The 111,701-nt window shown below is 62.3% G+C and carries 112 protein-coding genes and 2 pseudogenes (2 of these 114 only partly in view); 31 read left to right on the forward strand and 83 right to left on the reverse strand.

Features of this window, described 5'->3' with window-relative positions; genetic code table 11:
* The 20 genes from ACVIGA_RS07070 to asnB (ACVIGA_RS07165) form a co-directional block, all read right to left on the reverse strand.
* Window positions 1–382, reverse strand: partial view of a glycosyltransferase gene (locus tag ACVIGA_RS07070; RefSeq protein WP_456665811.1) — the 5' portion only. It extends 1,016 nt beyond the left edge of the window; 382 of the gene's 1,398 nt are visible here — the first part of the coding sequence; its start codon is at window positions 380–382; its stop codon lies off the left edge, out of view.
* A 56-nt stretch (window positions 383–438) separates the two neighbouring features.
* On the reverse strand, window positions 439–1,857 hold the full coding sequence (locus ACVIGA_RS07075; RefSeq protein WP_456665812.1) for a glycosyltransferase family 4 protein: 1,419 nt from the start codon (window positions 1,855–1,857) through the stop codon (window positions 439–441).
* Between the two features lie 47 nt (window positions 1,858–1,904).
* Window positions 1,905–3,851, reverse strand: a complete 1,947-nt coding sequence (locus tag ACVIGA_RS07080; protein WP_456665813.1) for a glycosyltransferase — start codon at window positions 3,849–3,851, stop codon at window positions 1,905–1,907.
* A gap of 78 nt (window positions 3,852–3,929) precedes the next feature.
* Window positions 3,930–5,390 carry a glycosyltransferase gene (locus tag ACVIGA_RS07085; protein WP_456665814.1) on the reverse strand — a complete coding sequence of 487 codons (1,461 nt, stop codon included), beginning with the start codon at window positions 5,388–5,390 and terminating at the stop codon, window positions 3,930–3,932.
* A gap of 21 nt (window positions 5,391–5,411) precedes the next feature.
* Window positions 5,412–6,545: a DegT/DnrJ/EryC1/StrS family aminotransferase gene (locus ACVIGA_RS07090; RefSeq protein WP_456665815.1), complete on the reverse strand. Its 1,134-nt coding sequence runs from the start codon at window positions 6,543–6,545 to the stop codon at window positions 5,412–5,414.
* A 64-nt stretch (window positions 6,546–6,609) separates the two neighbouring features.
* Window positions 6,610–7,764, reverse strand: coding sequence for a class I SAM-dependent methyltransferase (locus ACVIGA_RS07095; protein WP_456665816.1), 1,155 nt, complete (start codon window positions 7,762–7,764; stop codon window positions 6,610–6,612).
* A gap of 51 nt (window positions 7,765–7,815) precedes the next feature.
* Window positions 7,816–8,871, reverse strand: a complete 1,056-nt coding sequence (locus tag ACVIGA_RS07100) for an ATP-grasp domain-containing protein (protein ID WP_456665817.1) — start codon at window positions 8,869–8,871, stop codon at window positions 7,816–7,818.
* On the reverse strand, window positions 8,868–9,563 hold the full coding sequence (locus ACVIGA_RS07105; RefSeq protein ID WP_456665818.1) for a metallophosphoesterase family protein: 696 nt from the start codon (window positions 9,561–9,563) through the stop codon (window positions 8,868–8,870). Before ACVIGA_RS07105 ends, ACVIGA_RS07100 begins: the two co-directional genes overlap by 4 nt.
* Before the next feature lie 2 nt (window positions 9,564–9,565).
* On the reverse strand, window positions 9,566–12,103 hold the full coding sequence (locus tag ACVIGA_RS07110) for a lipid II:glycine glycyltransferase FemX (RefSeq protein WP_456665819.1): 2,538 nt from the start codon (window positions 12,101–12,103) through the stop codon (window positions 9,566–9,568).
* The gene (locus ACVIGA_RS07115) at window positions 12,100–12,927 is read right to left on the reverse strand and encodes a class I SAM-dependent methyltransferase (protein WP_456665820.1); all 828 of its coding nucleotides are present in this window, start codon (window positions 12,925–12,927) and stop codon (window positions 12,100–12,102) included. Before ACVIGA_RS07115 ends, ACVIGA_RS07110 begins: the two co-directional genes overlap by 4 nt.
* Entirely contained in the window at window positions 12,927–14,246 is a 1,320-nt protein-coding gene (locus ACVIGA_RS07120) for an ABC transporter ATP-binding protein (protein WP_456665821.1), read from the reverse strand. Before ACVIGA_RS07120 ends, ACVIGA_RS07115 begins: the two co-directional genes overlap by 1 nt.
* The gene (locus ACVIGA_RS07125; protein WP_456665822.1) at window positions 14,230–15,093 is read right to left on the reverse strand and encodes an ABC transporter permease; all 864 of its coding nucleotides are present in this window, start codon (window positions 15,091–15,093) and stop codon (window positions 14,230–14,232) included. The genes ACVIGA_RS07120 and ACVIGA_RS07125 overlap by 17 nt, the downstream gene beginning before the upstream one ends.
* Before the next feature lie 27 nt (window positions 15,094–15,120).
* Window positions 15,121–16,992 (reverse strand): asparagine synthase (glutamine-hydrolyzing), encoded by a 1,872-nt coding sequence (gene asnB / locus ACVIGA_RS07130; protein ID WP_223969164.1) that lies wholly within the window; start codon window positions 16,990–16,992, stop codon window positions 15,121–15,123.
* Entirely contained in the window at window positions 16,980–18,044 is a 1,065-nt protein-coding gene (locus ACVIGA_RS07135; RefSeq protein WP_456665823.1) for an NAD-dependent epimerase/dehydratase family protein, read from the reverse strand. The genes asnB (ACVIGA_RS07130) and ACVIGA_RS07135 overlap by 13 nt, the downstream gene beginning before the upstream one ends.
* 5 nt (window positions 18,045–18,049) lie before the next feature.
* Window positions 18,050–18,643: an acyltransferase gene (locus ACVIGA_RS07140; RefSeq protein WP_456665824.1), complete on the reverse strand. Its 594-nt coding sequence runs from the start codon at window positions 18,641–18,643 to the stop codon at window positions 18,050–18,052.
* Window positions 18,640–19,578: a Gfo/Idh/MocA family oxidoreductase gene (locus ACVIGA_RS07145; protein ID WP_456665825.1), complete on the reverse strand. Its 939-nt coding sequence runs from the start codon at window positions 19,576–19,578 to the stop codon at window positions 18,640–18,642. Before ACVIGA_RS07145 ends, ACVIGA_RS07140 begins: the two co-directional genes overlap by 4 nt.
* Before the next feature lie 115 nt (window positions 19,579–19,693).
* The gene (nusG, locus tag ACVIGA_RS07150; RefSeq protein WP_456665826.1) at window positions 19,694–20,203 is read right to left on the reverse strand and encodes a transcription termination/antitermination protein NusG; all 510 of its coding nucleotides are present in this window, start codon (window positions 20,201–20,203) and stop codon (window positions 19,694–19,696) included.
* Window positions 20,204–20,208: 5 nt separating this feature from the next.
* Complete coding sequence (locus ACVIGA_RS07155) at window positions 20,209–20,847, reverse strand: winged helix-turn-helix transcriptional regulator (protein ID WP_456665827.1); 639 nt, start codon at window positions 20,845–20,847, stop codon at window positions 20,209–20,211.
* Between the two features lie 136 nt (window positions 20,848–20,983).
* Window positions 20,984–22,201, reverse strand: a complete 1,218-nt coding sequence (locus ACVIGA_RS07160; RefSeq protein ID WP_456665828.1) for a glycosyltransferase family 4 protein — start codon at window positions 22,199–22,201, stop codon at window positions 20,984–20,986.
* A gap of 76 nt (window positions 22,202–22,277) precedes the next feature.
* Window positions 22,278–24,029, reverse strand: a complete 1,752-nt coding sequence (gene asnB, locus ACVIGA_RS07165; protein ID WP_456665829.1) for an asparagine synthase (glutamine-hydrolyzing) — start codon at window positions 24,027–24,029, stop codon at window positions 22,278–22,280.
* On the opposite strand from asnB (ACVIGA_RS07165), the gene ACVIGA_RS07170 reads away from it, so the two are divergent.
* The 3 genes from ACVIGA_RS07170 (at window position 24,009) to ACVIGA_RS07180 (ending at window position 26,873) form a co-directional block, all read left to right on the forward strand.
* Window positions 24,009–24,185 (forward strand): hypothetical protein, encoded by a 177-nt coding sequence (locus ACVIGA_RS07170; RefSeq protein ID WP_456671014.1) that lies wholly within the window; start codon window positions 24,009–24,011, stop codon window positions 24,183–24,185. The genes asnB (ACVIGA_RS07165) and ACVIGA_RS07170 overlap by 21 nt on opposite strands.
* A 194-nt stretch (window positions 24,186–24,379) precedes the next feature.
* Window positions 24,380–25,669, forward strand: coding sequence for a hypothetical protein (locus ACVIGA_RS07175; RefSeq protein WP_456665830.1), 1,290 nt, complete (start codon window positions 24,380–24,382; stop codon window positions 25,667–25,669).
* Window positions 25,670–25,727: 58 nt separating this feature from the next.
* Complete coding sequence (locus ACVIGA_RS07180) at window positions 25,728–26,873, forward strand: glycosyltransferase (protein ID WP_456665831.1); 1,146 nt, start codon at window positions 25,728–25,730, stop codon at window positions 26,871–26,873.
* A 57-nt stretch (window positions 26,874–26,930) separates the two neighbouring features.
* On the opposite strand, the gene ACVIGA_RS07185 is transcribed toward ACVIGA_RS07180, so the two are convergent.
* From ACVIGA_RS07185 to ACVIGA_RS07240, 12 genes are all read right to left on the reverse strand, one after another.
* Window positions 26,931–27,353 carry a hypothetical protein gene (locus ACVIGA_RS07185; RefSeq protein ID WP_456665832.1) on the reverse strand — a complete coding sequence of 141 codons (423 nt, stop codon included), beginning with the start codon at window positions 27,351–27,353 and terminating at the stop codon, window positions 26,931–26,933.
* On the reverse strand, window positions 27,350–28,213 hold the full coding sequence (gene istB, locus ACVIGA_RS07190; RefSeq protein WP_166107168.1) for an IS21-like element helper ATPase IstB: 864 nt from the start codon (window positions 28,211–28,213) through the stop codon (window positions 27,350–27,352). The genes ACVIGA_RS07185 and istB overlap by 4 nt, the downstream gene beginning before the upstream one ends.
* A complete protein-coding gene (gene istA / locus ACVIGA_RS07195; protein WP_166309211.1) occupies window positions 28,213–29,712 on the reverse strand; it encodes an IS21 family transposase in 1,500 nt (499 codons plus the stop codon). The genes istB and istA overlap by 1 nt, the downstream gene beginning before the upstream one ends.
* A gap of 72 nt (window positions 29,713–29,784) precedes the next feature.
* Window positions 29,785–30,996: a hypothetical protein gene (locus ACVIGA_RS07200; RefSeq protein ID WP_456665833.1), complete on the reverse strand. Its 1,212-nt coding sequence runs from the start codon at window positions 30,994–30,996 to the stop codon at window positions 29,785–29,787.
* 484 nt (window positions 30,997–31,480) lie between these two features.
* A complete protein-coding gene (locus tag ACVIGA_RS07205; protein ID WP_456665834.1) occupies window positions 31,481–32,542 on the reverse strand; it encodes a glycosyltransferase family 4 protein in 1,062 nt (353 codons plus the stop codon).
* Between the two features lie 101 nt (window positions 32,543–32,643).
* Window positions 32,644–33,576, reverse strand: a complete 933-nt coding sequence (locus ACVIGA_RS07210; protein ID WP_456665835.1) for an NAD-dependent epimerase/dehydratase family protein — start codon at window positions 33,574–33,576, stop codon at window positions 32,644–32,646.
* A 3-nt stretch (window positions 33,577–33,579) separates the two neighbouring features.
* Window positions 33,580–34,431, reverse strand: a complete 852-nt coding sequence (locus ACVIGA_RS07215; RefSeq protein ID WP_456665836.1) for a class I SAM-dependent methyltransferase — start codon at window positions 34,429–34,431, stop codon at window positions 33,580–33,582.
* Window positions 34,421–34,990 (reverse strand): acyltransferase, encoded by a 570-nt coding sequence (locus ACVIGA_RS07220; protein ID WP_456665837.1) that lies wholly within the window; start codon window positions 34,988–34,990, stop codon window positions 34,421–34,423. Before ACVIGA_RS07220 ends, ACVIGA_RS07215 begins: the two co-directional genes overlap by 11 nt.
* Entirely contained in the window at window positions 34,987–35,826 is an 840-nt protein-coding gene (locus ACVIGA_RS07225) for a methyltransferase domain-containing protein (RefSeq protein WP_456665838.1), read from the reverse strand. The genes ACVIGA_RS07220 and ACVIGA_RS07225 overlap by 4 nt, the downstream gene beginning before the upstream one ends.
* A gap of 148 nt (window positions 35,827–35,974) precedes the next feature.
* Window positions 35,975–37,072, reverse strand: coding sequence for a glycosyltransferase family protein (locus tag ACVIGA_RS07230; RefSeq protein WP_456665839.1), 1,098 nt, complete (start codon window positions 37,070–37,072; stop codon window positions 35,975–35,977).
* Window positions 37,073–37,075: 3 nt separating this feature from the next.
* Window positions 37,076–38,914, reverse strand: a complete 1,839-nt coding sequence (asnB, locus tag ACVIGA_RS07235; protein ID WP_456665840.1) for an asparagine synthase (glutamine-hydrolyzing) — start codon at window positions 38,912–38,914, stop codon at window positions 37,076–37,078.
* 2 nt (window positions 38,915–38,916) lie between these two features.
* Window positions 38,917–40,470 (reverse strand): lipopolysaccharide biosynthesis protein, encoded by a 1,554-nt coding sequence (locus ACVIGA_RS07240; RefSeq protein ID WP_456665841.1) that lies wholly within the window; start codon window positions 40,468–40,470, stop codon window positions 38,917–38,919.
* 308 nt (window positions 40,471–40,778) lie between these two features.
* Between ACVIGA_RS07240 and ACVIGA_RS07245 the strand changes: the two genes are divergently transcribed.
* Window positions 40,779–41,972 carry a CaiB/BaiF CoA transferase family protein gene (locus ACVIGA_RS07245; RefSeq protein WP_223969144.1) on the forward strand — a complete coding sequence of 398 codons (1,194 nt, stop codon included), beginning with the start codon at window positions 40,779–40,781 and terminating at the stop codon, window positions 41,970–41,972.
* Between the two features lie 69 nt (window positions 41,973–42,041).
* Here ACVIGA_RS07245 and ACVIGA_RS07250 read toward each other — a convergent pair whose 3' ends face one another.
* The 9 genes from ACVIGA_RS07250 to ACVIGA_RS07290 all read right to left on the reverse strand — a co-directional run bounded on the left by ACVIGA_RS07250 (window position 42,042) and on the right by ACVIGA_RS07290 (window position 52,434).
* Window positions 42,042–43,553: a tripartite tricarboxylate transporter permease gene (locus tag ACVIGA_RS07250; RefSeq protein ID WP_375775747.1), complete on the reverse strand. Its 1,512-nt coding sequence runs from the start codon at window positions 43,551–43,553 to the stop codon at window positions 42,042–42,044.
* A 23-nt stretch (window positions 43,554–43,576) separates the two neighbouring features.
* Window positions 43,577–44,119, reverse strand: coding sequence for a tripartite tricarboxylate transporter TctB family protein (locus tag ACVIGA_RS07255; RefSeq protein ID WP_456665842.1), 543 nt, complete (start codon window positions 44,117–44,119; stop codon window positions 43,577–43,579).
* A gap of 76 nt (window positions 44,120–44,195) precedes the next feature.
* A complete protein-coding gene (mtnA, locus tag ACVIGA_RS07260) occupies window positions 44,196–45,296 on the reverse strand; it encodes an S-methyl-5-thioribose-1-phosphate isomerase (RefSeq protein ID WP_456665843.1) in 1,101 nt (366 codons plus the stop codon).
* Window positions 45,293–46,168, reverse strand: a complete 876-nt coding sequence (locus ACVIGA_RS07265; protein ID WP_456665844.1) for an S-methyl-5'-thioadenosine phosphorylase — start codon at window positions 46,166–46,168, stop codon at window positions 45,293–45,295. The genes mtnA and ACVIGA_RS07265 overlap by 4 nt, the downstream gene beginning before the upstream one ends.
* 277 nt (window positions 46,169–46,445) lie before the next feature.
* Complete coding sequence (locus tag ACVIGA_RS07270) at window positions 46,446–47,432, reverse strand: Bug family tripartite tricarboxylate transporter substrate binding protein (protein ID WP_456665845.1); 987 nt, start codon at window positions 47,430–47,432, stop codon at window positions 46,446–46,448.
* A gap of 301 nt (window positions 47,433–47,733) precedes the next feature.
* A complete protein-coding gene (locus ACVIGA_RS07275) occupies window positions 47,734–48,531 on the reverse strand; it encodes an enoyl-CoA hydratase/isomerase family protein (protein WP_456665846.1) in 798 nt (265 codons plus the stop codon).
* Between the two features lie 46 nt (window positions 48,532–48,577).
* Window positions 48,578–49,774, reverse strand: a complete 1,197-nt coding sequence (locus tag ACVIGA_RS07280) for a pyridoxal-phosphate-dependent aminotransferase family protein (protein ID WP_456665847.1) — start codon at window positions 49,772–49,774, stop codon at window positions 48,578–48,580.
* Between the two features lie 129 nt (window positions 49,775–49,903).
* Window positions 49,904–51,187, reverse strand: a complete 1,284-nt coding sequence (locus tag ACVIGA_RS07285) for an MFS transporter (protein ID WP_223969133.1) — start codon at window positions 51,185–51,187, stop codon at window positions 49,904–49,906.
* Between the two features lie 44 nt (window positions 51,188–51,231).
* A complete protein-coding gene (locus ACVIGA_RS07290; RefSeq protein ID WP_456665848.1) occupies window positions 51,232–52,434 on the reverse strand; it encodes a pyridoxal-phosphate-dependent aminotransferase family protein in 1,203 nt (400 codons plus the stop codon).
* 132 nt (window positions 52,435–52,566) lie between these two features.
* On the opposite strand from ACVIGA_RS07290, the gene ACVIGA_RS07295 reads away from it, so the two are divergent.
* The 3 genes from ACVIGA_RS07295 to ACVIGA_RS07305 all read left to right on the forward strand — a co-directional run bounded on the left by ACVIGA_RS07295 (window position 52,567) and on the right by ACVIGA_RS07305 (window position 56,811).
* A complete protein-coding gene (locus ACVIGA_RS07295) occupies window positions 52,567–53,316 on the forward strand; it encodes a GntR family transcriptional regulator (protein WP_456665849.1) in 750 nt (249 codons plus the stop codon).
* A gap of 95 nt (window positions 53,317–53,411) precedes the next feature.
* Window positions 53,412–56,390 carry an FAD-binding and (Fe-S)-binding domain-containing protein gene (locus ACVIGA_RS07300; protein WP_456665850.1) on the forward strand — a complete coding sequence of 993 codons (2,979 nt, stop codon included), beginning with the start codon at window positions 53,412–53,414 and terminating at the stop codon, window positions 56,388–56,390.
* The gene (locus ACVIGA_RS07305; protein ID WP_223969127.1) at window positions 56,383–56,811 is read left to right on the forward strand and encodes a GlcG/HbpS family heme-binding protein; all 429 of its coding nucleotides are present in this window, start codon (window positions 56,383–56,385) and stop codon (window positions 56,809–56,811) included. The genes ACVIGA_RS07300 and ACVIGA_RS07305 overlap by 8 nt, the downstream gene beginning before the upstream one ends.
* A gap of 512 nt (window positions 56,812–57,323) precedes the next feature.
* Here the strand turns inward: ACVIGA_RS07305 and ACVIGA_RS07310 are convergent.
* The 3 genes from ACVIGA_RS07310 to ACVIGA_RS07320 form a co-directional block, all read right to left on the reverse strand.
* The gene (locus ACVIGA_RS07310; RefSeq protein WP_456665851.1) at window positions 57,324–58,103 is read right to left on the reverse strand and encodes an enoyl-CoA hydratase/isomerase family protein; all 780 of its coding nucleotides are present in this window, start codon (window positions 58,101–58,103) and stop codon (window positions 57,324–57,326) included.
* 79 nt (window positions 58,104–58,182) lie between these two features.
* Window positions 58,183–60,282, reverse strand: coding sequence for a molybdopterin oxidoreductase family protein (locus ACVIGA_RS07315; protein WP_456665852.1), 2,100 nt, complete (start codon window positions 60,280–60,282; stop codon window positions 58,183–58,185).
* A gap of 123 nt (window positions 60,283–60,405) precedes the next feature.
* Window positions 60,406–61,476 carry an extracellular solute-binding protein gene (locus ACVIGA_RS07320; protein WP_456665853.1) on the reverse strand — a complete coding sequence of 357 codons (1,071 nt, stop codon included), beginning with the start codon at window positions 61,474–61,476 and terminating at the stop codon, window positions 60,406–60,408.
* Between the two features lie 175 nt (window positions 61,477–61,651).
* Here ACVIGA_RS07320 and ACVIGA_RS07325 point away from each other — a divergent pair, with 175 nt between their 5' ends.
* The 3 genes from ACVIGA_RS07325 (at window position 61,652) to ACVIGA_RS07335 (ending at window position 64,451) form a co-directional block, all read left to right on the forward strand.
* Window positions 61,652–62,602: a tripartite tricarboxylate transporter substrate binding protein gene (locus ACVIGA_RS07325; protein WP_456670751.1), complete on the forward strand. Its 951-nt coding sequence runs from the start codon at window positions 61,652–61,654 to the stop codon at window positions 62,600–62,602.
* 39 nt (window positions 62,603–62,641) lie between these two features.
* On the forward strand, window positions 62,642–63,352 hold the full coding sequence (locus tag ACVIGA_RS07330; RefSeq protein WP_456665854.1) for a molybdate ABC transporter substrate-binding protein: 711 nt from the start codon (window positions 62,642–62,644) through the stop codon (window positions 63,350–63,352).
* A 145-nt stretch (window positions 63,353–63,497) separates the two neighbouring features.
* On the forward strand, window positions 63,498–64,451 hold the full coding sequence (locus ACVIGA_RS07335) for a ketopantoate reductase family protein (protein WP_456665855.1): 954 nt from the start codon (window positions 63,498–63,500) through the stop codon (window positions 64,449–64,451).
* Between the two features lie 12 nt (window positions 64,452–64,463).
* On the opposite strand, the gene ACVIGA_RS07340 is transcribed toward ACVIGA_RS07335, so the two are convergent.
* The gene (locus ACVIGA_RS07340; RefSeq protein WP_456665856.1) at window positions 64,464–65,270 is read right to left on the reverse strand and encodes an SDR family NAD(P)-dependent oxidoreductase; all 807 of its coding nucleotides are present in this window, start codon (window positions 65,268–65,270) and stop codon (window positions 64,464–64,466) included.
* A gap of 70 nt (window positions 65,271–65,340) precedes the next feature.
* On the opposite strand from ACVIGA_RS07340, the gene ACVIGA_RS07345 reads away from it, so the two are divergent.
* From ACVIGA_RS07345 to ACVIGA_RS07375, 7 genes are all read left to right on the forward strand, one after another.
* The gene (locus ACVIGA_RS07345) at window positions 65,341–66,084 is read left to right on the forward strand and encodes a GntR family transcriptional regulator (protein WP_456665857.1); all 744 of its coding nucleotides are present in this window, start codon (window positions 65,341–65,343) and stop codon (window positions 66,082–66,084) included.
* Window positions 66,085–66,125: 41 nt separating this feature from the next.
* Window positions 66,126–67,151, forward strand: coding sequence for a TRAP transporter substrate-binding protein (locus ACVIGA_RS07350; RefSeq protein WP_456665858.1), 1,026 nt, complete (start codon window positions 66,126–66,128; stop codon window positions 67,149–67,151).
* Between the two features lie 42 nt (window positions 67,152–67,193).
* Window positions 67,194–67,706, forward strand: a complete 513-nt coding sequence (locus tag ACVIGA_RS07355; RefSeq protein ID WP_456665859.1) for a TRAP transporter small permease — start codon at window positions 67,194–67,196, stop codon at window positions 67,704–67,706.
* Between the two features lie 15 nt (window positions 67,707–67,721).
* Window positions 67,722–69,017, forward strand: coding sequence for a TRAP transporter large permease (locus ACVIGA_RS07360; RefSeq protein WP_176530067.1), 1,296 nt, complete (start codon window positions 67,722–67,724; stop codon window positions 69,015–69,017).
* A gap of 93 nt (window positions 69,018–69,110) precedes the next feature.
* On the forward strand, window positions 69,111–69,797 hold the full coding sequence (locus ACVIGA_RS07365) for a cyclase family protein (protein ID WP_456665860.1): 687 nt from the start codon (window positions 69,111–69,113) through the stop codon (window positions 69,795–69,797).
* 28 nt (window positions 69,798–69,825) lie between these two features.
* Window positions 69,826–70,833, forward strand: a complete 1,008-nt coding sequence (locus ACVIGA_RS07370) for a Bug family tripartite tricarboxylate transporter substrate binding protein (RefSeq protein WP_456665861.1) — start codon at window positions 69,826–69,828, stop codon at window positions 70,831–70,833.
* A gap of 100 nt (window positions 70,834–70,933) precedes the next feature.
* On the forward strand, window positions 70,934–72,028 hold the full coding sequence (locus ACVIGA_RS07375; protein ID WP_456665862.1) for an amidohydrolase family protein: 1,095 nt from the start codon (window positions 70,934–70,936) through the stop codon (window positions 72,026–72,028).
* A 15-nt stretch (window positions 72,029–72,043) separates the two neighbouring features.
* Here ACVIGA_RS07375 and ACVIGA_RS07380 read toward each other — a convergent pair whose 3' ends face one another.
* The 7 genes from ACVIGA_RS07380 to ACVIGA_RS07410 form a co-directional block, all read right to left on the reverse strand.
* On the reverse strand, window positions 72,044–72,328 hold the full coding sequence (locus tag ACVIGA_RS07380; protein ID WP_456665863.1) for a hypothetical protein: 285 nt from the start codon (window positions 72,326–72,328) through the stop codon (window positions 72,044–72,046).
* Between the two features lie 141 nt (window positions 72,329–72,469).
* Window positions 72,470–73,207, reverse strand: coding sequence for a Crp/Fnr family transcriptional regulator (locus ACVIGA_RS07385; RefSeq protein WP_375775769.1), 738 nt, complete (start codon window positions 73,205–73,207; stop codon window positions 72,470–72,472).
* A 296-nt stretch (window positions 73,208–73,503) separates the two neighbouring features.
* Complete coding sequence (locus ACVIGA_RS07390; RefSeq protein ID WP_456665864.1) at window positions 73,504–74,343, reverse strand: phosphodiesterase; 840 nt, start codon at window positions 74,341–74,343, stop codon at window positions 73,504–73,506.
* Window positions 74,344–74,352: 9 nt separating this feature from the next.
* Window positions 74,353–75,411, reverse strand: coding sequence for an ABC transporter ATP-binding protein (locus ACVIGA_RS07395; protein WP_456665865.1), 1,059 nt, complete (start codon window positions 75,409–75,411; stop codon window positions 74,353–74,355).
* Entirely contained in the window at window positions 75,408–76,193 is a 786-nt protein-coding gene (locus tag ACVIGA_RS07400) for an ABC transporter permease (protein ID WP_456665866.1), read from the reverse strand. Before ACVIGA_RS07400 ends, ACVIGA_RS07395 begins: the two co-directional genes overlap by 4 nt.
* Window positions 76,194–76,197: 4 nt before the next feature.
* The gene (locus tag ACVIGA_RS07405) at window positions 76,198–77,013 is read right to left on the reverse strand and encodes an ABC transporter permease (protein WP_456665867.1); all 816 of its coding nucleotides are present in this window, start codon (window positions 77,011–77,013) and stop codon (window positions 76,198–76,200) included.
* Window positions 77,014–77,050: 37 nt separating this feature from the next.
* Window positions 77,051–78,055, reverse strand: a complete 1,005-nt coding sequence (locus ACVIGA_RS07410; protein WP_456665868.1) for an ABC transporter substrate-binding protein — start codon at window positions 78,053–78,055, stop codon at window positions 77,051–77,053.
* Window positions 78,056–78,248: 193 nt separating this feature from the next.
* Here ACVIGA_RS07410 and ACVIGA_RS07415 point away from each other — a divergent pair, with 193 nt between their 5' ends.
* Together ACVIGA_RS07415 and ACVIGA_RS07420 are read left to right on the forward strand one after the other, a co-directional pair.
* Window positions 78,249–79,010 carry a zinc-dependent alcohol dehydrogenase gene (locus tag ACVIGA_RS07415; protein ID WP_456665869.1) on the forward strand — a complete coding sequence of 254 codons (762 nt, stop codon included), beginning with the start codon at window positions 78,249–78,251 and terminating at the stop codon, window positions 79,008–79,010.
* A 55-nt stretch (window positions 79,011–79,065) separates the two neighbouring features.
* Window positions 79,066–79,395: pseudogene (locus tag ACVIGA_RS07420) on the forward strand (alcohol dehydrogenase); the annotation flags it as partial.
* Window positions 79,396–79,425: 30 nt separating this feature from the next.
* Here ACVIGA_RS07420 and ACVIGA_RS07425 read toward each other — a convergent pair.
* The 8 genes from ACVIGA_RS07425 to ACVIGA_RS07460 all read right to left on the reverse strand — a co-directional run bounded on the left by ACVIGA_RS07425 (window position 79,426) and on the right by ACVIGA_RS07460 (window position 87,907).
* The gene (locus tag ACVIGA_RS07425; protein WP_456665870.1) at window positions 79,426–80,130 is read right to left on the reverse strand and encodes an ABC transporter ATP-binding protein; all 705 of its coding nucleotides are present in this window, start codon (window positions 80,128–80,130) and stop codon (window positions 79,426–79,428) included.
* 4 nt (window positions 80,131–80,134) lie between these two features.
* Window positions 80,135–80,905, reverse strand: coding sequence for an ABC transporter ATP-binding protein (locus ACVIGA_RS07430; protein ID WP_456665871.1), 771 nt, complete (start codon window positions 80,903–80,905; stop codon window positions 80,135–80,137).
* Window positions 80,902–81,888, reverse strand: coding sequence for a branched-chain amino acid ABC transporter permease (locus ACVIGA_RS07435; protein ID WP_456665872.1), 987 nt, complete (start codon window positions 81,886–81,888; stop codon window positions 80,902–80,904). The genes ACVIGA_RS07430 and ACVIGA_RS07435 overlap by 4 nt, the downstream gene beginning before the upstream one ends.
* 7 nt (window positions 81,889–81,895) lie before the next feature.
* Window positions 81,896–82,780, reverse strand: coding sequence for a branched-chain amino acid ABC transporter permease (locus ACVIGA_RS07440; protein WP_456665873.1), 885 nt, complete (start codon window positions 82,778–82,780; stop codon window positions 81,896–81,898).
* Between the two features lie 54 nt (window positions 82,781–82,834).
* Window positions 82,835–84,088, reverse strand: coding sequence for an ABC transporter substrate-binding protein (locus ACVIGA_RS07445; protein ID WP_456665874.1), 1,254 nt, complete (start codon window positions 84,086–84,088; stop codon window positions 82,835–82,837).
* Window positions 84,089–84,156: 68 nt separating this feature from the next.
* The gene (locus tag ACVIGA_RS07450) at window positions 84,157–86,547 is read right to left on the reverse strand and encodes a xanthine dehydrogenase family protein molybdopterin-binding subunit (RefSeq protein ID WP_456665875.1); all 2,391 of its coding nucleotides are present in this window, start codon (window positions 86,545–86,547) and stop codon (window positions 84,157–84,159) included.
* On the reverse strand, window positions 86,544–87,029 hold the full coding sequence (locus ACVIGA_RS07455) for a (2Fe-2S)-binding protein (protein WP_456665876.1): 486 nt from the start codon (window positions 87,027–87,029) through the stop codon (window positions 86,544–86,546). Before ACVIGA_RS07455 ends, ACVIGA_RS07450 begins: the two co-directional genes overlap by 4 nt.
* Window positions 87,026–87,907, reverse strand: a complete 882-nt coding sequence (locus ACVIGA_RS07460; protein ID WP_456670752.1) for an FAD binding domain-containing protein — start codon at window positions 87,905–87,907, stop codon at window positions 87,026–87,028. Before ACVIGA_RS07460 ends, ACVIGA_RS07455 begins: the two co-directional genes overlap by 4 nt.
* Window positions 87,908–88,075: 168 nt before the next feature.
* On the opposite strand from ACVIGA_RS07460, the gene ACVIGA_RS07465 reads away from it, so the two are divergent.
* Both ACVIGA_RS07465 and ACVIGA_RS07470 read left to right on the forward strand, forming a co-directional pair.
* A complete protein-coding gene (locus tag ACVIGA_RS07465) occupies window positions 88,076–89,170 on the forward strand; it encodes an LLM class flavin-dependent oxidoreductase (protein WP_456665877.1) in 1,095 nt (364 codons plus the stop codon).
* Window positions 89,171–89,186: 16 nt separating this feature from the next.
* The gene (locus ACVIGA_RS07470; protein ID WP_456665878.1) at window positions 89,187–90,062 is read left to right on the forward strand and encodes a polysaccharide deacetylase family protein; all 876 of its coding nucleotides are present in this window, start codon (window positions 89,187–89,189) and stop codon (window positions 90,060–90,062) included.
* Between the two features lie 6 nt (window positions 90,063–90,068).
* Here ACVIGA_RS07470 and ACVIGA_RS07475 read toward each other — a convergent pair whose 3' ends face one another.
* The 8 genes from ACVIGA_RS07475 to ACVIGA_RS07510 all read right to left on the reverse strand — a co-directional run bounded on the left by ACVIGA_RS07475 (window position 90,069) and on the right by ACVIGA_RS07510 (window position 95,178).
* Window positions 90,069–90,755: a TetR/AcrR family transcriptional regulator gene (locus ACVIGA_RS07475; protein WP_456665879.1), complete on the reverse strand. Its 687-nt coding sequence runs from the start codon at window positions 90,753–90,755 to the stop codon at window positions 90,069–90,071.
* A complete protein-coding gene (locus ACVIGA_RS07480; protein ID WP_456665880.1) occupies window positions 90,752–91,306 on the reverse strand; it encodes a flavin reductase family protein in 555 nt (184 codons plus the stop codon). Before ACVIGA_RS07480 ends, ACVIGA_RS07475 begins: the two co-directional genes overlap by 4 nt.
* Before the next feature lie 10 nt (window positions 91,307–91,316).
* Complete coding sequence (locus ACVIGA_RS07485) at window positions 91,317–92,510, reverse strand: acyl-CoA dehydrogenase family protein (protein ID WP_456670753.1); 1,194 nt, start codon at window positions 92,508–92,510, stop codon at window positions 91,317–91,319.
* 402 nt (window positions 92,511–92,912) lie between these two features.
* Window positions 92,913–93,338, reverse strand: coding sequence for a GNAT family N-acetyltransferase (locus ACVIGA_RS07490; protein ID WP_456665881.1), 426 nt, complete (start codon window positions 93,336–93,338; stop codon window positions 92,913–92,915).
* Window positions 93,339–93,426: 88 nt separating this feature from the next.
* Entirely contained in the window at window positions 93,427–93,720 is a 294-nt protein-coding gene (locus tag ACVIGA_RS07495) for a hypothetical protein (protein WP_196238905.1), read from the reverse strand.
* 4 nt (window positions 93,721–93,724) lie between these two features.
* Window positions 93,725–94,108, reverse strand: coding sequence for a hypothetical protein (locus ACVIGA_RS07500; protein ID WP_456665882.1), 384 nt, complete (start codon window positions 94,106–94,108; stop codon window positions 93,725–93,727).
* Between the two features lie 3 nt (window positions 94,109–94,111).
* On the reverse strand, window positions 94,112–94,468 hold the full coding sequence (locus ACVIGA_RS07505; RefSeq protein ID WP_456665883.1) for a hypothetical protein: 357 nt from the start codon (window positions 94,466–94,468) through the stop codon (window positions 94,112–94,114).
* Between the two features lie 2 nt (window positions 94,469–94,470).
* Entirely contained in the window at window positions 94,471–95,178 is a 708-nt protein-coding gene (locus tag ACVIGA_RS07510; protein WP_456665884.1) for a hypothetical protein, read from the reverse strand.
* A gap of 91 nt (window positions 95,179–95,269) precedes the next feature.
* Here ACVIGA_RS07510 and ACVIGA_RS07515 point away from each other — a divergent pair, with 91 nt between their 5' ends.
* The gene (locus tag ACVIGA_RS07515; protein ID WP_456665885.1) at window positions 95,270–95,566 is read left to right on the forward strand and encodes a hypothetical protein; all 297 of its coding nucleotides are present in this window, start codon (window positions 95,270–95,272) and stop codon (window positions 95,564–95,566) included.
* Here ACVIGA_RS07515 and ACVIGA_RS07520 read toward each other — a convergent pair.
* The 5 genes and pseudogenes from ACVIGA_RS07520 to ACVIGA_RS07540 form a co-directional block, all read right to left on the reverse strand.
* Window positions 95,559–96,572, reverse strand: a complete 1,014-nt coding sequence (locus tag ACVIGA_RS07520; protein ID WP_456665886.1) for a phage tail protein — start codon at window positions 96,570–96,572, stop codon at window positions 95,559–95,561. The genes ACVIGA_RS07515 and ACVIGA_RS07520 overlap by 8 nt on opposite strands.
* Before the next feature lie 201 nt (window positions 96,573–96,773).
* A pseudogene (locus tag ACVIGA_RS07525) lies at window positions 96,774–97,394 on the reverse strand (PBSX family phage terminase large subunit); the annotation flags it as partial.
* Window positions 97,395–97,466: 72 nt separating this feature from the next.
* A complete protein-coding gene (locus tag ACVIGA_RS07530) occupies window positions 97,467–97,973 on the reverse strand; it encodes a hypothetical protein (protein ID WP_456665887.1) in 507 nt (168 codons plus the stop codon).
* A gap of 627 nt (window positions 97,974–98,600) precedes the next feature.
* Window positions 98,601–98,855, reverse strand: a complete 255-nt coding sequence (locus ACVIGA_RS07535; RefSeq protein WP_456665888.1) for a hypothetical protein — start codon at window positions 98,853–98,855, stop codon at window positions 98,601–98,603.
* Window positions 98,856–99,014, reverse strand: a complete 159-nt coding sequence (locus ACVIGA_RS07540) for a hypothetical protein (protein WP_375775801.1) — start codon at window positions 99,012–99,014, stop codon at window positions 98,856–98,858.
* 712 nt (window positions 99,015–99,726) lie between these two features.
* On the opposite strand from ACVIGA_RS07540, the gene ACVIGA_RS07545 reads away from it, so the two are divergent.
* Window positions 99,727–99,912 carry a hypothetical protein gene (locus ACVIGA_RS07545; protein WP_456665889.1) on the forward strand — a complete coding sequence of 62 codons (186 nt, stop codon included), beginning with the start codon at window positions 99,727–99,729 and terminating at the stop codon, window positions 99,910–99,912.
* A gap of 100 nt (window positions 99,913–100,012) precedes the next feature.
* Here the strand turns inward: ACVIGA_RS07545 and ACVIGA_RS07550 are convergent, their stop codons facing one another.
* Window positions 100,013–100,315 carry a hypothetical protein gene (locus ACVIGA_RS07550; RefSeq protein ID WP_456670754.1) on the reverse strand — a complete coding sequence of 101 codons (303 nt, stop codon included), beginning with the start codon at window positions 100,313–100,315 and terminating at the stop codon, window positions 100,013–100,015.
* Window positions 100,316–100,511: 196 nt separating this feature from the next.
* On the opposite strand from ACVIGA_RS07550, the gene ACVIGA_RS07555 reads away from it, so the two are divergent.
* Entirely contained in the window at window positions 100,512–100,772 is a 261-nt protein-coding gene (locus ACVIGA_RS07555) for a hypothetical protein (RefSeq protein ID WP_176530039.1), read from the forward strand.
* Between the two features lie 28 nt (window positions 100,773–100,800).
* Here the strand turns inward: ACVIGA_RS07555 and ACVIGA_RS07560 are convergent, their stop codons facing one another.
* Window positions 100,801–101,154 (reverse strand): phasin, encoded by a 354-nt coding sequence (locus ACVIGA_RS07560; protein WP_456665890.1) that lies wholly within the window; start codon window positions 101,152–101,154, stop codon window positions 100,801–100,803.
* Window positions 101,155–101,383: 229 nt separating this feature from the next.
* Here ACVIGA_RS07560 and ACVIGA_RS07565 point away from each other — a divergent pair, with 229 nt between their 5' ends.
* A complete protein-coding gene (locus ACVIGA_RS07565) occupies window positions 101,384–101,569 on the forward strand; it encodes a hypothetical protein (RefSeq protein WP_223969053.1) in 186 nt (61 codons plus the stop codon).
* A gap of 13 nt (window positions 101,570–101,582) precedes the next feature.
* Here ACVIGA_RS07565 and ACVIGA_RS07570 read toward each other — a convergent pair whose 3' ends face one another.
* The 3 genes from ACVIGA_RS07570 to ACVIGA_RS07580 all read right to left on the reverse strand — a co-directional run bounded on the left by ACVIGA_RS07570 (window position 101,583) and on the right by ACVIGA_RS07580 (window position 104,236).
* Window positions 101,583–101,786: a hypothetical protein gene (locus ACVIGA_RS07570; RefSeq protein ID WP_456665891.1), complete on the reverse strand. Its 204-nt coding sequence runs from the start codon at window positions 101,784–101,786 to the stop codon at window positions 101,583–101,585.
* Between the two features lie 142 nt (window positions 101,787–101,928).
* Window positions 101,929–103,062, reverse strand: a complete 1,134-nt coding sequence (locus ACVIGA_RS07575) for an alpha-hydroxy acid oxidase (protein ID WP_456665892.1) — start codon at window positions 103,060–103,062, stop codon at window positions 101,929–101,931.
* 154 nt (window positions 103,063–103,216) lie between these two features.
* Window positions 103,217–104,236, reverse strand: a complete 1,020-nt coding sequence (locus ACVIGA_RS07580; RefSeq protein ID WP_456665893.1) for a GlxA family transcriptional regulator — start codon at window positions 104,234–104,236, stop codon at window positions 103,217–103,219.
* 63 nt (window positions 104,237–104,299) lie between these two features.
* On the opposite strand from ACVIGA_RS07580, the gene ACVIGA_RS07585 reads away from it, so the two are divergent.
* The 4 genes from ACVIGA_RS07585 (at window position 104,300) to ACVIGA_RS07600 (ending at window position 107,403) form a co-directional block, all read left to right on the forward strand.
* Window positions 104,300–105,013: a hypothetical protein gene (locus ACVIGA_RS07585; protein WP_456665894.1), complete on the forward strand. Its 714-nt coding sequence runs from the start codon at window positions 104,300–104,302 to the stop codon at window positions 105,011–105,013.
* Window positions 105,013–106,305, forward strand: a complete 1,293-nt coding sequence (locus tag ACVIGA_RS07590; protein ID WP_456665895.1) for an MFS transporter — start codon at window positions 105,013–105,015, stop codon at window positions 106,303–106,305. The genes ACVIGA_RS07585 and ACVIGA_RS07590 overlap by 1 nt, the downstream gene beginning before the upstream one ends.
* A 118-nt stretch (window positions 106,306–106,423) precedes the next feature.
* Window positions 106,424–107,086, forward strand: a complete 663-nt coding sequence (locus tag ACVIGA_RS07595) for a YqcI/YcgG family protein (protein ID WP_456665896.1) — start codon at window positions 106,424–106,426, stop codon at window positions 107,084–107,086.
* A complete protein-coding gene (locus tag ACVIGA_RS07600) occupies window positions 107,083–107,403 on the forward strand; it encodes a cupin domain-containing protein (protein WP_456665897.1) in 321 nt (106 codons plus the stop codon). Before ACVIGA_RS07595 ends, ACVIGA_RS07600 begins: the two co-directional genes overlap by 4 nt.
* Before the next feature lie 23 nt (window positions 107,404–107,426).
* Here the strand turns inward: ACVIGA_RS07600 and ACVIGA_RS07605 are convergent, their stop codons facing one another.
* Window positions 107,427–107,609 carry a hypothetical protein gene (locus ACVIGA_RS07605; RefSeq protein WP_456665898.1) on the reverse strand — a complete coding sequence of 61 codons (183 nt, stop codon included), beginning with the start codon at window positions 107,607–107,609 and terminating at the stop codon, window positions 107,427–107,429.
* A 25-nt stretch (window positions 107,610–107,634) separates the two neighbouring features.
* Between ACVIGA_RS07605 and ACVIGA_RS07610 the strand changes: the two genes are divergently transcribed.
* The gene (locus ACVIGA_RS07610; RefSeq protein WP_016847356.1) at window positions 107,635–107,820 is read left to right on the forward strand and encodes a hypothetical protein; all 186 of its coding nucleotides are present in this window, start codon (window positions 107,635–107,637) and stop codon (window positions 107,818–107,820) included.
* Window positions 107,821–107,970: 150 nt separating this feature from the next.
* Here ACVIGA_RS07610 and ACVIGA_RS07615 read toward each other — a convergent pair whose 3' ends face one another.
* The 4 genes from ACVIGA_RS07615 to ACVIGA_RS07630 all read right to left on the reverse strand — a co-directional run bounded on the left by ACVIGA_RS07615 (window position 107,971) and on the right by ACVIGA_RS07630 (window position 111,556).
* A complete protein-coding gene (locus tag ACVIGA_RS07615) occupies window positions 107,971–109,233 on the reverse strand; it encodes a CaiB/BaiF CoA transferase family protein (protein WP_456670755.1) in 1,263 nt (420 codons plus the stop codon).
* Between the two features lie 305 nt (window positions 109,234–109,538).
* Window positions 109,539–109,961 carry a GFA family protein gene (locus ACVIGA_RS07620; protein WP_097674695.1) on the reverse strand — a complete coding sequence of 141 codons (423 nt, stop codon included), beginning with the start codon at window positions 109,959–109,961 and terminating at the stop codon, window positions 109,539–109,541.
* Between the two features lie 362 nt (window positions 109,962–110,323).
* The gene (locus ACVIGA_RS07625) at window positions 110,324–110,899 is read right to left on the reverse strand and encodes a DUF6456 domain-containing protein (RefSeq protein WP_456665899.1); all 576 of its coding nucleotides are present in this window, start codon (window positions 110,897–110,899) and stop codon (window positions 110,324–110,326) included.
* A gap of 96 nt (window positions 110,900–110,995) precedes the next feature.
* Entirely contained in the window at window positions 110,996–111,556 is a 561-nt protein-coding gene (locus ACVIGA_RS07630) for a GcrA family cell cycle regulator (RefSeq protein WP_456665900.1), read from the reverse strand.
* Window positions 111,557–111,684: 128 nt separating this feature from the next.
* On the opposite strand from ACVIGA_RS07630, the gene ACVIGA_RS07635 reads away from it, so the two are divergent.
* Window positions 111,685–111,701 carry the 5' end (the start) of a LexA family transcriptional regulator gene (locus ACVIGA_RS07635; RefSeq protein ID WP_223969030.1) on the forward strand. The gene runs 622 nt beyond the window's last position, so only the first 17 of its 639 coding nucleotides appear in the window; it begins with the start codon at window positions 111,685–111,687; its stop codon lies off the right edge, out of view.

A 111,701-nucleotide genomic window follows, 5' to 3' on the forward strand; every position in this document is an offset into this window, starting at 1 on the left:
ATGCGAGCACCAAACGCTGGAACGCGAGCCCCAGGCCAAATTTCACTGCCAGGACGTAAGGCCGTTGGAGATTCAGATCGAAGCGAGACGTTATGACGTAGGTGACGTAGACAAGAGAGGTCGATCGAAAGCCAAGCGCCCGATCTGCCCTGGCCTTGAGCTGCAGGGTCAGGATCGGTGTTACACCCCACAAGCTCCTGGGCTCTCCGCGCCGCAGGCGCACGGCTCCAACTGCCGGAGCGAGCCAAATCGCGAGGTTCAGAACGACAATCGAAAGTGCAGTCGCGACCAGGCCGAGAAGCCTCCGCGGCAGCGCCCGCAGTTTGCGGCGGACGATTGTCCACCCACCCGGCGATCTCGCAATCGACCAGGTCGTTAGCATCCACCTTCGAACGCTCCGCGGCAATACGAGCCGCGCGAGCGATCTCAGTTGATCTCTCATTGCGTGGATCCGCGTTGCGGCGGCTTTTTCGGCGAAAAGCTGTCGTAGAGCGAAACGACCTTCCGCCACTCCGACTTTGCATCCAGCTTTGCGAGGGTCTTCCGCGTATTGGCGGTGAAGGCCGCCCGGAGCGCCTTATCCTGAACCATGCGGTTGATCGATTCAGCGATGGAACGCGGATCGTAGGGATCAAACGTCAACCCGACCTCGTTCTCCACGACGAGACGCTTCGCCTCGGCGTAGTGCGCAACGAGGACGGGAAGATCGGCGGCGAGGTACTCAAAGATCTTGTTGGGAAGCGCAAAGGTGAAGTTGCGGCACAGGGCCGGCAACGTCCAGATCCCGGCATCCGCCCCTCGGGCGGCCGCAACAACGTCCTTCGATGGCACCGGCGGAGCAAGCAGGACCCTGCCCTCCACGCCGCTGCGCTGCGCCAATTCCAGATAGTTGGGGCCAAACAGATCCAGAGACGGCCCCCGAATGACGAAAACACAATCAGGTGCATAGGCAAGGGCTTCAATAATCGGCTCGATCAGGCGCGTCGGGCCGGTTCCCCCCTGCCACAGCAGAACGAACGTCGATTCCGGTAGCCCCAGTTGCTGCTTCAGCGGCGGATACTCACGCGACGGCGTGACCGCGATATCGGGAATGTTGCGGACCACGACGGGACGGCTACCGCCGAGTTCCGCCTTCATTGCGTCCGCAATCGAGTCACATACAGTGATCGTGGCGGACGCCTCGTTAAGACAACGAACTTCCAACTCCTGAAGCGCCCGCTTCCACTCGGACGGATACGGCGCCCAGGCGGACTGCTTCGTATCCCAATGAACATTCTCCGAAAACCACTCGTGGAAATCGACCACAAGGTGCGCGCCTCGGTACTTTGCAGCCGCCATCGCGGCGTAGGCGGTGGAGAGATCATGCGCATGGAACGCAAATGGCTTCCGCTTCACCGCTTCCAGGTAAAGCTGTTCCGCAAAGTAGCCCGGCTGCTCGCTCATGAACGTCGCAGCCGTCCAATCGGCATGCTGAATATGAACGCGCGGTCCCCAATCAAGATTGAAGGTTGCCCCTGCCCCCTTCGTAGGTTCGGGACAGATCACCGTCACGTCATATCCGGCGGCGCCGAGGGCGCGGGCTTCTCGTTCAACTCTCGGGTCCACGCGCAGATCGGAGACGACAAGCATCACCACTTCGCGACCAGAGGCCGATCTGCCAATCTGCCTATTGCGCGACGTAGCATCACCCGCAGCGGACATCTTCGGGATTCGAGCCTGCGCGAACTGCGCACGACGGATCACAAGCCCTGAGACCAGCGCATTCCACCGGCCAAAAAGGAAATAGAATACCGGCCGCAACGCGCGAAAAACGGGAGGATACTGCTTGATGAAGGATGAGATCTGCTTAAGCATCATTCTGTGGCAACTCTAGGAAATCTGCATCGGTGCTGCGGGAAACGCCATCACCACTGACCCACCAGCAAATTGCTATACGCCTTGCACTGGAGAGCAACTATTCTTTCCGCGGAATGGTAGGTCGACATCCATTGAGAGGCAGCCTGGCCTCGGCCTTGGGCATCAAGGGGATCCTGGATGACCTCCCGCATTCGCGCAGCGCATTCCGCGACGCTACCGGCCGCGAGCAACGGCGGCTCCTGGCCGAAAAACATGGCTGTCTGTTGCTGGTCGATGGCTGAAATCAACCGGACACCCAACGCCATTGTCTCGAACCCGACGCCACCGAGAGCAGGAACAACGAATTGGTCAACCACGGCATGCGATACGCAGTAGCGCTGCCATAGCTCCCGCTTGGACATGGTCGGGATCCATTCAACCAGCTCGGACAGGCCGAGTTCCCGGATCAAATCCTTGCTGTCTGCGACCTCTTGACCCCATTCGACGAATACGAGCTTGAAGTTTCTCGTTTCGCGCGCGACTTCGGCCGCGGCGCGGATCATCACGTCGTTGCCCTTCAGCCAGGATGAATTTCCCCGCTTCCAATGATGCCGCGAGGGACTAAAGAAAATCACAGGTCCACCCGTCGGGGGACTTAGTTCCGGGTGCGCATCGCGGAATGCGCGCAGCTTGTGATTATCAAACGCGTGCGGGAGGTAGACCACCCTATCCTTCCTTAGTCCCAACCGCTCGACCGAGGGCAGCACGTCCGAATTGGTTACGAACACCGCGGGCGCGCGCTGAAACGAGATCCGACAGATCAACCCGGTCAGATTGTTCTCGAACGGAATTTCGCGCAGCGTTCCATGCTCATAGCAGCAGAAATTCTTGACGCCGTTCATCATCGGTATCAGGCCGTCGATCGCATATCCCTGGATGATGTCATAGTACAAGAGGACATCCTCGAAGGGCTTTGGATGTATCGTTACATACTCCTCGCGATAACTAAGTGACTGACCATCGAGCTCGGCGGGATCGCTCCTGATTTCGTCCAGCAACGTCTCGATTTCCCGTGCTCGCGTGACGGGATCGGACATCGATCGCGCCACGCAGCCGGTTTCCGAGACCGGAATGAACTTGAGCATGACGCGCTCCAGCAGCGCCAGGAAGCTGAGGGTCAGCGAGCGGGCAAGCGCAGACGACCTCTCGCGAATCCCGCCGGTGCGCAGCCAGCGAACATCCTCCCGCAACGCACTGAGGGCGGAGCGCGCCTCCGCGTCAGCTTGCGGACCCCGTCGCGCAATCTTCAACCATGCAGCAGCCGAGATTCTGTCGAGCCAGTTCGTCTTGAATTGACCCGTGCTGGATTCACGTCCGAGCACGCCGTTTGCGACGAACGTTCCAAGCCATATTCTGTACAGGCTGAGAGGTTGCCTGTTCCGATACCAGGACCGCCCCGGTCCGCTAAGCCAGAGCAGGAATCTCAGATGCCGAGGAACATATTTGGCGAGGAAGCCTTTGTCGTCGCCGGAACGAGCGTCCTGAAGGGCGGTCAACTCCAGTTCCAACCATTTCAAATAGGCCGTGGATCTCCAACCCGCGTTCCGGGCGCGAAGGTATTCGATGCAAAGCGCGGATGGGCCCTGAACAAACCAACGGGGCCGCTTCCATCCCTTCAGGCTTGTTGCCCACCAATCCGGCCTGAAGTGATCCTGCCCAAGCGCCGAGGACCCTTCCTGCAGCGCGCCATCCTCCCACTCCGGGCACCCCATGATGTGGTAGTAGTTGTAGCATAGCACGTCGGCGTGGATGCCCAGCTTCCGCTGAATGCGGGCGTTGTTGTAGGCGTTGTTGGCGATGTTGCCGATGTGAAGAATGCGAAGCGGCCGGCCCATTTTTCGCTGGAAGTCGTCGATCATGCGCAACGCGCGCGCGTTTTCCGCTTCAATCGCCTGCGTTGAGTCGCTGTGATTTACCTGGCTCTCGAGGCCGGTTTCGACGTAGGGAATTGACACTGGCTTAGGCGTCCCGCGCATGAGCAACGAGTCGGCAAGACCCGTTCCAGTTTTCGAGCAAGGATCGCTTTGACGGCATCACGAGTTCAGCGACTTCGCGCGTTCGGCGAGTCTTGCCTTCAGCGCCTTTGGTAGATCTGCGGTCTCCAAATATAGATCCGCCAAATGCGTGCCGAGCGCCTCTACCGAATAGTTCTTCCGGACATATTCAGGGCCCGCGGCTCCGGCTTTGGAAAGCCGCGTGCGATCCGAAATGAGCTGACGCAAGACGTCCTTGATCGTGTCCGGATTTGCTTCAATGACCGGGCAGCTTTCGCGATCGGCGACCGCTACGCCATCGTGCAGGTAGCAGACGACAGGACAGCCTGATGCCATTGCCTCAACGGCAGTCAAGCCGAAGGACCCGCTGATGAGCTGGTCGACAAGAATGTCGATCTTCTGCATCGCCTCCAGTATTTCATGGTGCGGCTTTCCGCTCAGGAGCAGCAGCTCGACTGCATGACCTTCAGCCTGCAGGGACTGGATTGCGCCTTCGAGATACTTCGTCCCCTTGAAATAGCCGTGGTTCGGAAAGTGGCCCACCACCAGCTTTCCATCGCTTTGCGACCAGGTTCGCCGGGGAGAGAATTTGCTCACATCGACCGTCAGATACGGCACATTGCGAGCGCCAGGAATGAGCTTCATGGCCAGCCCGTGCGCCACCACGGCAGTCGAATATTCTCTGATGACCTTGAGCATGGCAGCGCCGCCGGCATCGTCGCAGACACAATAGACACCCGGATCAGGACATTCGGAGCAGAAGTTCCATTTTCCAAGCGCGAGGTTCTTCTCGCGCGTCCTGTGGTCGGCGCCGTATGCGTAGGTATAAAGCCGCTTGCCGGCCTGGCGATATATTTCCATCTCGCGCACCGCGATTCCAAAGCGGGGACTGCCATAGCCGCCGGCCGGCTCGATGATGCCGCGATCATTGTAGAGATGAAAGAAATCGAAATTGGCGATGGCCCAGATCAGCATCAGCCATCGAAGCAGGATCCAGTCCCCGCCACGTTCAGTCACGAGGCGCGCTTGACTTTCCGAGCATACGACATCAAAGTTTGACGACGTATGGTAGGTCGTGAACACCAGCGATTGAGCGTTCACGCCCAGAGCGCGATCTGCCGCAACGCCTGCGGTCAGATTGACGATCGGCGTGACACCCCAGAGAGCGTTCATCTCGCCTCGCAGCAGCCGATCCGTGGTGATCACCCGACAATCGGCCAGCAGAGCATCCCAGAAGTCACGCGCATCAGGGGATTGATCGGGATTTAGGAATGGTCGCAGCGCATCCAGCATGGACGTGAGGAGTTCGTAATCGCCCTCGGCAGCAACCCGGTTCACATTCTCGATAATCGCCTGATCTATGCGTCTTCGTTGCGGTGTCGGGGACAGCGCAGCAACGGCTGCGCCAAAATTATGGTTCGTTCGCGCAAGCTGGGAGAGCCTGGGAAAACGCGAGCCCCCCAACGCGTAGCGAACCGACCGAAATAGCTTCGAAGACACCGGCGGCGTTCCGCACCTGTCTCAAGCGCTGGCTCGATTGATGCAATCAACCACCCGGCGCTGATCTTCCTCCGTCATGTTCGGAAAGATCGGCAATGTGATTGTCGTGTCCTCCGCGAGTGCTGCGTTCGGAAACCGCTCGGGCCGAAGGCCGTATTTGTTCTTGTAGTAGCCGAGCCGATGCACCGCATGCGTGCCCGGTCGGGTCTGAATTCCCGCGCCAGACAGCGCCGACATCACCGCGTTGCGGCGCTCGCGATGTCCGTCAACGATACGAATGACGTAGGATTGGAATGCGTGTCCATCGACGTCGCCGCCGAGCGGTCGCACAATCGAATTGTTCCCTGCCAGCAACTCGGAATAACGATGGCCGAGACGCCTGCGTTCTGCCAGCAGCCGCTCGAGCTTGCCCATTTGCGCGACCCCGACCGCGGCCTGGATGTCGGACAAGCGCAAGTTGAAGCCGAGATTGTCAAACGTCGCCATCGTCCACGGGCCGTGAGGCTCAATCGACGGATCCGGAGCGCCGGTCGAGCCGTGGTTACGCTGCGACCGCACGCGTTCCGCAAGATCATCGCGGTTGGTGGTTACGGCGCCGCCCTCACCCGTCGTGACTGCTTTACGCGGGTGGAATGAAAAGCAGCCGATGTCGCCAATCGCGCCAACCAGCCTGCCCTTGTACGTCGTGCCGATTGCGCATGCGGCGTCTTCGATCACCTGAATGCCACGCGGCCGCGCAATGGCCAGGATCTCGTCCATCGGGGCGGCAAGGCCGAACAGGTGGACCGCGATGATGGCCTTCGTGCGTGGCGTGATCGCGGCTTCCAGCCGTTCCGGATCGATATTGTAGGTCGACAGATCGACATCGACGAAAACAGGCTTCGCACCGACGTATTCAGCCGAGTGCGCGCTTGTGACCCAGGTGAAAGCGGGAACGATCACTTCGTCTCCCGGCCCGAGTTTCAGGGCCATGGTCGCCAGATGCAGCGCGGCGGTGCAGGACGTGCACGCGAGGGCATGCTTGACGTCATGCTTCTCTGCAATGAGCCGCTCGAATCGCTCCGTGAGCGGCCCCTGCGTGACCCATTTCGAGTCGAGGCACTCTCGCAGCAATGCAATTTCAGCTTCGTCGAAACTCGGTTCTGTGATGTTCATTGGATCGCTACTCTCGATGCGTGGAATCCGGCGGGGAGTTGAGGGAAAGGTCTTTGACCTGACCTCAGGCCGAATACACTTCCACTCCGTAAGGTGCCAGCTTCGCCTTCACTTGATCGAAATAGACCGGGCTGATCGCCAACGCCACGTGCCGGATCCCCAGTTCCTTGATCTTGTCGAGACCGCCCACCGGACGTCCGTTCAAGCCGCTTCCCCACGTGGAACGATTTTCATCGAGATAGGCCGCGATCTTCCCGGCGTCGAAGCCGAGATAGAACGGCGCAAACAAGCCCGACGACCCCAAGCCGAAAATGGCGAATGGCTCGCCGGACGCATCGGCTGCCTTGCGGCACCGATCGATCGCATCCATCGCAACCTTGGCCACGGTCGCGTTTTGATCAACTGTGTGCCGATTGAGTTCTGCCACGTTCACCGCGTGCGGCTTCGGCGCAGCAATCTTCCTCAGCAGAACAAAGATCGGCACACCTGCCTCTTTCGAGGACACCACATCAAATCCGGCGGCGTGCGCGAGTGATTCCAATGTATGGAGGGTGAGCTTCGAAAGGTGGTCTGCGCAAAACAGATCGTTCGGATTCTTCGCAAAGTTGGGAACGCGAATGTAGAAGAGGCCCGCCTCCTTGAGGCGGCTGTGCGCCCACTTCAACATGTCGAGCGGATTCTCGACATGCTCCAGGACGCCCAAGGCGACGATCAGATCGAAGCTCGCCGCATCGGCGTCGAAATCCTTGTAGTCGCAGCGTCGAAGCAGGGCGGAGGGAAATCTCTTCTGCAGCACGTCGAATGCCGAGCTCGGCTCGAATGCCGCCGTGCGCCAGTCGGGAGATTCTTCAACAAAATGTCCCAGGAAGTCGCCCTTTCCGGCACCAATCTCCAGCACCGATCCGTCGGCCGGCAGATTGGTCATTTCCCTCAGGATCTGGTGCGTGCGTTCCGCTTGAGAGATGGGAGCCGGACCCGAGAAGCTCTGAATTGCCGCGTCCGGGCTCTTCATCATCAGATTGTAGCTGTCCTTATAGAAGGCTTCGGCACGCCCCCTCGTCCCGCCGGCGTTGAAGATGAGGCCGCATTCCTTGCACAGCCGATTGTCGAGGGATGCCTCGCGAAGCACCATCATGTCTGATGTGATGCAGGTCCCGGAGAAGGACGGATAGATATCACCTAGCTGCGTCGATTCGCATACCGGACATTGCGCTGTCATAAGCTCACTCCTTGTTGATCCGCTGCCGCCTGTCGAGTTCAGAACGCTCACTTAGCCAATCGAATGCTCTTGCAAGCCCCGCAGGATCGTCATTTCCTTGTATGGAAATCGCACCGGAATGTTCTCGCCGTAGACATCTCTTCGAACGAGAATGTCCGGCTCGTTGTATCCAGCCATTGCCCTCAACGAGGTTGTTCCCGAAAATCGGGGATTGATCTCAAACGGAACGACGGCCCCGTCCACGACACGGCACTGCACGTTGATCGGAGCTCTCGGTGAAAGCGAGCCGGCGATTTTTTCGCACGCGCTTCGCACATCAGGCCAGTCGGCAATATGTCCCTGCGAAATGCCGGTCGAGATCACAAGCCGCAATCCGAGATCGGGACGCCCCGACCGGTTGGGGACCTGAGTACGGATCGTCAGGGCGTTGTTGATGACCCGCCTGATCGCAAGCGAATTGAGGAGGGCACCATCCGCACCGAACAGCACGCCGACCGTATATTCGTCGTCCGAGGTTCCGATGTATTCCTGGATGATGAAGGCTTCAGACGTCGCAAGCAGATAGCGCGAGAAGGCCAGCAGCTCTTCGCGCGACTGAACGATGAAGACATTCGCCGACCCGCCGCCGCCGACCGACGGCTTGAGGATTGCCGGCAGGGTCTCCCATTGGTCGAGATCCGACAGATCGCGCACTTCCATGAAGCTCGGTGCCGACAATCCGCACGAGGCCAGGTGAGCCATCGTTTTCGTCTTGTCCTGACAAATCTCCAGAACGGTCGGTGGATTCACCGGCACGTACAGGCCGTCAGCCTCAAGCGCGGATCGTGCCCGGCTCAGAACAGCCATCTCGGGTTCGGACCCATGAAAGACCGCAACACATTTTTCCGAGTGGGCCAGCGATCGAAGCTCATCCAGATACGCGGGGTGGCTCGCCCGCGGCAATTGCACGAATTTATTGACGAGGTTCCGGTTGGCGCACAGATCGCTCACGTCGGTGCCAACGATGTCGTACTCGAGCTCGCCCAACCGGAGAGCCTTGAGTATTTGCTCGCCGTGACCGCCGCCGCCGATCCCCGTCAGCAGAACCTTTGCGCGTCTAGTCTTCAAGATTGCACCTCATTCGCTTTGAAATCGGCGCACCTCTCAAGCAAAGAAGCGACCGGGGGCGCAAGCGGGTAACGCGGCAGGACTCGACGGCAGGGACCCGAGATATCGAAGCGGATGATCTCTGCGGTCCGCTCAGCTTGATCGAAGATGCAGACCGATCCCCGAAGGTCACTTCCTCGCGGAAGGCCGCAACTCCCGACATTGACAAACAGCTTGTCCGCGTGCCGCCGCACAAAGGGATGATGCGTGTGTCCCATGAAGACGACGTCTGCGTCGGTCTCCGCATAGTCCGACAGGCTGCTGTCCGGATAGACGTAGCCCTCCAACGGGTCCTTCGGGCTGCCGTGAACAAACAGGATCGTCCCACGCTCATCGCGGACGGTCAGTTTCGACGGCCAGCTCCCGACAAAGTCGCGCTCATCGTTGCTCAGCAGCGCAAACGTCTCGCGATGACGATAGATCGCCTCACGGTCCGCAGCCGTCGTCTGCCGGACGAGCATGTCGTCGTGATTTCCTCTCACGATGTGGATGCCGCCCGACCGAAGCGCGCTGACAACGCCCTTTTCTGGGATGTAGCCAACCGCGTCCCCCAGGAAGTAGATCGCATCGGCCTTCGCGTCCGCCAGGATGGCCAGCGCCAGCTCGAACGCCTCGATATTCCCGTGAGCATCGGACAGAATGCCGAGGCGCATGCTCAGCTGCTCCGTCGGCCCAAGAGCCGCGCCCACGAGAAAGCCGGCCGAACGTCAGCCTGCCGCTGCTCGGGACGGCTCTCGAACCATGCGAGGCATTCGCTCATCGTCCAGGGAACGAATCCGTCGTCGACAACCTTGCGAACCGCGTGATGCATCCCGCGGGTCTTGTCGATGTTCTCCGGATGCAGGTTGACGACGATCACCCCAGGGATGCCGCTCTTTCGGATGTCGTCTGCAAGTCCGAAAATGCAATCCGCCGATTGATCATCATTCCAGCCGTGCACGAACACGATCCCGTCGCCGATGGCGGTCAAGATGCTCCAGTGACCGGTAAGCTTGTCATCGAGCAGGAGCCGCGCCGGTAACAGCGAGCCGTTGAGCATGCGGCCGTCGAGCCCGGGCAGATTGGAACTCCCCTTCACGCCGTGCGCATTCCATGGCTCGGCATGCTTCCAATACCCGTCGTTCAGAAATCCATGGTTTCGGACGGTCCGCGCGTCCTCTCCCGTCAGCTGCTTGAACCAGTTGGCCTGTTCCGAGAAGAGCTCGGCGTATTTCTGCGGCTCTTCGAGTGCATCAGGATGCAGACCCAGTTCGACGCGCCCGCGCGACTTGAGTTGCGCCAACGTCTCCGGCGTATGCTTGGTCAGCGGATGAAGAAAATATGTAACCGGCAGCGCGCCGAGCGCTTCCAGCTGCTCGGCATACCGATCGAGCGCGGCTTGATCGTCATCGCCCGTGATGACGATCGCGCCCGGCGCCCCATTCGGCAACATCGGAAGCCTGCTCTCACCACACACGCGCGTCAGCGCGTCCGACAAGGCTTCGCACCACCAGTCCGCATGCCGCTCCCGCGGTTCCTCGCCGGCAAGCTGGCCTTCGAAGAGATAGTTTGGCCGCTCACCGGCAAAGCCCCACATCGCATCCGTAGGCCGCTTGTCGGCGGCCGCAGGATCGCCCTGGCGATACCGAACGAGGTCCGAAACGATGTCGGTGCCGGCGAATATCATCGACCCGCCCGAGGACGTGCGCAAGCCGAGCCAGGCAGCCCGCCCCTCGTCATCGGTGACGACAGGCACGCCTTCCGCGGCCACAAATCGCATATAGGAGTGCAGTGTCCGCAGCCTTTTCCAGGGCTTCTGCCCCGCCGTTTCGGCCTGCAGGACCCGCGGAGAATCGACGGCCCTCGCTTCCGACGTAACGGCGAATGCCTTCGCAAACCCGACGGCCGGCAACACGGCAACGACGGAGCCGCCGCGACCGAGAAACTCGGACGCCCGGCTCACGTCCTCGCGCTGCGGACGATACAGGACCAGAGGCCCGCCGTCCGGCGACGCCGAGGCACCAAGAAATCCGAAAACGCGCAGAAGGTGGGCGACAAATTCGCTGCCGGCGCGCGCGGACACAGAAGACTCCGCGGCGCGATAGCCCACGCCTCTGAGGCTCTCTTCCGACGCGGGCATTTCCCGACGGTACCTTTCCGGGCGACGAAACATGCTTCCCTGAATGATCGGCACCGACGCCGATCCGAACTTCGTCTTGAAGTACGATACTTTCGAGATCGGCCAGTCGCGCGGCACTTCCGGAAACCACGGCCCCAGACGATAGGTTCGGAATCCGGCGCGCTTGGCCCACAACATCGCGTTCCAATGCAGCAAATCGTTGGGTCGGGCCTTCAAGGCATCGGATCGGGCGGCTCCGGCCATGAAGTGCACGGCCGTCTTGTCGCTGAGCACGATCAATCCGGCCAGCCGGGTGTCTCGTTCACGCACAAAGAGCAGGTGCGCCCGGCCCTGTGCGAAAAAGCCGTCGAGGACCGCCTCGTAGTAGGAAACCGGCGGTAGCGCCTCTCCCGTCCGCACTGCCGACTCTTCGGCTATTTCCAGGTAGTCCTTCAGAGCCGAGCGATCGGTAGCGACCTCGAACGTGAGACCCGCCTTGAGCGCCTTGCGAACCGCCCTTCGGCACCCCTCGTCCAAATTCGAAAACAGATCGTCTTCGGACTGGTCGAGATCGACCAATTGATCGGCATTGACCGTCGACAGACCCGGGAACGGGCTCATTCCATTTGGGCCAAATGCGATTCCGAGCTGGAATCCAAAATCTGTCACCCAAAAGGGAATTTCCTCACGCGAATCCGCGCGATTGCCCGGCGCAAGATTGTGCGAGTTGAGCTGGATGCGATCGACATCGTACAATTCGGCCAATCGAAATATCTCGTCCATGGCGGCTGTGCGGAGCGCTTTCCTGGTACCGCGGTCGATCCGCCCGCTCGTTGCCAGGCCGGTATGACGATGGATTCCTGAGTGCAGAAGGCGCTCGCCAAACGGCGTACCGGTCCCGTCGCTCAGATACAGCGGCTGAATACCGACGATGTCGTCGTTCTCGATCAGGGCAAACGACAGGTTGGCATCGACAAAGAAGCGTTCCTCGATCGAAACCCACGCCGTATCGTGGTTCAGCCACGCCTCGGGCGAAGACGCCGCCAGCGCGTTCCAGCGGTCACGACCGACGTCGTGAAACCCGACGATCTTCATTTAGCGACAAATATGACGTTGAAGCGCGTGCCGAGATAGGGATTGCGCGGGTGGATGTCGACTATCTCTGTCTCAACCCGAAGGCGCTTTCCGAGATCGATGAAGTCCTCCTTGAGGAAGTCATACGACACGATTTCCGGCTTGATCTGCGCGGCGGGCGCGTCTTTGGCAAATCCAAGATAGCTTGCAACCTTGGCCAAGGAATTGGGCTTCCGTTGCTTGACCATGGTTTCCAGCGGCGGGCGGGCGGCGAGCTGTGCGCCAAATCCAGCCGCCAATTGAGCCGCGATCCGCTGGGACTGTTCTAGTTTGCTCCGGTCGGGCACAGAGCCGATGAGAACGCGCCCGCCAGGGCGCACGACCCGGAGCATCTCTCGAATGATCAATTCGCCGGTCTGAAACTTCGGAAAGTTCGAGAACACGTCATAGCAGAAGGCGGCGTCAAACTCGCGGTCGCCGAATTGCAGATTCTCCCCGGCAGCCTGATGAAACTCGGCATTGGGGAGCCCAAGCCGTCGCGCAACGCCGAGCGGGGTCTCCGCCAGATCGACGCCCACATACTTGCCCACGTTCGGCGCAACGAGCATCGCGAGAAGGCCAGCGGCGCATCCCACCTCCAGAACCCTAGAGTTCTGGTCGAGCTGCATCAGACTCGACATGTGCGATTTCAGATCGGAAAGCAGGTCCTGATCGGTCCAGAGAAACGGATTTCTACCGGCGACGTAGCAGAGGTCATCCAGCGTCGGCTTCTCCGATATCTGCCGAGCGCGAAGCTCAAAGAACGCCTCGAGCTTCTCCTGCCAATCACCATCCGTCATCGTCATCAGCTTCGCTCGATACTGCAGGTGAATTTCGGATCGTAGAGATAATTGAAATGCCACAGTGAATTGCGCGACACCGAGAACTGCGCCGCCTTCTCGACATAATGCAGGATGGCTTCCGCTCCCTTCGGCAGCATGTGCCGGCACAGCGCGGCAGAAATGTAGTATTGCCCTTCGCCAAGAGCGAGCTCGGGCACCTCGTAGATGACGCTGCCGCGTTCCGGCAGACCATCATCCCCATCGAGGAACAGGCCACCGTCGTATCCCTCAATTCCGGTCACCGCCTGAAGGCGGGCGGTATCGATCCGCAGACTTGCGTAGATCTGCTTGTGCTCGGAGAAGCCCGACCACGACACCCGGATGCGAAGCGGCTGCCCATTCTTGACAACGCCGATCGGCTTGCCTTCGACGTCGATCACTTCGACGGCAGTGATCTGCAGGGTGTCGCCGCCAAGCTCGTATTTTCCGGTCTCGGCCGTGCTCTCGATCGACTCGCTCAGCTTCTTGGTTTCCCGAAGATTGCGCGCTTCCTCGATATCCCAGACACTCTGCTCATAGGCCTTGCTGACGCGCTGGGCATTGCCGTGCATCAGCACCCGCCCCTTGTCGATCCAGATCGCCTCGTCACACAGCTCGCTGATCAACCCGCTCGAGTGCGAGACGAACAGGACGGTGGCGCCGCTTTCGCAGATCTGACGAACCCGCTTCATGCACTTGTTGACAAAGGCGGTATCGCCGGCGGCGAGAGCCTCGTCGACGATGAACAACTCCGGATCGACGCTGATCGCCGTGGCGAAGGTGAGCCGCGCCTGCATGCCGCTGGAATAGGTCCGGAACGGCTGATCGATCACCTCGGCAAGCTCGCTGAAATCGATGATCCAGGGAACCTTCGCCTCGATTTCCGCACGCGTCATACCCAGGCACATGCCGCCCAGCACGATGTTGTCGCGACCCGACACATCCGGATGAAAGCCGGTCCCCAGTTCCAGAATCGCGGACAGCTTTCCGGCCACTTCAACTCGCCCGGTTGTGGCATCCAGCAGTCCGGCAATGATCTTCAGGAGAGTACTTTTTCCCGCGCCGTTCGGCCCGATGATGCCGACCACGCGCCCGCGCAGCACTTCAAAGGAAACATTCTGGACTGCCCAATGCTCATGGTGCCGGGGCTTTCCAGTGATGATCTCCTTCAGGAAGTCCAACGGCTGCTGATAGAGCCGATAGGCCTTTCCGAGATCAGTGACGCGAATGGCGCACTGCGGGTCCAGTGACCCGGCAAGCGCGATCAGGTCGCCGGCGTCTCGATTGTCAGAGAGCATTGCCATAGTACGGTTTCAGCTTTTCAAACATGCGGTATCCGAGCCCCAGACTCAGCAGCGCGAATACGAGGGTAACCGCCCAGGCGTACGGATGCTTGAACGAACCGAAGAAAAGAACGTCCTGGTAGACCCAGACGACGTAACTGAACGGATTCGAATAGATCAATGGACGAAGGGCACGCGGCATCCAGTCGGGCAGGTACACGGTCGGCATCAGATACATCGCGATCGAGGTGAAGACCGTGACGATCTCGCGCAGATCGCGAAAGAAGGGCGTGACTGCAGCAAGGGCGAAGCTCAATCCGACCGCAAGAATTGCGTGAACGACAAACACGATCGGCAGCAGCAGGATCATCCAGCTGAGGCCCCCTACATAGGCCTTGTAGACAATGACGAGCGCAAGCGCCGGCAGATGGGGGATCGTTGCGGCAATGGTTGCCGCGATCGGAAGCAGCTCGATCGGGAAAACAACCTGCTTGACGAGACTCGCGCTCCCGATCAGGGCTCCGGGCCCGCGAACCAGCGCCGCCTGCAGCATCAGCCACGGAACCAGGCTTGCCAGAATGTAGGCAGAGAAATCGCCGGGAAAATCTGCGCTGATCGATAGCTTGCTGCCCAACACGAAGCCGAAGATGAGCAGGTACGTTCCGACGACAACGAGCGGATGAATGAAAACCCACAAGGCGCCAAACCCGTGCCGCGCATGCGCAGCGCTCAGGTCACGGTCGACCATCTCCCGCAACAGATCGGGATATCTCCGGATCTGATTGATCGTGGTCCATAGGGCCTGAGAGTTGCGGTATGGCGACAGGCCAACCCGCACCCATCGTGCCGCCGGGAAGAGACCGTTCATCTGCAGCGCGCTCCCATTTGTGCGTGCCTAAAAGCTGCTTTCCATGATCTGCTCGAGATTGAGCAAGGACCAGATCAGCAGCCGCCTGTTTTCCCGTCCTTCCAGATGTTCGTCGACCAGCGAACGAACGGTCTTTCGGTCGACCAGGTCGTAGATGCGGGCCGTGTTGCTGAAGAGCCTCCGCTTGACGTATTCGATGCTCTCGCCCTTGAACCAGCTGGCATCCGGCGCGGAGAAGCCCTGCTTCTCGCGCTCGGCCACTTCGTCGGGGATGTGCCGGCTCATCATCTTCCGCAAAATCAGCTTGCCGTCCTTGGTGCGCTCGTAATAGCGCTGCGCCTTGCCGCCGGGCTCGTTCTCGTTGAGGCGAATGACCTCGGTCAGATTGCCGAGCTTCATCTTGGCAGGCAGCTTCATTGCGAAATCGACGAGATCATTGTCGAGAAACGGCACCCGGCTCTCGAGACCATGCGCCATCGCCAGCTTGTCCTCGACGACAAGCAGCCCGTTCAGAAACGTCTTGGCCTCGAAGTAGAGCGAGTGATTGACGTAGTCCTCGGGCCGCCGCAGCTCCGAGGCGTGCTCCTTGAACACTCCCCTGAAGATATCGATCGGCGAGGTCTGCCTGGCCTCATCCCATACCGGCCCCAGCAGCTTCGGCATCGTTCCGCTCGGAACCATGCGCTGCCAGAATCCGAAGTACTTCTCGATATAATGATCGAAGTCGTCGTTCACGACGGCGCGGTAGTAACGCCAGGGGTATCCGCCGAAGAGTTCGTCTCCCCCGGTTCCGGTCAGGACCACCTTGCCGAATTTGGATGCGAGTTTTGCCGCATAGAAATTCGGATAGGATTGGCCGACGCGTGGCTCTTCCAGATGCCATGCAAGCTGAGGCAGCGCACGCTCCATGTCGCCGGCCTTCAAGACCATCTCGTAGTGCTCGGTCTTGAACAAATACGACATGTGCTCGGCCTTGGTCCGCTCGTCGTATCCGAGCTCGACGCCGGAGGCCGAGTTGAGATCGAAGCCGACCGTAAAGGTCCGCATGAACGGCAGTTGGCTCGATGCCAGTGCGGTGATGGAGCCGGAATCCATGCCGCCGGAAAGATAGCACCCGACCTCGACGTCGCTCACGAGCTGCCGGTTGACCGCCTGCCTGAACAGGCGATCGAGCTCGTCGGTCGCCTCGTTCTCGTCGACGGCGTACTCGGGCTCCTCGAAATGGAAATCCCAGTACTGCACCGGCTCGACGGCCCTGCTGTCCAGCGAAATCTGCAGATAGCAGCCGGCCGGCAACAGCTTCACGCCGGCAAACAGTGTCCGCTCGGCGAAGAAGTTCTGAAAGCTCAGATATTCCGACAGCCCGCTGATGTCGACGCGCGGCTTGTACTCCGAGAATGCCCGAAAAGCCTTGTGCTCGGAGGCAAACACGAAGGTCTGCCCAAGTTCGGCGTAGTAGAGCGGCTTCACGCCGAAGCGATCCCGGGCCAAGGTGAGCTTGCGCTCCTTGTTGTCCCAGATCGCAAAAGCGAACATGCCGTTGAACTTGAGAAGCGCACCGAGGCCCCACTCGGCGAAGGCGTGCAGCAACACCTCGCTGTCGCCGGAGGAGTTGAAGACGTGTCCCCTCGCCGAAAGCTCGACCTTCAACTCCTTGAAGTTGTAGATCTCCCCATTGTAGGTCAGCACAAATCGGCCGTCGCGCATCTCCATCGGCTGCCGCGCGGCGTCGGTCAGATCAATGATCGACAGCCGGCGATGACCGAGCCCAACGGGACCGTTGCAGTAGTGGCCCTCGCCGTCCGGCCCGCGATGCGCAATGATATCGGTCATTGCCGTCAACGTGGTGATTGAAGCGGGCCGCCCGTCGCGGTGCAGAATTCCGGCTATGCCACACATGTGATTCTGGCCGATCTATTCAATGATGTCGGGTGCGAGCTCAGATCCGAGCCTTTCAGATCTGGGCCTTGGCACGACGCTGATCGACCTGATCGATATGGCTTCTGCGCCAGTCGATCAGCCGCCGCAGCCCCTTCGTCCAGGTCGATCGCGGCGTTGAAGCCGATCTCCTCCTGCGCCCGCTTCGGCGATCCGATCCGGTTGCGCACCAGCGTGGCCTGGCTCCGCGGCGCATAGTTGATGGGCTGATTGGAGCCGGTGAGGTTCAAGAGCTTTTCGGCGATCTGCTTCAGCGAGGTCCGGTGTCCCGTGCCGACGTTGTAGAAGCGATCCGTCGCACTCGCGCCCATGGCGCACAGATTGGCGCGCGCGCAATCTTCCACCGCGACGAAATCGAACGCCTCCGAGCCATCGCCCAGGATCGTCGGTCCCTCGCCCTTGTCGATCGCGTCGAGCATCTTCATGATCACGGCGATATACGCCCCCCGGTAATCCTGACGCGGTCCGTACACGTTCATGTAGCGGAGGCCGACATAGTCGAGGCCATAGCGGAAGTGGTAGGCACGGGCCATGGCCTCGCCACAGATCTTGGTCGCGCCATAGAAGTTCTTGTTGTTGAACGGATGGTCTTCCGTCATCGGCTCCTCGACGGCATCGCCATAGACGGAGGCCGACGACGACCAGACCAGCCGCTTGACACCGTTGCGCACGCATCCGTCCAGGACGTTGAACATTCCGTTGACGTTGACGTCAAAAGCCGTCCGCGGGAATTCGTGACACTGCAGCAGCCAGAGCGCAGCGAACTGGAACACCCCGTCTGCGCCCTTCAGGGCCGCATCGAGGATGTCGACCTGCGTGATATCGCCGCCGGCCTCGAAGATCTTGACACGAGGGTCGCGCAGCCCGCCGGCAAGGTTCTCATGCGTGCCACGCACGAAATTGTCGTAAATGACGACCTCGCCGACATCAGTCTGCGTCAATTGATCAACCGCATGCGACCCGATCAGCCCGGCGCCCCCGATAACGACAACCTTCTTTCCGCGAATGTCCATTGTCTTCAACCCTCGATTTCAACCAGCGCTTCATGACGAAGCTCATAACGTCGGTGAGTGCGTGGGCAGACCAGATCGCTGCCCAGCCGCTCACCTGCTCTGCTCATCCAACCAATTCGGCGGGCCGGATTGCCCGCCATCAACGAAAATGCAGCGACATTCTTCGTGACGACAGCACCGGCTCCGATGAAGCAGTACTCGCCCAGCGAATGCCCGCAGACGATGGTCGCATTGGCGCCGATGCTGGCGCCGCGTCCGATCGGCGTCTTGCGAAACTCGTCTTTCCGCGACACGCCGGCGCGCGGATTGTTCACGTTCGTGAAGACGCAGCTCGGGCCGCAGAACACGTCATCGTCAAGTTCGACGCCATCATAGATCGAGACGTTGTTCTGGATCTTGCAGCCGTTTCCGATCTTGACGTTCGGACCGATCATCACGTTCTGGCCGATCGAGCAATCTTCGCCGATCACCGTGCGCGACAGAATATGGCAAAAGTGCCAGATCTTGGTGCCGCGCCCGAGCACGGCTCCATCGTCAACGTAGCTCGATTGATGGATCAAGACGCCTGGAAAGCGCGGGTCCTCGCGCATCTCGCTCATTTGTGCATCGCCTTCTGGGCAAAGGCATGAACGCCGTTGCTTCTGACGATCGGCGCATGGCGGAACGTGGAGACGATATCGATCGAGGGACGGACTTCGTCCAGCCTGAAGCCGCGGCCGGCGACGATCTCCTCATAGCTCCGCGTATGGAGGTCAGTGAACCCTTCCGAGAATTCGACCTCCTCGCCGTCGACGGTGATCGAGCGATAGGTCGTCTTCTTGCCCTTCACGCTGTCGGGCAGATCGTTGCGGTCCAGCGACAGGAACCAGCTTACATCCGCGCGCTCGCACTCCAGAGAGCCGGCCGCCCTCTCCTCCTCGCGGAGGTGCGCCTCGTTGCGGCTGGCGGGGCCGAACACGAAGCTCAGCATGTCGAAGAAGTGCACCCCGATATTGGTCGCGACACCACCCGACTTGGCGTCCGCTCCCTTCCAGGAGGTGTGATACCAGCGCCCGCGCGAGGTGATGTAGGTCAGCTCGACCTTGTGGCGCTTGTTCGAGTTCGCGAAGCGATCGCGCAGCGCGATGATCGCCGGATGCAGCCGCAATTGCAGAATGGTCGAGATGCGGCGGCCGGTGTCCTGCTCGATGGCGGCCAGTTCGTCGATGTCGCCGGGATTGAGGACCAGCGGCTTTTCGCAGATGGCATCCACGCCCGAGCGCAGCGCAAACCGGCAATGCGCGTCGTGCAGATAGTTCGGCGAGCAGATCGACATGTAGTCGATCTTGCTGCCGCCTCGGCGCAACTGATCGACGTAGCGATCGAACAGCTCGAACTGGGTGAAGAACTCGGCATCCGGAAAGTGGCTGTCCATGATTCCCACGGAATCGTTGGGATCGTACGCCACCGCGAGATTGCCGCCGGTCTCGGCCATCGCCCGCATGTGCCGCGGCGCGATGTAGCCGGCAGCGCCGATCAATGCGTAAGTCGTCATGGGCCCCTCTCTCAAACGTTTCTGCCTGCTTCAGGCAAGCTACCGCACTCGGGGTGAATCGAACATCACACCCAAGCCAAACATGTCCATCGCGCCTGCCCGAGGGCAGACGCAGTTACGCCGCAGCGATCAGGTCCGTTCCGACAAGAACGCGAACCTTGCGGCCCAACAGATTCAACAGAACCGCAACGCGATGCTGATCGCTGGCGTCTTCAACGAGCGCAAGACTGTCGACGAACGCACCTTCGACAATTCGCACTTTATCCCCCGGCGAGAACGCCGGCCGGCGCGCAAGCGCGATGAAGCCGGCATCGTCCTCGCGCCCCTTCAAGGCATCGATGACGCGGTCTTCCACCACCGCGGGCCGATCTCCCACACATACGAGGTGCGACACGCCGAGCGTCGATTGAATGGCACGCCAGCGCTGCGACGCGAGGTCGATCCCGACAAAGAGATAGCGCGGAAACAGCGGACGCGGCACAGTCTCCACCTTCCGGGCGTGGCTGCGGCGCTTCAGGTAACGGGGGAAATAGATCGAAAATCCCTGCCGCTCGAGGTTGGCGGCCGCCTTTGCTTCGGCATTGACTTGCGTCTGGACGACGTACCAGCGTGAACTGTGCTCCATGGCCATCACGTCCCCAGCGACTGCTTTGGACGCAGGCCCAGCAGGTCCGGCGCGAGGACTTTCTCCGCCCCGAAATTGCTGACCGCCTGCTCGAATACACTGCGCGCCGCCGTCAGATGCGTCACGACGACCGCATCGAACGGCTCGTCCACCAACGCGTAGGAGGAAACGACCTTGACGCCAATGAACCGGGTCGCGGTTGCATCGGGATCGACGATCGCAATGACGGAAATCGGCCCGTCGACCGCGCACAGGATCGCGATTTCGCAGAGGTCGGATTGTCCGGCGAGCACCACCCGCCTGAAGCCGAGCGCCTGAGCGCGCTCAAACAGCCTGCCATACTCCTCCTTCGCCTTGCGGAAGAGCGAAAACGAGTCCGTCAGGAATTGGACGGTCAGTCGCGATTTCTCGGAGAAGCCCTGCGGCGTGAGGTAATAGGCATAGCGCCGTGCCGGCGCCTGCCCGACCTTGACGAAGCCCTTCTTGATCGCCCGCTTCAGGTAGGCGTTGACCAGGCCGAGCGCGACGCCGAGATCGGCCGCGATCCGCCGCTGCGACTGCGCACCATCGGCTTCAAGCGAGGTGAGCAGACCGAGCACCAGCCGGTCGCTGTCATTCTCATCTGTCGGTAGAATGCCCGCCATCACGCCTATCCCCGCTGGAGTGGCTGATAGCGCGTTCACCGGATGAACGTCAAGCGAATTCGTTCACGCGATGAACATGTTAAATTATTGATATCAAAGCAATTTACCTAAGACCCATGTGTCGCCGCAGCCACACCTAGGCCGGATCCCCGGCTTCGGCCAGGTACCGCGCGGCCAGCGTTGAATAGCTGTACCGCTGCGCGATGGCGACGCGTTCGGCCGGCGAACGCGCCGGACCGTCCAGCGCCGCGCGCAGCGACGCGGCGAGTGCGGTGGGGTCGTCCGGCGCGCATCGCGCTGTCACCAGATCCTCGAGCCCGGCAAGCGCTTGGGCTTCGCAGGCAATGACGCTGCGCGGCGCGAACAGGCAGTAGTCGAACAGCTTGTTGGGACTGATGCCGTGGTGGTAGAGCGCGTTCTTGTGGAAGGCAACGACCGCGCAATCGGACGCGTGCAGCATGCCATGCACGATCGACCGATCGACTTCGTCGTGAAACTCCACATTGGCAAGCCCCGCCGCCCGCTGCTTCAGTGCGGCGAGCGAGGTGCCTGAACCGATCAGAACGAAACTGATCTCGGGGCTTGTGCTGCCGAGGACCGCCGCGGCGTCGAGAACGACCTCCACTGCATTTGGCGGTCCCATGCCACCGGCATAGAGGACAACCCGCCTACCCTGCTGCTTCAACTGATTGATGCGGTCTATCAACGGATGACCGAGAGTTTCGATCGTCAGCGCGCTCTGGATCTCGCCGTCGGACACCCCGTTGGGGATCCAGATGAACTTGCCGGTGCTCAAGCCACGCGCCCGCATATGCGCTTCCGCACCGGCCAAAAGACAGATCACGCGATCCGCGGCGCGATAGGCCGACCGCTCCTTCCAGCCGAGCAACCTCACGAGGGGGTGCCAGGTCGGGGTCATGCCAAGCGCCACGATGCTCTCCGGCCAGAGGTCACGAACCTCGAGCCAGAACCTGGCACCGAAGCGCCGCGCGATCTGACGCGCCGCCGATATGAAGAACAGATGCGGGCTGGACGCGATCATCAGATCCGGCTCGCCGAATTGCGCGGCGATCGCGGATGTCGCCGAACGAAAGGCCGGCGCGAAGCTCAGATTGTTGCGAAGCCGCCCCAGATTGCCGCCATCATAGCGCGGGGTGTCGAGGAACCAGAAGTCGACGCCGTTGATCCGCTGCGGCCCCGGAGCGCGCGGCTCCCTGTGCAGGTGATGGAAACCGGCACTGACCACCACCACCCGATGCCCCATCTTTCCCCAGGCATCTGCGAGCCAGAACGGACGCCAGTGACGGCCGAGGCCCGGCCCGCCCGCGAACGGATGCAACAGCCAGATGTTCATCGGGCCACCCGCAAAGCAGCAGCCGACAAGCCGGCGCTCGTCGACGGCGACGATGACATCCAGGAACCATCAGGCCTCATGGCGCTTCAACCCGAAAGCGCTCACCCCAGAGCGCAACGCAATAGAGCCGCCAGCGCATTCCAAGATCGAGCCGATGAAATTTCCTCTTGAGCTTCGGCATGTCGACATAGCGGACCAGGAGTTCGCTTGCGATCACCTTGTCATACATCGCGGCGGAGTGTCGCGTGAGCCAGATCCGGTCCGGGGCAGCAAAGCCGATCTTGTCCCTCCGCCAGGTGATGCTGGCCGGCAGCAGATCGCTCATCGCTGCGCGAAGCGGCCATTTTGCCCATCCCTTGTTCAGCTTGATGCGTGTTGGAAGCGCCAAAGCGAACTCGACGAAGCGATAGTCGAGGAACGGAAGTCGCGTTTCGATGCCGAACCGCATCGAGTTCTTGTCCTCGAAACGCAGCAGCATCGGCAAATTGGTCTCGGTAATCTCCAGGACCTGCATGCCCTGCGCATCCCTCGTCTTCGACGCAAAGCGACGAAGCGGCTCGGGCAAGTCGGGATTTCTGAGGAAAGTGTAACGCAAGCGGTAATAGGCAGCGCGCAGCCCTGCCGAACCGGCACCGAACAAATACATCAGCAACCGCCGGCGCGAGATCCCCGCCCGCGTGGCGGCGCCGAAGGCGGACAGAAATCCACGGACGCCACCGCTGCGAAGATGGTCGAGCAGCCAGGCTGCATAGTAGCGATGGTACCCCAGCAACGTTTCGTCACCGCCCTGACCGTCGAGCAGCACGATGACGCCATTCGATCGCGCGGCTTGCATCACCGCATACTGCATCATGATCGAAGGACCTGCGAACGGCTCCTCCTGGACGTCGAGCAAGGTCTCCGCCGTCGATGCAAAATCCTGATAGGTCGGCTTGGTGCGCAGCCAGTTCAGCTCCGCCCGTTCCGCAACCTCCGCCGCATAGGCCTCCTCATTGTTGGATGCCTGCTCGCTCACGGCCGTGATGGCAAAGAAGCGCTCGCTCGAGCCCGGCGCATAGCGCCGCGCAGCCAGCGTCGCGACACTCGAACTGTCCAACCCACCCGACAGGCAGGTTCCGACACGAACATCCGAACGTAGCCGCAGCCGCGTCGCGTCATCGAGCAGCTCTCGCAACGATTTCGCTACGCTGCCTTCATCAGACACGGCCAACCCTGGCGCTAGCGAATAGTAGCGCTCGATTTCGAGCTGCCCCGTCGACACATCGACGCGCATCCGATGCCCGGGCGGCAGCTTCTCGACGCCCTTGAAGAAGGTCCGGCTGGTATGGTCGGTCATGCCGCAAACGAGGAAATCGTTGATCAGATCGTCATCCGCGATCGGGCGCTCGATCAGCGGAAGAAGCTGGCGGATCTCCGAGCCGAACGCGAACTGCCTCGCCGTATTGACGTAGTAGAACGGCTTCACGCCAAACCTGTCGCGGGCGCAGAACAGCGTGTTGTCGCGCTCGTCGTGGATCGCAAACGACCACATGCCGTTGAAGCGTTCGAGGCACGCTGCACCCCAGCAAACATAGGCTGTGAGCAGGACCTCGGTATCAGAAGCCGTATGAAAGGTGTATCCGAGAGCCTCGAGCTCCGTGCGAAGCTCGACGTAATTGTAGATCTCGCCGTTGTAGGTGATCCAGATCGGGAGCCGTCTGTCGCGCATCGGCTGTGCGCCATCATCGGTCAGGTCGATGATGGCCAGTCGCCGGTGTCCCAGCCCGACGTTCCCGTTGACCCTCACCCCACGCCCATCCGGACCACGGTGGGCAACGAGATCGGTCATCTGATCCACTTGGCGGGCATCGACGGGCCCGGTCTTATCTATGAGGCCAAATATGCCGCACACGAAATGCCTATCCAGATTGATTCGATGGCGGAGCCCGGTATAACCGCCGCGTCAGAATATGCGCGCATTTGGAACAAACCGCCGCTGTCTTAGCCCGATCATCTACTGAGCGTCAACGTTCCCGAACCGATCGAAGCTGCTTTCATACGCCGGTGAAACCTGAGATAGCGAAGGCTGGCCGCCAACTCTGCGCCGCCCCTGCGGGCCTGCATAGCATGGCCGCTCCGGACCAAACCTGTGCTAGAAGCTGCTGGCTGATGTTGAGTTGGCATCCATCGGATTCCTGAGTGAACAAGATCGAACCCATCGGACCAGCGTCCCTGACGGAAGCGCCGCTTCCCGCCGACGACGTTGCATCCTCCCGGCCGGCGCAATCTGCCGTCGCAGGTTTCGTCACGCGCATGCTTGTTCGCGCGGCCCAGCGCGCTACTGAGAAGCGTCTTGCGAAGGGAAAGGTGCGTACGTTGTGGGCCGCCACCCCGATCCTCACCTTGCCGCTGCTCGCCCGCTGCGATCGAATGTTGGGATTTCGCTCTTCGTCGCTGGTGTTCAACACGTACTATGTGACGAGATCATTCGACATCAACCTCATCCTGTTCGAGGGCTTCCTTCGACTGCTGCGCAGCCGAAGAGGTCTCGGCCTGTTTCGCCGCGTGGTCCTGGCGTGGGCCCTGCTGCGCTACGATATCTTCAACTACTTCTATGACCGCGGCCTGATGCTGAGCGACGGACGCTATGGCATCAACCCAGAGGAACTCGACCTCCTGTTCCAGTCGGGAAAGCGACTGTATACCTACGCCTACGGCGCCGACGTCCGGGCACGGGAAGCAACGCTCGCACTCGGCCATCCGAACCTGTGCGAAGAATGCCCGTCCCCCGGCAAGTTCTGTGTCTGCACGACGGAGATGCACGCCTCATCGATCAACCGCCTCAAGGGCCGTGCGACCGCGCAGATCGCGATGGGGGATATGGTGACGTACGTGCCCGGCTGCCGGGACATGCACTACTGGCCGATTGACGCAAGCAAGCTCGCCGCGAAACCGCCGGTCTACAAGGCCGGCGACGTGCTGAAAGTGGCACATGCGCCGAACCACGGGCACTTCAAGGGAACCAGGCTCCTGATCGAGGCGATTGATCGGCTGGTGAAGGAGGGAGAGAAGATCGAGCTGGTCTCCGTGCAGGGCGTTCCCAACAAGAAGGTCATCGAGCTTTTCGGCGCCTCGCACGTTGTTGCGGACCAATTCGTCGCAGGCTTTCACGGCTATACGGCCCTCGAGGCGATGGCCATGGCCAAACCCGTTCTGTGCTTCCTGCGCAACGACCGAATGATGATCGATCCGGCAACCTGCCCGATCATCAACAGCCGTCCTGACGAAATCTATGATGTGCTGAAGCGATGCTTGAGGGGTGAACTCGACCTGAACGATATCGGCCAGGCGGGGCGCCGCTATGTGGAAGCACATTACAGCTTGCAAGCGGTCGCAGCGAGGCTCGGAAGGCTCTATTGCGAAACTGCTGATCTGCCCGAGGATCTCAGGGCAAGCCTGACGAGGCATGTCAGCGAGTTCGAGAGATGATCATGCCTCATAGCCCTGTGCGGCCTTCGCGCCCGTCGGCGGACCTGAATACGCGCACATGAGAATCCTGCACGGACCAGTCAATGTCGGAAACCAGCCCTGGGTGCTGTCTCGCGCCGAACGGCAACTCGGAGCATTAAGCGACGTGGTCGTTCGAAATGACACATGGCTCGGATACTCGGCAGACCGCGTGCTGTCGGCAAAGGACGCCGGGTTTTTCGAGACGGCCGTTCGCAGCGCGGCGTTCGGTCTGAAGAACCAGTGGCACTACGATGTTCTTCACTACTATTTTGGACAGACTTTTCTGTCGCCGGGCTTCCCCCTCTCCGCGCCGGGCTCAGTGCTCTCCCGGCCATCGCTGATCACGGACATCATCAACAGACTCGCTGCCTCAGACCTGCACGCCGCCCGCCTGTTCGACAAGAAGCTGTTCATGACCCTGCAAGGTTGTGATGTCCGGCTGGCAAACGAGGGGAACAGCCGAAACGAATGGACGATGTGCGCCCCGCAACACTGCGAGCTGTATCAAAGATGCACGGACGCTCTCGACCATCGACGGCACTTTCTGATCGAAAAGGTTCTGCCGCTGTTCGATCGGGTCTTCTATCTGAATCCGGAACTCGGACACGTCGTACCGAACGGCCAGTTTCTCCCATATTCAAACGTCGAGATCGAGAAGTTCGAAATTGTGCCGCCTTCCGAACAAGGCCGGCCAAAGATCGTTCATGCCCCGACCGCCGGCCGGATCAAGGGTACACCGATGATCCTGGATGCCCTCGAACGATTGCGGTCGCGATACGACTTCGACCTCATCCTCGTCGAGAAGACGAGTCACGAGCAGGCGCTGGAGATTTATCGGTCGGCAGACCTCGCAATCGACCAGGTGCTGGCAGGATGGTACGGAGGTTTTGCCGTTGAAATGATGGCGATGGGAAAGCCGGCAGCGTGCTACATCAGAGAAGAAGATATGATGTTCGTTCCGGATGCCATAAGGCGCGAGTTGCCCGTCTACCGGCTGAACCCGGGAGACCTTGCAGAAAGCATTGCCGCGGTTCTTGATCGCCGTTCCGAGTGGTCCATCCGTGGCCAAGCGTCGCGACGTTATGTCGAGCGATGGCATAATCCGAAGCTGATCGCCAAGGCGATGCTGGGCGCCTATGAAAGCCCCGACAGCAAGTTCGAATTGATCCCGAGCGCCGACTGAGACCAACGGCTCAGCCTACGGCTGCGGCTAGCGACCGGCAGGATCAGCCGCCGGCGGTCAATTGCCCGAAGCCAGGTCCCGCGGCGCCTGCGTCAGCTTCCATGCCGCCCAATATTTGAGGATCGGAACAGCAGGCCCGGCCAAACTTCCGGGAGTGGTGGCCTGTTGCTCTGGCTCCAACAGATTGGCCTCCGCAGAAAGCTCATCGATTGAATATCGCCTTGACGGGCACAGGACCTCAGCCGCTATCGCCCAGCAATCCCACTCGCCAATTGTCACCGCGCCAAGTTCTCCGGTCTTTCGATTGTAGAGCAGCGCCCTTGGTGAGGAGTTGGCCACGATCACAAGCCAGGTTGAGTTGCTGGCGATGCTCGTGACGTAAAACGGCGAGTCACCGTCGAATAACTCCTGCCGCTGAGGCATCAGGAGCAGCTTTCCATCATCCGTATACAGAGCTCCATAGCCGGCGCGGACTGTCAATCGGCGTTCGACTGGGACCCCCTATCGGCATCCAAAAGGGACCCCTTTGATCGGCGTGCTCTGCTGGTAGCGCTCGGGTCGTCGGAGCTGGTCGGGGTTGCGGAGACGGCGCGAGCGCGGGTTGTTTGAACATCGTCGCGGCTTTTGAATCGCCAGCTGTCGTTGCCGGTCTCGACGATGTCGCAGTGATGGGTCAATCGGTCGAGTAGCGCGGTGGTCATTTTGGCATCACCGAACACACTGGGCCATTCGCCGAACGCAAGATTGGTGGTGACAATGATGGAGGTGCGCTCGTAGAGCCGGCTGATGAGATGGAACAGGAGCTGACCGCCGGATTGCGCGAACGGCAGATAGCCCAGCTCGTCGAGAACGATGAAGTCCATGCGGGTCAGATGCTCGGCGAGCCGTCCCTGCCGACCGTTGCGGGTCTCGGTCTCGAGCCGGTTGACGAGGTCGACGACGTTGTAGAAGCGTCCTCTGGCGCCATCGCGGATGCAACTTCTGGCGATGGCAATCGCCAGGTGGGTTTTGCCTGTACCGGTGCCGCCAACCAGCACGACGTTGCGTTGTTGGGCGATGAAGCCGCCGCCAGCGAGATCATTGACGAGAGTCTGATTGATCGGCGTGCCGTCGAACTGGAAGTCGGCGATGTCCTTGGCGAGCGGCAGCTTTGCAATGGTGAGCTGGTATTTGATCGACCTGGCTTGCTTCTCGTTGATCTCGGCGTTGAGCAGGTCGCCGACAATGCGTTGAGGCTCGTGCTGGCGCTTGACGGCAGTTGCCATGATCTCGTCGAAGGCAGCCTTCATGCCGTAGAGCTTAAGTTCGCCCATGAGGTCGAAGATTTGGGTTCGTTCCATCAGATGGTCCTCCGGAGGTTGTCGTAGCGGGCACAATCGGCGATCGGTGCATGACGGAGCGTCAGTGCGGCCGGCGTCATGATGTTGGCCGGTGGGGCGGGTTCACGTTGACGGGCCAGGATATTGAGAACGACATCGGCGGAATGGACGCTGTGACTGAGCGCTTCGGCACAAGCCGCTTCCACCGCGGACAGACCGTCAGTCAGCACCGCGGTGAGGATGTCGACCATCTGCCGATTGCCATCGTCGGTGCTGGCCAGCTTGCGCCGGATCCGCTCGATCGCGGCCGGCAGCACCCAGTCTTTGAAGGGAGCACCGTTGCGCAAGGCGCCGGGTTTGCGGGCGAGCACCGGCACATAATGCCAGGGGTCGTAGACGGTATCGCCGCGGCCAAAGGATCGCGGGTGCTCGGCAACGATACGTCCATCCTGACGGATCACGATGCGATCGGCATAGGCTTGAACCTCGACCGGTCGTCCGACTGCACTGGCTGCGACCGAGTACTTGTTGTTGTCGAAGCGCACCAGGCAGGTCTTCGAGACCGATGCTGTCACCGCATGGAAGCCGTCGAAGCGGCCGGCATAGGGAACGAGTTTGGGGCGTTCGGCTTCGAACACGTCCCAGATCGTCTGATCGACCAGCTCCGGATGGCGATGAGCCTTGGCGTAGGCGATGCACTTGTCGAGCAGCCAGGCGTTTAACTCGTCGAGGTTTTTGAACCGCAGCCGCGGCGTGAAGAAGCGCTCCCGGACCAGCCCGACCTGGTTCTCGACCTGCCCCTTCTCCCAGCCCGACGCTGGCGTACAGGCGACCGGATCGACCAGATAGTGGCTGCACATCTGCAGGAAGCGGCGATTGTAGAGACGGCCTTTACCGACAAAGATCGTCTCCACCGCGGTCTTCATGTTGTCGTAGATGCCGCGGGTGCAGGTGCCTTTGAACAGGGCGAATGCCCGGTCGTGGGCGTCGAACACCATCTCCTGCGTCTCCCGCGGATAGGCCCGCACGAACAGCATGCGACTGTGACAGAGCCGAACATGAGCAGCCTTCACCATCACCGTGGTGCCGCTCAGCAGGACCACCTCGTGGCTCCAGTCGAACTGGTAGGCTTCGCCTGGTGCAAAGCTCAGCGGCACATAAGCCGACGCTGTCGAGGTGCCGCGTTCCTTGGTCCACCGTCGGGCGTATCGACGAACCGCATCATAGCCGCCGGCATAACCCAGGCCGCGGAGTTCCTCGAATAGCCGGATCAGCGTCAGCCGTTCCCGCGCCGCCTTGCTCTCATTCCCTGCCAGCAACCGATCAAGCTCGGCACTCCAGGCACCCATCTTCGGGAGCGGCTGCGTCTCGCGCTCGTACCGGAACTCCGTCGCTTGAGAACGAATGACCTTGCGAACCACCTTCCGCGATACGCCAAGTTCTCGGCAGATCGCCTTGATCGGACGACCATCAACAAAGTAGGCGCGACGGATCTTACCAATCGTCTCCACCACCAGCATCCCAACCTCGGCTTCCATGACTCGATGGAAGCCACTGTGGACCCTTATCCCGGGGTCCCGATTGGATGCCGATCACCCCGAAACGGGGTCCTTATTCCATGCCGAAACACAGCGGACGTTCTTGTCGAACATTCTGTAGCTTGGACGATCAAACTGCGCCGCCCCGTGCAGCATGTTCGATGCGTTTCGCAACCCAAGCGGAAAGTCTATGTATCTCCATTGCGCTGCGCCGAACTCGTACGAGGTCGTGCTGTCGCGACCAATACTGACGAACCTGTCTTGATAGGTCGAAAGAACGTACATTCCCTGACGATCGCGGTAGGCGCAGAACGGAGACGAGAAATTCGTGTAAGAGGGCCCATTGGCGCCGAATTTGCTGATGACCTTGAGAGCTTTGGTCATCGTAAAAACGATGCCGGACACCGCGTCCGATCCAACCAACTGTCCGGTGCTTTCATCCACGTTGAGACAGGTCGCAAAAAGAATCGGATCGGAACCGAGCTTTGAAGTTCTGGCTATCTCCTGTCCACTTTCGATGGCGAATTTCACAATGGTGGCCTGGCCAGAGCCGAATACGTAATCACCGATAATGGCCACGCCATGAGAACCAATGACCTCTTGCTTCCACCGAAATGTCCATTGGTCGTCAATCCTTTCGAACAAGGACAGCGCATTGCCTTCATAGTCGGCGATCGCCATGAAGCGTCCGCCCTTGGAGACCGCAATGCCCTCTGCGCCGTGGATGGCGGACTCGTTCACGATCCGCTCCGTCAGATGGAGCTTGGGTCCCGCTGCGTCGCGCACGAGTTGAGCGACGACAACGTCCTTTCCCGAATAGTTGGCGATGAACACCCGATCGTAGAACGCGGAATAGAAGACTGCTGTCGGATTCCAAACGGGCAACTCGACATCGATCTGAACCGGCACGGCGGTGCGACGATCTTGGTCGAAGAGAAAGATATCCAGATAATTGGCAATCAGGAACTCATGAGCTCCAATCCTTGCCGCCGAGACCGGCCCCATCGGTCCTTCATCATGCCGATCCAGTGCGACCGGAATCGAGGAGCCTCGGATATCGGGAATCTTCCGCTCGCGACCCGACATTGACGCCAAGCGCGCGCCGACTTGACGTTCGCTCTCCTCCAAGCGAGTCATCCGCTCAGCAGTCGAATGAATCGCGTCTGCGAGTTCGGTCGGCGGGTTCCACTTATGTTGCACCAGGGGAATCAGGAAGACTGCGCAAACCGACACCAGAAGCAACGCATAAAGTACCTTCAGTTTCATAAGCTCTCGTGTTTTGTTTTTCGACTATCCGCCCACGCGGTTATTGTGGCTGATATCCCGACATCCTCTCGTAAGAATACAACTCAGCGCCGGCAAGGCGCGCAAGAGCGAGCATCGGCTCAAAATCATACCGTGATGAACGGCAGCCGCCTTGTGAAATGTCTTGAAACGGACAAGCAATCTCGAGAGCGCGACTGCTCACGGTTCTCTCAAGCGAAGCGCGGAAAATCGGCCGATCGAGCGCGATGGCAACGCGCCGATATTTCTATGGAGACACCTGCGAGATTCGCGCGGGCGCCGAGCTTCCACGTCTGACCCATCACGGCATATTGTCGCGAGCTTACAATGTCGGTCACCGCTGCGGAGCGGCGGCTCAATTGCAAGCAGCATCAAGGAATCAGAATGCGGGTCGTGTACCGCCCGTCGCGGCCCAGCTGTTCTCGGCCGATCGCGACCCAGGTTCTGCTTCTACTTTGCGGCCAGCTCATCCGTTCTGATGAACGGCCTGCTGCATAGTGGCGGAAAAGCTTGCCGCAAACGCGCGGACATTGTCGTCCTGATGCGGAACGACATTTCGTATTACCGGTTCGCTCTTGGGCTCCGCGAGTTGCATCAAGTGATCCGCCAGTGCGACCGGATCATCGACGCCGAAATAGCGCGCAGCACCGGCGGTCTGCTCCCGGTGCACGTCGATGTCGGACAGGATCATCGGAACGCCGAACGACTTCGCCTCCTCCACCGTCGTGCTCCAGCCCTCGAAGCGCGATGGGTTGAGCAGGGCTATGGAAGCCCGCAGCAGCGCGTAGACATGCGGCAACGGGATCACGCCGAGGTGACGAAAATGCGTATCGAGGCCACGCCTCCGGATCTCGGAGTTGACCAGATCATAGTAGCCCGGCTCGCGTCGATCTTCCGTGCTGCCGGATGCACAGACAACGACCTCGACCTCACGGCGCTTGAGGATCGCCAGGGCGTCGACGACAAGCCGATGGTTCTTGTGGCGATAGAACTGATTGGGCAGATAGAAGTAGTTCGCCGGCAGATTGTACGCCGCGATGACCTCTGATGGGTCGGTGTTCAGGAACGCGGCCGGCGGCTGGGTCGCGAAGCGAACGACGCTGACCCGGTTGCTGGCGTGTGGGTAGTAAGCCCTGAAATCGCGAAAGGCGCTCTCGCTGCTCAGCATGATGGTCCGCCCGGACGCGATCTGAACGCGAAAGCCAATCTCGCGACGCCAGCGTGCCGTCCGCGGAAACAGCTGGGGCAGCGAATGGTGCTGCAGATCCGGAATCCACGCCACTGCAGGGATCGCCAGCCGCCAACCGAAGAAACGTGCGGACTCAACAACAGCATCTACCTGCGCGGAACGAAACGCCGACGCGGCTCGGCGGTCGAGACCAAGCGCGAGTGCCGCCGCGAGACCTGGCTGCCCGTCAAACACCTCCGACCGGACGATCTCGACGCCTGGTATCGCACCAAGCTCGGCGATTTCGTTCTCGTCGGCCCGTGTCCCGGCAAAGACGACCGGAGCGAACTCGCCGGGCAAGAATTGGGCAAGCGCCGCGAACAGATTGCGCTGATAGTTGAACCCGCCGGCCCAAATCCGTCGCGAGATGTGATTGAACGCGAACCGCAGTGGGCGGGACGTCACGAAGCCTGCCCCTTGAACCAGGCCACGTAATCGGCGAGGCCCTGATCGAGCGGAATGCGCCAATCGAAGCCGATCTGGCGCAGCATCGCGGCGTCGGCCAACAGGCTCATGGGATCGCCGGGGCGGCTTACACCTGAATGCCGCACGACCGTCTTGCTACCCCACTGTCCGATGAGACCGGCGGCGATGTCGGCAACGCTGGTCCCCCGGCCCGAACCGCCATTGATGACCCGGAAAGCCTGCTGTGACGACGACGCTTCCGCGACGCTTGCAAGCAGCCTCGCGACATCGCGAACGTCGGTCCAGTCCCGTATCTCGTTGCCGGTCCCACCGAGCGTGAGCACCTGCTCCCTGGCGTTGAGCCGCGAGCAGATGTCCCAGAGCAATTGTTTGCGCAGGTTGGGCCCATAGACAGAGAACAGCCGCACGACCGTACAACGCAAGGCGAACGACCGCGCGTAACTCGCGCACAATTGCTCCATCATCAGCTTATGCTGCCCATACGGCGACATCGGAGTTACGATCGCGCTTTCAGCGATCGGGCCGAAATGATCGGCGCCATAGACGGCCGCGCTCGACGCCGCGATCACCGCGCAATCCGGCGCCGAACCGCGCAGCCATTCGAGCAGCCGCGCGGTGCTCGCGACAGTCCGCGAAAAATCCTCGAACGGCCGTTCGATCGAGACGCCGACCGACGATCCGCCAGCCAGATGAAAGACACGCGTCGGCAGCCCGTGCGCAGCCGCGAGCGCGTTGAGATTGGCCGCATCGATCTCGCCGTTGATCCAGCTCTGCAAACCGAGCCGCCGGGCTTCCGTTGCGTCAAGCGCCCCGTGTCCGACGCCATGCACCGCATGGCCTGCCCCCGCCAACGCATGCGCCAGATGGCGGCCGATGAACCCGTTCGCGCCTGTAACCCAGACGATCATCGCTCAAGCCTTGTGACAGACAAAGGAGTAGAGCCGGCCCGGTCGATTGTCGAAACGCTCGGCCATCGACAGCAGCGAGCCGAACAGCCAACTAGAGGCAAGCGCAGTTCGCCAAAGCGGAGCAACCGGAACCTTTTGCGACAACCTGGTCACGATCGCGGCTTTCAGGGTCTCCGGCGTATAGGGAAACAGGTTGATCGGGCTTTGCAGTGGCGCCAGCGTGTCGACCGCGGAAAACCCCGCGTTGGTCAGCGCGCCGGTGTAGCGATCGAGCAAGAAGGCATGTTCGCCGCCGTAGAGATGATGCAGCGGATGCTGCGCCAGGAACTGCGGAAGGTCCGCTTCCTTGCTGATGACATGCTCGCGCGCCGCGATCAGCATGCCACCGGGCCGCAGCACGCGAAACATCTCCCGGCACGCCCCCTCGAGGTCGCGCGTATGGTGCAGCACAGCGCGGGCGAAGACCAGATCGAACGTCGCATTGGCGAACGGCAGCCGCTCGGAGAACTCCTCAATCACCTGGATCGGCAATTGCGTCTGTTGCGCCAGGCCGCGGATCGCCGCCCCTCCCACGATGGCACTGGGATCCGGTTCGAGCGCCGTCACGGTAAAGCCGGTTCGGGCGAGCGCGTAGCTCGCGATGCCGCGACCGGCGCCAACGTCGAGCGCGGTACCTGACCGGCCGGCGAGCAGTGTGGCAACAGCTTGCCACTCGGAGCTCTGGAAATAGCGCTCGGCAGCGCCAACCAGCGGATCGTCGTAGAACGCGTCGAGCACGAGCTGGCGCTGCTCCGGCTGATTGCGCAGCCAGACCACCGCATCCTCCCAAGTGGTAAACTGGCGCTCACCGTTCATCGGGGCCAAGCTCCCTCACCAGCACGGCCGGATTGCCCGCCACGATCGTAAACGGCGCGACATCCTTCGTCACGACTGCGCCGGCCGCGACGATGGCGCCCTGCCCAACCGTCACACCGCGCAAGACCATCGCGCCCGCGCCGACCCAGGCGTCATCGCAGATCTTCACCGGGCTCTCGTCAAGCGAGATATCGCTCGGATGTCCGCGCGTGAAAATCTGCTGAACCTGCCGGTGCCGCTCGGTCGCGCGCAGCGGATGCGTGAGATTGTCGAAAACATTCGCCGAATGCGAGATCAGAACGCGGTTGCCGATCTCGATCGAGGCTGCCGACCAGATCCGGGTTCCCTCGCCGACATAGCACCATTCGCCGATCTTGATTTCCCCGCCATGCGCGAAGGTCAGGAGCTCGCCCAAGATGTGGCTGTTGTGGCCGACGACGATCTTGTCGGAATCGCCGCGGATGTTTCTGATCCTGGCCGAACGCCCGAGCGCCGCGTCGACCTGCAAGCGGCACGTCGCGCGACCGAGCAGACGCTGGATCAGATAATCGAGATTCATGCCGTCAACTGCAGGCACGCGACGGCGCGCGACGACGCCGCAAGGTCGTTGCCCTGCCCCTTGCCGGTGTGGATGTCGAAAACGGTGGCGTCGGCGAGCGCCTCGGCGCTCTGGCGCGACCAGCCTTGTCGCGAATAGCCGAAATAGTCGACATGGTGAGACGTCGCACCGAACGCCTCGATGATCCGCTCGATCATCGCAAGATCGAACACCTGATACCAACCGAGATTCTCGCGCTTGCCGAACGGCACCGAAATCAGGCAGGTGCCACCGGGCTTGAGAATGCGCTTGAACTCCTGCACCGCCGGAACAAAGCCGTCCCGATCGGTCTCGGCGTCGCGCGGATCGCCCGTGTACAGCATCTGATTATCGAGGCCGATGTGCTCGATCGTCGAGATGCTGGCGACGGTGTCGAAGACCTGATCGCCGAACATTGTTTTTCGGAGATCGCCGAACACGTAGGAGTAGCCATCATGCCAATAGCACCGCCGCTCGGGTGCCAGCGTCATGATGGTGAGATCCGCGCCGCGCAGCGGCGGACGCTGCAGCAGGAAGTCGTGGTTGAAGGTCGATCCAGCGTCCAGCATCTTGCCGACATTGTTCAACCGGCCATAGACCCAGGGATATTCCACCACGCGCTCGTCCATGGCGACGCCGTAGCCCGGCGGAAGCTCCTTCCCTGCCTGAAGCAAGCCCGCGTCGATGGCCGCAGTAATCGTGTCGCGCTTGACCGTCTGATAGCCCGGCCCGAACGGCCGCGGCCGCAACCGGAACAGCGGCACGGCAAGCCCGTCGGCCACCCATTTCAGTTGATGGATCAAGTCACTTGCAGACATCATCTCGGCCCGATCGCCCGCCCACCGGCCGGCACTGTGCTCCGTCTAGAGCCTTTTTCGTTCCGATGGAATCGGAACGGGGCTCCAGATTCTCGTTTCGGCGCATTTTCTTTACGCGAAACGGCATCCAGTTCGCTCGAAAAGCCCTCTAGCACGGCTCAATCCGCGCCACGAGATCGCTAAACTGGGCCCATTGCGAGGCCTTGCTGTAGGTCTGCTGCACGCGGCTTCGACCGGACGCGGCGATCCCGGCCCATTGCGGCCAATCCCGCAGGCTACTCGAAATCGCCTCGGCGGCCCTCTCAGGCGCGTCGTAGGTGCGCATGGTCACACCCTCCTCCATCGCCTCCGGATAGTTACCGGAATCCGACACGAGCAGCGACCCGCAGCCCATCGCCTCGAAGCAGCGCATGTTGCCGCGGTCGTTGCCGGCCATGTCGATTGCGCCGTTGAGCACGATCTTGGCGGTTCCGAACAGTTCGTAGAGGTCCCTGCCGAACAGCGGCAGCCGCGCTATTCGCGCGATGACGTCGGGTCTGCGGTGCTTTTGCAGCGGCAGCAACCGACCGACCGCGCTTTCGGCAAGCCGTGTCAGCCGCGACGCATCGAGGCAGAACACGATCTTGCGTTCGGCAGCCAGAGCCGCGACCTGTTCGAGCGTCCTACCGCGCGCGCTGTGATACCGCGAATATCCACCGACAAACGCCACGTCGATCGGCCGTTCGCCGTGACCGTATTGCTCCATGACAGGATCGATCGCGGGAAAGAACAGCTCCGCCCGGCAGCCCTTGCTACGCCAGGCCTCGAGGATCGAGGGGAAGTTTCCAAGCACCGCGCCGTAGGCGGTCAGGTCGGCGTTTCCGGAAGGCGCCGCGCGCCAGCACAACGTCTTCTTCACACAGCCCGGAAGCTTGGCGATGAACGCACTCGGATAGCGCACCGGATCGAGATTGTAGAACACGTCGGTCCTGTGATGCTCGATCTGCGCAAGCAGAATGGCTTCGAGCGTCGGCGTCCCCTTCATGCCCTGCTCACGCGCCCACTGGCGCTGCAGCACTTCGTCGTCGCCATTGGTGAAGAAGGCTTCAGGCGCACCGTCGAGCACAGGCTCGAGAAAATGTGCCGCGCCGAAGCGATCGTGCAGGAACACGTCGCGGCGTGCCGCGAAGCTCGACGCTTTTGCCACAAGCTGGTTTAGCCGCGGCAGATAAGACGGATAGAGACCGCTATTCTGGAACAGACGCATTGGTTATACGGACCTTGCCAACATCCATTTCATGTTCAGGTATGGCCAGATCCGGCCGACGGATTCCCAATCCCAGCTCTGCGATGCCGTCAAGTGGCCGACCGTCTTTCGAAGCGGCGCTTCGTCGACGAACTCGGCAAACGCCGGAACATTGCGATTGAGCAGCTCATTGGTCCAGCCCGCCAATGGCCCGTTCAGCCATTCCGGCATCGGCGAGTTGAAGCCGACCTTGCGGCGCGCGGTGCGGATGCTTTCGGGCATCAGGTTCGCCATCGCCTGACGCGCGACCACCTTGGTCATGCCATCGGCCGATTTGCTGGTTTCGGGCAGCGCCATCGTGTAGGTCACCAGCCGCCAGTCCATGAACGGCATGCGCACCTCGATCCCGTGCGCCATCGAGAGCCGGTCGAAATTGCGCAGAATGGTGGGAAGCGTCGTCGAGTGGAACATGCGATAGAGACGCCGGTTCAGCGCGCCCCACCCGTTCGGCAACTCGTCATCCTCGGCGACCAGCGGCAGCGCCGCCGGCATCGCGGTCAGGCCTCCCCGCAGGAAATAGTGCCCCTGGCGCCTGATCATCTGCGCCCGCAGGAAGTCGATGCCGCGCTGCGCCAGTTGCGATCGTGACGTGAGCGCCGCGGCGGCGTTGCGGATCCGGAATGCGGTCGACTGCCCCTCCTGCAAATAGGCACCCATCAATTCGTCCGCTCCGTGGCCGTCAAGCGACACGGTGACGTTCTGGCGCCGGAGTTCGCGATAGATCAGCCAGGGCGCGCTCGGCAGCCCGATATAGACGTCGTCGTTGTCGTCAAGGATCCGATCAAGGTCAGTGAGCGCATCGGAGCGCCCGATCTCGAGAAAGCTCGGCGCCACGTCGGCCCACGCGGCCGCTTCCTCCGCCATCGGCCGCTCGTCGTTGCTGGCGCCGGGAAAGGTGGCGACAAAGGCGTGCCGCCAGGCGGTCGAGTCGCGCGGTCCCATGCCGGCCTTCTCATGGGTCGCCATCGCGCAGATCACCGCAGACGAGTCGAAGCCGCCGGACAGGCAGGTCCCAATCGGAACGTCGCTGCGCATGCGGAGCGCGACGGAATCCTGAAAGAGTTCACGAAAGCGCTCGATGCGTTCGGCCTCGGTGTCCGGGATATCAGGCAGATGATCCACGGTCCGCCACCAGCGGCGCACCTGCACCCGCCCCTGGCGCAACCACATGCAGTGCCCGCCCTGCAGGCGACGCAGTTGCGCGAACAAGGTCCGCTCGCTGCCTTCGATGCCGAACGGGTCCAGCAACAGCCGCCGCGCCACGTCGACATCGAGCGACGTCTCGACCAGCCCGCTCCGCGCCAGCGCCCGCTGCTCGGATGCGAACACGAACCGCTCGCCTGACAACGCGTACAGCAGCGGCTTGATGCCGAACCGATCGCGCGCGAGGAACAGATCATCCGTGACCGTGTCGTAGATCGCCAGCGCCCACATGCCGTTGAAGCGCAGCAGCATGTCCTCGCCCCACGCCTGCCAGGCGGCAAGGATCACCTCGGTGTCGGACTGGCTGCGGAAGACCGCGCCCCTCGCCTCGAGCTCGCGGCGCAATTCGAGAAAGTTGTAGATCTCGCCGTTGTAGACGATCACATGGCGGCCATCGCCGGATGCCATCGGCTGATAGCCGCCCTCGCCGGGATCGATGATGGCGAGCCGGCGATGGCCGAAGGCGACGTTTCGCTTCGCATTGAACCAGGTGCCCTCGCCGAGCGGCCCGCGATGCGCGATCAGGCTGGTGAGCCGCGAGATGTCGGCTGGGTCCACGGGACCGCCGCGCAGATTGACGATGCCTGCGATACCACACATGTCTAGGCGGCCTTGAAGGGCAAGAAGCGGGCGATGATGATGCGAAGATCCCGCCAGCAGATGGCGCGATAGGGACCAAGCTGCGACACGGCGACGGCGGCGACAAAGATCGCCGCCGCCGACACGCCGTAGAGCGACACCACATACCACCATGACGGCGCGTGGTCGAACGACACATGGCCAAGCTGTGCGCGGAGCGCCAGCGCAACGGCGATGCCCGTGCCGAGCGGGATCAGGACGAAATGCAGCATCCGTGACCACATGGACGAGAGCCTGAAGGTTCGCCGCAGCAGCAGCACCGTGACGACCATCTGGGCAACCATCCCGACGCAGGAACTCCAGCCGGCCGCCTGCCAGCCGAAATACGGCAACGCAATGGCGCTGGTGGCCAGCGTGAAGATGCCGGTGACGAGCGAGATCAACGCGTTGAAACTGGAGCGTCCCTGCGACAACAGATAGAACGCGAACACGTTGGCGCTCGACCCCAATATCCCGCTGATCGCAAGCACCACCAGCACGAGCTGCGCCTCGGCTGCGACCTCGGCGCCGGTCCATCGATACAGCAGCGCGCCTGCGACCGGGATCAGGCCGCCAAGCGCACTCGCGGCAAGCACGTTGAGAATCCAGGACGAGCGCAGCAACAGGTCGACCTTGCGGTCGTCATCTTCCTTCTGCAGCGTGCTGAAGAACGGGAACAAGATCTCGCCGATCTTCAGCACACCGATATAGACCGCCTCCTCCAGCCGCTGCGCGACGCTGTAGAAGCCGACGAATTGCGGCTGCAGCAGCGCGCCGAGCAAATAGCGGTCCGCCTGCCCCGCGAACAGCGCGCCGCTTTGCGCCGCGACCTGCCAGCCGCCAAGTTTCACGAGTGCGCGCAACGCGCTGCGATCGAGTGCGGGCCGTGCCAGCCAGTCGTGGATGGCATGCCGCGACCAGGCGAAGGCCATCAGGAGATTCGTCGCGAAGCCCAGGGCCTGACAGCCGAGAAAGGTCGAGGCGCGCGGCGCGTGTGGGATCAGCAGCAGCATCGACATCGTCGTCACCACCGTGCCGGCGATGCTGATCGACGCGATCCGCCGGTAATCCTGGCGCGCCGTGAACAGCGAGAGGAAGACCGCAAACAGGCACTGGAGCAGCCAGCCGGTACCGGCCAATGCAAAGGCAAGCCCGAGGTCGTCAGACGCTGGACCACCCAGGTGAAATCCCAATCGCGCGAGCGGCGGTCCGGCAAGGATGAGCAATGCTGCGATCAGGCACCCCACGGCGATGGCGAGCGCAAGGGCGGTCGAGAAGAAACGCCGCGCCTCGCCGCGATCGGACGGCTCCAACCGTTGCGCGAGCTCGCGCGCCGTCGAGAGGCCAAGCGCATTGCTGAACATCAGGGCAGGCGCGACGCAGGCTGTCACCAGGCCTGCAACACCGAAGGCAGCAAGGCCGAGCCGGAAAATCACGAATGGAAGAATCGCGAGATTGAGCAAAACCGCGACCGCGAAGGCAGTCGCGTTCCATGCCGAGTTACCGAGCAGATGGGATGGACCCTTCTTCACCGCCATGCCCGCTTTCGGTCCATCGCCTCGATACGCCTCAAGTGCCTCTTCCATAAGGGCAAAACCCATTCGGCATCGCGACGGGCTAGCAGCCGGCGAAGTGATTGTCGAGGGTTGGCGGATGGCGGGGCCTGTAAGCAGGTGTGGGGAAAACCTGAACGACGGCCAAAGCGGCGAGCCGATCTCCACGGAACCATGCCTGTTTGTTTCCAGCCCGGTTTGTTGCCCGGGTAACAGTTGGAAAGGTCAGCCAAATTGTCTATGGCAGATAGGCAGTAGCCCCCAGAGCGGCCCGCCAAACAAGAGGTGTCTCAATGCCCTTTCCCCGCGCATCCCAAGCCCTGTCCCGTTTCACCGTGCTGGATTTGACCCGGGTCCGGTCGGGGCCGACCTGCGTACGCCAGCTCGCCGACTGGGGTGCCAACGTCATCAAGATCGATGCGCTGCTGGAGGACGGCGGCGGCGAGCAGCCGGGCGGCCCGCGCGGCGGGTCGGACTTCCAGAACCTGCATCGCAACAAGCGTGCCATGACGCTGAACCTGAAAGACCCCAAGGGGCTCGAAGTGTTCAAGCGACTGGCCGAGCAGGCCGACGTCATCGTCGAGAACTTTCGGCCGGACGTGAAGGCCAAGCTCGGCATCGACTACGAGAGCGTGCGCAAGATCAATCCGCGGATTGTCTATGGCAGCATCTCCGGCTTCGGCCAGGACGGGCCCTATCACAAGCGGCCGGGCTTCGATCAGATCGCGCAGGGCATGGGTGGCCTGATGTCGGTGACCGGCGCGCCCGGCGAGGGACCGATGCGGGTCGGTATCCCCGTGGCCGACCTGACCGCGGGCCTGTTCTGCGCGATCGGCATCCTCACCGCGCTCCTGGAACGCGACGTCTCCGGCGAAGGCCAGTGGGTGCAGACCTCGCTGCTGCAGGCGCAGATCTTCATGCTGGATTTCCAGGCGGCGCGTTGGCTGATGGAAAAGGAAGTCGCCAAGCAGGCCGGCAACAACCATCCGACCTCGATCCCGACCGGCGTGTTCAAGACCACCGACGGCTACATCAACATCGCCACGACAGGCGGCCGCATCTGGGAGCGCTGCGCCCAGGCGATCGGCGCGCCTGACCTGGTCACCGACCCCGACTATGCGACCGCACCGGCGCGCTCGAAGAACCGCGACGCTCTGAATGCCCGAATCAACGCGCTGACGGAAAAGAAATCCACCGAGACCTGGGTGGCCGAACTGAACGCCGCCGGTGTGCCGTGCGGGCCGATCTATTCGATCGACCAGATGTTCGAGGATGCCCAGGTCAAGCATCTCGGCATGGCGCAGCACGTGCCGAATGACGAGAACCGGCAGATCCAGCTGGTCAGCCAGCCCGTGACGCTGTCGCGGACGCCGAGCAAGATGGCGGCGCGCCCGCCGGAATTCGGCGAGCAGACCGAGGAAGTGCTGGCCGAATTCGGCTTCGGCCAGGACGAGATCGCCGAGCTGCGCCAGCGCAAGGTCGTCTAGAGATTCTCGTCTTGACGCGTTTTCTTCACGCGAACCGGTATCCACTTCGCTCGAAAACGCTCTATAGCCTCACGCCTTTGCCGGCCGCACCAGACGCGCGACGCCGGCAAAGGCCCGATCGATCACCGGCCAGAACAGCAGCACGATCGCCAAGGTCGTGATGGAGCCGACGAGGCCGTTCGACCAGAACACCTTCATATCGCCGCCGGAGCCGATCATCGAGAGCCGGAACGCGTCCTCGGCGCGGCTGCCGAGCACCAAAGCGAGCGTGAACGGCGCAAGCGGGATCCCGATCTTCTTGAAGACGTAGCCGACGACACCGAAGCCCAGCATCAGCCAGATATCGAACATCGCATTCTGGATCGCATAGGCGCCGATCGCGCAGGACACCACGATCATGGGCGCGACGGCCGCGAATGGCACGCGCAGGATCGAGGCGAAGATCGGCACTGTGGTCAGCACCAGGACCAGGCCGACGACGTTGCCGAGATACATTGAGGCGATCAGGCCCCAGACGAAATCCTTGTGCTCGACGAACAGCAGCGGGCCTGGATTGAGGCCCCATACCATCAGGCCGCCGAGCAGGATCGCCGCAGTCCCCGAACCGGGAATGCCGAGCGCGAGCATCGGCAGCAAGGCCGCAGTGCCCGAGGCGTGCGCGGCGGTCTCCGGCGCGAACACGCCCTCGATACGGCCCTTGCCGAAACTCTCCTGATCCTTGGCGAAACGCTTCGCGAGGTTGTAGCCCATGAAGGAGGCCGCGATCGCACCGCCCGGCGTGATCCCGAGCCAGCAGCCGATCACCGACGAACGCAGCAGCGTCACCCAGTATTTCGGCAGGTCCTTCCACACCGAGAGCACGACGCGCAGGCTGATACTGGCGGCATGTCCGCGCAGCGCCAGGCGTTCCTCCATCGTGAGCAGGATCTCGCTGATGCCGAACAGGCCGATGACGGCGACGAGGAAGTTGATGCCGCGCAGCAGTTCCGCAGAACCGAACGTCATGCGCAGCTGCCCGGACACCGTATCCATGCCGACGCCCGCAAGCAGCAGCCCGAGCGACATCGAGATCACGGTCTTGTGCTTGGCTTCGCGGCCGAGACCGACGAAGGAACAGAAGGTCAGCAGGTAGACGGCGAAGAATTCCGGCGGACCAAACTTCAGCGCGAACGATGAGATCATCGGCGCCAGGAAGGTGATCAGCAGCACCGCGACCAGCGAACCGATGAACGACGAGGTGAACGCCGCGGTGAGCGCTTCGGCCGCCCTGCCCTGCTGCGCCATCGGATAGCCGTCGAACGTGGTCGCGACCGACCAGGCTTCGCCGGGGATGTTGAACAGGATCGAGGTGATGGCGCCGCCGAACAGCGCGCCCCAATAGATGCACGACAGCATCACGATGGCGGATGTCGGATCCATCGTGAAGGTCAGCGGCAGCAGGATCGCGACGCCATTGGGACCGCCCAGTCCGGGCAGCACACCGACGAAGATGCCGAGCACGAGCCCGACCATCATCAACAGCAGCGTCTTCCACGTCAAAAGGACGGCAAAGCCGTGTAGCAGAAGACCGAAGGCTTCCATGTCTCGAAATCCCGTCGGTTAGCTCAGTAGCCGAAGGCCGCTTCGAGCGGCCCCTTCGGCATGATGACGTCGAATGCGATGTCGAAGGTCACGAACATCGCGGCGGTGAAGATGAAGGCGGTCAAGAGCGACTTCCACAGCGCGATCTTGCCGACCAGGCGCATGAAGCCCGCGATCAGGAGAAAGCTCGCGACATAGAGGCCGAGATATTGGGTGGCGAGGCAGAACAGGAAGGTCGGCACGAACACCGCCATCACCCGGCGAAGCTGGGCGCGGGTGACGAAGGTCTCGGCAGCCTCCCGGCGCGAGACGAAGGCGGCGCCGAGGCCATAGAGACTGGCGGCGCCGAGAATCACCGAGAGATAGAATGGAAAATAGCCCGGCTGCGGCCCGGTTGAATCCCACGACGCGCCGGTGCGCCAATTGTCCCAGCCGAGCACAAGTGCGAGCGCGAGCAGCAGCAGCGAGACGATGACGTCGACGGCGCCGGTAGAGACGACGGCGGGCGAGTTCTGCTCAGGCGCGGTCGGATCGTCGACGACGATCTCAAGTTCGGTATTGGACATGGACTGGACGGTCTGGGTTGCGAGGGCAACGATTGGGATAGCGTGCTGAACCAATCACCGTCAATGCAGCCTTCAGCTAAGCAGTGGAACGTTCGGGAAATGCGCTCGCAAGCGCAGCACGAGTAGCGCCGAGGACGCCGCGCTCGGTGATCAATCCCGTCACCAGCCGCGCCGGCGTGACGTCGAAGCCGAAATTGGCCACCGAAGAGCCGTCCGGAACCACGCGCACGGTCTCGATCCGTCCGTCCGCCGTGCGCCCGGTAAGGTGCGTTACCTCACTGGCCGCACGCTGCTCGATCGGAATCTGCCGGACGCCGTCGTCGATACTAAAGTCTATGGTCGGCGACGGCAGCGCGACGTAGAACGGCACCTCGTTGTCATGCGCGGCGAGCGCCTTCAGATAGGTGCCGATCTTGTTGCAGACGTCGCCATTGGCGGCAACGCGATCGGTGCCGACGATCGCAAGGTCAACCATGCGATGCTGCATCAGATGGCCGCCGGTGTTGTCGGGGATCACGGTATGCGGCACGCCGTGGTGACCGAGTTCCCATGCGGTGAGCGAGGCGCCCTGGTTGCGCGGCCGCGTCTCGTCGACCCAGACATGGACCGCAATACCGCGGTCATGCGCCTGGTAGATCGGCGACGTCGCCGTTCCCCAATCGACGGTTGCAAGCCAGCCGGCATTGCAATGCGTCAGGACGTTGACCGGCTCCCCCGGCTTCTTGGTCGCGGCGATTTTTTCGATCAGGCCGAGGCCGTGGCGGCCGATCTCGCGGTTGATCTCGACGTCTTCATCGGCGATCGCGCGGGCGCGGGCATAGGCCGCTTCCGCCCGGGCGGACGCGGCGAGCGGTGCGAGCGCACGTTGCATGTCGTCAACAGCCCACTTCAGATTGATCGCGGTCGGCCGGGTCGCAGCCAGCATCTTGCCGGCCCTGTCGAGCGCCGCGTCGGAGGCATCGGCGCGCATCGCCAGCGCCATGCCATAGGCAGCGGTGGCGCCGATCAGCGGCGCACCGCGCACCAGCATCGAGCTGATGGCCTCGCCGGCCTCCTCGGCCGTCGTGATCTTCGCAACAATGAACTCATGCGGCAATCGTCGCTGATCGATCGCGCCGACCGACCAACCGTCGGGTTCGAGCCAGATGCTGCGAAAGTGGCGGCCGTCGACTTTCATGCGCGCAACACCCTTCCGGCGACGGCATCGAGCTTGGCAAGCAGCTGCGGATCGCGCGCCGTGGGCGCCGTGATCAGCGCGGTGTCCAGCGCCCGATCCGAACCGATCGGACACGGCTCGTGCTCGCGCGGGAAATCCCGCGCCAGACGCGCGACCAGCGCCTTGGCCTTCTCGGCGTTCGAATTCAGCACGCGGATGATATCCTGCACCGTGACGGCATCATGCGCTGGATGCCAGCAGTCGAAATCGGTGACCATCGCCACGCTGGCGTAGCAGATCTCGGCCTCGCGGGCGAGCTTGGCTTCGGGCATGTTGGTCATGCCGATCACCGAATAGCCCTGCGCCTTGTAGGTCAGGCTTTCGGCGAGCGAGGAGAATTGCGGCCCCTCCATGCAGAGATAAGTGCCGCCGCGCGCGAACGCGATGCGCTCGGCTTCGGCAGCGGCGGCGAGGTGCTTCACCAGCAGCGGCGACACCGGATGCGCCATCGACACATGCGCAACGCAGCCCCTGCCGAAGAACGAGCTCTCGCGCTTGTGCGTGCGATCGACGAACTGGTCGACCAGCACGAAGGTGCCCGGCGGCAGCTCTTCCTTGAAGGAGCCGCACGCCGACAGCGCGACCAGGTCGGTGACCCCGGCCCGCTTCAGCACGTCGATATTGGCGCGATAATTGATGTCGGACGGCGACAGCGCGTGTCCCGGGCCGTGCCGCGGCAGGAACACGATCGGCAGTCCCGCCATCTCGCCACGGCGCAGCGGCGCCGACGGCTCGCCCCACGGGCTTGCGATGGTTTCATCCCGGACATTTTCCAGGCCCGGCAGGTCGTAGATACCGGATCCGCCGATGATCCCCAACACGGCTTTGGTCATGATCGCTCCTCACAGTCCCGCAACGGCGACGGAGGGGTGACCCAGCCCGATCGGGCTCGCCGGACGTTCGGCCATACTGCGGCGCAATATCGATGGGGCGGCGACGCGATGCAAGGCGATTTCGAACGGAAGGTAAAGCAATCAGACGGGTCATTCCGGGGCGATGAGAAAGCATCGAACCCGGAATCTCGAGATTCCCCGATGCGCCTTGCGCATCTGAGGTTCACGCTTCGCGTGCCCCGGAATGACGACGTAGAGATGTACGACAACGGCAACCTTATTTCGCGACGAAGCCCGCGGCATTCATGAGCGAGGCATTCTGCTTGTCGTCGTCTTCGAGGAACTCGACCATGTCCTTGCCGGTGAGGAAGATCGGCTTCAAGGCCTGCTTCTCCATGTAGTCCTTGTATTCCGCCGTCTGCGTCACCTTCTGGAACAGATCGACATAGAATGCCTGCTGCTCCTGCGTCACCTTCCCCGGCAGGAACATCGCGCGCAGCATCAGATACTGCACGTCCAGCCCCTCTTCCTTGCAGGTCGGGATGTCGTTCCAGGATTGCGTGTCGGTGACCTTGGTCTTGTAGGAGATGCGCTCCTTGTCGAACACGCAGAGCGCGCGAACCTGTCCGGCACGCCAGACTTCGAGGTTTTCACTGGGATTGTTGACGTTGGATTCGGTGTGGCCGCCGACCAGCTGGGTCGCCGCCTCGCCGCCGGACTTGTAGGGCAGATAGGAGAACTTCGCGCCGGTCTTCTGCTCCATGAACACGGTCAGCACATGATCTTCGCGCTTGGAGCCGGTGCCGCCCATCTTGAACGGCGCGCTCGCCGCCTTCGCGGCCGCGATGAAGTCCTTCACGGTCTTGGGGCCCGATGCATTGTCCCACAACACGAACTGGTCGAGCGCGATCACCGACACCGGCGTGAGGTCGCGCCAGTTGAACGGAATCTTGGCCGACAGCGGCAGCATGTAGATCAGCGAATAGGCGATCAGCACCTTGTTGGGATCGCCCTCGCTGGACTTCATGTACATCAGCGCTTCCGCGCCCGATGCGCCGCCCTTCAACGAGACCACCATCGGCTGCTTCATCAGATTGTTCTTCTGGATCGCCGCCTGCATCATGCGCGCCATCTGGTCGGAAGCGCCGCCGGCACCCGCCGCAACCACGATCTCGACCGGCTTGCTCGGCTCCCAACCGGCAAAGGCCGGCGTGCTCAGCAGCAGGGCCGCGATTGCAGCCGTGGCTTTTACAATCTGTCCCACGTGTTTCTTCCCTATCTATTTGTTCGGCTTGGCAAAACCTGCGAGAGGCTGATAGCCGTCATTGTGCCGAGAAAGCGAGTGAGTTCAAGCCGCGAACTGCCGCATGGCCTATGACTTTGGAATGAGGTGGGTGTGTCGTAGGTGTATCGGACGCGCCTCTCTATCCGTCGTCATTCCGGGGCGTGCGAAGCACGAGCCCGGAATCCATTGGGCCGCATTATTTGTGGTCAAATGGATTCCGGGCTCTCGCTTCGCGAGCCCCGGAATGACGGCGAAGGGTCAGTGAGCCCCCGCCCCCTCGTTACTTGCCCTTGAAGTTCGGCGCGCGCTTGTTGAGGAAGGCGTCCATGCCCTCGCGGAAATCCTCGCTCATATAGGCGCGCAGGATCAGGTCTTCGCCTTCGTCGCGCGACAGCGTGCGGCGGATGCGGCGCACCGCTTCCTTGGTCACCTCCAACGTGATCGGCGCGTGGCCCGCGACGAGCTGCGCGGTCTCGGTTGCGCGGCGTTGCAAGCTTTCCACATCGGGGACGACTTCGTTCAGCAGCCCGAGCGCCAGCGCTTCGGGCGCCTCGACCAGGCGCGCCTTGAAGATCAGATCCTTGGTGCGCGCCGGACCGACCAGCGAGACCAGCCGCGAGATGTTGGACATCGAGAGGCAGTTGCCGAGCGTACGCGCGATCGGGAAGCCGATCCGCGTCGCCTCGGTGCCGATGCGGATATCGCAGCATGCGGCAATGCCGGCACCGCCACCGGTGCACGCGCCGGCGATCGCCGCGATCACAGGCACACGGCACTGTTCGAGCGTTCCCAGCACGCGATCGATCCGCGCCTCGTAATCCAGCGCATCCTGCGCGGTCTTGAACGCCCGGAACTGCGAGATGTCGGTGCCCGAGGCGAACGCCTTGTCGCCGGCGCCGGTCAGGATCAGCGCCTTGATGGAGCGATCCTGATTGATGTTCTCGCAGATCGAGGCCATCTGCTCGTACATCGCAAAGGTCAGCGCGTTGCGGGCCTGCGGCCGGTTGAACGTGATGCGCGCGATCCCGTCCGCGACGGAGTAGATCAGGTCTTCGGTCGGTGCGACGGGCGCGTTCATGTCTCGCTCTTTCTGTTCTTTGCGATAAGGTTTCAGGCCAGCCTACTCAAGCAACGGCTTTCGAGGCCTGCGATGGGTTGCGTCCCTTGAGGACCTCCATCGCCGCCAGCACACCGCCACTGCGGTGCGGCACCTTGGCCAGATCAAGACCCATCTCGACGCCGGACAGCGTGCCCATCAGCATCAAATCGTTGAAGTGGCCGATGTGCCCGATCCGGAACACCTTGCCCTTGACCTTGTTGAGGCCGGTGCCGAGCGACATGTCGAAATTCTCCAGCACGACCTTGCGGAAGTGGTCGGCATCGTGACCGTCAGGCACGCGCACCGCGGTCAATGCCGGCGAATGCGCGCCCTGCTCCTGGCACTGCGTCTCCAGCCCCCAGACCTTGATGGCGGCGCGCGTCGCTTCGCTGTGGCGCTTGTGGCGGGCGAACACGTTGTCCAGCCCCTCCTCCTCCAGCATCTTCACGGCCTCGCGCAGGCCGAACAGCAGGTTGGTGGCGGGCGTATACGGCCAGGTGCCGGCCTTGTTGATGTTGATGACTTCCTGCCAATCCCAATAGGAACGCATCCCAGGATTGGCCTTGGCCACCGCCAGCGCCTTTTCCGACACCGCGTTGAAGCCGAGGCCGGGCGGCAGCATCAGCCCCTTCTGGGAGCCGGCGATCGAGACGTCGATGCCCCAGGCATCGTGTTCGTATTCGAGCGAGCCGAGGCCCGAGATGGTGTCGACCATCAACAGCGCCGGATGCTTCAAGGTGTCGAGGATCTTGCGGACGTCGCGCGGATAGGTGACGCATGCAGTCGAGGTCTCGTTATGGACCACGCAGACGGCCTTGATCTTGTGCGCCTTGTCGGCGGCAAGCCTCGCCTCGATCTGCTCGAGGTCGGCGCCGTGGCGCCAGTCGCCCGGAATGAAATCGACGTCGAGCTTGAACTTGTCGGCGATGCCATGCCACAGCATCGCGAACTGGCCGGTCTCGCACATCAGGACCTTGTCGCCCGGCTGCAACGTGTTGACGATCGCGGCCTCCCAGGCGCCGGTCCCCGACGAGGGGTAGATGATCACGGGCTGCTTGGTGCGGAACACACGCTGCATCGCGGAAAGCACGGCAAAGCCGATCTCGGCGAATTCGGCACCGCGATGGTCCATGGTCGGCATGTCCATCGCCCGCAGCACCCGGTCCGGCACGTTGGTCGGTCCCGGAATCTGCAGAAAATGCCTTCCAGTGTGCACGGTCATGAGCGTCTTTCCCGGTCTTGCCTTGGTCTTGGTAAGCCGCTCGCATATCACTATTCGCCGGGTTTGTCCTAGGCCCGGCGGGGGGCCGTCATGCATATCTGACGGCGCTCCGCGGAGGCCGGCAGCCGCTCATTCGGCGGCCACCACCTTGCCCGGCACCACCGATTCGTTTGCCTCCTCGAACGGGCGCTCGGGGTGCATCAGGAACGCCGAGAAACCACCGAGCAGCAGCAGCCCCATCGACATCAGGAACGGCAGGTACCAGTTCCCGGTGGCGTCGATGACGAAGCCGGCAACCAGCGGCGAGACGATCGCCGCAAACGCCGAGCCGCTGTTCATGAGCCCAGCCGCGGTGCCGGAATATTTCGGCGCGATGTCCATCGGGATCGACCACATCGGGCCAATCACGAGCTCGGCGCAGAAGAAGCCGGCCGACAGGCAGAGCGCGACCACCGTGATGTCGTGAACGAACAGGATCGGCATCAGCGAGAGCAGCGCGCCCGCGAAACCCACGACAGTCACGCTGAGTCGCGCTAGCCGCACATTGCCGGTGCGTTCGAGGATGCGGTCGGAGATGACACCGCCGATGCTGTCGCCGACGACGCCGGCAAAGAACACGCCGGATGCGAACAGCGCCGAGTTCTTCAGGTCGAGGCTGTAGTTGTTCTTGAAGAACAGCGGCAGCCAGTTGAGGTAGAGCCACAGGCACCAGCCGTAGCAAAAGTACGTCAAGGTCACCGGCCACATCCGCTGCAACAGCGGGCCCCACGGCACCTTCGGCCGTTCGCCTTTCGGCCGCGGCGGTAGCGTCGCAAGCTCGGCCGCGGTGATCGAGCCATGGTCGGCCGGCTGGTTGCGGAAGTACCAGACCCACACAACGCCCCAGATCAGACTGACGATGCCGAGCGCGACGAATGCGCCGCGCCATGTCAGCCACAGGATCAGGAGCGCGACCACCGGCGGGGTCACCGCGTTGCCGAGCCGGGCAAAGGCGTGTGTGAGGCCTTGCGCGAAGCCGCGGCGGTTCGCAGGCGTCCAGTACTGCATGGCGCGCGTCGCGGTCGGGAACGTCGCGCCTTCGCCGAATCCCAGCGCGAAGCGCGCGACAAACAGCGCGGCGAGACCATGGACGAAGCCGGTCATGATGGTCGCCGCAGCCCAGATCATGCCGCACCAGAATAAGGTCTTGCGCGGCCCGAAGCGATCGCCAACCCAGCCGCCGATCACCTGGAACAGCAGATACGGATAGGCGAAGGCCGAGAACACCAGGCCAAGCTCGGTGTTCGACAGACCGAGCTCCTTCTGGATCTCGCTGGCCGCGGTGCCGATGTTGACGCGGTCGACATAGGTGATGAAATACATCACGCAGAGCATGGCCAACACGACATGGGTGGCCTTGAACCGAAGCCTCATATCCTTCCCCTCCCTGATCCGCGATTTTTTAGTTGTTGGTGTCGCTACGTGCTGACCACCTTCAGATGCGACGAGGCGTTGCGTTGATCGCGCTGCTCGAGCAGCCGCATCGCCGCCTCGACGCCGCCCGAGCGGTGCGGCACGCCGGCGACCGACAGCCCCATCTCGACGCCGGTGAGCGCGCCCAGCAAGGTCAGCTCGTTGCACTCGCCGAGATGACCGATGCGGAACACCTTGCCGGCGACCTTCGACAGGCCGGCCCCGAGCGACATGTTGAAATTGTCGAGCACGGCCTTGCGGAATGCATCGGCATCATGGCCGGGCGGCATCATCACCGCGGTCAGCACCGGCGAAAACTCCGACGGCTCCTGACAGAGATTCTCGAGCCCCCATTGGTTGACGGCCGCGCGCGTCGCGGCGGCGAGCCGCCGATGGTGAGCGAACACGTTGTCGATCCCCTCTTCCAGCAGCATCGCGATCGCCTCGCGCAGCCCGTAGAGTAGGTTCGTCGCGGGCGTATAGGGGAAGAAGCCCTTGGCGTTCGGCTTCAGCATCTCCTCCCAATCGAAATAGGAGCGCGGCATCTTGTTGGTGCGCGACGCGGCGCGGGCCTTTTCCGAAATGGCGTTGAAGCCGAGGCCGGGCGGCAGCATAAAACCCTTCTGCGAGCAGCTGACGCTGACGTCGACCTTCCACTCGTCATGCCGGTAATCGACCGAACCGAGCGAGGAAATGGTGTCGACCATCAGGAGCGCCGGATGGGCGGTGCGGTCGATGGCGGCACGGATGTCGGCGATCCGGCTGGTCGCGCCGGTCGAGGTCTCGTTGTGGACGACCATCACCGCCTTGATGCTGTGCGCGGTGTCCGCGGCGAGCCTTGCTTCGATCAACGCAGGATCGGCGCCGCGCCGCCAATCGCCGGCAATGAAGTCGACCTCGATGCCGAAACGGCCGGCGAGCTGCCGCCACAGCGTGGCGAAGTGCCCGGTCTCGACCATCAGGACCTTGTCGCCGGGCGAAAGCGTGTTGACGATCGCGGCTTCCCAGGCGCCGGTACCCGACGACGGGAAGATCACCACCGGGCCTGCGGTCTGGAAGATCTTGCCGCTTCCCTCGAGCACGGTGCGGCCAAGCTCGGCGAACTCGGCGCTGCGATGGTCGATGACCGGCATGTCCATCGCGCGAAGAATGCGATCCGGAACGGGGCTCGGCCCCGGAATCTGCAGAAAATGGCGTCCTTGATGCATGAGAACCTCCCAATCGCCGGATTTCGGCTCCTCGGGTAGCCATTTTGCATTCATTTTTTGTATTATCAATCGAATTTTGGTATTCGATTGTGGAGATCGACGCGACCGCGCCGGCAAATTATTGTTCAGAATATGAAATCTGCGATTCCCGAGACCGGGGTTCCAATCACACCCGCCGCTGGCAACGGCAGCGACCGCCATGAAGTCTCGCTTCACGGCGAGATCCTGCTGCGGCTCCGCGACTACGTGGTGGAAGGCAACATTCCCGAAGGTGCTCGCGTTCCGGAACGCCAGCTGTGCGAAATGCTGGGCATCTCCAGGACGCCGCTGCGCGAGGCCCTCAAGGTGCTGGCCGCCGAGGGCCTGATCGAGCTGTTGCCCAACCGCGGCGCGCGGGTGCGCCAGCTCAGCCAGCGCGACCTCGAGGAGCTGTTCGACGTCATGGCCGGGCTGGAAAGCCTGGCCGGACGGCTGGCCTGCGAGGCCATTACGAACGAGGAAATCGCCGCGATCGAGCGACTGCACTACGAGATGTACGGCCACTATCTGCACCGCGACATGCACGGCTATTTCCAGACCAACCAGCAGATCCACGAGAGCATCGTCGCGGCCGCCCGCAACGAGACGCTGAAGACGACCTACGCCAACTTCGCGGGCCGGATCCGGCGTGTGCGCTACTCCGCCAATTTCGCCCGCAAGCGGCAGCGCTGGGCCGAGGCGATGCGCGAGCACGAGGCGATCCTCGATGCGCTGCGCCGCCGCGCCGGCAGCGAGCTCAGCGACATCCTGTTCGCCCATCTGCGCAACAAGCGGGGCGCCGCCCTCGAGCACCTCGCCGAGGCGCCGGACGCCGCCCCAGAGGCGACGCCTCAAGGCAGCTAGTTGCTCATTTTGAATTCATAATGTAATTCTCGGCTCAATCGAATGAATAATCCACGGGCAATATGGATTGCGCCGCGGATCACATCGGATCTGGGATGAAGAACGCCTCCTCGCTCGAACAGCGCCTGCGGTCCGACCTGACCGGCGACGTGTTTTTCGATGCCTTCAACCGCGGCCGCTACGCGACCGACGCCTCGTTCTACCAGATCATGCCGGCCGGCGTGGTGGTGCCGCGCACCGTCGACGAGGCGCTGCGAACGCTGGCGATCGTCCGCGACGCCGGGCGGATCGTCACCCCGCGCGGCGGCGGCACCTCGCAATGCGGCCAGACCGTCAACGACGGCATCGTGGTCGACCTTTCCAAGCACCTGAACCGCATCGTCTCGCTCGATGTCGAGAACCGGACTTGCGTGGTCGAGCCCGGCATCGTGCTCGACGATCTCAACCGTCAGCTCAGGAAGCATGGGCTGTGGTTTCCGGTCGACGTTTCGACTGCGTCGCGCGCCACGATCGGCGGCATGGCCGGCAACAATTCCTGCGGCGGCCGCTCGCTGCGCTATGGCACCATGCGCGACAACACGCTGTCGATGGATGCGGCGCTCGCCGATGGCACGCTGCTGCATTTCGGCGAGGTGCCGCGCGACCTGACGCGAGTCAATGCTCCCGACAGCGGTGAGAGGCTGTTCCGCGACATGCTCGACCTCGGCGAGCGCGAGGCGGCCGAGATCGCGGACAAATTCCCCAAGGTGCAGCGCCGCGTCGGCGGCTATAACCTCGACGCGCTGGTGCCGCGCAATGCGCCGAACAACATGGCGCATCTTCTGGTCGGCTCGGAAGGCACCCTCGCCTTCACGACGCAGGTCGAGCTGAAGCTGTGGCCTGTCATCCGCAACAAGGCGCTCGGCGTCTGCCATTTCGGCAGCTTCTACGAGGCGATGGATGCGGCCCAGCATCTGGTCAAGCTGCGGCCGATCGCGGTCGAGCTGGTCGATCGCACCATGATCGCGCTCGGACGCGAGATCGCGATGTTCCAGCCGATCATTTCCGCCGCCGTGCGCGGCGATCCGGACGCCATACTTGTGGTCGAGTTCGCCGAGGAGGATCAGGCCGACAACCTCGCGCGCCTGAAGCAGCTCGGCGAGCTGATGGGCGATCTCGGCTTCGGCTGGGACAGACCGCAGCGCAAATGGGGCGGCGTGGTCGAAATCGTCGAGCCCGCGCTGCAATCCGGCATCGCCGATTTCCGCGCAGCCGGGCTCAACGTCATGATGTCGATGAAGCAGGAGGGCAAGCCGGTCTCGTTCGTCGAGGATTGCGCGGTGCCGCTGCCGCATCTTGCCGACTACACCGAGCGGCTCAATGCCGTGTTCGCCAAGCATGGCACCCGCGGCACGATGTATGCGCACGCCTCCGAGGGCTGCCTGCATGTGCGCCCGGTGCTCAATCTGAAGCTCGAGAAGGACGTCAAGGCAATGCGCGCCATTGCCGAGGAAGCCTTCGCGATGGTGCGCGAATACAAGGGTTCGCATTCCGGCGAGCACGGCGACGGCCTGGTGCGCTCGGAATTCCACGAGACGATGTTCGGCGCGCGCATTGTGGCCGATTTCCGCGAGGTCAAGCAGCGCTTCGATCCGGACAACACGCTCAACCCCGGCAAGATCGTCGATCCACCGAAAATGGACGACCGCTCGCTGTTTCGTTTTTCGCCGGACTATCGCGTCGGCGGATTCAAGACGGCGCTCGACTGGTCGGCCTATCCCGGCGCCGGCGGCGGCTTCCAGGGCGCGGTCGAGATGTGCAACAACAACGGCGCCTGCCGCAAGCTCGAAGGCGGCGTGATGTGCCCGTCCTATCGGGCGACGCGCAACGAGAAGGACGTCACCCGCGGCCGCGCCAACACGCTTCGGCTGGCGATCTCGGGCCAGTTGGGTACGGACGCGCTCGCCTCCGACGAGATGATGGAGACGCTGAAACTCTGCGTCTCCTGCAAGGCCTGCCGCCATGAATGCCCGACCGGCGTCGACATGGCCAAGATGAAGATCGAGGTGCTGGCCGCCCGTGCCGCGACGCACGGCCTGTCGCTACGCGACCGGCTGGTCGGCTATCTGCCGCGCTATGTCGATCTCGCCTCGCGCTTTGCGACGCTCGCCAATTGGCGCAACAAGAGCCCGCTGCTGCGCGCGCTGTTCGAGACACTCGCCGGCATCAGCGCGAAGCGCGCGCTGCCGGCGTTTCGCCGCGACACCTTCCGGCCAGACGTCGAGGTGATGGGGCCGCGTGACGGCCGCGAAGTCGTGCTGTTCGCCGATACGTTCAACCGCGGCTATGAGCGGGAGAATCTCGACGCCGCGGTCGAGGTGCTGGTCGCCGGCGGCTATCGCGTGCATCTGCCCAAACCGTCGGACGGCGGCCGCCCGCCATGCTGCGGACGCACGTTCCTGTCGGCGGGTCTGGTGGAGCAGGCCCGCGCCGAACTCGACCGCCTGGTTGCCACCTACGCACCGTTCGCCGCGCGCGGCGTGCCGATCATCGGCCTCGAGCCGAGCTGCCTGCTGACCCTGCGCGACGAGCTGTTGTCGCTGCGTTCGGACGACGCCGCCAAGACCGTCAGCGCGCACGCTTTGCTGTTCGAGGAGTTTCTGGTGCGGGAGGCCGAAGCCGGGCGCCTCGCGCTGCCGCTCGGTGCCGTCGCCGGCAAGGCCGTCGTGCATGGTCATTGCCACCAAAAGTCCTTCGGCGCGTTCAAGCCGGTCGAGAAGGTGCTGCGCCTGGTGCCCGGCCTCGACGTCAAGACCATCGAGTCGAGCTGCTGCGGCATGGCCGGCGCGTTCGGCTATGGCGCCGACACCTATCAAGCCTCGATCGAGATGGCCGAGCTGTCGCTGCTCCCCGCGGTGCGCAGCGCGGATCCGGACACGCTGATCGTGGCCGACGGCACCTCCTGCCGGCACCAGATCAAGGACGGCAGCGGGCGTACGCCGCTGCACGTCGCCAGCGTATTGGCGATGAGCCTGAAACGTGCGACATCGAAATCCGACCAATCATTGCCGACAAAGGAAAAGGCCCATGGCTGAGCTCACTCTCGACACCGCCCGCAAGATTCTGGATGCCGCACTCGCCAAGGGCGTCGAGAAGAAGCTGAAGCCGCTGGTGGTCACCATCCTCGACGCGCGCGGCGCGGTGAAGGTGACGGCGGCGCAGGACGGCACCAGCCTGATGCGGGCCGAGATCGCCCATGGCAAGGCCTATGGCGCGCTGGCGCTCGGGATGGGATCGCGGGCGCTGTATCAGCGCGCGCAGGAGCAGGCCTATTTCATCGACAGCGTGAACACGCTGGCACAGGGCCGGCTGGTGCCGGTCCCTGGCGGCGTGCTGATCATGGACGGCTCGACCCTGCTCGGCGCCGTCGGCGTCAGCGGCGACACCTCGGACAATGACGAGATCTGCGCCGTGGCGGGCATCGAAGCCGCCGGCCTGAAGGCCAACGCGGGCTAGAGCGTTTTCGAGCGAAGTGGATACCGGTTCGCGTGAAGAAAACGCGTCAAACAAGAATCTAGAGCCCCGTTCCGATTCAATCGGAACGGGATAGGCTCTAGCGTGCGATGGGCATCGCTCTCCCTCACCTCGTTCTCCCGAGGAGCGGGTGCGCGGCGCGCTCGCGCGATTTCGGTATAATAGAATAATGCCGCTGATTTGCCCGACGTGTCAAGCTGCCGTGTCGAGCGCCGGCAGCCGCCCGGCTACTGTGCATGGGGTTGTTTTCGATATTTTGATACTGCGCGCCTGAGAGCACGCGAAGCTTTGTCCTCATCCACTGTTGTCGTCGCCCGGCCTGTGCGCAATTGCGCACATGGACCGGCCGACCCAGTACGCCGCGGCCTATCGGCTCAAGCACAACCGTCTCTGGAATACTGGATCACCCGCATGCGCGGGTGATGACATTGAGCAAGCCAATTCCGTCACCCTGAGCGGCCGTATGCAGCGAGGCGAAGCGGCACCGTGATGCCTCAGCGTCCGGTCCAGGTCGGCTTGCGCTTCTCGCCGAAGGCCTTGAGGCCTTCCTTGGCGTCCTCGGTCATCGCGAGCAGCGCGATCTGGCTTTCGGTGTAGGCGATGCTCTCGTCGAACGACATCGATGCGATCGCCCGCATCGCGTATTTGCCGCGGCGGATCGCGGTCGGCGACTTGTCGACGATGCGGCCGATCAGCCAATCGACCTTGGCATCGAGTTCGGCCGCCGGCACGACATAGTTGAGAAGACCGGCGGCCTGCGCGGTCTTCGCATCGAACGGCTCGCCGGTCAGCGCCCATTCGTTGATCAGGCGCGCCGGGGCGATCGATTGCAGCAGGCTCAGCACCTGCATCGGAAACACGCCGACCTTCACCTCCGGCAGGCCGAAGATCACGCCATCGCCTGCCACCGCCATGTCGGTCATGCACAGCAGGCCCATGCCGCCGGCCATGCAGACGCCGCCGACCCGCGCTATCGCGGGCTTGGTCGCGTTCTGCGACAGCCGCAGCAAATCGGCGTAGTCGACATTGGGACGCGAGAAATCCATCGAGAATGCCGCACCGCTGTTCTGCAGATCGGCGCCGGCGCAGAACGCCTTGTCGCCCGCGCCGGTCAGCACGATGACGCGCACGTCCTTGTCGTCATGCGCCTCGCGATAGCCCCTGGCGATGCCCGCGATTACACCGGCATTGAGCGCGTTGCGCTTGTCCGGGCGATTGATGGTGATCCAGAACGCCTGCCCGCGCTTCTCGAGAAGAACGCTGTTGTCGGTCATGTTTCCTGCCTGTTTTCTTTCCTGTACGCTGGTGTCAGCGCACATTTGCGGCAGGATCGGCGCCGACTGCAAGCAGGAATTAAGCGGCGGCGGACGCCTTCCTGATCCAGACCTTGTTGTCGTGGAACGCGGCGCCGCCGAGCGGCGCGACGGCCTCCGCCCCTGTCAGCATGTTGATGCCGCGCCCGCCGATGTGGGACTTGTTCGGATGGATCGACTCGGCGATCAGCACGCCGCGGCGGACGCCATCGAACAGTTTTGCGGTCAGCGTGGTTTCGCCGCGCATGTTGCCGAGCGTCACGGCCTCCCCGTCGGCGATCGACAGCGCGGCCGCATCATCGGGGTGAATCATCACGGTCGGCGCGCCCTCGCGGGCCTGCGACGACGGCGTCTCGTTGAAGCTGGTGTTGAGGAAGCTGCGCGACGGCGACGTCGCGAGCCGGAACGGATGCTGCGCGTCCGCCTCCTCGATGATGGTCCAGTGGTCGGGTAGCGAGGGCATCTTGTCCCACGCGCCCATCAGCCCGCCCGCGCCGACGGGCACCTTGCCCCAATCGACCTTGAAGTGGAACTTCTTGTCGGCATGGGCAAAGCCGTCGAGATAGTGCGAGGTGCGGAAATCCGGTTGCAGGTCGCGCCAAATATCGGCTTCTAGCGTCTCGATATCGCCGTGCCCGCTTTTCTTCAAAGTTGCGTCTATCAGCTGCCGCGGCGTCATGTCGAAACCGGGATGCACCGCATTGAGCCTGCGGCCGAGCCCCCGCAGCACCTCGTGGTTGGAGCGGCATTCGCCGGGCGGATCGATCAGCTTCGGGCCGACCGAGATGTGCTGATGACCGCCACCGTAATAAAGGTCGTCGTGTTCCATGAACATCGTCGCCGGCAGCACGATGTCGGCCATCTGGGCCGTCTCGGTCATGAACTGCTCGTGCACCGCGACGAACAGATCCTCGCGGGCAAATCCCTGCCGCACCAGCGCCTGCTCGGGCGCCACCGTCATCGGATTGGTGTTCTGGATCAGCATCGCCTTGACCGGCCCGCCGCCCTTCAGCGCCTCGGCATCGCCGGTCAGGATGCGGCCGATCTTCGACTGGTCGAGCACCCGCGTGGTGGGATCGATCGCGTCGTGGCCTTCGATGATGGACTCGTCGAAGCGCCAGATGCCGGCATTGTTGAAGAATGCGCCGCCGCCCTCATATTGCCAGGCGCCGGTCACCGCGGGAATGCACAGCGCGGCATGCATCTGCGCGGCGCCGTTGCGGCTGCGGGTGAACCCATAACCAAGGCGGAAGAACGAGCGCTGGGTCGTCCCGACCAGCCGCGCGAATGCCTCGATCTCCTCGACCGGCACGCCCGAGATCGCCGAGGCCCATTCCGGCGTGCGGGTCTTCAGATGCGCTTCCAGCTCGTCCGGGCAATCGGTATAGCGCGCGAGATAATCGCGATCGGCGAATCCCTCGCGGAACAGCACATGCATCACGGCGCAGGCGAAGGCGCCATCGGTTCCCGGCCGCAGCAGGATCTTGATGTCGGCCTGCTTCATGGTCTCGTTGTTGTAGACGTCGACCGCCGCAATCTTGGCGCCGCGCTCCTTGCGCGCGCGCGATGCGTGCGTCATCACGTTGACCTGGGTGTTTACCGGATTGGTGCCCCAGATCACGACTAGGTCGGAGACGCCCATCTCGCGCGGATCGACGCCGGCGATCTTGCCGGTCCCCGCGGCGAAGCCGATGCGCGCGATGGTCGAGCAGATCGTGCCATAGAAGCGCGAATACTTCTTCACATGCGACAGCCGGTTGAGGCCGTCGCGCATCACCAGCCCCATGGTGCCGGCGTAGTAATAGGGCCAGACCGATTCGGCGCCGAACTCCCGCTCGGCAGCGTCGAAACGCGCCGCGATCTCGTCGAGCGCCTCGTCCCAGGATATCCGCGCGAATTGGCCGGAGCCCTTCGGACCGGTCCGGCGCAGCGGATGCATCAGCCGTTCGGTATGATGAATTCGCTCGGCATAGCGCGCGACCTTGGCGCAGACCACGCCGGCCGTGTAGGTCTGCCGCTTCGAGCCACGCACCCTGCCGATCGAGCGTCCTTCGATCACCTCGACGTCGAGCGCACAAGCCGAGGGGCAGTCGTGCGGACAGGTGGAATGGCGGATGTCGATCTTGGCATGCTGGTTCATGCCAAATTGGTAACATCAAATATCCGCTCCGCCGAGGGGCATTATTGACCCGGTCCGGGCGAAAACCGCGCATAAGCCATGCGGCAAACGCCCAATTGCCCGGCCACCGGCCCACTCCGTCCGCTAGACTCGGAAGATACGGGTGTAGTGCGCCTTGATCGATTCCCCTTCCCGTTCCACCGCGGCCGGGTCATCCTTCATCGTCTTGATGTCCTTGAGCGGCTTGCGCCCGGCCTTCTCCTGCGCCTGCGCGTGGACCGACCTGAGGCCGCCGATCTCGACGTTGAGCTGCTGCCCCTCGCGCCCGAGCGCGAACGATTGAAACAGCCTTGCCGCATTGGGATGCGGACAGTCCTTGAAGATTCCATTGGGGCCGACAATGATCGGCGAGCCTTCGGTGGCGTAGACCGGCTCGACCGGCCGGCCCATCTCCTTCAACTGAAAGATGTTGTACTCGTTGCCGTCGGCCATCACCGCGCGCTCGCCGAGGTCGAGCTTCTTCGGTGGATCGGTCGAGGACTGCACCTGCATGATGTTCTGCTTTGCGAGCTGCTCGAAGAAGCTCCAGCCGAGATCGCGCTGCATCTGATAGGTCGCGGTCATGATGGTGCCGCTATAGCCGGGATGCCCCTTCACGATCTTGCCCTTCCATTTCGGATCGAGCAGATCGGCAAAGCTCTTCGGTGCCTCCTCGGCCTTCACGAGATTGGTGTTGTAGGCAATGATCGACAGCCAGACCCGGAAGCTTGCGAACTGGCCATCCGGATCGCGATGCTCGTCCGGATAGTATTTCGCGACCTCCTCCGGAACATAGGGCGCCAGAATGCCGTCGCGCTTCCACACGATGAAATGTGTGGCGTCGGAGGAATTGACGACGTCGACGGCGTGAATGTTGCTGGCATATTCCTGGCCGACCCGCTGGAACACGCGCTCCGCGCCGGTGCGTTCGACGCGCACGGTAATCCCCGCGTATTTCGCCTCGAATGCCTTCGCCAGTTTCTCGGCGACCGGCAGATCGGTCGAGGTGTAATAGACGACCTGTCCCTCTTTCTTCGCTGCCTCGATCGGCGCCGGCGTAACCGGTTCCGCGGGCGGCGCGGCGGCCATCACGCGTGTTGAAAAGGCAGTCCCTGCCAGCACGGCACCGGTGCCCTTCAGCAGATCGCGGCGCGATAGCCCAGGATGTTTCCTCATTTGATTCCCCGCACGCGATGGCGAAGTTTGAGTACACCGTTTTCCCGCCCTTATTCCGATGCGCGAAGACGATGTCTGTCGTCGACAGATGCTTCAGGTTGCAGCTAGACTTCTGGTCAAGAAAGAAGACTAAAGTTGGGGGAGACGATCAATGGCGGACTTTCGTTACGCCTTGATGTGTGTCGCGGCATTGCTGACCGTGTCGATGTCAGGCAGACATGCGGACGCCGAGGATTACCCTGCGCGGCCGGTCAGGATCATCGTGCCCTTTGGTCCCGGCGGCCCGGCCGACGTCGTTGCGCGCCAGATCGGCAGCATCCTGCAGCAAAACCTCGGCCAGCCCTTCGTGGTGGAGAACCGCACCGGCGCCGGCGGCGTGATCGGCACGCTCGAGGTCGCGAAGGCGCCGGCCGATGGCTACACCCTCTTGATGATGTCAAACACCCAGACCGCCAATGAATCGCTGGTGCCTCAGCGCAAATACGAGCTGATGCGCGACCTGACGCCGATCGCAACCCTGAACGCTTCGGATCTGGTGATCGTGGTCCACCCCGCCGTGCCGGCGAAGACGCTGCAGGAATTCATCGCCCTTGCAAAGGCAGAGCCCGGAAAGCTGAACTACGCCTCGTCGGGTCAGGGCACGCCGTATCACATGGCGGGCGAGTTGTTCAAAGCCATGGCCGGGATCAACATCGTGCATGTCCCCTATCGCAACAGTGGCGAGGCCCGCAGCGGCGTGATCGGCGGCCAAGTTCAGATGATGATCGACGCCGTTCCGGCGATGGCCCCGAATGTTGCCGAGAACCAGGTGCGCGCGCTGGCAACAACCGGCAAGACCCGTTCCGCGGTGTTGCCGAACGTTCCCACGGTCGTCGAGGCGGGCGTCTCCGGTTACGAGGCGACGATCTGGCTCGGCCTGATGGCACCAGTGGGTACACCGAAGCCGATCATCGACAAACTCAATGCGGCCGTGAATGCAGCGGTGAGGCGGCCGGAGGTCGAGAAGCTCTGGGCCGAACAGGGCGCGGTGCCGATGACCATGACGCCGGAAACCTTCGACAAATTTCTGCGCGCCGATATCGTGAAGTGGGCAGACGTCGTCAGAAGGCTGGACAAGAACGAATAGACACGTAGCAGCAAGACCGTGGTGACGGAACAAGCGCAAATGAAGACGCTGAACATCCTGAGCGGCGGCGCAGCGCAAGGACTGGTGCGCAGCCTTGCGCCAGCATTTGAAGCCGAATCCGGCTTCGTCATTGCCGGAGATTTCGGCGCAGTCGGCGCCATGGCCGACAGATTGCGTGCCGGTGTTCCGACCGACATCATCATCCTAACCGCTGCGCTGATCGCGAAGCTCGCCAACGAAGGGCTGGTGCTGCGCAGCTCGATCGCCGACATCGGCCGCGTTGAAACAGCGCTTGCGGTCCGCACCGGCGATCCGCCGGCAAGCGCTGAGGACGTCGCCAGCCTGCGCGCGGCGCTGCTCGATGCGGATGCGATCTTCGTGCCCGATACCAAGGCATCAACCGCCGGAATTCATGTCGCCAAGCTGCTGGCGCAACTCGACATCGCCGATGCCGTTGCCGGCCGGCTGAGAATCCATCCGAACGGCGCGACGGCCATGCGGCATCTGGCCGAGTCCAGTGACCGGCGGCCGATCGGCTGCACGCAATCGACCGAGATCATCAGCACGCCGGGCGTCGTGCTATCGGGCACGTTGCCGCCGGGATACGGGCTCGCAACCATGTACACGGCCGCCGTTGCGACGCAGGCCTCGGCTGCGTCGCAGGCGCAACGCCTGATCGCGCTGCTGACGTCGCCGGAGACATCGGAGTTACGCAGCCAGGCTGGATTCGTTTCCGGTCCAACGCCGTAGACACCAGGCAGTCAGGCTCAAGGGCGAAAATCAGCCCGGCCCGTCGTTATCCGGCCGGTTCCAATGTGCTAGTTTGAAGCCAGGATTGGCAGGAATGTTGCCGATCGGCACGTCTCTGCCGTTCGCTGCTTGGCGAGGAGAGACCATGAAAATTCTGGTCATGGGTGCCGGCGGCATTGGCGGCTACTACGGTGGGCGTTTGGCGGCCGCAGGGCAGGACGTCACGTTCGTCGCGCGCGGCGCCCACCTCGACGCAATGCGCCGGGATGGGCTGCAGATCATTGGTATCAGCGGCGATCGCACTGTGAAGCCGGTGAAGGCCGTCGGCGATCCCGCCGAGGCTGAGCCCCCGGAGATGGTGCTTTTTGCAACCAAACTCGGCGATACCGAGCGCGGGGCGAAAGCGTTGCAGGCCGCGGTTCGGGACGGCACCACGATTATCTCGCTGCAGAACGGCATCGAGGGGCCGGACCTCATCAGGGCGCACCTGCCGCGTGCGCACGTGGTGCCGGGCGTGGTGCGCATCTCGAGCCACATCGCGCGGCCTGGCGTGATCGAGCACAAGGCGCAACCCGGCCGCATCGAGTTCGGCGAGCCGGATGGGCGAGCGAATCCGCAGCTCGAGGCCTTCCAACACGTATGCAAGGAAGCCGGCCTCGATGCCGTGCTCACACCAGAGATCCGCTACAATGTCTGGCTGAAGTTCGCATCACTCGCACCGAGTTCGGGCATGATGACGCTGACGAATGCGTCGTACGGACCGATGCGCGAGACGCCCGGCACCCGCGCCCTGTTTGAGGATGCCGTGCGCGAGGTGATCGCCGTCGGCCTCGCCGCCGGCGTACCGTTCAAGCCCACCGACTTCGCGACGATCATGAAGGCCGCCGACGCCAATCCCCGCGAGATGATCACGTCCATGCTGCTTGACCGGCGAGCCGGCAAACCGCTCGAGATCGACTATTTCTCGGGCGCCTTGGTACGCATGGGTGAAAGCTCGGCGTACCGACCCCGACGCACAAATTCATTGCCCAGGCGCTGTCGATCGATGCCAACGGCCGCAAAGCATGATTCGAAAGCAATCGTGGCTCGATCGAGATAAACTCATCCTATTCTAGCGCGCCAGTTGCGTGAGACCCGTCGGCGGCCCGTCGACCGCCGTCCAGCCGCCGACGACGAACAGCGTGCTGCCGCTGACATAGCTCGCCGCGTCAGATGCCAGGTAAGCGACGGCGGTGGCGACCTCGTCGGCAGTGCTCCAGCGATTGAACACGGTGTGGCCGGCATAAAGATTGTAGATATCCGGCCGTTGCTTGAACGGGCCGGTCAACGCGGTCTCTGCAATGCTCGGCGCGATGGCGTTGACGCGGACGCCGGAGCGCCCGACCTCAGATGCGAAGCCCTTCACCAGGAGACCGATCGCGGCCTTGGTCGAACCATAGACCGCAAGCCCAGGCTCGATCGTCACCGCGCGCACCGACGAGCAGGCAATCAGGCTGCCGCCCTGTTGCTTGACCATGATGCGGCCGAAGGCCTGGAAGAACCACACGGTGCCCTTGATGTTGAGGTTGATGACGCGATCGAGAGCCTCGTCGGTGTAGTCGAGGATGGTCTTGCGGATGTTCAGCCCTGGCGTGGTGACGGCGATGTCGACGCGCTGAAATTCCGCGAGCGCCTTCGCCGCCAGCGCCTCGACGTCCGAACGGTCGGCGGCATCGCAGCCGGCGGCCGTTGCCGATCCGCCCTGCTCACGGATTGCCGCGGCGGTCGTATCCGCGCCCTCGAGCGTGCGATCGGCACACAGCACGCGTGCGCCAAGCGACGCCAGCGCTTCAGCCGAGGATCTGCCGATGCCCGAGGCCGCGCCCAGCACCACGGCGGTCTTGCCGGTGAGATCGAATAGCTTGCGATAGTCGGTCATGTGACCTCCCGGTGTTCGTTTGCCTTCTATGACGACTTCATATACTAATATATTAGTTATTGGAGCACGAATGCCCGCCCGCGCGCCGAAAAAGTCGGAGCTCCGCAACCCCGTCGGCCAGCGGCGCACCGGTCGTCCGCGGACCGCAACCGCGGCGGCGCGGATCTATGCCGAGCTGCGTGCCGAACTCGTCTCGCTGCAGCGCAGGCCCGGCGATCCGATCATCGAGGCCGAGATCGCGCGCGCATATGGCGTCAGCCGGACCCCTGTGCGGGAAGCCATCCTGCGGCTGTCGGACGAGGGCCTGGTCGAGATCTTCCCGCAATCGGGCATCTTCGTATCTCGCATCCCGCTCGCCGCCCTTCCGGAGGCAATCATCGTCCGCAAGTCGCTGGAGGAAACCACGACGCGCATGGCAACCGAGCGCGCCAGCGCCAGCCAGATCCTCAGCCTGCATGTGATCCTCCAACGCCAGCGCGAGGCCGAGATGGCCGGCGATCGCGAAGCATTCCATCAGGCCGACGAGGCCTTTCACGCCGCCATCGCCGAAATTGCCGGACATCCCGGCATCTGGAAGCTGATCCTGCAGGTCAAGGTTCACGTGGACCGCTTCCGGTGGCTGACGCTGCCACAGCGCGGGCGGATGGCCGAGGTCATCGCCGAGCATGAGGCCGTGATGGCCGCGATCGAGGCGCGCGACCCGGCATCGGCCGGAGCCGCGATGGCCAGACATCTCGAACGCCTTCTGGCCGACATCTCGGCCACCCAGCACAACAATCCGGAGTTCTTCGACGAGCAAAGCCAGCCGGCATGACCGCGGCCGGACTCCGGCCAGGCACTTTGGGAGGATATGACATGAATCGTACAGATCGATCGCAGCACCGCGGCACCGGGCTCAACCGTCGCGACGTCATCAAGTTTGGCGCCGGCCTTGGCGCAGTCGTTGCGACCTCGACCGCCCTCGCCCAGTCGAAAGCCGTCTTCAAGGCGTCGGACGTACAGCCGCCGGGCTACCCGACCGTGGTCGCGACGGAAAACCTCGGCAAGAAGCTGGCGGCGGCGACCAACGGCCGGCTGTCGCTACAGATGTTCCCCTCGATGCAGCTCGGCGGCGAGAAGGAAACCATCGAGCAGACCCAGATCGGTGCGATCCAGATGCTACGCGTCAGTGCCGGCTCGATCGGCCCGATCGTCGATGACATCAACGTCGTCAACATGCCGTTCCTGTTCAAGAACATGGCGCATGCCGAGCGGATGATGGATGGGCCGATCGGCCAGGAGCTGCTGGACAAGATCACGGCGAGCCCGAATGCCGGACTGGTCGCGCTGTGCTGGATGAATTCCGGAGCACGCAGCGTCTACAACACCAAGCACGCGATCAAGACGATCGCCGACATCAAGGGCCTCAAATTCCGCGTCATCGGCAATCCGATCTTCATCGACATGATGAACGCGCTTGGCGGTAACGGCGTCGCGATGGGCTACGACCAGGTGTTCAGCGCGCTGCAGACCGGCGTCATCGACGGCGCCGAGAACAATCCCCCGAGCTACGTCTTCAGCAACCACTACACCGCAGCGAAGCACTTTTCGCTCACCGAGCACCTGATCGTTCCCGAGATACTGGTGTTCTCGAAACGCGCCTGGTCCGCGCTGTCAGCCGATGACCAGACGCTGATCAAGAAGCTTGCTCGCGAAGCGCAGATGGAAGAGCGCGGGCTCTGGAACGCCTACGAGCAGCAGGCGATGGAAAAGGCGAAAGCTGCCGGGTGCGAAATCATCGAGATTGCCGACAAGGCGCCGTTCCAGAACGCGGTCAAGCCGGTCTGGGACAAATACGGCCCGAAATACCAGGACATGATCGGACGTATCCAGTCCGCCTGACACCACGCCATACGGGAAATCGTCCTCTTACAGGAAATGGACATGGCCGGATCATATCGCCGCGCGATGGACTATTTGTATCTTGCCTGCGTCATCACAGGCTCTGTCGCGCTGATCCTGATTTCAGCCGTCATCCCCTGGGCAGTGTTCACGCGCTATGTCCTAAACAGCGCCGCATCCTGGCCCGAACCTCTCGCGGTGCTGCTCACCATCGTCGTGACGTTCATCGGTGCGGCCGCCGGATATCGGCTCAATCTGCATATGAACGTCGCATATTTTGCCAACAAGCTACCCGCCCCGCTCCGCAACCTGACCGACCTTGTCGTCCAGCTGCTGATGGGCCTGATCGCACTGTTCATGATCATCTGGGGCACCCGGCTCGTCGAGGTGACCTGGTACAACACGATCGCCGACTTCCCGTCGCTTTCGGTTGGCGTCACCTATCTTCCGATTCCGATCGGCGGCGCCTGCCTGTTGCTGTTCATCATCGAACGGATTTTCCTGGGTGCGCCGCCCGATCCGATCGCACCGCACCGCGAGTTTTCCGCCGACTGATCGCGAGAAGCCACGATGGACATCCTCATTCTGCTCGCGACCATGCTGCTGTGCTTTCTGATCGGCATGCCGATCGCCTACTCACTGGCGATGGCAGCCATCGTCGGCGCCTTGTGGATCGGCATTCCCCTCGAAGCGGTGATGCTGAAGATTTCCGACGGTGTCAGCAAGGTCGCGATGCTGACGATCCCGTTCTTCGTGCTGGCCGGCGCGATCATGGCGGAGGGCGGCATGGCGCGGCGCCTGGTCGCGTTTGCCGACGTGCTGGTTGGACTGACGCGGCTGCGTGGCGGCCTTTCGATCGTCAACGTGCTTGCGACGACATTTTTGAGCGGCATTTCCGGCTCGGCCGTCGCCGACACGTCCGCCATCGGCTCGGTGATGATCCCGCAGATGGAGAAGAACGGCTACCCGCGCGTGTTCGCGACCAACCTGACGATCACCTCGTCGGTCCAGGCCCTTCTGGTGCCGCCGAGCCACAATGCGGTGCTCTACTCGCTGGCAACGGGCGGGACGATTTCGATCAGCGCCCTCTTCATGGCCGGCGTGTTCCCGGGGCTGCTGCTCGGCTTCTCGCTGATCATCCTGTGCCTGGCCGTCGCCTATCGCGAGAAGCACCCGCACGGCCAGACCGTGCCGGCCAAGGACGCGATCCGGATCGCCATCGATGCGTCCTGGGGTCTCATCACCCTCGTCATCATCCTTGGCGGCATTCTCGGCGGTATCTTCACCGCAATCGAGGCCGGTGCCGTCGCCTGCATCTGGGCCTTCTTCGTCACCATGTTCATCTATCGCGACTATCGCTGGCGCGACCTACCGGTGCTGCTCCATCGCACACTGCGCACCGTCGCGATGGTGATGACGCTGATCGCCTGCGCTTCGAGCGTCGGCTACATCATGGCCTTGACGCAGATGCCGGCCAAGATGACCGCCTTCTTCCTGTCGATCTCCGACAACAAGTACGTCATCCTGCTCCTGATCAACGTCCTGCTGCTGGTGCTCGGCACACTTGTCGACATGGCGCCATCGATCCTGATCGCCACGCCGATCCTGTTGCCTGTCATGAAGAACTTCGGCGTCGATCCGGTGCATTTCGGCATGATCATGCTGCTCAATCTCGGCATCGGGCTGTGTCATCCACCGGTCGGAGCAATTCTTTTTGTCGGCTGCGCGGTCGGCAAGGTCACGATCGAGCAGGTCATGCGCAAGATCTGGCCGTTCTATGCGGTGATGTTCTTTGTCCTGATGTGCGTGACTTATCTGCCGGAAATCTCGCTCTGGCTGCCGCGGCAACTGCAGGTGCTGCACTGAGGGCAAGCGGCACCTTGCACAACCGCGGCAAACCCGTCAGCATCATGGGCAGAAGCGCGCCTGCGCCGGCTCCGTCAAGAAAGGGCATCCATCGTGAGGATCGTTGACCTCAGCCGCGAGCTCTATCACCGCACGCCGAGCTACCCCGGCCACCCGCCGATCATGCACGGGATGTGGAAGAACCACGCGGAAGCGCTGGCGGAATCGCGAAATGTCTACGGGCTTGCATCGATGTTCATCTCGATGCCCGACCACGGTGGAACCCACATCGATGCGCCCCGGCATTTCGGCCCCAGCGGCATCCCGATCAATGAATATCCGCTGGAGAAGTGCATTGTGCCCGGCATCTGTCTCGACCTGCGCCACATTGCGCCGCGTGCCGAGATCACTCCCTCCGACCTCGATACGGCCGTGAAGGCGGCCGGACGGCCGATCCCGAAAGGCGGCACCGTCCTGCTCTGCACCGGCCATCATGCACGGACCTTTCCGCGCAAGGAATATGCGACCGACAATGCCGGGGTGAATGTCGCCGCCACCGAGTGGCTGGCCAAACAAGACATCGTTCATTTCGGCATCGACTCGATGCGCCCGGGTCCGGACAGCGACGAGAACCTGCTCGTTCACAAGGCCTGCCTGGATCTCGACATCACCCACATCGAAAGCCTGTGCAATCTCGAGGCCCTGCTTGGCCAGGGACCATTCACCTTCATTGGCCTGCCGATGAAATGGCGCGACGGCACGGCATCGCCGATCCGCGCGGTGGCAGTGTTCGATCTCTAGAACCGTGATGCAGATGAGGGGATGTCCGATGACAGGCAGCAGATCGGCCCCTCGCTCGCGTCGCTCGATCCTGAAGGCCGGTAGCGCGCTCGCGATCGCTGGCCTCACCGGGCGGGCCAAGGGAGAAGTCAAGGCCGCCGGCTACCCCGAACGTCCCATCAAGATCATCGTGCCCTTCGCACCGGGCGGGCCGACCGACATCATGGCCCGCATCCTCGGCGCCCATCTCGGCGAGGCGCTCGGCGGCACCATCGTGGTCGAGAACCGTCCCGGCGGCGGTGGCAATATCGGAATCGGCATTGCGGCACACGCCGATTCCGACGGCTACACGCTCCTGATCACGTCCAGCGCCTATGTCGTCAACCCGGGCCTCTACGCCAGGATCCCGTACGACCCCGTCAAGGACTTCGCGCCCATCGCAGAGCTTGGCACGTCTCCGAACGTGATCCTGGTCAATCCGAAGCTCGGCGTCAATTCGGTCGCCAACCTGATCGCGCGTGCCAAGGCCAACCCGGACGAACTGAACTATGCGAGCCCGGGCCTCGGCACGACGCCGCATCTCGCCGGCGAGCTGTTCAAGATCATCGGCCGAATCCAGATGACGCATGTTCCGTTCTCGGGCGCAGGCCCAGCGATCCAGGCGATCCTGAGCGGAACGACCCAGGTCGCGTTCGCGGCGCTGCCGCCCGCCCATCCGCATATCGCATCGGGAGCGCTCAAGGCGCTGGCGGTCACCGGAACCCATCGATGGTTCGATTTGCCCGATGTGCCGACCATGATCGAACTCGGCTACCAGGATTTCGTCTCCGACACATTTCAGGGTTTTCTCGCGCCCGCGAGTACGCCCGCCTCCATTGTCGCGTTGCTGTCGGCAAAATCGATTGCGATCCTGAAGACACCGGAGATCGCCGAACAACTCCGCAATGACGGCTTCGAGGTGCTTGCGAACGGCCCCGACGGCATGCGCAAGCGGATCGCGGACGAAGTTCCGAAATGGCGCGACATCATCGCCAAGGCCGGGATCAAGCCGGTCTGAGCAGATCAACATTGCGCGACACGCACAGCGTGTGGTCTTGCGACCGCTAGCCCACGTCCCTAGGCTCCCTGCCCATAACAAGACCAGGGAGGCGATCGTCATGACCACAAGGCGGGATTTCCTGAAAGCGGGAGCGACGGCGGCGGCAGGCATCGTGTTCTGCGGCTGCGGGCTTGTCCACAATGCGAATGCGCAAGCATCGCGCCAGAAATTGCCGGTCACCGTCGACGGCAAGCGCATCAAGACGATCGACATTCATTCGCATTGCCACTTCCGCGAGGCCGGCGCGCTGCTCGGGGCAGATTCCGGAAAATATCAACTGCCGCCGGTCAACGGCGCTGCGGAAGCGTTCATCGAGATCGACAAGCGCCTTGCTGTGATGGACGCGCAGGCCGTCGACATGGAGGTGCTGTCGATCAATCCGTTCTGGTACGACCGCGATCGCGATCTCGCCGGCAAGATCGTGAAGATCCAGAATGAAAAGCTCGCCGAGCTGTGCGCCTCGAAGCCCGACCGGTTCGCAGCCTTCGCCTCGCTGACGCTGCAGGCGCCGGACCTAGCGGTGCAGGAGCTCGAGACGGCGGTGAAGAAACAGGGACTGAAGGGCGCGGCGATCGGCGGTGTGGTCGATGGCGTCGAATTCTCCGACCCCAAGTTTCACCCCGTGTGGGCCAAGGCCGAGGAGCTCGGCGTCCCCCTGTTCATCCATCCGCAGGGCGTGCCCGAGCTCAACAAGCGGCTCTCCGGCAATGGCTGGCTCGGCAACACCATCGGCAATCCGCTTGAGACCACGATCGCGCTGTCCCATTTGATCTTCGAGGGCACGCTCGACCGCTTCCCGGGATTGAAGATCATCGCCGCACATGGCGGCGGCTATCTCCCCTCCTATGCCGATCGTTCGGACCACCCCTGTCTGGTCGGACCCAAGGGATGCAATCCGGAGACCAAGCTCCAGAAAGCGCCGACCGAATATCTCAAGCAGATCTACTTCGACTCGCTGATCTTCACGCCCGAGGCGATCCGGCACCTCGCCGCCCAGGTTGGCGCCGGCCAGATCGTGCTGGGAAGCGACTATCCCTATCCATGGCAACTGGCACCGGCCGACCACATCTTCGCCTGCTCATCGCTGAGCGACGACGACAAGGCCAACATTCTCGGCCGGACCGCGGCGAAGCTGCTCGGCGTTGCGGCGTAACGAAGATGCCAACGATCAGTTGGTCTTCACCGTCTGCGTCTCATTGCGCGGCAGCGCCGTGGGCGCCGGCTGCGCGATCTTGGTCAATGGATCGGCGTCGACGGCGTCGGTACCCGCGAACTCCGCTTGCGCCGCGTCCGATATCCATTTGACCGCGGCGGGGTGGCTGACCAGCATCCCGACCAATGCAACGATCACGAGCACCGGCAAAGCGATCAGCTTGATGCTGAAGCTCCTGTAGTTGCTTTCCGGATCCCGCTGCCGCGCGGCCTGCTGCCGGTTGTAGAAAGAGCCCTGCATGGATTCCTCCACAGTGCGAGTGTGCTCCACCGAAGGGTCACTTACCGCAGGGCACGCGCGACCGATGTGAATGGTTTCACAGGCTTTGTCCGGCTCACCATTTCGTGAAACGTTGGAGCGACCGCGCCGACCGGAGAGCGACTACTCGCCGTCATCAGCCCCGGCGTCGACCAGCGCCTGCAGCGACTCGGGCTTCAGCACGACGATCGCGCCATGTTCGAGCCTGACCCAACCGCGTGTTGCCCACGCGCGGAGCTGCTTGTTGATGCTCTCGCGGGTCATCCCGACCATCTCGCTGATCTCCTGCTGGGTGATCGAGATGGTGCGCCCCTGCGGCTTGTGCTTGTCGCTCAGGCGCAGCAGCGCGCTCGCCAGACGGCCAGGCAAGTCCTGCAGGATCACCTGTTCGACCTGGTCGCTGGTCCAACGCAACCTTGCGCACAGCAGCTCAATGAACTTCATCGCAAGCGTCGGCTGGCTGCGCACGAACGGAATGAACTCGCGCCGGTCGATGACGAACAGCTCGCAATTGGAGTTGGCGGTGGCATCGGCCGTCCGCGACAAGCCGTCGAGCAGCGCGATCTCTCCGAATATCTCTCCTGCCTCGATCAGGTTCAGGATCGCGTTGCGGCCATCCGGCGAGGAGATGCTGATCTTCACCGTGCCCGAGATCACCGCGATCAGGCTGGTGCCCGGATCGCCCTTGGAGAAAATCGTCGTTCCGCGCTTCAGCGTGGTGTGCTTGGCATAGCGGCAGAGCTGATCGAACGCCTCGGGCTCGAGATCGGCAAAGTAAGGATGCTTGCGCAGCACCGATAGCTTGTTGTTCGAAAACAACGGCGCGCCGGCAGTTCGTTCTATGGGCAGCGCACCGGTCATTGTGATCCAGACTGATTGTGTTGCGTTCAATCGGCGCGCCAGCAGCGCGACACACCGACAAGCCATCGATCAATGAAAGCGGAGAGGACTATAGCCCTACCGGAGACCTACAGCAACAAAAGGTCCAGGCCGGTGAGATCGGGCTAGAAGGCATCGAAAGTACAATTTGGAATAAATTTGTGCCTAGTTGCAACGCTCAATTGTAGGCAACGGCCGCCCTTGGTCTTGAAAACCCGCCCGTCACTGGCAATCCCGCCTGGCGAAACCCGTCCGTGTGAGGGTTCGACACGCCCCACTCACAGCAGCTTACCGTCCGGCCCAAAGAACGGATGCGGCCCGTCGAACTGACCGATCGGGACCTGGTGCGTGACCAGTTGTCCAAAGTCCTGCCCGGGAAACCATGCGTGCAAATGAAATGCAGGCGGTTCCACCTTGAACGATGGTTCGCGCAGCTGTCCGAGGTCCAGGTCGACCGCATGGTTCGGAGCGGGGCATAGTGTCACGGGAATCCCGGCGAAGGTGGTCAGCATCGCGCGATGGACGTGCCCGCATGCGATCAACCGCACACGCGGGTGACGCCTGACGATCTCCGCCAATGCATCGGCATTGAAGAGGTCTTGCCGGTCCATATGCCAGATGCCGCCCTTGAATGGCGGGTGATGCAGGAAGAGCAGCGCCGGCCGATCGACAGCCGTCGCCAGCGCCGCGTCCAGCCATTGCAGCGTGGACGGTTCGAGCATGCCGTGCGGCTTGCCGGTGACGCTTGAATCCAGCAGCAGGAGATCGAGACCACTCACCTCGATCTTCTGGTCGAGCGCGCCGGTCGGGTGAGCATACGGCGCGGCCGGAAACGCCTCGCGCATCCACTGACGCGAGTCGTGATTGCCGGGAATGCCGGCAAACGGCAGGCGCAGCGGCGCGAGCAATCGCTTGAGATAGTCGTATTCCTCGACCGACGGCGTGTCGACGACGTCGCCCGAAATGACAACGAAATCGGGCGCCGGCTCGAATGCGCTGAGCGCCGCCACACAGCGTTCCAGCGCCTTCGCGGTATCGACCCGGCCATAGGCCAACGCTCCCGGCGGCTTGATGTGGAGGTCGGATATCTGCGCGATCAGGACCGGTTTCGAAGGCATCGATGACTCTCAAGATTCGGACGGCAGAAGACGAAGCGCATCGGGCGCGATGGACAGCCCGATTCGATCGCCGACCTTCGCCAGGATTGTGTTGGGCGCGTCGACATTGAGCGGCTTGCTCGATGCACCACTTACAACGAGCCGCTGCCGGTCGCCGATGAAGCTCACGGAATCGACTATGCCCGAGATCGCCCCCGCCCCGGCGTCCGTCACGCGAATGGTTTCGGGACGGATCATGACGGTCGCGTTCGCAGCCGTCGCGCCACCCTCGATCGGCAATCGTCCGCCGGGCAGGATCAATACGCCGTTCTCGATCGGAGCTTCCACGATATTCGCCGCTCCGATGAACTCCGCCACGAAGCGGTCCTTCGGCGCGAAGTAGACCTCGCGCGGCGTGCCGATCTGGGCGATCGCACCTTTCCGCATCACGACAACGCGGTCGCCCAATTCCATGGCTTCGGCCTGATCGTGGGTGACATAGATCGTCGTGATTCCGAGTGCGCGCAGCAACCGGTTGAGCTCGCCTCGCAGCCGGTCGCGCAAGGCGGCATCAAGCGCGGTCAAGGGTTCGTCGAGCAGCAAGATGCCGGGCCGGATCGCAACGGCACGCGCCAGTGCCACACGCTGGCGCTGGCCGCCCGAAAGCTGCTCGATGCGGCGGTTCTCCAGCCCCGTGATGTTCGTCAGAGCAACCAGCTCGGCGACGCGTGCGGCACGCTCGCCCCTAGCAACGCCACGGATCTTCAAGCCGTAGGCGATATTGTCCGCCACCGTCATGTTGGGAAACAGGGCGTAGGACTGAAACACCATGCCGACATTGCGGCGCTCGATCGGGACCGAGGTCATATCCTTGCCGTCGAACAGCACCTTGCCGCCCGCATCCGGCAACTCGAGGCCCGCGATAATGCGCAGCATCGTGGTCTTGCCGCAGCCGGATGGGCCGAGCAGCACCAGCGTCTCGCCTCGCGCGATGTCGAGGGTCGCGGGATCGAGCGCACGCGTCCCATCGGCAAAGGTCTTGCCGCATGCCTCGATCCGCACCGCCGCACCGTGCCCCGCCGTACTCATCGCTTGTGGTCCTTGTCGGCCAGCAGTTGCATCGCGACCAGCAGCGGAATGATCATCACGAAGAAGATCAGCGTGTAGGCCGAGGCCACTTCGAGTCGCATCGAGGCGTAGCTGTCGGCGAGCCCGATCGGCAGCGTCTTCGTCAACGGCGTATGCAGCATCCAGGTCAGGTTGAACTCGCCGAGCGACAGCGTGACCACCATCAGTGCGCCAGCCAGAATTCCTGGCAGCGCGTTCGGCACGATGACATCGCAGAATCGCCGCCACGGCGATGCCCCGAGCGAGGCAGCCCCCTCATCGAGCGTCTTGATGTCCACGGTCGCAAACACCGCCATGACCGAGCGCACCATGAACGGCATGGTGAAAATCACGTGGCCGACCAGGATGAACAGCCAGGAGCGACGGAAGCCGCCAAAGCTGCCATAGGTGAGCAGCAGTGCAAGCGCGATCGCAAGCCCGGGGATCGCCAGCGGTAAGGTGATGACCTCCTCGACGATGCGGGCAAGCCGACCGCCGCGCGTATGCAGGGCATAGGCCGCGGGGACGCCCGCGAGCAGCGTGACGGCAAGTGTCGCGAAGGCGATCACGAACGACAGCAGGATGGTCCCGGCATAGAGCTCCCAGACCTGCGCGACCCATTGCAGGGTCACGCCGGACTGAATGCCCCGGAAGTAATTGACGGTGACGCCGGCGGAGATCGAGAGCGCTGCGGGCACCACCAGGAATGCGGCAACGAGCAGCGTGAAGATGAACTGGCCGGTGAAGATCAGGCGATCGCGCATGCTTTCACCCGGCCGCCGCGACCGCGCTGCCGCTGAACGTGCGGGCCAGCGCAAGGATGAGCCAGGTGATCAGGCCAAGCCCCACCGACAGCGCCGCCGAGGTCACGAAATTGGCGGCCAGCGTGAACTCGGTGTAGATCAGCATCGGCAGCACGTCGATATTCGTCGCCAGTGTGAAGGCAGTGCCGAAGGCGCCCATTGCAGTCGCAAAGGCGATCGCGCCGGACGCGACGAAGGCCGGCGCCAGTGCCGGCAGCACGACGTCACGCTGCACGGCCCATGGGCTTGCGCCGAGCGAACGCGCGGCTTCCTCCAGCCCGACGTCGAGCTTCTGCACGGCCGCCATGATGGTGAGGATCACGCGCGGGATCGAGAAATAGAGATAGCCGAGGAACAGCCCGTAGATCGAATAGGCGAAAACGAACTTCTCGCCGAAGATCCGGTTCGAGAGATCGCCGATCAACCCTTGCCGGCCTGCCAGCAGGATGATCATGAAGCCGACCACGACGCCGGGAAACGCCAACGGAAAGGTCAGCATCGCAATCAGCACGGCCCGCCCGGGAAAGCGGTGCCGCTGCAGAAACATTCCGGCGATGGTCGCCACGATCAGCGTGACGACCGTGGTTGCCGCCGCCAGCAGCACGGTATTGATCAGCGTCGCGCGATAGCGGCCTTCGGTCAGGATGGCGAGATATCCGGCAAGGCCGTGCGGCCCCTCGGCGCCTGCCACCACCAGCCGTGCCATCGGCAACAGGAAGAACGCCGCGGTGACCAGCACGAGCGGCAGCAGGCAGAGCCAGACGAAGGATTTTTGCGACATCGGAAGAATGGTGCCCGTCGAAGGGCACCATATTGCCTCAGCGAACCTGGGCGAGATAGCGGTCGACGAAGGCTTTTTGCACGTTTTCCATCTCGCCCCAGTCGACGCTCTTGGCGCGGGCATAGTCGCTGTCGGGGAGGAATTTGCCCTTCACGGAAGCCGGCAGTTCGATCGGGCGGGCCGGACGCAGATAGGCATTGGTCCAGATCGCCTGACCCTTGTCGGACAGCAGATAGTCCATCACCTTCTTGGCCTTCTCCTTGTCGGGCGCGTTCTTCACGAGACCAACGACATAGGGAAACACCACCGACCCCTCGCAGGGAATCACAAACTCGAAGCTGCCCTTCTCTGAGTATTTCGCGCGATAGGCGTTGAAGTCGTAGTCGAACAGGATCGGCATCTCGCCCGACACGACGCGGGCATAGGACGTCTGCTTGGGCACGATCGGATCGTTCTTGCGCAGTTCCTTGAAGAAGGTGATCGCCGGATCGAAGTTGGTGGGCGAACCGCCCAGCGCGAGATTGACGGCGACCGCGCCGACATAACCGACCGCCGCCGACGACGGGTCGAGATAGCCGACCATGCCCTTGTAGTCGGGCTTCAGGAGGTCCTTCCAGCAGGCCGGCACCGGCTTGCCGCCCAGTGCGTCCTTGTTCACGAACAGGCCGAGCGTCCCGGAGTGGATCGTGGTCCAGTAGCCGTCCGGATCCTTGAGACCGGCGGGGACCTGATCCCAGTGCGCGGGCTTGTAGGGCTCGAGCGCGTCCTGGGCCTTGGCCTTCATGCCGAAGGTCACGCCGAAATACCCGATATCGCCGACCGGATTGCTCTTCTCGGCCAGGATCTGGGCCAGCGCCTGGCCGGAATTCTTGTTGTCGTGCGGGATGTCGTAGTTGAGGTCCGCCTTGATCGCCTTCAGCATCGAGGCCCAATCCGCCCATTCCGGCGGGCAATTGTAGCAGATCACGTCGGCCGCCTTGGCGGATTGCCACGGCGCGATCAGCGTCAGCGCCAGCAACGCAAGGACAAGGCGGATCTTCATGGGAGGCTCCGGTCTGGGAGAGGATGCAATGCGGATTTCAACATCAACGGGGGACCAAGTATAGGCCGCGCATGAAGGTTTTGCGACGCGCTTGCTGCCGTGCAGCAAATGCGACAGCCCGGATGCCAACGATCGGATACTCGCGGCAGAGCGTCGTTTCGCGCTAGGCTGAGAGCCAAAACAGGAAGCGCCCATGTACCAGCCGCCCGGCGTCAAGACATCGCCCGACCTTCCCGTCCCCGATCTGATGAAAGCCTGGGTCGTTGGCGACCCCGACCAGCTCCTGCTTCGCGACAAGGCGACGCCGGTCCCGTCGCGTGCCGAAGTACTGGTGCGCATCGACGCAGTTGCGATCTGCGCCACCGATCTCGAAATCATCCATGCCGGGTCGCCGGCAAGCATTCAGGGCGGCGCGCCCTTCAACAAGGGCTTTACGCCGGGTCACGAATATATGGGCACGGTTGCTGCGCTTGGCCCTGATGTCGACGAGTTCAGGATCGGTGAGCGGGTCAGCGTCGAGATCCATGCCGGCTGCGGCCAATGCAAACGCTGCAGCCAGGGCATGTACACATCTTGCCTCAACTATGGAAAGCCGGAGAAAGGTCACCGCGCCAACGGCTTTACGACCGACGGCGGATTCGCCGAATACGCGGTCAATCACATCAATACGCTGGCGCGCGTTCCGGATACCATGAGCGACGCGGAAGCGACGCTCGTGGTGACTGCCGGGACATCGATGTATGGCTTGACGGAATTGGGGGGATTGGTGGCCGGCGAGAGCGTCGTGGTGATCGGCCCGGGGCCGATCGGACTTCTCGCAGTTGCTGTGGCCAAGGCGCTTGGTGCGAGCCCGGTCATCCTGACCGGAACGCGCAACAAGCGGCTGGCGATCGGCAGGGAATTGGGGCCGACCGCGTCATCAACATCAACGACGAAGACGCCGTTGGGGTCGTAAAGCAACTAACAGGGGGGATCGGGACTATGTCGTCGAATGTGCCGGCACCGAAGCGACACTCAACCAGGCCATTCACATGACCAATCGCGGCGGCAAGATCTGTCTCGCCGCCTTCCCGCACGAGGCCGCAACGCTGGACGTCGCGCATCTCGTGCGGAACAACATCTACGCTTACGGTATCCGCGGCGAAGGCAAGAGCGCCACGCACCGCGCGATGGAACTGATGGCCGCGAAGCGGTTCGACGCGACCAAGATACACACCCATACGTTTCCGCTGGCCGACCTGCCGACGGCGCTCAGATATGCGCGGGACCGAGTGGATGACGCGATCAAGGTCGTCGTTACCAACCGGAAAGCCGAAGCAATCGCAAGCGCTGCGGAGTAACGTTCAGTACGTGCCGATCCGAGAGCGTGCTCACACCGAGCAGTAGCGCTCCTTGATCTCGTCGTCGGCGAGCAGCGCCTGCGCGGAGGCCTGGTGCACCACCGCCCCCTGATCCAGCACGTAGGCACGATCGGCGATGCCGAGCGCGAGCTCGACGTTCTGCTCGACCAACAGAACCGTCGTTCCCTGCGCCTTCATGCTGCGAAACAGCTCGAACATCTCGTCGACTAGGACCGGCATGATGCCCTCCGAAGGCTCATCCAGCATGATCAGGTCGGGCTTTGCGATCATCGCCCGCGCGATCGCCAGCATCTGCTGCTCGCCGCCGGACATCGTGACCGCCTCTTGGTCCATGCGCTCGGCCAGTCGGGGGAAGATCGCCGCAATCTCGGCGATCAGCTCGGCTTCCCGCTTCTTCTCCTTCGAGGCGACCAGCCCGAGCCGCAAATTCTCCCGCACGGTCAGCCCCTGCACAATCCGCCGCTCCTCTGGAACGTAGGCCAGCCCCAATGCGAAGCGCACATGCGCCGGCTGGCGCAACAGTTCTTCACCCTTGAAGGTGACTGAGCCGCGCGTCCGCCCCATCAATCCCATGATCGATTTGAGCGTCGTCGTCTTGCCGGCCCCGTTGCGCCCGATCAGGCAAACGATCTCGCCTTTGTTCACCGCGAGACTGATGTCCTGCAGCGCGTGGCTTGCGCCATACCAGGCATTGAGCTTGCTGACCTGCAGCATCGCGTCAGTGCTCCCGCTGACCGAGATAGACACGCTTCACCGCCTCGTTCTGCCGGACCTCCTGTGGCGTTCCCTCGGCAAGCAATTCTCCGTGGTGCAGCACGAGGATGCGATCGCTGATCCCCAGCACCAGCTTCATCTTGTGCTCGACGAGAATGACCGTACGCTCCCTGGCGAGTTTCACGATCAGATCCATCATGGTCCGGGTTTCTTCCGGGCTCATGCCAGCCGTCGGCTCGTCCAGCAACAGCAAACGGGGCTGGCTGGCGAGCGCCATACCGATCTCCAGCGCCCGCTGCTCGCCATGGGCCAATGTTTTGGCTGCACGCCCCCGGGATTCCCACAGCCCGACGAGAGCCAGCAGTTCGTCCGCCCGCTCGATCAGTTCGGTCAGGCGCGCACGGGGACGCCAGATGTCGTATCGTGACACCAGCGCCTGCAGGCCGACGCGGATGTTCTCCCGTGTCGTAAGCTGCGGAAACACGCTGGTGATCTGGAAGGATTTCGCGATCCCCATATGCGCAAAGCGGTGTTGCGGCAGACCGGTGACATCCCTGCCCTCGAACTCGACACTTCCCTTCGTCGGCGGAAGGGCACCGCACAGCAGGTTGAAGTAGGTGCTCTTTCCAGCTCCGTTCGGACCAATGATGGAAGTGATCGCTCCTCTGGAAAACTCGGCCGAGATATTGTTGAGGGCGACGAACTTCCCGAACGTCTTGCCGACGCCGCTGGTGCGCAGAATGATTTCGCCTGCCGGGCGTTCTGCGGCGCTCATCGTCTGCCCCGCGTGATCAGAGTGCCCCAGATGCCCGCCGGGAAGAACAGCACGCATGCGATGAAGATGGCTCCAACGATCAGTTGCCAGTGAACGGTCCACACCGAGACCACATTCTCCAGGACAAGGAAGACAGCTGCGCCGATCATCGGCCCGAAGAACGTCCCCATGCCGCCGAGGAGAGCGATCATCACGACTAGGCCCGAGGTCTCGTAGTGCAGGATTTCGATCGGAACGATCGACAGGTGCAACGCCTGCAACGCACCCGCGAGGCCACAGAAACCGCCTGACAGGACGAAGGTCAGCAGTCGCGTCAGGGTCACGTCGTAGCCGGACGCGCGGGCACGCCCCTCGTTCTCGCGCACCGCTTCGATGACGGCACCAAAGGGCGACGCCAGAATGCGTGACATCACGAAGAACGCGGCGATCACAAAAACCGCGATGACGTAGTAACGGGTCATCGGATTGATGAAATCGATCCGCAGGCCGAACAGATCGATGGTGCGGACGTTGATGCCGCGAAGGCCGTTCTCGCCGCCGGTCAAGTCAACCGCCTGGTAGAACAGGTAGTAGACACATTGCGACAGCGCCATCGTGACCATGGCGAAGTAGATGCCTCGGGTCCTGATCGCGAGCACGCCGATCAACAGCGCCATCAACAATCCGCCGGCGACCCCGGCGGCGATCGCCGCATACCACGGCCAGCCGAAGTGCACGATGGCGATGCCACAGAGGTAGGCACCGGTCCCGAAGAGTGCCGCATGACCGAACGACAGGAGGCCGAGATAACCAAACACGAGGTTGAAGCCGAGCGCGTACAACCCATAGATCAGGATATTCACGGCGAGGGCCGTAAACGGCATCACCAGCGGGAAAACCAGGATGACCGCCGCGACAAGACTGGCACGATGCCGCGTTGCGAACTCGTACCAACTGCCCGTCGCGGCACCGGGCTGCTTGATCGATTGAGTGGTTTCGGTCATGCCGGGCTCAGCTCATCAATCCGGCGCGGCCGAAGAAGCCCTGGGGACGAACGATCAGAACGACCGCCATCAAGGCAAAGATCGAAACCTTGGCCATTTCGGGCGCGAACAGTGAGGTCATGCTGACCACCACTCCAACCAGGAGGCCTGCCAGTACGGCGCCGCCGATCGACCCCATCCCTCCTACGACGGTCACAACGAAGGCTTCGGCAAGGATCGTGCCGCCCATCTCCGGAATGACGCCTTGAAGCGGTGCGGCCAACAGGCCGGCAAAGCCCGCGATCGCGGTACCTATCCCGAACACGATCAACCAGACCTTGGAAACATCGACCCCAAGAACACGCACGATCTGCGGATCGCGCGCCCCGGCGCGGATGATCAGCCCGAAGCTGGTCTTCTCCAGAAACAGCCAGAGCGCCAGCAGCACGACGGCTGTCGCCCCAATCACGAACAGGCGGTAGAGCGGGAAATAGCCGACACCAATGTCGACGGCGCCCTGCAGAACCTCGGGCGTATCGAAAGGATAGCCAGTCTTGCCAAAGGCAATGCGCACGCATTCGACCATCACGTAGCTGAGCCCAAAGGTCAGTAGCAGCGGATAGTCGATGCCGCGGCCGTAAAGCGGCCGGATCAGCACGCGCTCGACGGCAAGCCCGAACAGGCCGACGGCGATCGGCACCGCCACGAGGCAGATCCAGAAATTGCCCCCGATCGAGATCAGATAGAGCCCGACATAAGCGCCGACCATGTAGAACGCGCCATGGGCAAAGTTGACAACCGTCAACATCCCGAAGATCAGCGAGAGGCCGATCGCAAACAGCACGTAGATGGCGCCGAGCGCCAGCCCGGCGAACAGTTGCAGCGCGATCAGGTCAAAGCTCAGGCCCGCCATTTGTCCCCCTTCGCACGGCGCGCACCGACCCGCGGCGCGCGCCGTCGCACGAGCTCAGCTCTTGTGACCGAGCGCCTCGCAGATGCGCAAGTACTTCTCGTTGGGTTCCTCGGTCGACAGGACCTCGAACACGTCGGACTCGTTCCTCAGGTCCTTGGACTTCGACTTGATCACGAGCACCGATTGCACCGACTGGTGGTCGCATTTGCGATAATATTGCGGCCCCTTGTAGTAGTCGTACTTCAGCGCTTCCAATGCAGCGACGACCTTGTCGGTCTCCACGCTGCCGGCGCCCTTGACTGCCTCCAGCACGGTCCGAACACCGCCATAGCCGAGCGCACCGTAATCGGTAGGCAGCTTGCCGTCGTACATCTTGCGGAACGCATCGTTGAACGCCTTGGTCGAGGCGAACTTGTCCTCGATACCCCAGTAGAACGAGCAGCCGCCGACGACGCCCTCGAATGCCTGGGGGCCGGCCGCGACGCGGCTGGCGTGCGAGAGCAGCGGCGCGATGATCTGGATCGATTTTTTGATGCCGAAGTCGGTCGCCTGCTTCAGCGCGATCTGCTGGTCGCGACCGAAATTACTGATGCACAGAATATCGGGCTTCAGCGCCTGGAGACGCGGCAGCAGGGTGGAGAAGTCGGTCGTTCCCAGCGGATGGCGGATGTCGCCGAGGTTCTCGACGTTGAACTCCTTGCCGACCTCGAGGAAACCGCGAACCATCTCGTGACCGTAGGCGTAGTCCGCCGTGAGAAACGCAACCTTCTTGCCGAATTTTGCGAAGGCATAGCGGCCGACCGCGCCTGACGTCATGTGCGGGTTCAGCGCTTCGTGGAATGTGTATTTGCTGAAGTCGGCTGCCTCGTTGATGGCGTCGGACTGGCTGATCGAATTGAAGATGACGCCGCGCTCTTTGGTGACGTTGTTGATCGCAAGCTGAACCGCGGCCGACAGACTGCCGACGACGAAATTCACCTTCTCCTTCTCGACCAGCTCCAATGTCCGCGTCGCGGCCTCCCCGGGATTGAGCTTGTCGTCGCGCACGACGAGCTCGGCCTTACGGCCATTGAGGCCACCCGCATCATTGAATTGGGCAACAGCGAGCTGCCCCGCCCGCACCTGGTCCTGGGCCTCGGCGCCATACGGACCGGTCAAAGGAACCGGGAAGCCGATCTTGATGGGGGCTTCCTCAGCCTGGAGCAGATTGATGCGAAAGGGTGAGATGGCGAGAGCGGCCCCGGCGCTTGCCGTCGTCAGCAGACGACGCCGCGATATCGATCCAGCTTTGGTGACCTTGTTCGTCATGACCTATTCCTCCCCAAGAACTGTCTGTGTTTTGCTTAGCGTATTATCGTTGCCCGGAACGTCCCCACTCAGATCCGTCCCAAGGCCGTCAGGATAACCTGTGGCGTGAGCGGAATCTCGGTAATTGTTGCGCCGAACGGCCGCAGCGCGTCATTGACCGCGTTGGCAACCGCAGCTGCTGCGCCGGCCGTACCTGCCTCACCCGCCCCTTTGGCTCCGAGCTCCGTTTCCTGCGTCGGAGACACCACATGACCAATTTCGATATCGGGCATCTCGCCGGACATCGGGACCAGGTAGTCCGCCATATTGGCGTTGGTCAGCTGACCGCGTTCGTCATAGATGCATTTCTCGAACAGCGCCGCGCCTAGCCCTTGCACGACCCCGCCCCGGATCTGCTCGTCGACCAGTTGCGGGTTGATGATGGTACCACAGTCTTCGACGACCCAATGCTTCAGCAGCGTCACGAACCCGGTCTCGGTATCGACCTCAAGCCATGCGGCCTGAACCCCGTTGGTGAACGCAAAGGGATACTGCCGTGGCACGAAATGCCGCGTCGCCATCAGCTCGGGCTGGACGCCCGGCGGGAGAGTATCCGGTCGAAAATAGACGATCCGCGCCAGCTCGTTCAGCTCGATGCGCGGCGCACCGTCGACGGCATTGACGATGCTGTTGTTGACGATATCGAGTCCGGCCGGCGTCGATTGCAGGATGGCCGCGGCGACGTCCAGGATATTCTGGCGCAGGGCCTTGGCGGCCTGCAACGCGGCTTCGCCGCCGATGCCGGCACCGCGCGAGGCCCAGGTGCCGCCGCCGTAGGGCGTATTGTCGGTATCGCCCAGGATCACGCGAACCCGCTCCATCGAAACGCCCAGCACGCTGCCCACGATCTGGGCAGTCAGCGATTCCGACCCTTGCCCCTGCTCCGTGATGCTGGTCTGGCAGATCACCGAACCCTGCGCGTCGAGCCGAACCGCAACGCCATCCTGCGACGAGATTTTCGCGCCGCCGACGCCGTAGAAGGCGGCACTGGGATTGGTCACCTCGATGAAGCTGGCGATTCCGATACCCCGGTGAATGTTTCTGGCGCGCAATGCCGCTTGCTCGGCACGCAAGGCGTCGTAATCCATCAGCTGCAGCAGCTTGGTCAGCGAGGCGTGATGCGAAAGCTGCTCGAATTTCATGCCGGAGGCTGATGCACAGGGATAGGCATCGTCAGGGATCAGATTGCGCCGGCGGATCTCGACGGGGTCCATGCCGATCTTCGCTGCGGCAAGATCGACCAGACCCTCGGTGACGGAACAGGCAATGGGGTGTCCGACTGCCCGGTACTGACACATCACGTTCTTGTTCTGGAAGACGACCCGCGCTCGCGCCCGATAGTTCGCCGTGACATACGGCCCGCCGACGAGATTGACCACCTGATTGGCCTCGATGGCGCTGGTGCGCGGATACATCGAATAGGGACCGATCCCCGTCAGGTCGTCGATCTCGAAAGCCGTGATGGTGCCGTCCGGCCTGACGCCGATCCGGCCCCGGCATCGATGATCGCGGGCGTGAATGTCCGTGTTGAAGCTCTCGACACGGTCGGCCACGAACTTGATCGGCCGCCGTAGCAGCTTGGACAGCGCATAGGTCGCCATTTCGTCGGCGTAGATGTGGACCTTGATGCCGAACGAGCCGCCGACATCCTTGCAGACCACCCGGACCTGCGCCTCACGTAGTCCGAGATGCAGGGCTGCGATGTTCTGCACCATGTGGGGGGCCTGCGTGCCCTGATAGATCATCAGCCGTGCCTCGGCCGCATTCCAGTCGGCAACCACCGCCCGCGGTTCAAGCGTCACGCCGGTGTGACGCCCGAATACAAAGTCGGCCTCGACCACCTCGGAATCCGACAATGCCTGGTCGACATCGCCGGCATCAAGAGTCCGTTCAAAGGCAAGATTGTCACCGAGCGCGCTGTGAATGACCGGCGTTGCCGGATCGAGCGCGGTGCTCATGTCCGTGACCGTCTCGAGCTCCTCGTAGTCGACGACAACATGCTCCATCGCATCTTCGGCTGCCGCACGGCTGGTCGCGACAATCGCCGCGACCGCCTCACCCTGCCAGCAGGCCCGATCGACCGCGATCGCGTGCTGCGGCGCCGACTTCAATCCCTTCAGATGCGAGAGCACCCCGACCCATGGCGTGATGACAGCCTCAAGCTCGCGACCTGTGACAATGGCAATAACGCCGGACATACGCCGTGCCGCGTCGGCATCGATCGCCACGATCCTGGCGTGGGCATATGGCGACCGCAGGAAGGCCACATGCGCCATCCGCGGCAATTCCAGGTCGCTGACGTATTGTCCGCGGCCTTGCAGCAACCTGTCGAGGTTGGGCCGTGGCACCGTCTTGCCGATATAGGAATTCGGGCGATCGAGCACCGAAAGTGTCTCTGCTGGCGTACGGGTCACCGTCATGCCGGCCGCCCCGCGCGCGTCTTGGCTGTTGCCTCCACCGCATCCACGATGGCTTGATAGCCGGTGCAGCGGCAATAATTGCCGGAAAGATGCTCGCGGATCGCCTGGCGATCAGGCACGGGCATATGCTTCAGCAAGTCTTGCGCCGTCATCAGCATCCCAGGCGTGCAATAGCCGCACTGCAAGGCATTGCGTTCGCGAAATGCCGCCTGAAGATCGGCGATTTCACCACTGTCGGACAGCCCCTCGATGGTCTCGACCGACGCCCCCTGCGCCTGGACCGCCAGCATCAGACAAGAGCGGACGATCTCGCCATCGAGCCGGACCGTACACGCACCACAAACGCCGTGCTCGCAACCGACATGGGTACCGGTCAGCTTCAGGTTCTCCCGGAGGAAGTCAGCGAGATTGAGCCTCGGCAGGACAAAGGCATCGATGGGCTCGCCGTTGACCAGAAGCGAAACCGACACTGGGGCACTCACCTGGCAACTCCCGCTTCCAGGTCGGGCCGCGCCAGCAATGCGGCCACGCAGCGCCGGAGCAAGACCGCAGCAAGATGTCGCCGCATCGCCGCGGTAGCCTGCTGATCTTCCTGTGGATCGATTTCATCGGCCAGCGCTGTCGCGGCTTCTGCAAGCAAGGCAGGGGTCACGGAGGCATTGATCAACCTGCCTGCGGCCGCGGCTAGCAGAGGCCGGTCGCCAACCGCAAAGAAGCCGAGCCGAAGATAAGTGAACCTGCCGGCTGCAACAACAGCACGTGCAGCAAGTCCGACGACGGCGTAGTCACCATGTCGCCGGGCATACTCCTGAAAGAAAAATGTCGAGCCCTGGCCCGCGACTGGCACCTCGATCGCGACAAGCAATTCGTCTGGCGACAGCGCCGTTTCGTAGATGCCCTTGAAAAACTCGGTCGCGGCAATCCGTCGTTCGCCCGTCGGACCGCGAACAACGATCGTGGCGTCAAGTGCGACAACACAGGCCGGCAGCTCCGATGCCGGATCGGCATGCGCAAGGCTGCCGCCTATCGTTCCGCGATTGCGAATTGCAGGATGAGCAACGTGGGCAACGGCATCCCGCAACAGCGGCGCATACAGCGCAATCTCCGGCGACCTGAGCAGGTCGACATGCCGCGTCAGCGCGCCAACGATCAGCACGCCTGCCCTCACGGCGATGCCGCGCAGCTCGGCGAGGCCACCGATATCGACCAGAATGTCCGGGGAGATGAGCCGCAGGTTCATGGCCGGCATCAAGCTCTGGCCACCCGACAGAACCTTCGCCTTGTCGCCGTGCGCGGCAAGCAACTCCAGCGCATTCACGACGCTGGTCGCGCGGGCGTAGGCGAAAGCCGCAGCTTTCATGTGGGCGTGGCCTCCCGGCCCAATTTTGGTTTGCCCGATTAGAGGGCCGGCCCCTTCAAAGGTCAAGTTTGTTTATCGAGTGATTATTTGTGCGGCAGGGCTTGTCTTCGCCTTGGGAAGGCCGCAGGTTCCTTGCCAACTAAAGTTCAACGCGGAGGGAGGCGGATCATGAAGATCGGATTCTTTACGATGCCGATCCATCCTCTCGAAAAGGATTGGCGGCAATCGCTCCGGGAGGATCGGGAGGCCTTCCTGCTCGCGGATGAGCTCGGGTACACGGAGGCGTATGTCGGCGAGCACGTCACCGACAAAGCCGAGAACATCACGTCCAGCATTGCGTTCATTGCCTGGCTCGCAGCCGCGACCAAGCAGATCAAGCTTGGAACCGGCACCATCAACATGCCGAACACGCATCCGGCAACGGTCGCCGCATCCGTCGCGATGCTCGATCACATGCTGGATGGCCGCTTCATATTTGGAATAAGCCCCGGCGGATTGCTGTCCGATGCAGAAGTTTTCGGCAATCTCGATGCCGACCGCAATGCAATGTTCCTCGAGGCGATCAATCAGGTTCTGGAGATTTGGGCTGGCAAGCCGCCCTATGACTTGCGGGGCAATTATTGGAATGTCTCGGTCGAGCGAACCCGGATCGAGGATATCGGCCAGGGATTGATTGCGCGCCCATTGCAAACCCCTCACCCGCCGATCGTGGTGACCGCGGTCGCGCCGCTCTCAAAAGGCGTTACGGAAGCCGCCGCGCGCGGCTGGGATCCGATCTCGGCGAACTTCCTGATGCCTGCCTGGGTGAAGAGCCACTGGCCCAAATATGTCGAGGGTTGCGCGCGTGTGAACCGGGCAGCGGACCCCGCCAACTGGCGCGTCGCCAAGAGCGTGTTTGTGGCAAAGGACGCAGCAACGGCGAAGGCCTATGCCACGTCGCCCGATAGCCCCTACGTGTACTATTATCACCAGCTGTTCACGAAGCTGAAGCGCAGCGGCCGGCTCGAACTGTTCAAGACGAGGCGGGATCAACCAGACTCAGAGGTCACCCTCGAGTCGATCTGCGACAAGCTGATCATCTACGGCACGCACGAAAGCGTGGCCGATCAACTGCTGGCGTTCCAGGAAGAGATCGGCACCTTCGGAACCTTGCTCTATGCCGGCAAGGACTGGAAGGATCGCGAGCTCGGCCGTCAATCGATGATCCTGATGGCCGAGAAGGTCTTGCCGCGGATCAACGCCGCCACCGGATCATCCGCGTGACGAAGGGAGTTTCGACGTGGCTTTCACTGATCGCATTCCGTACCAGGCTCAGATCGACCGGCCGAAACTGACATTGCCTGATGGCAAGAAGCTTGCTGTCTGGGTCATCCTCAACGTCGAGGAATGGCGTATCGAAAATCCGATGCCACGCACCGTGCTGAGTCCACCGATGGGCCAACCGCTGCTGCCTGACGTGCCGAACTGGTCGTGGCATGAATACGGCATGCGCGCCGGCTTCTGGCGGCAGTTCAAGGCCCTCACGGACCGGAAGATACCGGTGACGCTGGCCACGAACGCCAACGTCTGCAACAGCTATCCGCGCGTAGCGTCGGCAGCGCGCGAGGCGGGCTTCGAATTCATGGGGCATGGGTTCGTGCAGGGCCCCATGCACAAGATCGAGAACCAGGCGGATGCGATCAAGCGTGCTGTCGATACGATCGCCGCATTTGCCGGCAAGCCGCCGCGATCGTGGGAAAGTCCGGGCCTGACCGAGACCGAAGAAACACTCGATCTCCTGCGCCTCAACGGGATCGAATACGTGGCCGATTGGGTGATCGACGATCTTCCTCAAGACATCGCAACACCGCACGGAACTTTGACGACGATTCCCTATTCCGTCGAGACCAACGACATTGTCATTCACGCGCTACAGCACCTGCCCTCGGAACAGTTCCTGACGCGCTGTACCGACCAATTCGATCGGCTATATCTCGAAGGCGCAGAGAACGCGCGGATCATGGCAATCTCGGTGCATCCTTACATCACGGGGGTCCCACATCGAATCAAATACCTGGAGGCGTTGCTCGATTACGTGATTGGCCATGACGGCGTCGCGCTCATGACGGCGAGCGAGATTGGAGATTGGTATCGGGATCAGATGGCAGCAAAGTAATCCTGCTCAGCCGACGACCTTGATCGACGTCCCCCGACGATCGGTCGCGCTCTCCGCCATTCTCGCAAATCCCGCCAGAAAGATATCCAGCGCATCACTGATCATCTGCGCCTTGTCCTCCAGGACGGGCGCTTCGTAGATGTACTTGCGTACACCATAATAGAAGATGCCGCCGTGAAACACCCAGGCCAGCTCCAACTCGGCCGCGCTGGGCCTGGTCTGCGTCGCGAGGCCGGCATCGTGGCGACACTCCCTGAGAATGCGTGTCAGGATCTTGTCCTTGACCATGCCAACATACCAACGATTGATATCGAGGCCCTTCAGTCCAGAGTAGAGATAGATCCGCAACCATTTTCGGTTGAAGATCGTGCCCGTATAGACTTCGTAAAATTCCTGCAGCCGCATGCGGAGCGGGCGCGACCGATCCGAGAGCAATTTCTCCCAGCCGATTTCAAGGGGCTCGAGATAAACCTTGCGGTAGACCTCCTTGATGAGATCGTCCTTGCTCGGAAAGTAGCGATAAAGCAACGGTTGCGTCACGCCGAGCCTGCGAGCAAGAGCACGCGTGCCGCCGCCAAATCCTTCCTCCGCAAAAAGCTCTGTCGCCTTGGTGACGAATTCACTGCGACGATCGTCGGCCGACAGCCGCCTCTGCTTGGAACGAGTTCGCTTGATGAGCATCTTTCGATTCATGATGCGTTGCCGTTATCGTCAGCCAGGAACCGGCCAAAACCTCCCTGCGCGAACAGCAGCGGATTGTTCCGGTTGTAGGCGTAGGCCTCCACCGCCCCAAGGAAAATGACGTGATCGCCGCCGTAGTAGCGGTTGGCAGCCCGGCATTGGAAATTTGCGACTACGTCGGCAAGCACGGGAGCGTTCCCGAGACCTGGTGACCAACTCACACCAGCGAATTTGTCACCCGATGATCTGGCAAACTTTATCGCCAGCGTCTGCTGCGACGCGTCCAGAACGTTGATCGTAAAATGGCTGGCATTTTGGAAGATCGGCAATCCCTGCGAAAACATCCCCAGGCTCCACAACACGAGTGGGGGGTTAAGCGACACCGACGCAAACGAATTGCAAGTAATTCCGTACGGTCGTCCTTCGGTCGACATCGCGGTGACGATCGTCACACCGGTCGCAAACATACCGAGTGCATTGCGGAAGTCACGGGGATCGATTGTCGAGCTGTCGCTTGCGAGCTCGCTTGCCGGGTCCGGCGGACGTTTGGGTGCGTCAGACATCCGGCCAGCCTCAAAGTGTCAGGTTTTCAGACGGCAGCCCAAGAGCTACTCGCCCATAGTTGGTGCCGGCCGCGTCGAAATTGAAGGCGAGATGCGAATTCACTGCATGTGCATCGCGAAATTGGCGCTGCAACGCTCCCGAGGTGAACAGGCTGCGCGCCCCGCTCGCTGCAAACAGAAGAGAGACCGCTTCGGTGCACAAATTGACCGCGAACGCGCCATCGCGCCGGAGCCTCGTCTTCGCCGCAATGCTGGGGATATCACCGCGCCGAATCGCTGCAAGCACCTCAGCGCAACTCGTGCGCATGATCAGTCGTGCGGCATCTATCTTCGCAGAAGCCTCGGCGATCTTGATCTGTGTACTTTGCAGGTCGCCGAGCTTGGCCCGATTATATGTCGAGGCACGGTGTCGCGCGATCTCGACGTAATCATCGAGGCAAGCCTGGGCATTTCCCAGACCGACCCCAGACAGCACATAGGGAAACAACGAGAAAACGGGCAGCATGTAGAGTGCGTTCGGATTGACGACACTGCCTGGCGTTGCGCCACCCGCAAGATCGCTGACGGCAACCGTCATGTGCTCAGGAACGAATGCGTCAGTTGCTCGCACATCGTTCGATCCTGTTCCGCGCAGACCCGCCGCGTTCCAGGTGTCGTCGATGTTGTAGTCCCGTCGGTTCAACAGGAACAGCCGATACTCGACGCCGTCGGCCTCATCATCCGAGGCAACTACGCTCCCGAGCATGTTCCACCCGCACGCTTCCACCCCAGACGAGAACGGCCAATGACCGCTCAGCAAATAACCGCCACTTGTCTTCCTGGCCCGTCCTGCCGGGAAAACAAAGGAAGACGCGATCAGCGTATCGGGATTCTCGCCCCACACAGCGCTCTGCGCCTCGGGCGCGAACATACCCAGCATCCAGTGGTGGCTCGCAAGATTGGCAAAATTCCAGGAGACCGAGGCGTCGCCCTGCCCCAGGGCGTCGGCACAATCGACCAGCGCAACATAATCGAGCTCGCTGCCCCCGACGCGCTTGGGCTGCAGGATTCGGAAAAGCCCACTGTCGTGTAGATCCCGCTCGGTCTCGGGCGGCAAACGGCGCAATTCTTCGGTCCGCGCTGCCCGTTCACGCAGAGCCGGTGCCAGCGCTCGGGCTCGCGCGACCATGAGCGAATAATGATCCCGATCTGACCCTGGCGGCATCTTGGTGTCGAGCCCGCGGCCAACCTCAACCATGGTCTCTTCCTTCGTTCGATCTCCGAAACATTCGCGCGACGGGTCGTTCGATTCAGTTTATCGAGCGATCACCAGAGATCAAGACGCGCAAGCCTCCGTCCAGCGATTCAAGGCATAGAACTCTCAACTGCCGCCACCGGGCGTTGGGTGACTGGAACGCTCTCAGCCGTGTTTCGTCCGCGCGGGACGGGGCACCCTAGCATTCTCCCGCCCAAAATTCGATGCGCGGCCAAGCTCCGGCTAACGACCGCAGTTTACCGAGGGGGGCGGCCTACGAACCAGAAACGCCGAGAAGCCCGGCGGCCAATCGACCACCGGGCGCCCTACATCGTCAAACTGTCGGCAACGGTCAATTCCACCTCGCAGGAACTAGACGAGCTCCTTCCGCCAATACAGCGTGTGCTGCCATGCCCAGGGCGAGGCAGGTTGGAAGAGCCGATACCCCTGCCGGATGAAGTTGTTGGCCGAGAAATGATTGTCGGTCGTGTCCGAGACGATTGCATTCCAGCCGGACCGCCTCGCTCGCGCTTCCAGCGCGCTAAGCCGCACTTGCAGGCCGTGGCCGCAGTGCGGCATCACCACCCCAACACGGCACAGATATCCGGCGTTGGCAACATGGGTTGACGGAACGACGCCCGCGAATGCAATCGGCTTGAGTCCACGAAAGGCGAGCCACCAATACCCCTGTTCGAAGTCAGGCACGCGCGTCCCATCGCAGAAAGTCAACTGATGAAGCTCGACGAGCGCATCCGTGACCTCTTCGTCCTGCGGATCAACCTCGCGTATCCTGTACATTCTTAGCACCTCGAGATTCTATCGTCCGCCAAGCGTACTTGGCTCTCCAGTCTGGAGAGAGATCCAGCCACTCCAGCTGCAACACGGATTACTTTCCAAGCGTGGCCTTGATACCCAGCCAGACGGCGCCGAGGAATCCGGTAGCGATCACGGTGATCACTGCCTTGAAAGTATAGCTTTGCGCCTGCTCCACGCTCCGTCGCCATCGCCGGAGGTGCTGAAAGTCCGCGCGCAGTTCTCGTCGGTCACCCTCCTCAAATCCAAATGAAGTCAAGACCGTCGCAATGGTCTTGACCACGACGGCATCGATGTCGCTTCGTCGCACCCGATCCTGTTCGATCAGCGTTTCCATCACGATTGCTTTGACGTCGGCTTCGTGCATCGGATCACCTTCGTATGATGCGGGCGACATTTTCAAACGTACGCTTTCCGAAGTAGAAGCCCATGATCATGCCGGCCCAGGTGCTCACGTCTCCCGCGAGTTGCGGCGTCGTCCCCAAGCCGAGAACCTTGTCCCAGATCACGCATTTGGCGTAAAACACCAACGTCACGTAGAACGCCAATTTTTCCGGCTCCCAGGGATGACCGATCTCGGCGATCTTGAGTTGACTATGCGCCTGCGCCTCCGCCACCTGCGCGGCGATCTCACCGGCGGCGAGATCGGCGGCAATCTTGCTGTCGATGTTCCCAGCCTTCAGCTTAGCCTGATACGCATCGATCAAGCCCTTGATAACAGGGCCGCCAAGGAAAGAGAGAATGGTCATCCACATCGATCAGCTCTTACCCACTGACCGCAGGCGCGCAACGATCGTAATCGTCGAGATGCCGATCATGGTGTAGGCGAGATACCGGGGATTGTTCTTCAATGCCTCCATGATCTCGGCCTTGAGATCGGGATCGCCAAAGGCAGATGCGATCGGATCTAGCCACTGAAAAACGGTTCCAATGCCGGTCAGGAGGAGACCCCAGATCACCGTCACAGATCTCCCGGTGAGCGCCCAGGCCTTGCCCCAGAACGTATCGGCTTCGTCGTAGAACGACTTGAGGGCCGGAATCGCATGCAGGATCGGCCGCACGACAATGAAGTATGCACAGAGCAGTCCGGGTAAGGTGAGGAAAAGCCAGAGCATCGTCATTTCCTTCCGAAGAGAGATTTGAAGAGGTCAACAAAAAAGGCTCCGAGGGAGCCTTTGGCGGGAGCGTGGATCGATGGGGTGGCGGGAGGTGGTGGTTTCGGCACCAGCGATGGCGTCCTTCCCGCCGGGACGATCTTCGCTCCGTTGAATGTGATGGTCGGATCGAGTTGCATCATCGCCCGCAACAGGCCTGCGCAGCCCAACTGCTGATCCACAACGCTCGCGTCAAAGACCCCGTCCCGGACGTATTTGCCCGAGACGTACTGATCGGTGCCGGACCAGATGTAAGGCGACGGCTTGCCGCGAGCGGCATAGCCAAGTCCGTTGTACTGCTCGAGCAAGGTCAGCGTGCCGCCGACCGACCAGTCACGGTTACGGGCAGCGAAGGGCGCGCAGTTGACCAGCGCGTCATAGGCGCCGTCTTCCCAGGTCTTGAACGGGCCCCGTCCCTTCGGAACGTGGACAGAGACGCTTCGGAGCGGGTCGCCCTGCCCAAGCTGGGTGCTCCAGTTCTGGGAAGCCTCCCGTTCGTGAGCGACCGCGATGAAGAACCAGGGAACGCCGGTCTTGGCTGATACGGCCTGGTAGCGGGCCTTTGCTGGCGACGCGACAAGCCGGCCTGCGACCGTCGAGAAGCTCCGTATCGACTTGGCTTTCGCCCAGCGGGCTGCATTGGCCGCATTAACGGCGTTCAGGTCGGTCATCAGTCGCTCCACTGATGGTTGTGGCGATAGGGATGCCAGGTTGCGCCGTTTGCGCGGACCCTCTAGGTTGTGCCCGTATGGAGATCGAGAAATGAAGCGTGCCCTGCGATGGCTGGCGAGCCTACTTGCCCAAAGACCGATGGAATTCCATTGGGAAGAAACCGCCGAAGGATGGCGGCTCCTTCCGTCAGACCCAACTTTGATCCATCTTCTTGTGATCCAGGAAGGTCATCACTGGAATGTCTATGCGGACAAGCGCCGTCTCATGCCCGGCAACTTCAACAGCGAACATTGGGCTAAGGAATGCGCTTGGTCGTTCGTAAAGCAGACCCGAAAATCGGCCTTCGGGGCTTACAACGTGAGGCTCATCGAGGCGACCATCAAATAACTCGCAAGATGTAGTTGCAGCAGATCGTTGGCTGCGCGATCGCGTGGGGTACGCTTCCGCCTGCTTGAAGCGTCGCGTTTGGCACACTGTCGCCGCTGGTGATCGAAATTCCGGTAGTGGCGACGCCAATGCCTGCCGTATTGACGGCGGTCGGCACCGGATTTCCACCGGCAGCCAGATTGCTGTTGGACTGACTACCAAAAACGGCACCGATATGAGAGTGCCCGCTATCGATCAGAAAAACGCTGTGACGATGCGCCGGGAGCTCATTGACCGTCAGGGTGTGGCTTTCAGAGCCGGACGCGAGACCCAATTGCGGGGCTCCGAAATATGCCGAAGTCAAGCGAAGAGCCGCTGTGCCGCCCATGTTATCAACTGCGGCCGAAGCTCGGCCGCGCTTGTCCGGCAAGTTGAAAGTGGTAGAACCGTCGCCCGTTCCGTAGAGCGTTCCGATCAAGGAGAACAGTGTCGCATAAGTCGCTCGCGAGATCGCCTGACCGATCGGAAAGACAAACGAGCTGTTGGGGGCGGTGGAGCCCCAGTAATCCATTCCGGCCGCAAGCGGCACGTTGTAGGGATTGCCAAAAAACCCCTGCAGGTACCACGCTGCGTCGGAGTTATTGTAGGTCGCTGTGTAAGGCGTACCCTGGATGATAACCCCCGCCTGCAATTCGGTGCCGGGCGAGGTTCTCAGCGGACGGGTACCCAGCCCGTCCACGTTGATCACGGTTATACCTCCGTTTATGATATGCGGCGTGAACGCGATCATCGCGCCGTTCATGCTCGTGAAGCTGTCGAATTGCTGATAGCTTGAAAGCACATAAGACGTGCTCGATCCGCTTGTGACGATCGCGCCGGCGATATCGTCGCGATACTTTGCGGTCGCCGCCATCATCGCGCGGGCGGAGTCATTGACGCTCGAAGGCGCCTGTCCCTCCTGCCAATTGATCGAGCTGTCGGCGGTCGCGTCCGAGGCCGCGACCCGCGACCACTTATAGAGTGTCATGGCATTTTCCCTTGGTGAGTTCGCGAGGCCGGACCTCGTCGATGGGTGACAGATCCGCCGTTATTCCGCGCGACCTAGCTGGAGATATTGCGCGCACGGGCAAGCCGGAGCTCGCGCGATCAGAAGGTTGCGGATCACGCCGATCGGCACGCCCGGGCTTTCCCCGGCCACAGCCTGCGCACGCGCATCGATGATAGCTTCGATGTGATTGTAGCGATCGGAATAGAGCGAAAGATCCGTACGTCGCTCTTCATCGAGCACCGCAGGAAACCATGGATTATCGCGCCAGTTCGCGTTGACGACGATTGCCCCTGGCGGCTTGCGCACCCGGAGGAAATCATCGACCGCGTCCGACTTCCGTCGCGGATTCCAGCTTGCCCATAATTCCGAGCCCGGCGCACGAATCATCGGCCGCAGCAAGGCGAGGCTATGCGCGCTCAGCGATTGCGCTTCGTCAACCCATGCAATCTTGAAGCCCTCGAGGCTCTTGATCGAGTCGGCCGTATGATCTCGCATGCCCCGGAAGATCATCACGCCGTCACCGGGCGTCGCGATCCTGTCGGAATAGTTCTTGAACCCCTGACCGACACCAAGCGACGCAATCTTGCTTTCGATCAATCGCTTCGATGATTGCGCCAGCGTCCGCTGCGCCTCGCGGATGCAGACCGCCAGCGTGCCGCGCTCGGCCTGACACATCTCGACCAGAAGCTCACCGAAGAAATGAGATTTTCCCGAGCCCCGGCCGCCGAATGCGCCCTTGTATCGCGCCGGTCGAAGCAGCGGCTCAAAGACTTTTGCGGTTGGAATTTTCAGGATCGACAAGGCTGCTCTCGGTAAGGCAAATCGGATCGGACGCCCGCCTGGTGCCCAGCGGTGATCATCTCGCTTGAACGGTCATTGACGAGGGCGCGCCCCGAGCAAGTCGGCAAGCCAGTCGGTCAGATTGCTGTTCGCGCTTGAGGCGCTCGGAAGACCAAACATCGACGGCGGCAAATATCGCATCGGCTGAATCGCCTGAATGGCGTTGTGGAATTTCACTCCCGCCGGACCGAAGTCAATAACAGCAAAGGATTTCGGAATATCCGATCCTACCGTTATCGCGTTTGGGGCGACGTTGTACCGGTTAAGGATATAGTCCGAAGCACCGCGCTCGGGGTTGAGTGGGTTCATTGCCACACCCGCCGCGTACGCGTCTGCGAGAGATTTATATGCGTGGAAGGATGAACCGACAGCTCTCGCCTCATTCCAATAGCTGGCAGTTCGGTCGAGTAGCTCTTGGGCCAAACTTCCGGCAATCGCTTCGGCGGGCACTACATACTTTGCCGCTACAGTATTGATCTGAGGCGCCATCGATTGAACTTCGGTCAGGATCTTCTTGCTGTATGATGGAAGGGAATTCATGAATGGCACGCTCGTGTGAGGCTACGAATATTCACGAAAGTGCCCAGAACAGACCGGCAAGGTGCGCCCAATCTACAATGACGCATATCAGCACTACTGTGCTCCACAAACCTACACGAGTGATCCGTGTTATCCGGGCCAGTATTCCGATCAAGGCAACAGTGAATGGTGGAAAGATAAACGCCAGGAGATGCGGAGTAACGAAGACTATTACCGTGATCTCTGCGCCCAGTCTCGCAAGAGAGAAAGCGATTCCCAAGGACAGACACACTCTATAGGTCGCAGGGCGAAGGCCAAGAAGATACGTTGGAAGCACGCATCCAACTGCTGCGAGGGTAGAGACGTGATTGATCCCGGGCAACGCGCCGAAAATCTGATCAGCATCCATGGTACGCTCTGCGGAAATGATCTATGTAAGCCGTAGTCCCTTTACTGCTCGTTGTTGAACCATATCGACAAAGAGCAACGAGCGGGGCCATCGGCTCAGCATTTGTTGCGCATGGATCAGGATTTTTTGTGCAGTATGGCCTGTGCTTGCACGTGGTCGAGAAGACCGAGAAACTCTCTCTGTATGCGATCAACATAAGCCTCTTTGCGGCGCGGGTTATCGGGCCGCGGCCGCTGCTCTCAGGTATCTTCGCCCTCAACCTCCTCGGGCCCGACGATGACCCGCTCGATGCGGTGCACAAGTTCGAGCGCTCCGTCGCCGTTCTCGATCGCCTGCGGCGCTTTGCCCCAGCCGCGATCGAGGATGGCATTGGCTGCGGAGACGCGGGCAGCCGGCGTTGCGCTGGTCGATCGCATCACGCCGACCAGCGCGTTGAGAGCGCTTCTCGTATGGCTCCGCGCAAGTGAGCGGATCTGCGTAATCGTCCTCGCCACTCACTTCTCCTCCCAATCGGACGGGAGATATTCGCTCGGAGCCGTATCGACATCATGCGTATCAGGAGGCACCACCGAGCGAAATGCGATCGTGGGAAAATCCGTTCGCTCGCCTTCGTGACGCGGACGGGGGATGAACTGTATGATCTCTGCGCTCATGCGAACTCCGACAATGCAATGGCGATCAGGCCCGCGAGCGCGAGCGATATCAGATAGGCGGTCATGCAACCTCGTTGATCGGCCGTCCGCGCGTGATGCGGCCATCGAATGAATGTGCGGCAGATCGCGCAGCGGGCGGCGATCTTTGGGGCGCGAACCTTATCCCTGACGAGTGGGGCCGCAGGCGGCGCCGGCTTGCGCCGCGCCGCAGGACCGGCGCGTTCGCGCGCACCGGCCAATCTCGTGCTCGTTTCAATGGGTTCGGACGGCGGCTCGCTTGCGACGCTCAGGCGACGGGCTGGGAGGATGTGGCGTCGTGACGTTGCGGCCGCCGTCCGATTGGTGAAACGGCAAACAAAAAGCCCGCCGCGGATTGCTCCGCGCGGGCTCAACGATTTCTGATTTTCGGATTATGCCCCTGAGTTGCCCGACGTGTCAAACGTTTTTGCGAACTGAATGCGATCGGTAAAATGTGATGCGTCGGCTTCGACGGCGGGAAACCGCTTTGACCGAAACTCCGCGCATGATCCGGAATCGCAACACGAACCGGCGCCGATCGGCCGTATGCTTGTTGCGATGATGTCAGTGTGCCGCTGAGTTGCCCGACGCGTCAAGCGGACAAGCGGCTCACAACATTTGGATCGACATCAGGACAGTTTTGGCTCGCGTCGGTCGACCCGCGCCGCAGTTTGATTGCAGGGAGGAAGCGCCGATGTATTTCGTTGCTGCCGTGCTCGCGGTCCTGTCCGGCCTGTTTTATGCAGCGGGCCATCATGAGATCGGTTCGATCGGTGCCACCATGTGCCAGTATGGCGGTATCTTCTGCGACAGTCCGGTGCTGGTTCTCGTCAGTGCCGGGTTCGCTGCGGCGTGGGGCATGCTCGTCAGCGTGCGCTGATCGTCCCGCGGTATTTCGACTATAGCTTTGTGCCGCTGATTTGCCCTACGAGTCAATTGCTGCACTTTGCGTCGGATGCAATCTCAAGAACGCCCCGCTTCTATTGCGGTGTGCTCGGATTTGCCGGCTGAGCGGGCTTTGGACCGGGCGGAGCTGGCTCAATCGGTGTCTTGGGCTCGGTCTGCATCACCTTTGCGCCGGCCGCCCGCGCCGCCTCGCCGGTCGTTGAGTAGTTGGCGGAAGCGGCCGGCTGCACCTTCGGCTTGCTCCATGGACCGTGGTCGACCATCAGCATGCCCAGCACGCCAAGGATCGCTACCAGCGCCGCGATCAACAGCGGCGTTCCGCCGTGCCGATTGCGATGCTTGACCGAACGGCCATCCGATATGCCATGCGCCTGCATTGTCATCATCGTCTCCTCCACGGAAACAAGCCGCGACCGGCGCATAAGTTTCCAGTTCCGCGAAGTGAAAGCGAGGCACGTTGGTGGAACCAATCCGCAGCTGCCGAATTTCCCCGATATGTGGCCGTCGCCGCGCGCACGCGCCGGTAACCAGGGTAACAACCACCTCACCCTTAACGAAACCGCGGGACGACGCATGAGCTCCGAAACACCCGAGTCTCCGCTTCAGCCCACACTCGGTGAGCGGGCGATCGACACCGCGACGGACGTTTCGCGGACCATCACGGAGGTGTCGGACGGACTTCGAGCGGCGGCCGATCGCCTCAGCGACGCGATCGCAACCTCACGCCGGCCGGGCGGCGTCCTCGCCACCGTAAGCGCGGTCACGCGCGAAGCGCCACTGGCAAGCCTGTTCGTTGCGTTCCTGCTCGGCGTTGCTGCAGCGCGCCGGCGCTAGACGTCGACGCGCCGTGAAGGCCGCCTGCCTAGAACTTGCCCTTCGCGGCGTCCTTGGTGGCGGACATCACGCTTCCGCTGATCTGCCGCATATGTTCGCCGGCATTGGTGAACTGGCTGCGCAGAAACTCCGACTGGATCCGCATCGCCTCCTGCAGATCGGTCGCGTGCACGAGCTTGCGCGCGTGCTCGAACGCCGCCTTCATGTTCTGCTCGGTGAACGACAGCGCCTGTTTGGAAATCTCGGTCCCGGTGCCCGGTATCGCCGTCATCGACTTGCTCGCGGCATCAAAGAACAGGCTGAACGCCTGCTCGGCCTGGTCGATGGTCTTTTCCGCCAGATCGCGCAACTCGGCGGGAACTTCAAGCTTCGGCTCAATCATGATCGCGCCCCCTGAAAAAAGCGTCTGCCGAGGTTAGCATAGATTGTGACGGCGTCAGCGCCGTATCGCTAAAACCATGAGGCCCACTCGCTCCCGCGCCCAAGGAAAATTTACCTAGCAGCGACCGGACTGCACGCAGGCCGATTCCAATAATGTCAGCACTGTGGCATTGTGATTCGGCCTCGTCGTTGGTCGCGTTCGCGTCTCTTGTGGGGAATAAGGGGATCCGATGCTACGCGCCATTCGTCCAACGCCGACCTGCACCCGCTTCAAGACCAGCATAGAGATGCCGTGCATGAAGTGCGGCACGCAGATGCGGCTTGCCTTGATCGAGCCACGCGACCAGGTCTACGACGTGCTGACCTATCAGTGTGCGCCCTGCAATTCCGGCGAAAGCTTCCTGAACGCGCGCTAGGCTACCGGCCCGTTCAGTCGTTCAGCACCGCGGCGCCCGCCTCCGTCAGCTCGGGCGCGCCGTCATACAGTTCGACCAGACCGAGCTCCGTGAGAGCGCGCAGATCCTCGTCACTGACCGGTGACAGTTTGCGCCTGCCCGCCTGGATATCGCGGAGGGTCCAGCGCAGGGCGATCGCGCGCTCAAGTGAAAATTCAGCGAATGGATTGTTTGCCATTCGCCTCGACTAGTGCGGCATTTGGATCAGACTTTGTCTTTGCCGCGGCGGCTTCATGAACACCACAGATTGACGGCGAGCCGGCGCGATCGAGGTATCCCAGATCGCGTGATCGCTCCCTAGTCTCTCGCGGCGGCGCGGCTCAGTAGCGGTACGGGTCGATATCGAGCAGCGGGAATGCGCTGAACACGCTCGGCGGATTGGTCGGCGTCGCCGGATGCAGATAGGACTTGTCCAGTTCGGCAAAGCTGGTCACGCCGAGCAGACCGAGGCAGCGGATCACCTCGTCCTCCAGCAATTCAAGCATCCGGACGATGCCTGCCTCGCCGGCCGCGGCGAGTGCCCAGCATTGCAGACGGCCGATTCCGACGAGATCGGCCCCCGAGACGATGGCCTTCACGATATCGGTGCCACGGCAGATCGAGCCATCGACCATGATCTTGGCGCGGCCGGCGACGGCTTGAACGATCTCGGGGAGGACATGCATGGACCCGCGGCCGTGGTCGAGCTGCCGTCCGCCGTGATTTGAGACGTAGATCCAGTCGACGCCGTGATCGAGCGCGATCCTGGCGTCTTCCGCGGTGGCGATACCCTTCAGGATGAGCGGAATCTTGAACTTGTCCTTGATCAACCTCACCGTCCGCCATTCCAGCCCCTTCTGGAAATCGCCGCCGGTGGCGCGGATGCGGCTTTCACGGACGTAGCGCTTGGCGATGTCGCGCTCGCGCCGGCTGTAATGGGCGGTGTCCACGGTGAGGCAGAACGCGGCGTAACCGTTGTCGATGCTGCGGCTGACCGTATCCTCGACGAACGCATCGTCGCCGCGCACATAGAGCTGGAAGATGCGCAAGGCGTCAGGCGCCGCCTTGGCGGTATTCTCTAGCCCTGGCTCCGACACCGAGCTCAGCATATGCGCCGCGCGGAACGCCCCCGCTCCGCGCGCGACGGCTGCGCCTGCATCCGGATCGAAGATCTCGAGCGCACCGACCGGCGCGATCATCACCGGAAGCCGGAGCTTGCGGCCGAAGACCTCGGCGGATGGATCCACATTGATGACGTTGCGCAGCACGCGCGGCCGGAACGCGATCTCGTCGAGCGCCATTCTGTTGCGGCGCATCGTGGTCTCGGTTTCCGAGGCACCGACGATGTAGTCCCAGGCGTTCTGGTTCAGCCTGGCGCGGGCCTTTTGCGCGAATTCGTGCAGGTTCTGGAATTCCTCGCCGCTGGCGCCGAGTTCGACATTGCGCGCCTGCTGAATGGGGGTCCCGTCATTCATGGTCGTTTCTTCTCCCGATTTGGCCGGCACATTAGCCGCAGACAAACCGGAAAAGCTACTACCTTGACCTACGAAACCAGCGAGCGAAGGCCAGCTATTCGCTTGTGAGATAGATCGGGTTTCGACGCCGCCGAACTGAGCTGTCCGACACGCGCTAACTGCCCGAAAACCGGTTTCGATACTCGGTCGGCGACACCCCGAGGTGACGCAGGAAGGCCCGCCGCATTCGTTCGTCGTCGCCAAATCCCGCGCGCTTGGCAACCTCGACCACGCCGCCGATCTGGCGGCTTTCGAGCAGCAAGCGCGCAGTCTCAACGCGCAGTGCCTCGACACCGCTAGCGGGTGTCATGCCGGTGCGGCTGACATAGGTCCGGGCAAAGGTGCGCGGCGTCATCCCGGCCTTTTCCGCGAGGGTCTCGACCTTGAGGTCGCTCGTGATGTTCTCGATGATCCAGGCGTGCAGCGCGCTGAAACGTCCCTCGACGTCCGAGGCCTGGGCCGCAAGGACGGTCGAGAACTGGCTCTGACCGCCCGGCCGCTTCAGAAACACCACAAGTCTGCGCGCGACATCGAGCGCGATGGTGTGGCCAAAATCCTCCTCGATCATCGCGAGCGCCAGATCGATGCCGGCGCTGACACCCGCCGACGACCAGACATGTCCGTCCTTGACGAAAATCGCGTTGGGCTCGACGCGGATTTTGGGAAAGCCGTCCTGCAAACGCGGACAATAGCGCCAGTGCGTTGCAGCACGCTTGCCATCCAGAATCCCGGTCCAGGCCAGAGCAAATGCTCCGAGGCAAACTGATGCGATACGGCGCGCCTTCGGCAGCCCCTCTGCAATCCAGTTCATCAACTCGGCGTCGTTGCGGATCTTCCAGATGCCGGGCCCGCCGGGGATCACCAGCGTATCGACCTCTGTGGGCGCAACACTGGCGATCGGCGCCGTGTCCATCATCATGCCGACATCGGTCGGCACCAGGCCGCCTGAAGTCGACAGGTAGGACAATGAGTAGTCCGGCCCGGGCAGTTCGATCGCCTCCAGCTCCGCGAACACCTGAGCCGGCCCCGAGATGTCGAGCAAGGTCACGCCCGGAAAGGCAACGATCGCGATCCGCCGCGTCGCTTTCTTGTCGCGCGGCTCAGGCCGGGGCGGCTTGGCAGTTTTCGAGGGCATATTGTCCTTTAAGCCATTCGAGGCTGCCCTGTATAGCTTGCAATGGAATTCTGGAGTTCTGCCATGTCGCGAAATCTGGGCAGCGGATACGAGGCGATCAAATCGCCTTGGGCGGATTACGCGATCTACAGTCTACCCGATGCCTCCCGGATCGAAGCCTGCGACCGTCAGCCGCTGATGGACGCCATGAACGGCATCATTGCCGTCAACTGGCAGGCCGCCGAGCCGCACTGGACGGCAACCTCCTCGCCCTTCGACCAGAAGTACAGCCTGATCCTCGTCTATGACGGCTCCGGCCTCGTGGCCTTCTCGGTCTATCGCATCCTGCAGATGTCCGCCGGACTTGGAATCTATCGAAGCGGCACAGAAGTGCTTCCCGCGCATCAAGGCCGCGGCCTCTACGGCTTCTTTACTGCGGAAGTCCTGAAGTGCTCGGGCGCCGCCGAGAGAGCCGACGGCAACGTGCTCTACGGCTGGCGGACCCGCAATCCGATCGTCTGGGCGGCGAACGCTAAAATTTGCGAGAAAGTTTCTCCATCATTGCTCGATGATGCGCAGGACCCGGCGTTGCAGGCAGCCTGTGTCGAGATGTGCACCTCGCTCTATCCGGGCAAGCCGCTCGAACTGCCCGACATGATCATGCGGGGCGCCTACGGCCATATTAAGCACCATCGGCAGGCCTATCGTGGCACCGCATCACTGGTCGATGCCGCAATGTCGCGGAAGATTCCGAATTCAGCTGATGCCCTGTTCTCGGTAGGTTACGCGAGGGTGTGATGTCGATGCTCGGACAACAAGCCGTTTACGCCCCGACGTCGCGCGTCACCGACCGCGCCTATCTCGCTTGGACGGCAGTGGCCATCGCCTACGCCATTGCCTTCCTGCAGCGCGTGTCACCGCAATCGGTCAGCCTCAGTTTCATGCACGATTTCAACACCGATGCGGCCGGTGTTGCGATGCTCGCCTCGAGCTATTTCTGGGGCTACACCTTGATGCAGATTCCGGCCGGCCTGCTGGTCGATCGTTACGGCGTCAAGCGTGTCGTACTCGTCAGCATGATCGCCTCGTCGCTCGGCAGCGCAGCGTTCGCGCTGGCACCGAACCTGCTCGACGTTTTTGCTGCGCGCCTGATTGTCGCCTGCGGCGATGCGCTGGTCTTCACGGCACTCCTGAAGCTCGTGGCACAAAGCTTTGCCGACGAGCGGTTCGGCATGATGTCTGGCATCTCGCAGGTCTCCGGCTATGTCGGCGGCGTGATTGCGACCACGCCGCTCGCGGCCGCCGTCTCGGGGTTTGGCTGGCGAGCCTGCTTCCTGTTCATCGCCTGCATCGGTCTTGCTAACCTCGCCTTCGCCAAGCTCGCGCTCAAGCCCGATCCGGCGTCGCACAGCAACAAGACGCTGAAGGGCGTCGTGATCGCTGCGCGGCAATCACTGGCCCATGTTGCGAACTGGGGTTGCGCAATGACGTTCGCGTCGCACTTCGCGGTCGTGACGACGCTGTCGGGCGTCTGGGGCATTCCGATGGTCGCCCACTTCTTCCATATCTCCCCGACGGCTGCCGGCACGCCGCTGCTCGCCTTCATGATCGGCAACGCGCTCGGCTCGATCTTCCTCGGTCATGCCGCCGATCGTGCCGCAGCGGCGCTCGACCGCGCATTGATCGGCATTTGCGTATTGCGCATGCTGCTGATCGCGATGCTGCTGCCGCCGGTCGCCCGGACATTTGGTCTCGCCTACGTCGCTGTCGTGTTCACGGCCTTGGGACTCGTCGCCGGCGGCACCGTTCCGCTGGTGCTGAAATGCGTGAAGAAGCTCTACACCTCCGACCTGATCGGTGTCGGCGCTTCCGTGAATACCACTGCTGCCGGAATCTTCGCCGGCGTCGCGCAGCCGATCATCGGCTTTGCGATGCTTGCCGCCAGCAGCGCCTCCGGAACCGACGCCGTGCACAACGCGGCCGCGATCGGTGACGGCGGCTACAGCGCCTTGATCGTCATTCTGCTTCTCATGTCGCTGCCGGGTGTAGCCGGGCCGCTATTGATGAGAAGCAAGTTGATAGCTCGTTAGTGTCGTTATGAGTGTAGGGGGTGTTATGGAGCGCTTGTTCTTGAGAAAAGGCGAAGTCGCGTCAAACTTTCCGGTCAGCAGCTGGCAAAGCGTGATGTTCTCCGAGTTTGAAGCACAGATGAGCAGCGAGGCAAGGCCATTCCCTTGCGTGTTCGGGGTGACCGGACATCGCCAGGATCAGCTCCGCTATCTGTTTCTCGATCCGTATGACGTCGCGGTGCTCGGCGAGCAGCTCGCACAATATGTTTCGGAGGCGCGCTCGTTCGGTCCCAACACCTCGTTGATCGTGTTCACACGCCCCCGCCCCGTGCAAACGCTCGATGCCTATTATCGCAAGATGTGGCTGACGCTCGACCAGCTCGCGCGCTTGGACAAGAACCCGTGGCCATCAGAGATTCCGGAGCAGATCGACCATCCGATGTGGGAGTTCTCGTTTGCAGGCGAGCCGATCTTCGTCGTCTGCACGACGCCGGCCCATGTGATGCGCCAGAGCCGCCGATCCAGCGCCTTCATGCTCACGTTCCAGCCGCGCTGGGTGTTCGACAAGATCCTTGGGACGGAAAAGGCCGCGACCGCTGCGTTCGCCGAGGTGCGCAAGCGCCTGATCCCGTACGACGGCGCGAGCCCCTCTCCGCTGCTTGGCCGCTACGGCGCGACTGATGGCCGCGAATATCTGCAGTACTTCCTGCACGACGACAACAATGCGAGCGGAGGCTGCCCTTTTGCCAAGCTCGCGCAGAACAAGACGGCCGCTATCGCGAACAAGGAACAGGCAGCATGACCCAGATCATCGCGGGCACGAAGACCGAATTTGCCATCGATCCAGAGATCCTGAACCTGCTCCCGGCGCAGGGCTCCGTCGAGCTGCAGCATGATGCGGCAGGCAAGGTGCATCACTTCCATACCCATCCGGTCGATGAAATCCTGATGATCATCAGCGGCCGGTTGAACTTCATCTGGGACGGCGGTGAACGGGTCGTCGGTGCCGGCGACACCATCCTGCTGCCTGCCGGCACCCGGCATCAATCCGAAGCGCTCGAGGGCGGTGCAATCTACGTGATCGCGATACAGCCGCCCGCCAGGCCAATGAACAACTGACGTCCAGGAGAAACGCGAACACCTCAGGACAGTGAGGGACCGCGCGGCGGCTCAACCGCCAAACGTTCGACCAGCTCGATGACCTCGGAACGCTGGTCGGGCGCAAGTCGAAGGAAGGCCTTCAACAGTCGCAGGCTTTCCAGTGTTTCGCTCGATGGAGCTCCGAGCTTGTTCTGCAGCTCCGTAACGTATGTGGGATTTTTCATCTCGCACCTTAAGTGAGGATTACGAATGGCATACCCAGGTAAACGTGAAGGCTTGGCCCAGAAGGTCGACACCGCAGCGCAAGAGGCCGAACGCCTCGGCCTGACCACGGCAACCCTCATACTCCGGATGGCCCGTCTCGAGATCGACCGGGCGGAACCCGAGGAAGTTGAAAGTATGCCAAGGAACAACTTGCGCAGCAAGCCGAACTGAGGTCCTGAACGGGCCAGTTCCGGGTCGAAGGCCGCCGGCACGCGGTCCGGGCCCGTGACGTCTGAACGACATCTTGCGAGGCGAGAGGCTTCCCTCTGGCCTCAGGTCACGTGGTTAGCGCGTACCTGATCTTTGGTTCAGGCCGAACGGCTAGCCGGTGTTGGCCGCGTTGCCGAACGCGCCTGCCTCGGCCAACGCGGCGATGTGCCGGTCGTCGTAGCCAAGCGTCTTGCTCAACACACCCCGGGTGTGCTGACCGAGCAGTGGAGCCGCAACGGGATCGACCGTCGGCGTCAGGCTCATATGGACCGGCGACTCGATGTTCGGAACCGAGCCGGCGGTCGGATGCGCGATCTTGCTCAGGCGATGACGATCGCGCACCTCGGGTGCGTTGAACCCTTCCTCGACCGTACGCAGATAGCCAACCGGAATATTGGCCTTCTTCATCTTTGCCATCCAGTGCTCGAGCGTGTCGCTTGCAAACACGCTGGCGATGATGGCGCGCAGCTTCTCCTTGTTGGCGGTCCGTGCCTTGCGGTGAGCAAACTCGGGGTCGGTGACGAGATCCGGGCGCTCGAGCACGTCGGTCACGAGCCGGCGATAGAGCCGGTCGTTGGCGCAGGCCATATAGAGCGGCCCATCCGACGCTCGGTAGACGCCGACGGTCGGCGAACCGTTCGGCGAGTTGCCGAAACGGCCGGGGTTGTTGCCGTTGATGAGATAGGCCATGCCGTAGAAGCCGGTCATCGACACCGCGGTGTCGATCAACGCGACCTCGACCTGCTGCCCGCGACCGAGCCGATCGCGTGCAATCAAAGCCAGCAGGATGGCATTGCAGGCCGACATGCCCGTTGCCATGTCCACGATCGGCGGCCCGGTGCGCACCGGTTCGCCATCCGGAAAGCCGTTGAGCGACATGAAGCCGCTTTCGGCCTGCGTGATCGGGTCGAAGCCCGGGCGCAGCGCGAAATCGCCCTTGCGGCCATAGGCGGAGATCGAGCAATAGATCAGCCGCGGATTGGTCGGCGCCACTGATGCATAGTCGAGGCCAAATTTCTTCATCACGCCGCCGGAGAAATTCTCCACCACGACGTCTGCCTTGGCAATCAATGCGCGCGCGACTTCAAGCGCGGCCGGATTGTTGAAATCGAGCGCAATGCCGCGCTTGTTGCGGTTGAGGCTCAGATACGCTGCGCTTTCCCCGCCAATTTCGGCGTGCTCATAGGCGCGCGTATCGTCCCCACCGTCCGGATTCTCGATCTTGATGACCTCGGCCCCAAAGTCGGCCAGCGTTTGCGTACAGGCCGGGCCGGCAACGACGCGGGTGAAGTCGACCACCAGCAGACCATCGAGCGCCGTCGGAACCCCCTCCCCGCGCGGCGCGCGCCCTGGCAAATCTGGCTTGGTCATGATCTGACGCTTCCTCTGTTATTTTGTCAGGCGAAATACGACGGCCCTTCTCAGAACCGGCACTGCCTGCCTTTTAGCGGAAGGGCGTCACCAAAACCAAACCCGGATTTTGCAGGGCGGGACCTTCGCCTGACATGGCTGTCACCGCCAAGGGGGGCCCGCAGTGCCGGCATCGCCGACACGGTCAAACGATTCGAATATCGAGCAAGCCCACCGGGATACCGGATCTGTCAACGCATCCGGCCAGCGGAAGAATGGACATTGGCGGGTAGCGACGCGCCGTCGCCACCCGCTCAAAAGCCGTCGCGCTATTCGGCGATCATTTCGCCGGAGCCGCCGAACTCGGCCGGAAAGTCCTTCAGCTTCGGCAGGCCATCGCGTATCGGCAGCACCGCCTCGGAATAGTTGACGTGAACGCCGGGGCTGAACTTCAGAGTCGGGATCGTTGCCGTGAACACGTCGACCAGACCAAGCGTCGGGTGGTTCGTCATCAGGTGACCACCGCACTTGGTGCAGTACTTGCGCTGGCTCATCGCGGTCTTCTCGAACGTCCCGAGATGATCGGCGCCCTTGGTGACTTCGACCGCCTCGGGCTTCCAGAGACTGAACGCATTCACCGGGCCACCGGACCAAGAGCGGCATGAACGGCAGTGGCAGTAGCCCATCGCCTCAGGCTCCCCAGTGACCTTGAGCTCGACGGCGCCGCAAAAGCAGTTTCCAGTGTGATTCATCGCTCGGTTCTCCCTTGGGTGAATTGATCGGAGGGTGAATAAATCGGACTCCGCGCCGGCATCGACCCACGTTACTCGTGATGTTCGCGATGCGGGATAGGATCAAGACGGGTGTCACCGCCGCGAACTCCCTTGTGGACGTACCAGACCATTCCTCGCACAAGAAGCAATCACACTGCGCTCCAATGCGGGCAGGTCGTCGACGCGAGCGAAGTTACATGAGAGTCCGCGCTGCTGTCGACCGTCTTCGACGCAGATCAGGATGAGCTCAGTGTGAGGCCAAGCACAGTGCCGCAATGTGATGAATCGCTTCCGCGCTGGATGCCTGCGCGGCAACCGGCACAATAGCACATCACCTCAAGTCAACATTGACGGTCCTTCACCGGAACCTTGTTCGGCGTGGCAAGTCCGTACATCAGCGCCAGCCGATCGAGGCATTCCTTGAGGCGCCGCGCGAAATAGTCCTGCCAGCGCTGCGTACGCAATCCGCGCCGTTGCCCCACCTGCTCCATGGTCATGCCGAGGATCAGGACGTCGTGAACCAGCGCCGAACCGTCGGCACCAAGCTCATGCTCGGCGCGATTCAGGCGCAAGGTCGCCTGGCGCTGCCCCTCCGTGATTGGCTCACGTTGCTGACCGCCGTCAACGTATTCACGCGTCGTATCCACCGCGCGCGGGCCGCGCTCGGCCTTCTCCCAATCGTTCTGGAAGGCCCGACCGCTTCGGTACTGTGTGTTGTCGATCTGCCGGTGTGCATGCAACCGGCCGAGCGGGTCGTTGCGTATCGAGCGAAAGGCAACGATCTTCTCGCCCAGCTCGAGCGCGAGGGGATCGTCGATCTCGACGGTCGCCACCTCGGCGTTGAAGGGCCGATCCTGGGAGCGCCGATCATGTATTCCAGCGGGATCGTAAGGTTTCCGGCGTTTTGCGCGCGGCATTGGAGACCTCCGAAAGTGTGTCATGAATGCGCGCGGCGTCCTCCGCGCGATCGCGGTTGTGTGGATCGACATCGATCGGTCGGCAGATGAGGGACCTCAGCTGGTCCCGATGGCCTGAAGCCAAGCGTCGTTCAGTACCGGCCTCACCGACGCCTCGGGATCGCGGCTCAGGTGAAAATGCGGAGTGCAATAGCTCGAGCCCGGCCGGCGTGGGTGACCACAGAAGGTCATGGTTTCGCCGTCGGCATCCCCGCCATAGGGATACCGGCAGTCTCCGCGCTTGAGGTCGAACAGTGAAAGGTGCCGTGGCGCGACCGCCGCGCAACGAAGTTGGGGCATCTCCACCGTTTCGGTGAAGCCTTTCTGCCAACGAAGCAGATCGAACTTCAGCTCGGCCCGTCCTTCACGCGGGCGCCCGACCCTCGGTGGCTCCGGCAAGGCCGGCTTGGCTGGATCGAGCTGCCCCGGCAGGGACGGCTCGGGCCGATCGAGGCCCGCCAGTCCCATGCGTTGCGCCCGGCTGAGGGCCGCGTTGCGTGTATAGGCCGTGCTGAAGGTTGCGTTGATCGTGTCAGCGATTTCCGAATAGGACAAGCCGCGGGCGCGCAGGTCCTGCAAGGCAGCCGAATGCTCCGGCAGCCAGTTCATCATATCCATTCCAAATTCCCATTTTTGTCATTCCGCCGGCGCCTCGCATAGCTTCCGATATTCCGAAGAAAAAAGTCAAGCTTGAATTCTGATAATCGTAACGCTAATAATGCATCCAGCTTTGGAGAGGATGCAACATGCTGGACGCGGCACT

This window comes from Bradyrhizobium sp. USDA 3240, from assembly GCF_054063295.1.

Excerpts from the sequence above, each read along its gene's own strand:
- ACVIGA_RS07075 (WP_456665812.1), bottom strand. The coding sequence starts at position 1,857 with ATGATGCTTAAGCAGATCTCATCCTTCATCAAGCAGTATCCTCCCGTT.
- ACVIGA_RS07090 (WP_456665815.1), bottom strand. The coding sequence starts at position 6,545 with ATGAACATCACAGAACCGAGTTTCGACGAAGCTGAAATTGCATTGCTG.
- ACVIGA_RS07095 (WP_456665816.1), bottom strand. The coding sequence starts at position 7,764 with ATGACAGCGCAATGTCCGGTATGCGAATCGACGCAGCTAGGTGATATC.
- ACVIGA_RS07105 (WP_456665818.1), bottom strand. The coding sequence starts at position 9,563 with ATGCGCCTCGGCATTCTGTCCGATGCTCACGGGAATATCGAGGCGTTC.
- ACVIGA_RS07110 (WP_456665819.1), bottom strand. The coding sequence starts at position 12,103 with ATGAAGATCGTCGGGTTTCACGACGTCGGTCGTGACCGCTGGAACGCG.
- ACVIGA_RS07115 (WP_456665820.1), bottom strand. The coding sequence starts at position 12,927 with ATGACGATGACGGATGGTGATTGGCAGGAGAAGCTCGAGGCGTTCTTT.
- ACVIGA_RS07120 (WP_456665821.1), bottom strand. The coding sequence starts at position 14,246 with ATGGCAATGCTCTCTGACAATCGAGACGCCGGCGACCTGATCGCGCTT.
- ACVIGA_RS07125 (WP_456665822.1), bottom strand. The coding sequence starts at position 15,093 with ATGAACGGTCTCTTCCCGGCGGCACGATGGGTGCGGGTTGGCCTGTCG.
- asnB (WP_223969164.1), bottom strand. The coding sequence starts at position 16,992 with ATGTGTGGCATAGCCGGAATTCTGCACCGCGACGGGCGGCCCGCTTCA.
- ACVIGA_RS07135 (WP_456665823.1), bottom strand. The coding sequence starts at position 18,044 with ATGGACATTCGCGGAAAGAAGGTTGTCGTTATCGGGGGCGCCGGGCTG.
- ACVIGA_RS07140 (WP_456665824.1), bottom strand. The coding sequence starts at position 18,643 with ATGAGCGAGATGCGCGAGGACCCGCGCTTTCCAGGCGTCTTGATCCAT.
- ACVIGA_RS07145 (WP_456665825.1), bottom strand. The coding sequence starts at position 19,578 with ATGACGACTTACGCATTGATCGGCGCTGCCGGCTACATCGCGCCGCGG.
- nusG (WP_456665826.1), bottom strand. The coding sequence starts at position 20,203 with ATGGAGCACAGTTCACGCTGGTACGTCGTCCAGACGCAAGTCAATGCC.
- ACVIGA_RS07155 (WP_456665827.1), bottom strand. The coding sequence starts at position 20,847 with ATGGCGGGCATTCTACCGACAGATGAGAATGACAGCGACCGGCTGGTG.
- ACVIGA_RS07160 (WP_456665828.1), bottom strand. The coding sequence starts at position 22,201 with ATGAACATCTGGCTGTTGCATCCGTTCGCGGGCGGGCCGGGCCTCGGC.
- asnB (WP_456665829.1), bottom strand. The coding sequence starts at position 24,029 with ATGACCGATCTCGTTGCCCACCGTGGTCCGGATGGGCGTGGGGTGAGG.
- ACVIGA_RS07180 (WP_456665831.1), top strand. The coding sequence starts at position 25,728 with ATGAGAATCCTGCACGGACCAGTCAATGTCGGAAACCAGCCCTGGGTG.
- istB (WP_166107168.1), bottom strand. The coding sequence starts at position 28,213 with ATGGAACGAACCCAAATCTTCGACCTCATGGGCGAACTTAAGCTCTAC.
- istA (WP_166309211.1), bottom strand. The coding sequence starts at position 29,712 with ATGCTGGTGGTGGAGACGATTGGTAAGATCCGTCGCGCCTACTTTGTT.
- ACVIGA_RS07200 (WP_456665833.1), bottom strand. The coding sequence starts at position 30,996 with ATGAAACTGAAGGTACTTTATGCGTTGCTTCTGGTGTCGGTTTGCGCA.
- ACVIGA_RS07210 (WP_456665835.1), bottom strand. The coding sequence starts at position 33,576 with ATGATCGTCTGGGTTACAGGCGCGAACGGGTTCATCGGCCGCCATCTG.
- ACVIGA_RS07215 (WP_456665836.1), bottom strand. The coding sequence starts at position 34,431 with ATGAACGGTGAGCGCCAGTTTACCACTTGGGAGGATGCGGTGGTCTGG.
- ACVIGA_RS07220 (WP_456665837.1), bottom strand. The coding sequence starts at position 34,990 with ATGAATCTCGATTATCTGATCCAGCGTCTGCTCGGTCGCGCGACGTGC.
- ACVIGA_RS07225 (WP_456665838.1), bottom strand. The coding sequence starts at position 35,826 with ATGTCTGCAAGTGACTTGATCCATCAACTGAAATGGGTGGCCGACGGG.
- ACVIGA_RS07230 (WP_456665839.1), bottom strand. The coding sequence starts at position 37,072 with ATGCGTCTGTTCCAGAATAGCGGTCTCTATCCGTCTTATCTGCCGCGG.
- asnB (WP_456665840.1), bottom strand. The coding sequence starts at position 38,914 with ATGTGTGGTATCGCAGGCATCGTCAATCTGCGCGGCGGTCCCGTGGAC.
- ACVIGA_RS07240 (WP_456665841.1), bottom strand. The coding sequence starts at position 40,470 with ATGGCGGTGAAGAAGGGTCCATCCCATCTGCTCGGTAACTCGGCATGG.
- ACVIGA_RS07245 (WP_223969144.1), top strand. The coding sequence starts at position 40,779 with ATGCCCTTTCCCCGCGCATCCCAAGCCCTGTCCCGTTTCACCGTGCTG.
- ACVIGA_RS07250 (WP_375775747.1), bottom strand. The coding sequence starts at position 43,553 with ATGGAAGCCTTCGGTCTTCTGCTACACGGCTTTGCCGTCCTTTTGACG.
- ACVIGA_RS07255 (WP_456665842.1), bottom strand. The coding sequence starts at position 44,119 with ATGTCCAATACCGAACTTGAGATCGTCGTCGACGATCCGACCGCGCCT.
- mtnA (WP_456665843.1), bottom strand. The coding sequence starts at position 45,296 with ATGAAAGTCGACGGCCGCCACTTTCGCAGCATCTGGCTCGAACCCGAC.
- ACVIGA_RS07265 (WP_456665844.1), bottom strand. The coding sequence starts at position 46,168 with ATGACCAAAGCCGTGTTGGGGATCATCGGCGGATCCGGTATCTACGAC.
- ACVIGA_RS07275 (WP_456665846.1), bottom strand. The coding sequence starts at position 48,531 with ATGAACGCGCCCGTCGCACCGACCGAAGACCTGATCTACTCCGTCGCG.
- ACVIGA_RS07280 (WP_456665847.1), bottom strand. The coding sequence starts at position 49,774 with ATGACCGTGCACACTGGAAGGCATTTTCTGCAGATTCCGGGACCGACC.
- ACVIGA_RS07285 (WP_223969133.1), bottom strand. The coding sequence starts at position 51,187 with ATGAGGCTTCGGTTCAAGGCCACCCATGTCGTGTTGGCCATGCTCTGC.
- ACVIGA_RS07290 (WP_456665848.1), bottom strand. The coding sequence starts at position 52,434 with ATGCATCAAGGACGCCATTTTCTGCAGATTCCGGGGCCGAGCCCCGTT.
- ACVIGA_RS07295 (WP_456665849.1), top strand. The coding sequence starts at position 52,567 with ATGAAATCTGCGATTCCCGAGACCGGGGTTCCAATCACACCCGCCGCT.
- ACVIGA_RS07300 (WP_456665850.1), top strand. The coding sequence starts at position 53,412 with ATGAAGAACGCCTCCTCGCTCGAACAGCGCCTGCGGTCCGACCTGACC.
- ACVIGA_RS07305 (WP_223969127.1), top strand. The coding sequence starts at position 56,383 with ATGGCTGAGCTCACTCTCGACACCGCCCGCAAGATTCTGGATGCCGCA.
- ACVIGA_RS07310 (WP_456665851.1), bottom strand. The coding sequence starts at position 58,103 with ATGACCGACAACAGCGTTCTTCTCGAGAAGCGCGGGCAGGCGTTCTGG.
- ACVIGA_RS07315 (WP_456665852.1), bottom strand. The coding sequence starts at position 60,282 with ATGAACCAGCATGCCAAGATCGACATCCGCCATTCCACCTGTCCGCAC.
- ACVIGA_RS07320 (WP_456665853.1), bottom strand. The coding sequence starts at position 61,476 with ATGAGGAAACATCCTGGGCTATCGCGCCGCGATCTGCTGAAGGGCACC.
- ACVIGA_RS07325 (WP_456670751.1), top strand. The coding sequence starts at position 61,652 with ATGTGTGTCGCGGCATTGCTGACCGTGTCGATGTCAGGCAGACATGCG.
- ACVIGA_RS07330 (WP_456665854.1), top strand. The coding sequence starts at position 62,642 with ATGAAGACGCTGAACATCCTGAGCGGCGGCGCAGCGCAAGGACTGGTG.
- ACVIGA_RS07335 (WP_456665855.1), top strand. The coding sequence starts at position 63,498 with ATGAAAATTCTGGTCATGGGTGCCGGCGGCATTGGCGGCTACTACGGT.
- ACVIGA_RS07340 (WP_456665856.1), bottom strand. The coding sequence starts at position 65,270 with ATGACCGACTATCGCAAGCTATTCGATCTCACCGGCAAGACCGCCGTG.
- ACVIGA_RS07345 (WP_456665857.1), top strand. The coding sequence starts at position 65,341 with ATGCCCGCCCGCGCGCCGAAAAAGTCGGAGCTCCGCAACCCCGTCGGC.
- ACVIGA_RS07350 (WP_456665858.1), top strand. The coding sequence starts at position 66,126 with ATGAATCGTACAGATCGATCGCAGCACCGCGGCACCGGGCTCAACCGT.
- ACVIGA_RS07355 (WP_456665859.1), top strand. The coding sequence starts at position 67,194 with ATGGCCGGATCATATCGCCGCGCGATGGACTATTTGTATCTTGCCTGC.
- ACVIGA_RS07360 (WP_176530067.1), top strand. The coding sequence starts at position 67,722 with ATGGACATCCTCATTCTGCTCGCGACCATGCTGCTGTGCTTTCTGATC.
- ACVIGA_RS07370 (WP_456665861.1), top strand. The coding sequence starts at position 69,826 with ATGACAGGCAGCAGATCGGCCCCTCGCTCGCGTCGCTCGATCCTGAAG.
- ACVIGA_RS07375 (WP_456665862.1), top strand. The coding sequence starts at position 70,934 with ATGACCACAAGGCGGGATTTCCTGAAAGCGGGAGCGACGGCGGCGGCA.
- ACVIGA_RS07380 (WP_456665863.1), bottom strand. The coding sequence starts at position 72,328 with ATGCAGGGCTCTTTCTACAACCGGCAGCAGGCCGCGCGGCAGCGGGAT.
- ACVIGA_RS07385 (WP_375775769.1), bottom strand. The coding sequence starts at position 73,207 with ATGACCGGTGCGCTGCCCATAGAACGAACTGCCGGCGCGCCGTTGTTT.
- ACVIGA_RS07390 (WP_456665864.1), bottom strand. The coding sequence starts at position 74,343 with ATGCCTTCGAAACCGGTCCTGATCGCGCAGATATCCGACCTCCACATC.
- ACVIGA_RS07395 (WP_456665865.1), bottom strand. The coding sequence starts at position 75,411 with ATGAGTACGGCGGGGCACGGTGCGGCGGTGCGGATCGAGGCATGCGGC.
- ACVIGA_RS07400 (WP_456665866.1), bottom strand. The coding sequence starts at position 76,193 with ATGCGCGATCGCCTGATCTTCACCGGCCAGTTCATCTTCACGCTGCTC.
- ACVIGA_RS07405 (WP_456665867.1), bottom strand. The coding sequence starts at position 77,013 with ATGTCGCAAAAATCCTTCGTCTGGCTCTGCCTGCTGCCGCTCGTGCTG.
- ACVIGA_RS07410 (WP_456665868.1), bottom strand. The coding sequence starts at position 78,055 with ATGAAGATCCGCCTTGTCCTTGCGTTGCTGGCGCTGACGCTGATCGCG.
- ACVIGA_RS07415 (WP_456665869.1), top strand. The coding sequence starts at position 78,249 with ATGTACCAGCCGCCCGGCGTCAAGACATCGCCCGACCTTCCCGTCCCC.
- ACVIGA_RS07425 (WP_456665870.1), bottom strand. The coding sequence starts at position 80,130 with ATGCTGCAGGTCAGCAAGCTCAATGCCTGGTATGGCGCAAGCCACGCG.
- ACVIGA_RS07430 (WP_456665871.1), bottom strand. The coding sequence starts at position 80,905 with ATGAGCGCCGCAGAACGCCCGGCAGGCGAAATCATTCTGCGCACCAGC.
- ACVIGA_RS07435 (WP_456665872.1), bottom strand. The coding sequence starts at position 81,888 with ATGACCGAAACCACTCAATCGATCAAGCAGCCCGGTGCCGCGACGGGC.
- ACVIGA_RS07440 (WP_456665873.1), bottom strand. The coding sequence starts at position 82,780 with ATGGCGGGCCTGAGCTTTGACCTGATCGCGCTGCAACTGTTCGCCGGG.
- ACVIGA_RS07445 (WP_456665874.1), bottom strand. The coding sequence starts at position 84,088 with ATGACGAACAAGGTCACCAAAGCTGGATCGATATCGCGGCGTCGTCTG.
- ACVIGA_RS07450 (WP_456665875.1), bottom strand. The coding sequence starts at position 86,547 with ATGACGGTGACCCGTACGCCAGCAGAGACACTTTCGGTGCTCGATCGC.
- ACVIGA_RS07460 (WP_456670752.1), bottom strand. The coding sequence starts at position 87,907 with ATGAAAGCTGCGGCTTTCGCCTACGCCCGCGCGACCAGCGTCGTGAAT.
- ACVIGA_RS07465 (WP_456665877.1), top strand. The coding sequence starts at position 88,076 with ATGAAGATCGGATTCTTTACGATGCCGATCCATCCTCTCGAAAAGGAT.
- ACVIGA_RS07475 (WP_456665879.1), bottom strand. The coding sequence starts at position 90,755 with ATGAATCGAAAGATGCTCATCAAGCGAACTCGTTCCAAGCAGAGGCGG.
- ACVIGA_RS07480 (WP_456665880.1), bottom strand. The coding sequence starts at position 91,306 with ATGTCTGACGCACCCAAACGTCCGCCGGACCCGGCAAGCGAGCTCGCA.
- ACVIGA_RS07485 (WP_456670753.1), bottom strand. The coding sequence starts at position 92,510 with ATGCCGCCAGGGTCAGATCGGGATCATTATTCGCTCATGGTCGCGCGA.
- ACVIGA_RS07490 (WP_456665881.1), bottom strand. The coding sequence starts at position 93,338 with ATGTACAGGATACGCGAGGTTGATCCGCAGGACGAAGAGGTCACGGAT.
- ACVIGA_RS07495 (WP_196238905.1), bottom strand. The coding sequence starts at position 93,720 with ATGCACGAAGCCGACGTCAAAGCAATCGTGATGGAAACGCTGATCGAA.
- ACVIGA_RS07500 (WP_456665882.1), bottom strand. The coding sequence starts at position 94,108 with ATGTGGATGACCATTCTCTCTTTCCTTGGCGGCCCTGTTATCAAGGGC.
- ACVIGA_RS07505 (WP_456665883.1), bottom strand. The coding sequence starts at position 94,468 with ATGCTCTGGCTTTTCCTCACCTTACCCGGACTGCTCTGTGCATACTTC.
- ACVIGA_RS07510 (WP_456665884.1), bottom strand. The coding sequence starts at position 95,178 with ATGACCGACCTGAACGCCGTTAATGCGGCCAATGCAGCCCGCTGGGCG.
- ACVIGA_RS07515 (WP_456665885.1), top strand. The coding sequence starts at position 95,270 with ATGAAGCGTGCCCTGCGATGGCTGGCGAGCCTACTTGCCCAAAGACCG.
- ACVIGA_RS07520 (WP_456665886.1), bottom strand. The coding sequence starts at position 96,572 with ATGACACTCTATAAGTGGTCGCGGGTCGCGGCCTCGGACGCGACCGCC.
- ACVIGA_RS07530 (WP_456665887.1), bottom strand. The coding sequence starts at position 97,973 with ATGAATTCCCTTCCATCATACAGCAAGAAGATCCTGACCGAAGTTCAA.
- ACVIGA_RS07540 (WP_375775801.1), bottom strand. The coding sequence starts at position 99,014 with ATGAGCGCAGAGATCATACAGTTCATCCCCCGTCCGCGTCACGAAGGC.
- ACVIGA_RS07545 (WP_456665889.1), top strand. The coding sequence starts at position 99,727 with ATGTATTTCGTTGCTGCCGTGCTCGCGGTCCTGTCCGGCCTGTTTTAT.
- ACVIGA_RS07550 (WP_456670754.1), bottom strand. The coding sequence starts at position 100,315 with ATGCAGGCGCATGGCATATCGGATGGCCGTTCGGTCAAGCATCGCAAT.
- ACVIGA_RS07555 (WP_176530039.1), top strand. The coding sequence starts at position 100,512 with ATGAGCTCCGAAACACCCGAGTCTCCGCTTCAGCCCACACTCGGTGAG.
- ACVIGA_RS07560 (WP_456665890.1), bottom strand. The coding sequence starts at position 101,154 with ATGATTGAGCCGAAGCTTGAAGTTCCCGCCGAGTTGCGCGATCTGGCG.
- ACVIGA_RS07565 (WP_223969053.1), top strand. The coding sequence starts at position 101,384 with ATGCTACGCGCCATTCGTCCAACGCCGACCTGCACCCGCTTCAAGACC.
- ACVIGA_RS07570 (WP_456665891.1), bottom strand. The coding sequence starts at position 101,786 with ATGGCAAACAATCCATTCGCTGAATTTTCACTTGAGCGCGCGATCGCC.
- ACVIGA_RS07575 (WP_456665892.1), bottom strand. The coding sequence starts at position 103,062 with ATGAATGACGGGACCCCCATTCAGCAGGCGCGCAATGTCGAACTCGGC.
- ACVIGA_RS07580 (WP_456665893.1), bottom strand. The coding sequence starts at position 104,236 with ATGCCCTCGAAAACTGCCAAGCCGCCCCGGCCTGAGCCGCGCGACAAG.
- ACVIGA_RS07585 (WP_456665894.1), top strand. The coding sequence starts at position 104,300 with ATGTCGCGAAATCTGGGCAGCGGATACGAGGCGATCAAATCGCCTTGG.
- ACVIGA_RS07590 (WP_456665895.1), top strand. The coding sequence starts at position 105,013 with ATGTCGATGCTCGGACAACAAGCCGTTTACGCCCCGACGTCGCGCGTC.
- ACVIGA_RS07595 (WP_456665896.1), top strand. The coding sequence starts at position 106,424 with ATGAGCAGCGAGGCAAGGCCATTCCCTTGCGTGTTCGGGGTGACCGGA.
- ACVIGA_RS07600 (WP_456665897.1), top strand. The coding sequence starts at position 107,083 with ATGACCCAGATCATCGCGGGCACGAAGACCGAATTTGCCATCGATCCA.
- ACVIGA_RS07605 (WP_456665898.1), bottom strand. The coding sequence starts at position 107,609 with ATGAAAAATCCCACATACGTTACGGAGCTGCAGAACAAGCTCGGAGCT.
- ACVIGA_RS07610 (WP_016847356.1), top strand. The coding sequence starts at position 107,635 with ATGGCATACCCAGGTAAACGTGAAGGCTTGGCCCAGAAGGTCGACACC.
- ACVIGA_RS07620 (WP_097674695.1), bottom strand. The coding sequence starts at position 109,961 with ATGAATCACACTGGAAACTGCTTTTGCGGCGCCGTCGAGCTCAAGGTC.
- ACVIGA_RS07625 (WP_456665899.1), bottom strand. The coding sequence starts at position 110,899 with ATGCCGCGCGCAAAACGCCGGAAACCTTACGATCCCGCTGGAATACAT.
- ACVIGA_RS07630 (WP_456665900.1), bottom strand. The coding sequence starts at position 111,556 with ATGGATATGATGAACTGGCTGCCGGAGCATTCGGCTGCCTTGCAGGAC.